The 95170-nt window shown below is 60.2% G+C and carries 102 protein-coding genes, 1 tRNA gene and 1 other RNA gene; 89 read left to right on the top strand and 15 right to left on the bottom strand.

The window, feature by feature from the left end:
- From VHE12_06170 to bglX, 4 genes are all read right to left on the bottom strand, one after another.
- The coding region (locus VHE12_06170; protein ID HVZ80376.1) for a glycosyltransferase at positions 1-207 on the bottom strand (207 nt) is incomplete at its 3' end.
- A gap of 89 nt (positions 208-296) precedes the next feature.
- Complete coding sequence (locus tag VHE12_06165) at positions 297-1421, bottom strand: glycosyltransferase family 9 protein (protein HVZ80375.1); 1125 nt, start codon at positions 1419-1421, stop codon at positions 297-299.
- Positions 1422-1433: 12 nt separating this feature from the next.
- Positions 1434-2426 carry an NHL repeat-containing protein gene (locus VHE12_06160; protein HVZ80374.1) on the bottom strand — a complete coding sequence of 331 codons (993 nt, stop codon included), beginning with the start codon at positions 2424-2426 and terminating at the stop codon, positions 1434-1436.
- Positions 2427-2577: 151 nt separating this feature from the next.
- On the bottom strand, positions 2578-4830 hold the full coding sequence (bglX, locus tag VHE12_06155; GenBank protein ID HVZ80373.1) for a beta-glucosidase BglX: 2253 nt from the start codon (positions 4828-4830) through the stop codon (positions 2578-2580).
- Between the two features lie 244 nt (positions 4831-5074).
- Between bglX and VHE12_06150 the strand changes: the two genes are divergently transcribed.
- From VHE12_06150 to ahcY, 5 genes are all read left to right on the top strand, one after another.
- Positions 5075-6367 carry a sugar ABC transporter substrate-binding protein gene (locus VHE12_06150; protein ID HVZ80372.1) on the top strand — a complete coding sequence of 431 codons (1293 nt, stop codon included), beginning with the start codon at positions 5075-5077 and terminating at the stop codon, positions 6365-6367.
- A 26-nt stretch (positions 6368-6393) separates the two neighbouring features.
- Complete coding sequence (locus tag VHE12_06145; GenBank protein HVZ80371.1) at positions 6394-7302, top strand: sugar ABC transporter permease; 909 nt, start codon at positions 6394-6396, stop codon at positions 7300-7302.
- 1 nt (position 7303) lies between these two features.
- Positions 7304-8251: a carbohydrate ABC transporter permease gene (locus VHE12_06140; GenBank protein ID HVZ80370.1), complete on the top strand. Its 948-nt coding sequence runs from the start codon at positions 7304-7306 to the stop codon at positions 8249-8251.
- A 177-nt stretch (positions 8252-8428) separates the two neighbouring features.
- A complete protein-coding gene (gene metK, locus VHE12_06135) occupies positions 8429-9601 on the top strand; it encodes a methionine adenosyltransferase (GenBank protein HVZ80369.1) in 1173 nt (390 codons plus the stop codon).
- A gap of 123 nt (positions 9602-9724) precedes the next feature.
- Positions 9725-10981, top strand: a complete 1257-nt coding sequence (ahcY, locus tag VHE12_06130) for an adenosylhomocysteinase (protein ID HVZ80368.1) — start codon at positions 9725-9727, stop codon at positions 10979-10981.
- Between the two features lie 58 nt (positions 10982-11039).
- Here ahcY and VHE12_06125 read toward each other — a convergent pair whose 3' ends face one another.
- A complete protein-coding gene (locus VHE12_06125) occupies positions 11040-12125 on the bottom strand; it encodes a type IV pilus twitching motility protein PilT (protein ID HVZ80367.1) in 1086 nt (361 codons plus the stop codon).
- Positions 12125-13156 carry a PilT/PilU family type 4a pilus ATPase gene (locus VHE12_06120; protein HVZ80366.1) on the bottom strand — a complete coding sequence of 344 codons (1032 nt, stop codon included), beginning with the start codon at positions 13154-13156 and terminating at the stop codon, positions 12125-12127. The genes VHE12_06125 and VHE12_06120 overlap by 1 nt, the downstream gene beginning before the upstream one ends.
- Before the next feature lie 149 nt (positions 13157-13305).
- Between VHE12_06120 and xylF the strand changes: the two genes are divergently transcribed.
- The 3 genes from xylF to VHE12_06105 all read left to right on the top strand — a co-directional run bounded on the left by xylF (position 13306) and on the right by VHE12_06105 (position 17065).
- Positions 13306-14313, top strand: a complete 1008-nt coding sequence (gene xylF / locus VHE12_06115; protein HVZ80365.1) for a D-xylose ABC transporter substrate-binding protein — start codon at positions 13306-13308, stop codon at positions 14311-14313.
- Between the two features lie 122 nt (positions 14314-14435).
- A complete protein-coding gene (locus VHE12_06110; GenBank protein HVZ80364.1) occupies positions 14436-15977 on the top strand; it encodes an ATP-binding cassette domain-containing protein in 1542 nt (513 codons plus the stop codon).
- A complete protein-coding gene (locus VHE12_06105; protein ID HVZ80363.1) occupies positions 15974-17065 on the top strand; it encodes a sugar ABC transporter permease in 1092 nt (363 codons plus the stop codon). The genes VHE12_06110 and VHE12_06105 overlap by 4 nt, the downstream gene beginning before the upstream one ends.
- 13 nt (positions 17066-17078) lie before the next feature.
- On the opposite strand, the gene VHE12_06100 is transcribed toward VHE12_06105, so the two are convergent.
- Positions 17079-18227: a hypothetical protein gene (locus tag VHE12_06100; GenBank protein ID HVZ80362.1), complete on the bottom strand. Its 1149-nt coding sequence runs from the start codon at positions 18225-18227 to the stop codon at positions 17079-17081.
- Between the two features lie 123 nt (positions 18228-18350).
- Here VHE12_06100 and VHE12_06095 point away from each other — a divergent pair, with 123 nt between their 5' ends.
- The 3 genes from VHE12_06095 to VHE12_06085 all read left to right on the top strand — a co-directional run bounded on the left by VHE12_06095 (position 18351) and on the right by VHE12_06085 (position 21642).
- A complete protein-coding gene (locus VHE12_06095) occupies positions 18351-19226 on the top strand; it encodes a hypothetical protein (GenBank protein HVZ80361.1) in 876 nt (291 codons plus the stop codon).
- A 159-nt stretch (positions 19227-19385) separates the two neighbouring features.
- Positions 19386-20444 carry a DUF1573 domain-containing protein gene (locus VHE12_06090; GenBank protein HVZ80360.1) on the top strand — a complete coding sequence of 353 codons (1059 nt, stop codon included), beginning with the start codon at positions 19386-19388 and terminating at the stop codon, positions 20442-20444.
- 67 nt (positions 20445-20511) lie between these two features.
- Positions 20512-21642, top strand: a complete 1131-nt coding sequence (locus VHE12_06085) for a citrate synthase (protein ID HVZ80359.1) — start codon at positions 20512-20514, stop codon at positions 21640-21642.
- A gap of 65 nt (positions 21643-21707) precedes the next feature.
- Here the strand turns inward: VHE12_06085 and VHE12_06080 are convergent, their stop codons facing one another.
- Positions 21708-22058, bottom strand: coding sequence for a helix-turn-helix transcriptional regulator (locus VHE12_06080; GenBank protein ID HVZ80358.1), 351 nt, complete (start codon positions 22056-22058; stop codon positions 21708-21710).
- Positions 22059-22205: 147 nt separating this feature from the next.
- Here VHE12_06080 and VHE12_06075 point away from each other — a divergent pair, with 147 nt between their 5' ends.
- The 6 genes from VHE12_06075 to VHE12_06050 all read left to right on the top strand — a co-directional run bounded on the left by VHE12_06075 (position 22206) and on the right by VHE12_06050 (position 27782).
- On the top strand, positions 22206-22595 hold the full coding sequence (locus VHE12_06075; GenBank protein HVZ80357.1) for a hypothetical protein: 390 nt from the start codon (positions 22206-22208) through the stop codon (positions 22593-22595).
- Positions 22596-22683: 88 nt separating this feature from the next.
- Complete coding sequence (locus VHE12_06070) at positions 22684-24483, top strand: ABC transporter ATP-binding protein (protein HVZ80356.1); 1800 nt, start codon at positions 22684-22686, stop codon at positions 24481-24483.
- Complete coding sequence (locus VHE12_06065) at positions 24480-25070, top strand: HAD family hydrolase (protein ID HVZ80355.1); 591 nt, start codon at positions 24480-24482, stop codon at positions 25068-25070. Before VHE12_06070 ends, VHE12_06065 begins: the two co-directional genes overlap by 4 nt.
- Before the next feature lie 3 nt (positions 25071-25073).
- Positions 25074-25550, top strand: a complete 477-nt coding sequence (locus VHE12_06060; protein ID HVZ80354.1) for an adenylyltransferase/cytidyltransferase family protein — start codon at positions 25074-25076, stop codon at positions 25548-25550.
- Positions 25543-26586, top strand: a complete 1044-nt coding sequence (locus VHE12_06055; GenBank protein ID HVZ80353.1) for a glycosyltransferase family 9 protein — start codon at positions 25543-25545, stop codon at positions 26584-26586. Before VHE12_06060 ends, VHE12_06055 begins: the two co-directional genes overlap by 8 nt.
- A gap of 5 nt (positions 26587-26591) precedes the next feature.
- Positions 26592-27782 carry a DUF3108 domain-containing protein gene (locus VHE12_06050; GenBank protein HVZ80352.1) on the top strand — a complete coding sequence of 397 codons (1191 nt, stop codon included), beginning with the start codon at positions 26592-26594 and terminating at the stop codon, positions 27780-27782.
- A 4-nt stretch (positions 27783-27786) separates the two neighbouring features.
- Here VHE12_06050 and VHE12_06045 read toward each other — a convergent pair whose 3' ends face one another.
- On the bottom strand, positions 27787-29118 hold the full coding sequence (locus VHE12_06045) for a hypothetical protein (GenBank protein HVZ80351.1): 1332 nt from the start codon (positions 29116-29118) through the stop codon (positions 27787-27789).
- Positions 29119-29234: 116 nt separating this feature from the next.
- Between VHE12_06045 and VHE12_06040 the strand changes: the two genes are divergently transcribed.
- From VHE12_06040 to VHE12_06030, 3 genes are all read left to right on the top strand, one after another.
- Complete coding sequence (locus VHE12_06040; GenBank protein HVZ80350.1) at positions 29235-29804, top strand: SIS domain-containing protein; 570 nt, start codon at positions 29235-29237, stop codon at positions 29802-29804.
- A gap of 9 nt (positions 29805-29813) precedes the next feature.
- Positions 29814-30830 carry a D-glycero-beta-D-manno-heptose-7-phosphate kinase gene (rfaE1, locus tag VHE12_06035; protein HVZ80349.1) on the top strand — a complete coding sequence of 339 codons (1017 nt, stop codon included), beginning with the start codon at positions 29814-29816 and terminating at the stop codon, positions 30828-30830.
- Between the two features lie 71 nt (positions 30831-30901).
- Complete coding sequence (locus VHE12_06030) at positions 30902-32041, top strand: metallophosphoesterase (GenBank protein ID HVZ80348.1); 1140 nt, start codon at positions 30902-30904, stop codon at positions 32039-32041.
- 2 nt (positions 32042-32043) lie between these two features.
- Here VHE12_06030 and VHE12_06025 read toward each other — a convergent pair whose 3' ends face one another.
- A complete protein-coding gene (locus VHE12_06025) occupies positions 32044-34113 on the bottom strand; it encodes a glycosyltransferase family 39 protein (protein HVZ80347.1) in 2070 nt (689 codons plus the stop codon).
- 129 nt (positions 34114-34242) lie between these two features.
- On the opposite strand from VHE12_06025, the gene rfaE2 reads away from it, so the two are divergent.
- From rfaE2 to kdsA, 4 genes are all read left to right on the top strand, one after another.
- On the top strand, positions 34243-34728 hold the full coding sequence (gene rfaE2, locus VHE12_06020; GenBank protein HVZ80346.1) for a D-glycero-beta-D-manno-heptose 1-phosphate adenylyltransferase: 486 nt from the start codon (positions 34243-34245) through the stop codon (positions 34726-34728).
- A 91-nt stretch (positions 34729-34819) separates the two neighbouring features.
- Positions 34820-35566: a 3-deoxy-manno-octulosonate cytidylyltransferase gene (kdsB, locus tag VHE12_06015; protein ID HVZ80345.1), complete on the top strand. Its 747-nt coding sequence runs from the start codon at positions 34820-34822 to the stop codon at positions 35564-35566.
- A complete protein-coding gene (locus tag VHE12_06010; protein ID HVZ80344.1) occupies positions 35563-37188 on the top strand; it encodes a CTP synthase in 1626 nt (541 codons plus the stop codon). Before kdsB ends, VHE12_06010 begins: the two co-directional genes overlap by 4 nt.
- A gap of 8 nt (positions 37189-37196) precedes the next feature.
- Positions 37197-38006 carry a 3-deoxy-8-phosphooctulonate synthase gene (gene kdsA / locus VHE12_06005; GenBank protein ID HVZ80343.1) on the top strand — a complete coding sequence of 270 codons (810 nt, stop codon included), beginning with the start codon at positions 37197-37199 and terminating at the stop codon, positions 38004-38006.
- A 151-nt stretch (positions 38007-38157) separates the two neighbouring features.
- Here kdsA and VHE12_06000 read toward each other — a convergent pair whose 3' ends face one another.
- The 3 genes from VHE12_06000 to VHE12_05990 form a co-directional block, all read right to left on the bottom strand.
- On the bottom strand, positions 38158-39438 hold the full coding sequence (locus VHE12_06000; GenBank protein HVZ80342.1) for an EAL domain-containing protein: 1281 nt from the start codon (positions 39436-39438) through the stop codon (positions 38158-38160).
- Positions 39439-39612: 174 nt separating this feature from the next.
- Positions 39613-40848: a DUF1501 domain-containing protein gene (locus tag VHE12_05995; protein ID HVZ80341.1), complete on the bottom strand. Its 1236-nt coding sequence runs from the start codon at positions 40846-40848 to the stop codon at positions 39613-39615.
- 2 nt (positions 40849-40850) lie between these two features.
- Complete coding sequence (locus VHE12_05990) at positions 40851-42401, bottom strand: DUF1800 domain-containing protein (protein HVZ80340.1); 1551 nt, start codon at positions 42399-42401, stop codon at positions 40851-40853.
- Positions 42402-42598: 197 nt separating this feature from the next.
- Here VHE12_05990 and VHE12_05985 point away from each other — a divergent pair, with 197 nt between their 5' ends.
- The 54 genes from VHE12_05985 to VHE12_05720 all read left to right on the top strand — a co-directional run bounded on the left by VHE12_05985 (position 42599) and on the right by VHE12_05720 (position 86468).
- Entirely contained in the window at positions 42599-43345 is a 747-nt protein-coding gene (locus VHE12_05985; protein ID HVZ80339.1) for a CIA30 family protein, read from the top strand.
- 125 nt (positions 43346-43470) lie between these two features.
- The gene (locus tag VHE12_05980) at positions 43471-43878 is read left to right on the top strand and encodes a ribonuclease HI family protein (GenBank protein ID HVZ80338.1); all 408 of its coding nucleotides are present in this window, start codon (positions 43471-43473) and stop codon (positions 43876-43878) included.
- Positions 43879-43976: 98 nt separating this feature from the next.
- An RNA gene (gene rnpB / locus VHE12_05975) (RNase P RNA component class A) lies at positions 43977-44384 on the top strand.
- 195 nt (positions 44385-44579) lie between these two features.
- Entirely contained in the window at positions 44580-45092 is a 513-nt protein-coding gene (locus VHE12_05970) for a hypothetical protein (protein ID HVZ80337.1), read from the top strand.
- Positions 45082-45273 carry a hypothetical protein gene (locus VHE12_05965; protein HVZ80336.1) on the top strand — a complete coding sequence of 64 codons (192 nt, stop codon included), beginning with the start codon at positions 45082-45084 and terminating at the stop codon, positions 45271-45273. The genes VHE12_05970 and VHE12_05965 overlap by 11 nt, the downstream gene beginning before the upstream one ends.
- A complete protein-coding gene (locus tag VHE12_05960) occupies positions 45270-45419 on the top strand; it encodes a hypothetical protein (protein HVZ80335.1) in 150 nt (49 codons plus the stop codon). Before VHE12_05965 ends, VHE12_05960 begins: the two co-directional genes overlap by 4 nt.
- 345 nt (positions 45420-45764) lie before the next feature.
- Positions 45765-46256, top strand: a complete 492-nt coding sequence (locus VHE12_05955; protein ID HVZ80334.1) for a hypothetical protein — start codon at positions 45765-45767, stop codon at positions 46254-46256.
- 49 nt (positions 46257-46305) lie between these two features.
- Positions 46306-46578: a hypothetical protein gene (locus tag VHE12_05950; protein ID HVZ80333.1), complete on the top strand. Its 273-nt coding sequence runs from the start codon at positions 46306-46308 to the stop codon at positions 46576-46578.
- Complete coding sequence (locus VHE12_05945) at positions 46575-47156, top strand: Lin1244/Lin1753 domain-containing protein (protein ID HVZ80332.1); 582 nt, start codon at positions 46575-46577, stop codon at positions 47154-47156. The genes VHE12_05950 and VHE12_05945 overlap by 4 nt, the downstream gene beginning before the upstream one ends.
- A gap of 343 nt (positions 47157-47499) precedes the next feature.
- Positions 47500-47814, top strand: coding sequence for a hypothetical protein (locus VHE12_05940; protein ID HVZ80331.1), 315 nt, complete (start codon positions 47500-47502; stop codon positions 47812-47814).
- On the top strand, positions 47811-48095 hold the full coding sequence (locus VHE12_05935; GenBank protein ID HVZ80330.1) for a hypothetical protein: 285 nt from the start codon (positions 47811-47813) through the stop codon (positions 48093-48095). The genes VHE12_05940 and VHE12_05935 overlap by 4 nt, the downstream gene beginning before the upstream one ends.
- The gene (locus VHE12_05930; GenBank protein HVZ80329.1) at positions 48092-48592 is read left to right on the top strand and encodes a DUF1643 domain-containing protein; all 501 of its coding nucleotides are present in this window, start codon (positions 48092-48094) and stop codon (positions 48590-48592) included. The genes VHE12_05935 and VHE12_05930 overlap by 4 nt, the downstream gene beginning before the upstream one ends.
- 276 nt (positions 48593-48868) lie before the next feature.
- On the top strand, positions 48869-49408 hold the full coding sequence (locus VHE12_05925) for a hypothetical protein (GenBank protein ID HVZ80328.1): 540 nt from the start codon (positions 48869-48871) through the stop codon (positions 49406-49408).
- Positions 49405-50781, top strand: a complete 1377-nt coding sequence (locus VHE12_05920) for a DNA cytosine methyltransferase (GenBank protein ID HVZ80327.1) — start codon at positions 49405-49407, stop codon at positions 50779-50781. The genes VHE12_05925 and VHE12_05920 overlap by 4 nt, the downstream gene beginning before the upstream one ends.
- Positions 50778-51755 carry a site-specific DNA-methyltransferase gene (locus VHE12_05915; protein ID HVZ80326.1) on the top strand — a complete coding sequence of 326 codons (978 nt, stop codon included), beginning with the start codon at positions 50778-50780 and terminating at the stop codon, positions 51753-51755. The genes VHE12_05920 and VHE12_05915 overlap by 4 nt, the downstream gene beginning before the upstream one ends.
- Positions 51752-51877 carry a hypothetical protein gene (locus tag VHE12_05910; protein HVZ80325.1) on the top strand — a complete coding sequence of 42 codons (126 nt, stop codon included), beginning with the start codon at positions 51752-51754 and terminating at the stop codon, positions 51875-51877. The genes VHE12_05915 and VHE12_05910 overlap by 4 nt, the downstream gene beginning before the upstream one ends.
- Positions 51874-52710, top strand: a complete 837-nt coding sequence (locus tag VHE12_05905; GenBank protein ID HVZ80324.1) for a phage Gp37/Gp68 family protein — start codon at positions 51874-51876, stop codon at positions 52708-52710. The genes VHE12_05910 and VHE12_05905 overlap by 4 nt, the downstream gene beginning before the upstream one ends.
- A 166-nt stretch (positions 52711-52876) precedes the next feature.
- Complete coding sequence (locus VHE12_05900) at positions 52877-53647, top strand: hypothetical protein (protein HVZ80323.1); 771 nt, start codon at positions 52877-52879, stop codon at positions 53645-53647.
- Positions 53648-53707: 60 nt separating this feature from the next.
- Positions 53708-54283, top strand: a complete 576-nt coding sequence (locus VHE12_05895) for a hypothetical protein (protein HVZ80322.1) — start codon at positions 53708-53710, stop codon at positions 54281-54283.
- Positions 54284-54602: 319 nt separating this feature from the next.
- On the top strand, positions 54603-55226 hold the full coding sequence (locus VHE12_05890; protein HVZ80321.1) for a hypothetical protein: 624 nt from the start codon (positions 54603-54605) through the stop codon (positions 55224-55226).
- Positions 55227-56128: 902 nt separating this feature from the next.
- Positions 56129-56284, top strand: coding sequence for a hypothetical protein (locus VHE12_05885; GenBank protein ID HVZ80320.1), 156 nt, complete (start codon positions 56129-56131; stop codon positions 56282-56284).
- A gap of 340 nt (positions 56285-56624) precedes the next feature.
- Positions 56625-56828 (top strand): hypothetical protein, encoded by a 204-nt coding sequence (locus VHE12_05880; GenBank protein ID HVZ80319.1) that lies wholly within the window; start codon positions 56625-56627, stop codon positions 56826-56828.
- Positions 56829-56875: 47 nt separating this feature from the next.
- Positions 56876-57079: a hypothetical protein gene (locus VHE12_05875; protein HVZ80318.1), complete on the top strand. Its 204-nt coding sequence runs from the start codon at positions 56876-56878 to the stop codon at positions 57077-57079.
- Positions 57080-57133: 54 nt separating this feature from the next.
- On the top strand, positions 57134-57556 hold the full coding sequence (locus VHE12_05870) for a hypothetical protein (protein ID HVZ80317.1): 423 nt from the start codon (positions 57134-57136) through the stop codon (positions 57554-57556).
- The gene (locus tag VHE12_05865; GenBank protein ID HVZ80316.1) at positions 57553-57924 is read left to right on the top strand and encodes a zinc ribbon domain-containing protein; all 372 of its coding nucleotides are present in this window, start codon (positions 57553-57555) and stop codon (positions 57922-57924) included. The genes VHE12_05870 and VHE12_05865 overlap by 4 nt, the downstream gene beginning before the upstream one ends.
- 85 nt (positions 57925-58009) lie before the next feature.
- Complete coding sequence (locus tag VHE12_05860; protein ID HVZ80315.1) at positions 58010-59572, top strand: terminase; 1563 nt, start codon at positions 58010-58012, stop codon at positions 59570-59572.
- A gap of 54 nt (positions 59573-59626) precedes the next feature.
- Entirely contained in the window at positions 59627-59896 is a 270-nt protein-coding gene (locus VHE12_05855; GenBank protein ID HVZ80314.1) for a hypothetical protein, read from the top strand.
- Positions 59893-60021, top strand: coding sequence for a hypothetical protein (locus VHE12_05850; GenBank protein HVZ80313.1), 129 nt, complete (start codon positions 59893-59895; stop codon positions 60019-60021). The genes VHE12_05855 and VHE12_05850 overlap by 4 nt, the downstream gene beginning before the upstream one ends.
- Positions 60022-60109: 88 nt before the next feature.
- Entirely contained in the window at positions 60110-61879 is a 1770-nt protein-coding gene (locus tag VHE12_05845) for a portal protein (protein ID HVZ80312.1), read from the top strand.
- 1 nt (position 61880) lies between these two features.
- A complete protein-coding gene (locus VHE12_05840) occupies positions 61881-62267 on the top strand; it encodes a hypothetical protein (GenBank protein HVZ80311.1) in 387 nt (128 codons plus the stop codon).
- Positions 62268-62278: 11 nt separating this feature from the next.
- Positions 62279-63028 carry a hypothetical protein gene (locus VHE12_05835; protein HVZ80310.1) on the top strand — a complete coding sequence of 250 codons (750 nt, stop codon included), beginning with the start codon at positions 62279-62281 and terminating at the stop codon, positions 63026-63028.
- A 32-nt stretch (positions 63029-63060) separates the two neighbouring features.
- The gene (locus VHE12_05830; protein HVZ80309.1) at positions 63061-64095 is read left to right on the top strand and encodes a hypothetical protein; all 1035 of its coding nucleotides are present in this window, start codon (positions 63061-63063) and stop codon (positions 64093-64095) included.
- An 80-nt stretch (positions 64096-64175) separates the two neighbouring features.
- A complete protein-coding gene (locus VHE12_05825) occupies positions 64176-64628 on the top strand; it encodes a hypothetical protein (GenBank protein HVZ80308.1) in 453 nt (150 codons plus the stop codon).
- Positions 64629-64708: 80 nt separating this feature from the next.
- Positions 64709-65086, top strand: a complete 378-nt coding sequence (locus VHE12_05820) for a hypothetical protein (GenBank protein HVZ80307.1) — start codon at positions 64709-64711, stop codon at positions 65084-65086.
- A gap of 4 nt (positions 65087-65090) precedes the next feature.
- Positions 65091-65166, top strand: a tRNA-Met gene (locus tag VHE12_05815).
- Positions 65167-65187: 21 nt separating this feature from the next.
- Positions 65188-66081 (top strand): hypothetical protein, encoded by an 894-nt coding sequence (locus tag VHE12_05810; GenBank protein ID HVZ80306.1) that lies wholly within the window; start codon positions 65188-65190, stop codon positions 66079-66081.
- Positions 66075-66728 (top strand): hypothetical protein, encoded by a 654-nt coding sequence (locus tag VHE12_05805; GenBank protein HVZ80305.1) that lies wholly within the window; start codon positions 66075-66077, stop codon positions 66726-66728. Before VHE12_05810 ends, VHE12_05805 begins: the two co-directional genes overlap by 7 nt.
- 3 nt (positions 66729-66731) lie before the next feature.
- Positions 66732-70532 carry a hypothetical protein gene (locus VHE12_05800; protein ID HVZ80304.1) on the top strand — a complete coding sequence of 1267 codons (3801 nt, stop codon included), beginning with the start codon at positions 66732-66734 and terminating at the stop codon, positions 70530-70532.
- 9 nt (positions 70533-70541) lie between these two features.
- Positions 70542-71075: a hypothetical protein gene (locus VHE12_05795; GenBank protein ID HVZ80303.1), complete on the top strand. Its 534-nt coding sequence runs from the start codon at positions 70542-70544 to the stop codon at positions 71073-71075.
- Complete coding sequence (locus VHE12_05790; protein ID HVZ80302.1) at positions 71075-72811, top strand: hypothetical protein; 1737 nt, start codon at positions 71075-71077, stop codon at positions 72809-72811. Before VHE12_05795 ends, VHE12_05790 begins: the two co-directional genes overlap by 1 nt.
- Before the next feature lie 72 nt (positions 72812-72883).
- The gene (locus VHE12_05785) at positions 72884-73195 is read left to right on the top strand and encodes a hypothetical protein (protein ID HVZ80301.1); all 312 of its coding nucleotides are present in this window, start codon (positions 72884-72886) and stop codon (positions 73193-73195) included.
- Positions 73132-73470, top strand: a complete 339-nt coding sequence (locus VHE12_05780; protein ID HVZ80300.1) for a hypothetical protein — start codon at positions 73132-73134, stop codon at positions 73468-73470. The genes VHE12_05785 and VHE12_05780 overlap by 64 nt, the downstream gene beginning before the upstream one ends.
- Entirely contained in the window at positions 73460-80395 is a 6936-nt protein-coding gene (locus tag VHE12_05775) for a hypothetical protein (GenBank protein HVZ80299.1), read from the top strand. Before VHE12_05780 ends, VHE12_05775 begins: the two co-directional genes overlap by 11 nt.
- 260 nt (positions 80396-80655) lie before the next feature.
- A complete protein-coding gene (locus VHE12_05770) occupies positions 80656-81615 on the top strand; it encodes a hypothetical protein (protein ID HVZ80298.1) in 960 nt (319 codons plus the stop codon).
- Positions 81616-81625: 10 nt separating this feature from the next.
- Positions 81626-82678 carry a hypothetical protein gene (locus VHE12_05765; GenBank protein HVZ80297.1) on the top strand — a complete coding sequence of 351 codons (1053 nt, stop codon included), beginning with the start codon at positions 81626-81628 and terminating at the stop codon, positions 82676-82678.
- Positions 82679-82688: 10 nt separating this feature from the next.
- Positions 82689-83054, top strand: a complete 366-nt coding sequence (locus VHE12_05760) for a hypothetical protein (GenBank protein HVZ80296.1) — start codon at positions 82689-82691, stop codon at positions 83052-83054.
- Positions 83041-83907, top strand: coding sequence for an SGNH/GDSL hydrolase family protein (locus VHE12_05755; protein ID HVZ80295.1), 867 nt, complete (start codon positions 83041-83043; stop codon positions 83905-83907). The genes VHE12_05760 and VHE12_05755 overlap by 14 nt, the downstream gene beginning before the upstream one ends.
- A gap of 26 nt (positions 83908-83933) precedes the next feature.
- Entirely contained in the window at positions 83934-84137 is a 204-nt protein-coding gene (locus tag VHE12_05750) for a hypothetical protein (protein HVZ80294.1), read from the top strand.
- The gene (locus VHE12_05745) at positions 84134-84376 is read left to right on the top strand and encodes a hypothetical protein (protein ID HVZ80293.1); all 243 of its coding nucleotides are present in this window, start codon (positions 84134-84136) and stop codon (positions 84374-84376) included. The genes VHE12_05750 and VHE12_05745 overlap by 4 nt, the downstream gene beginning before the upstream one ends.
- 20 nt (positions 84377-84396) lie before the next feature.
- The gene (locus VHE12_05740; GenBank protein ID HVZ80292.1) at positions 84397-84528 is read left to right on the top strand and encodes a hypothetical protein; all 132 of its coding nucleotides are present in this window, start codon (positions 84397-84399) and stop codon (positions 84526-84528) included.
- Positions 84529-84563: 35 nt separating this feature from the next.
- Positions 84564-84911, top strand: a complete 348-nt coding sequence (locus tag VHE12_05735; GenBank protein ID HVZ80291.1) for a hypothetical protein — start codon at positions 84564-84566, stop codon at positions 84909-84911.
- Entirely contained in the window at positions 84908-85579 is a 672-nt protein-coding gene (locus VHE12_05730; GenBank protein ID HVZ80290.1) for a glycoside hydrolase family 25 protein, read from the top strand. The genes VHE12_05735 and VHE12_05730 overlap by 4 nt, the downstream gene beginning before the upstream one ends.
- Positions 85576-85776 carry a cold-shock protein gene (locus tag VHE12_05725; GenBank protein ID HVZ80289.1) on the top strand — a complete coding sequence of 67 codons (201 nt, stop codon included), beginning with the start codon at positions 85576-85578 and terminating at the stop codon, positions 85774-85776. The genes VHE12_05730 and VHE12_05725 overlap by 4 nt, the downstream gene beginning before the upstream one ends.
- Positions 85773-86468 (top strand): hypothetical protein, encoded by a 696-nt coding sequence (locus tag VHE12_05720; protein ID HVZ80288.1) that lies wholly within the window; start codon positions 85773-85775, stop codon positions 86466-86468. Before VHE12_05725 ends, VHE12_05720 begins: the two co-directional genes overlap by 4 nt.
- Before the next feature lie 159 nt (positions 86469-86627).
- On the opposite strand, the gene VHE12_05715 is transcribed toward VHE12_05720, so the two are convergent.
- Positions 86628-86876: a hypothetical protein gene (locus VHE12_05715; GenBank protein HVZ80287.1), complete on the bottom strand. Its 249-nt coding sequence runs from the start codon at positions 86874-86876 to the stop codon at positions 86628-86630.
- A 29-nt stretch (positions 86877-86905) separates the two neighbouring features.
- Positions 86906-87208 carry a hypothetical protein gene (locus VHE12_05710; protein HVZ80286.1) on the bottom strand — a complete coding sequence of 101 codons (303 nt, stop codon included), beginning with the start codon at positions 87206-87208 and terminating at the stop codon, positions 86906-86908.
- Positions 87209-87331: 123 nt separating this feature from the next.
- On the opposite strand from VHE12_05710, the gene VHE12_05705 reads away from it, so the two are divergent.
- The 11 genes from VHE12_05705 to VHE12_05655 form a co-directional block, all read left to right on the top strand.
- On the top strand, positions 87332-87565 hold the full coding sequence (locus VHE12_05705) for a hypothetical protein (GenBank protein HVZ80285.1): 234 nt from the start codon (positions 87332-87334) through the stop codon (positions 87563-87565).
- Positions 87566-87677: 112 nt separating this feature from the next.
- Positions 87678-87884 (top strand): hypothetical protein, encoded by a 207-nt coding sequence (locus VHE12_05700; protein HVZ80284.1) that lies wholly within the window; start codon positions 87678-87680, stop codon positions 87882-87884.
- A 2-nt stretch (positions 87885-87886) separates the two neighbouring features.
- Complete coding sequence (locus VHE12_05695; protein HVZ80283.1) at positions 87887-88099, top strand: hypothetical protein; 213 nt, start codon at positions 87887-87889, stop codon at positions 88097-88099.
- Positions 88100-88111: 12 nt separating this feature from the next.
- Positions 88112-88492, top strand: coding sequence for a hypothetical protein (locus VHE12_05690; GenBank protein HVZ80282.1), 381 nt, complete (start codon positions 88112-88114; stop codon positions 88490-88492).
- 11 nt (positions 88493-88503) lie between these two features.
- A complete protein-coding gene (locus VHE12_05685; protein ID HVZ80281.1) occupies positions 88504-88863 on the top strand; it encodes a hypothetical protein in 360 nt (119 codons plus the stop codon).
- A 190-nt stretch (positions 88864-89053) separates the two neighbouring features.
- On the top strand, positions 89054-89728 hold the full coding sequence (locus VHE12_05680; GenBank protein ID HVZ80280.1) for a YqaJ viral recombinase family protein: 675 nt from the start codon (positions 89054-89056) through the stop codon (positions 89726-89728).
- Between the two features lie 88 nt (positions 89729-89816).
- Positions 89817-90752, top strand: coding sequence for a site-specific integrase (locus tag VHE12_05675; GenBank protein ID HVZ80279.1), 936 nt, complete (start codon positions 89817-89819; stop codon positions 90750-90752).
- A gap of 234 nt (positions 90753-90986) precedes the next feature.
- Entirely contained in the window at positions 90987-92246 is a 1260-nt protein-coding gene (murA, locus tag VHE12_05670) for a UDP-N-acetylglucosamine 1-carboxyvinyltransferase (protein HVZ80278.1), read from the top strand.
- Between the two features lie 32 nt (positions 92247-92278).
- Positions 92279-93631 (top strand): histidinol dehydrogenase, encoded by a 1353-nt coding sequence (gene hisD, locus VHE12_05665; GenBank protein ID HVZ80277.1) that lies wholly within the window; start codon positions 92279-92281, stop codon positions 93629-93631.
- Positions 93632-93720: 89 nt separating this feature from the next.
- Entirely contained in the window at positions 93721-94779 is a 1059-nt protein-coding gene (gene hisC, locus VHE12_05660) for a histidinol-phosphate transaminase (GenBank protein ID HVZ80276.1), read from the top strand.
- Positions 94780-94792: 13 nt separating this feature from the next.
- The coding region (locus VHE12_05655) for an imidazoleglycerol-phosphate dehydratase (GenBank protein ID HVZ80275.1) at positions 94793-95170 on the top strand (378 nt) is incomplete at its 3' end.

The raw sequence follows: 95170 nt of genomic DNA, 5'->3' as shown, positions 1-95170 counted from the left end.
CCTTCCCTTGACCGAACGGTCCCTTTGTAAAAGGAAGAGTTTTTTGTCCCTTTTCATCAGGCGGCGAACTTCGTCGGAAGTGCCATCGGGGGAAGTGTCGTCCACGACCAGCACTCGGGCGGAGGGGACGTTTTTGTGGAGCAACTTGACCAACTCCCCGATGTTGGCCTTTTCGTTATAGGTGGGGACCATGATGATGGTTTTCATGTCGTTGGATCCTAAAAAGATTTATTGCGAAGGGCGAAGGATGGCATGACTTTGATAATTTTTCGCGACTTCGCTTCTTTGCGGTGAGATCAGGATTGTTTTAACTGTCTTAACACGGCCGCCAACATGTCCTTCTCTTTCAGGTTCTGCATGCAGGATATCTTCGCCGTGCATTGGCCCTGGTAATAGCATTCACAAGGGGAGACGGGCATGACCTTCTCGCCGGACCCGTAAACGTCGATCTCGGTGTCGGAGGTGGGGCCGAAATAGGCCACCAATCTTTTCTTCAGGGCGATGCCGATATGGAGGGCCAGGGTGTCCCCGGACACGAGGACGTCGCAAAGGTCCACCAGGGAAGCGAATTGGCGCAGGGTGTTCTCGGTGCCGGTGGCCAGGCAGACGCCCTTGAGCTTGCGGGCGAGCTTGGGCATGAGGTCGCGCTCTTCGGGTCCCCCATAGAGGAGAATGCCGGTCTTGGGACTTTCCTTCTTGATGGCCTTTGCCAGCCATTCGAAACCGTCCAGGCGCCAGCGCTTCATGGGCCAACGGCCCCCGGAGCCGATGTTGAATCCCACGATCTTCCTGAATTTGGAGAGCTTGTTCTTCCGGGCAAAACCCTGGGCCCATTCCTTTTCCTTGGCGGAGAGAATCAATTGGGGACGTTCTCCTTGGTATTTCAGGCCGCCCAGGGTGAAGAGATGGTCCTGGTAGGTCCTTTGGTTGGCCCGTTTCACGCTGTCAAAGATGCCCATTTCGAACCAGGTCTCGGCGGTCTTGTCGAGCGGGGTCACGGACCCTTCGGGGGAAAGTCCGAAGCCTTTTTTTATCGGACTATGGACCATCCCCAGGATGGCCGCGGCTTTGCGGCCCATGTCGAAATTGAAGGCGCGTGTGAAGGTCACGGTCGAGAGCAGGCTTTGCAAGGTGGGATCGATACCCAAAAGCACGTCGATATAAGGGTTCTTTTCCAGCAACGGTTTAGAGCCGTTCTCGGTCACCCACCAGATGGAAAGGCCCGGGTTCGCGGCCTTAAAGGCCGGGAGGATGGAGGTGGAACGCAGCACGTCCCCGGCAGCGTCCAGCTTGACGATGAGGATCCTTTCCTGCACCGGGTCATAGCGGGGACAATCCCTGCAAACCACGCCTTCGGCCTTATGGGGGGCGCAGGGCTTTTCCCCGGTGAAGTGCCGGCAGTCGGGTTTGAAAAGGTCCATGGAATGAGCCCCTTATTGGGCCGGTGGCGGGAGGATGTGTTCGATGAGGATACGGGTGCCGCCCTGAAGCAAAGCCAGGTCCCCGTTGGGAAGCACGCAAAGGGCGTTGATGTCGGGAATGGAAGGGTCCTTTTGACCGGCTTCCGCCACCATCCCGATATATTTTCCTTCCAGGCTGAAGGCCTTCACGAAACGCCCCTCCTGGGAGGAAACATAAAGGGTTTTTTGGGCCGGGTCGATGGCCTCTGCGGTCGGTTGGGCCCCCAATGCGATCTCCCGGACGAATTTTCCTTGTCCGTCCAGCACCTGAATGCGGTCATTTTCCCGATCCACCACGAAAGCGTTGCCATGGTCGTCTAGGACCACGTCATAAGGATTATCGAATTGCCCTTTGGAGGATCCGCGGGTACCCCAAGCCCCCATTTGGGTACCGTCCTCTCCGATCCGGGCCAAGCGGTGACTGCCAGTGTCGGCTACCAGGAAAGAATTGTGGTCCCAGGCCAAACCCCGGGGACCATAGTAACGCTTGTCGCTCAGGTCGATCCGTAGGATGGGTTTGTGATCGGGCCCGAAACCACGGATCAAGGTGTTCCAAGTATCCATCACGAACAGGTCGCCGGAAGCGTCCACGGTCAGGCCGGAAGGTTCCTTGAAGGGGGGGGCGCCTTCGGTCTTTCCCGAGATCTCGCCCGTCTGGTTCCCTTGGAGATCGAGGAATAGGATCCGGGACGAGGTTTGGTCGGTCAAAGCAAGCCCACCGGCATAAGGGACCATGTCCCAGGCCTTGAAGCCGGTCCCGGATGTGGCGTTACCATTTATTTCCTGGATCTTTTGGACGTTGATCACTTTGGCTTCGTTTGCCTTTTTCATTACATAGGAAATCAATTCAGCGACGAGCAACAAAAGGACCAGAAGGAAGAGAAAGGTGAATTTCCGGTTCCCTTTCTTTCCTTTTGCCATTTTGGCGGGCTTCTTGGATTTGGCGGTTTTTTTGGCTTTGGCCATCAGGGGGCTCCTGGAGCGTGATCACAGGCGTTCAAAGAGGCTAAAAGATAGCATGAATTTTGGACGTTTTTGACCCGAAAATCCGCTCTTGGCGAGGGGATAAAGAAGAAGCCCGCCGGGCCTTACGGCCCGGCGGGGATGGGGAAAAGCGCTACTTCAGCACCAGCTCGAAGGAATCGGAAAGGCCTGGGTCCAAGGCGTCCTTGGCCACCCAGAGGGTGAAAGGACCGGGTTCGGTCACGGCATGGCCCTGCCCGTTGAAGAAGCTGAGCTTGCTTCCTGGAAGGGTGAATTGGACCTTTTGGGAGGCGCCTGGCGCCAAGGTGATCTTTCGGAAGTCCACAAGCTTCCGGACAGGTTGAGTGATGCTGGCGACGTTCTCACGGACGTAGAGTTGGACCACCTCGGTCCCTTCCACTTTCCCCGTGTTGCGGACGGTCAAGGAGACCTGGAGGGATCCTGCGGGATGGATGGACTTGGCGTCCAGGGCGAGGTCGGAATAATCGAAGGTGGTGTAGCTCAGGCCGAACCCGAAGGGGAAGAGGGGACTACTGGGAGAATCGATGTACTTGGATTCCCATTTTTCTTTGCCGATATTGGGCCGACCGGTGTTCATCTGGGCGTAGTAGATGGGTACCTGCCCGAGGTTGCGCGGAAAGGTGACAGCCAGGCGGCCGCTGGGGTTGAAGTCCCCGAAGAGCACATCGGCCACCGCCCGGCCATGCTGGACCCCTAAGAACCAGCTTTCCAGGATGGCGGGAAGATGCTCGGCCTCCCAAGGGAGGGTGAGGGGGCGGCCGTTCATAAGGACCAGGACCACGGGCACGCCGGTGGCCTGGATGGCCTTGATCATCTCCTCTTGCCGGCCGGGAAGATCGATCGAGGTCCGGGACGCAGCCTCGCCGCTCATGTCCTGGGTCTCTCCGGCCACCACGACGGCCACCTGGCACTTGCGGGCGGTCTCTACGGCCTCCTGCAGGGCCTTGTCGGTCCCGTTGTCCTCGGTCCCTACGCCCGGGGCATAGAGGACCTGCGTCCCCTTGGAGACCTTGGCTTGGATCCCTTCCAGAACGGTCGAGACCTTATCCATCACTTCCTCGCCCCGGCAATGCCAGGGACCCAGGGGGTCCTTCTTGGAGTCGGCCAAGGTACCGATGACCGCCACTGACTTCAGGTCCTTCGAAAGGGGCAACAGGTCCTTGTCGTTCTTCAACAGCACGATCGATCTTTCCGCGTCCTCAAGGGCGGTGGCCAGGGAATCGGGGGTCAGGGTCAAGGCCTCCTCCTGGGAGGCGTCGGTGTAGGGATGGTCAAAGAGGCCCAACTCGAACTTCACCTTGAGGATCCGGCGCACCGAATCGTTGATCACATTCAAGGGGAGCTTTCCTTCCTTGTTCAACTGGGCCAGATAGTCCCGGTAGACACCGGATTGCATGTCCATATCCACGCCCGCCAACATCCCCTTGAGGGCGGCGTCCTTATCGTCCTTGGCGTATCCGTGGCTGACCAGTTGTTGGACCGAGGCCCAGTCGGAGACCACAAAACCCTTGAAGGACCATTCGCCCTTCAGGATCTCCCGCAGGGTATGGCGGTTGCCGCTGGTCGGGACGCCATTGAGGTCATTGAAGGCGCTCATGAGGGTGCGGACCCCCGCGTCCACCGCGGCCTTGAAGGGCGGGAGATGGACCTCCCGCAGGGTGACTTCGGACATGTCGGTGGTGTTGTACTCGCGGCCCGCCACCGGAGCGCCGTAACCGACATAATGCTTGGCGCAGGCGGCGATGGAATGGGGGTCCGCCAGGTCCTTGCCCTGAAAACCGCGCACCCGGGCGGCGGCCAGGATCGACCCCAGGGTAGGGTCCTCGCCCGATCCTTCCGCGATACGGCCCCAACGCGGCTCCCGGGAAACGTCCACCATGGGCGCAAAGGTCCAGCGGACCCCCGCGGCGGAGGCTTCCTGGGCGGCCACGGATTCGGCCTTTTCGGTCAGGGCGGGGTCCCAGGCGCAATCCTCCGCAAGTGGGATGGGGAAAATGGTCTTGTAGCCGTGGATGACGTCCAACCCGAAGAGCAAGGGGATGTGGAGGCGGCTTTTCTCCATGGCGATCTTTTGCCAGGCATTGGTCTTGTCGGCCCCGAAGACATTCAGGAGCGAACCTACGCCTCCTTCGCCCGTCTCCCCTTGGATCTTCTCCTCGGTCGATTTCCAGGGGCTGTATTGGACCAACTGGCCGATCTTTTCGGCGAGGGTCATCTTGGACAAAAGGGAATTGACCTTGAGGTCGATGGAAGAGGTCTTGGACGGGACCCTTTTCGGGGGTGGAAGGGGTTTGGGTTGGGAGAGGACGGGGCTGGCGGCGAGGACCAGGACGACCATCGCGAATGGGACCGTTCTTTTCATCATTGGGATATCTCCTTTGGCGGGATGGGCGGCATTCTATCCAAGGGTCCAAGGGGAAGGACAAAAAAGCCGTTCCATCGTCCGGGTAGGGGGTTTTCCTCGTTGACGCTCCCTAGGCCCTATGACATACTAACCCTCGCTTTTGGCCTGTTTTTCCGTTCAATCGGGGAAGCCCCCTCAAGCTGCGGGCCCGGTTTTCCCGAATTCCAACCACTCATATCGTTCCATTTTTGGCTATGGAGGATCCATGAAGAATCTTCGGATGATCTTGGCCGGTCTGGCTTGCTTGGTTTTCGCGGTGGTCCTGGGTCTGAACGGTTGTTCCAAGAGCGGCGGGATCAAGATCAAGATCTCCTCCTGGGGTTCCCCCGAAGAGAACCAGATCCTTTCCGAGTTGATCGCCGACTTCAACAAGAACCATCCCGGCGTGACCGCCGAGCTGGAACGGATCCCCTTCGGTGAATATGTCACCAAGCTCCTGACCCAGGTCGCCGGCGGTCAGGCTCCCGATGTGATCTTCGTGGAAGTGAACAACTTCGTCGACCTTTACCTCCGGGGGGCATTGGAGTCCTTGAACCCCTACATCCAAAAAGACCACATGGACCTGAACGTTTATTATCCGCAGGTCCTGGACCGGTTCACCGTGGATGCCCAGACCTACGTCATCCCCCGCGACACCGCCCCCATCGCCTGCATCTATTACAACAAGAAGGCCTTTGACGAGGCCAAACTACCCTACCCGACCGATGACTGGACCTGGGCTGATTTCGTCCGGGACGGCATGAAGCTGGTCAAGACCGACGCCTCGGGCAAGGTCACGCGCTGGGGTTTCGTGGACGACTGGCCGATGTTCGACACCTGGGTCTATGACGCGGGCGGTAGCTATACCGACAACGTCAAGCATCCCACCAAATGGACCTTCGCTACCGATCCAAACACCCTCAAGGGGATCCAGTTCCGCGCCGACATGATGAACAAGTACAAGTTCATGCTCCCGCCCTCGGGCCTGACCGCCATGGGCGGCATGGGTACCGGCGACATGTTCACCAACGGCACGGTGGCCATGTTCCTCTCCGGTATCTGGAAGACCCCCACCTTCCGCATGGCCAAGGACCTGAAATGGGACGTCGTCATGGTCCCCAAGAACAACAACGGCTATCGGGCCTTCACGACCGGTGGCTCGGGCTACGGCATCCTGAAGACCTCCGAGCACAAGAACGAGGCCTGGGAACTGGTGAAATACATCTCGGGCGAGGAGGGGGCCAAGAAGCTGGCGGCCACCGGCCTGGCCCAGCCTGCCATCATGTCCGCCGCCAATTCGCCGCTCTTCCTGGACGGCAAGGACCCCCAGAACAAGAAGATGCTCTTCGAGGCCATGAAGTACGTGAAATATTTCCCGATGTGCAAGAACTGGTTCGAGGTGCACGACAGCATCATGGGCCCGGAGCTCGAGAAGGTCTGGAACGGGACCGAGACCGCCGAGGCCGCCATGGAACACTTGAAGCCTTTGCTGGAAAAGAACCCGCCGCAGATCCAATAATCCCTGGCGTTTAGGAGAAGACCCGCATGACCTCTGGTGAACGAAAAGAAGCCATCAGCGCCTTCATCTTCCTTTCCCCCTTCTTCCTTTGGCTCGTCTTCATCATGGGGGGGCCGATCCTGGCGGCCTTCTTCCTGTCCTTCTGCAAATGGGACATCCTGACACCCATCCAGTTCGTGGGGTTCGACAACTATAAGGAAATGTTCTTCGATACCCGCTTCTGGAAGGCGCTCTACAATACGGCCTATTTCACCCTCCTTTCAGTTCCGATCGGGATGGTCCTTTCCATCCTGGTGGCCCTCTTGATGAACCAGAAGGTCAAGGGCATCGGGATCTACCGGACCCTCTTTTACCTGCCTTCGGTCGTGGGGGCGGGGGTGGCGGTGGCGGTCCTCTGGAAATGGATCTTCAACGCCGATTCGGGGCTCCTCAACTACATGATCTCCTTCCTGACCGGCATTCCCATCGCGGACTGTCCTAAATGGCTGGCCAGCGAGGTCTGGAGCAAACCCGCTTTGGTCATCATGAGCCTCTGGGGTGTGGGCGGCGGCATGATCATCTACTTGGCCGGCCTCCAGGGGATCCCCATCACCCTCTATGAGGCGGCGGAGATCGACGGGGCCAACCGTTGGCAGCAGTTCTGGACGGTGACCTTGCCGGGCCTTTCCCCGGTCATCTTCTTCCAATTGATCATCTCCATCGTCACCTCCTTCCAGATCTTCACCCAGGTGGATGTCATGACCGATGGCCTGGGCGGTCCCGCTGATTCCACCTTGGTCATGGTGCTCTACATCTACCAGAAGGCCTTCAAGTACTACCAGATGGGTTATGCTTCGGCCCTGGCCTGGGTGTTGTTCATCGTGATCATGTTGGCCAGTTGGGTCCAGTTCAAATACTCCAAGTGGGTCTATTACGAGGGGGAGCTGAGGAAATAACATGACCGACCAAACGACCATTCCATCCCCGAACGCGGCCCAGGACGGTTTTTGGGCCAGCAAACGCCGTTCCGAGAAGATCACCAAGATCGTCGTGACCGGCCTGCTCATCCTGGGGTCCCTCACGATGATGCTCCCGGTGGTCTGGATGATCTCCACCTCCTTCAAGACAAGGACCGATGTCTTCGCGGTGCCGCCGGTCTGGATCCCCAATCCCCTCCACTTCGAGAACTATAAGACGGCCTGGACCATCTCAGGGATGTACGCGGGTGAGGATTGGAACTTCCTGGGCTTCATCCCCATCCACGGTATCACCTTCTGGACCTATACCTGGAACACCCTGGTGATCGCGGTCCTGAGCTGCCTGGGAACCACCCTGACCTCATCGCTGGTCGCTTTTGCTTTCGCCCGCCTGCGCTTTCCCGGCCGGGGTCCCCTGTTCCTCATCTGTCTGGCCACCATGATGGTGCCGCCCCAGGTCACCATGATTCCCACTTTCATCCTCTTCAAGTATTTCAACATGTACGACACCATCGGGCCCCTGGTCATTCCGGCCTTCCTGGGCGGCGGGGCCTATAACATCTTCCTGATGCGCCAGTTCTTCATGAGCATCCCTTATGAGATGGACGAGGCGGCCAAGATCGATGGTTGCACCGACATCGGGGTCTTCTGGCGGATCCTGCTGCCCCTTTGCAAGCCGGCCCTGACCACCGTGGCGGTCTTCGCCTTCGTCTATAACTGGAACGACTACCTGAACCCCCTCATTTACCTGGATTCCAACAGCAAGAAGACCCTGGCGTTGGGGCTCAAGAACTTCGTCTCCCTCTACGGCCAGGATTACCACCTGCTCATGGCCGCGTCGCTCATCATCTCCATCCCCATCGCCGTGATGTTCCTCTTGGGTCAGCGCTACTTCATCCAGGGCATCGCGACCACCGGGTTGAAATAGTCCGTTTGATTTTCAAGCCGTAAAACCTATAATTGCCGTCCGTAAGAGCCCTGGCGCGCACCGCGCCGGGGCTTTCCTTTTGGGGCAAGGTCCCCGGGGTCGTTAACCGAGATTTTCGTTGGCCCGACATCCCTCTTCGCCCACCATGTCGTCACCAAACACCGAAGGAGATCCTGAATGAAGAGCGCCTCACTGTCGCCGCTGGGAAGGGAAAAATTCTTTTTCACGTCCGAATCCGTGACCGAAGGCCACCCGGACAAGGTGGCGGATGCGGTCTCCGACAGCATCCTGGATGCTTGTCTGGAGCAAGACCCCTTCAGCCGCGTGGCTTGCGAGACCCTCCTGACCTGCAACTGGGTGGTCGTGGCCGGTGAGATCACGACCAAAGCCACCGTGAATTGGACCCAAGTGGTGCGGGACGCCATCCGTCGCATCGGCTACACCGATGCCAAGGCGGGACTGGACGCCGACACCTGCGGCGTTTCGGTGGCCATCAACCGCCAATCCCCCGACATCGCCATGGGCGTGGACACCGGCGGTGCCGGCGACCAGGGCATGATGTTCGGTTTCGCCTGCCGGGAGACTCCTGAACTGATGCCCATGCCCATCATGCTGGCCCATCGCCTCGTGGAGAAACTGGCCCAGGTGCGTAAATCCAAGAAGCTGGCCTATCTGCGTCCCGACGGCAAGAGCCAGGTCTCGGTGGAGTACATCGGTGGGAAGCCGGTGCGCGTGGACGCGGTGGTGCTTTCCACCCAACACGCTCCCGTGAACCAGTCGAAGCTGAGGGCGGATGTCGTCCGTCACGTCATCAAGCCGGTCATTCCCTCCCATATGATCGACAGCAAGACCAAGATCTTCGTCAACCCGACCGGCCGCTTCGAGATCGGCGGGCCCTTGGGCGATACGGGCCTCACCGGTCGCAAGATCATCGTCGATACCTATGGCGGTTACGGCCGACACGGCGGTGGCGCCTTCTCGGGCAAGGATCCCTCCAAAGTGGACCGTTCGGCGGCCTACGCCGCCCGCTGGGTGGCCAAGAACATCGTGGCGGCCGGTTTGGCCGACCAATGCGAGGTCCAGATCTCCTATGCGATCGGTGTGGCCCAGCCCACCAGCGTCCTGGTGCACACGTTCGGCACTGGCCGCCTGCCGGAAGAGCAGATCACCCAGTTGGTCCGCCAGGTCTTCGACCTGACGCCCCGGGGCATCATGAAATCCCTCAACCTGCGCCGTCCCATCTACAAGAAGACCGCAGCCTACGGTCACTTCGGGCGCCACGATAAGGACTTCACGTGGGAAAAGACCGACAAGGCCGCCGCCCTGCGCAAGGCCGCGAAACTCAAATAGTTTTTCACCGCCAAGACGCCAAGTCCGCCAAGAAAGACAAGGCTTTTGGTTCCCGGCTATTGAATCTTAAATCCGTCCTTGGCGTCTTGGCGCCTTGGCGGTAAATCTCGGAGGAAAGACTTAATGAAATACCATGTGAAGGACCTGAAACTATCGGCCAAGGGCAAGGACCGCATCGAATGGGCCGAGCGCAGCATGCCCGTGCTTCGCCTGATCAAGCAACGGTTCCAGAAGGAAAAGCCCCTCAAGGGCGTGAAGATGGCCGCCTGCCTGCACGTGACCACCGAGACCGCCAACCTTCTCATCACCCTCAAGGCCGGTGGCGCCGACGTCACTACCTGCGCCTCCAACCCCCTTTCCACCCAGGATGACGTGGCGGCGGCCCTGGTGAAGGTCCATGGCATCCCCACCTTCGCCATCAAGGGTGAGGACCGCAAGACCTACTACAAACACCTTTATTCGGCCCTGGATGCCCGGCCGAACATCACCATGGACGACGGTGCCGACCTGGTGTCCGAGCTCCATTCGGCCCGGGCCGCCCAGGCTTCCGAGATCATCGGCTCCACCGAGGAGACCACGACCGGGGTCATCCGCCTGCGGGCCATGGAGAAGGATGGGGTCCTGAAGTTCCCCGTGGTCGCGGTCAACGACGCCAAGACCAAGCATTTCTTCGATAACCGTTATGGCACCGGCCAGTCCACCATGGACGGCATCATCCGGGCCACCAACGTCCTCATGTCGGGATCCATCGTGGTCGTTCCCGGTTACGGCTGGTGCGGCCGTGGGGTCGCCATGCGCGCCCGCGGGCTTGGCGCGCGCGTCATCATCACCGAAGTGGACCCCATGAAGGCCCTGGAAGCGGTCATGGAAGGCTACGAGGTCATGCCCATCGCGAAGGCCGCCACCCTGGGCGATGTCTTCGTGACCTTGACCGGCGACATCCATGTCATCCGACCCGAGCATTTCTCCAAGATGAAGGATGGGGCCATCGTGGCCAATTCGGGCCACTTCAACGTGGAGTTGGACCTGGAAGGCTTGAAGAAGCTCTCCAAGAAGGTCCGCACGGTCCGCGATTTCGTGCAGGAATACACCCTGAAGAACGGCAAGAAGGTCTTCGTGCTGGGCGAGGGGCGCCTCATCAACCTGGCGGCCGCCGAAGGCCACCCGGCCTCGGTGATGGACATGAGCTTCGCCAACCAGGCCCTGGCCGCCGAATACGTGACCAAGAACCACAAGCAGCTGCGCCGCAAGGTCTATTCGGTGCCCGAGAACATCGACAACGAGATCGCCCGTTTGAAGTTGAAGGCCATTGGGGTCTCCATCGATCAACTGACCAAGGAACAGGAACATTACCTGTCCAGTTGGGAAATGGGGACCTGAGCGGGTCTCTAAAAGATTGGAGTGAAAGGCGGGCCCGGACGGGCCCGCCTTTTTTGTTTCAGGCGGACTTGTTAGCTTCGGCTTGTTCTTTTTCCATCAATGGCTGGAACTTCTTTTTCTCGTTGGCCTTCAGATAGGCCTGCTCGGCGGTGATCCGGCCTTCCTCGAAATACCTCATCAGGCATTGGTCCATGGTCTGCATCCCGGCCTTGGAGTTCAACTCGATGAGGGAGTTCAACCCCGAGACCTTGCCGGTACGGATGAGGTTGGGTAGGCTCTTCTCATAGACCAATATCTCCACCGCCGCGCAACGGCCCTTGCCGTCCTTGGTGGGGCAGAGCTGTTGGGCCACGATGCCCTTCACGCTGGCGGCCAGGGCCCCCCGGGCCATTTCCCGTTCATCGGGAGGGAAGACATTGATGATGCGGTCCACGGTCTTGGCCGCTGAGTTGGTATGCAGGGTCCCGAAGACCAAAACCCCCATCTCGGCCGCCGAGATGGCGAGCGAAATGGTCTCATAATCGCGCATTTCCCCCACCAGGATGATATCCGGGTCCTGCCGCATGGAGGACCGTAGCGCCGCCTTGAAGGAATGGGTGTCGCGGTGGACCTCCCGCTGGGTGATCTTGCACTTCTTGACCGGATGGACGAACTCGATGGGATCCTCGATCGTGAGGATGTTGGCCTCCCGGGTTCCGTTGATCTCGTCGATCACCCCCGCCAGGGTGGTGGATTTACCGCTTCCCGTGGGTCCGGTGACTAGGATGAGGCCCCGTTTGACCTTGGCCAATGTCTTGACCACCGGGGGCATGCCTAACTCCTCGAGGGTCAGGATCTTGGTCGGGATGGTCCGAAAGACCGCCGCCATGCCCTGTTGGTTGAAGAAGACATTGGAACGGAAGCGGGCCAGGCCGGGAACTTCATAGGCGTAGTCATAGTCGCGCCGCACCCAGGCCACTTCCCATTGTTCCGGTGTCATGGTCTCGTAAAGCAGCCCGTGCATCATGTCCTGCGTCAGGATCCATTCCTCCAAGGGCACCAGTTCCCCCTTGGCGCGGATGAGGGGAGGGTTGCCGATGGTCAGGTGCAGGTCGGAGGCTTTGAGGCCGACCATCTTTTGGAAAAGGCCGTCGATGGTGGACATCAGCTTTCCTCCGCGAGGATCTCGTCGGCCTGGGCCTGGGTGATCTTTTTCGCCGCCACCAACTGGGCCAAGGAGGCGGCCATGGTCTGCATGCCCTGCGAGGCCCCGGTGGCGATCATGGAAGGGATCTTGTGGTATTCCTCGGACCGGATGGTATTGGCCATGGCCAGCGAGTTCACCAGGATCTCGAAGGCGGGCACCATGTTCATCCCCAGGGCGTCCACCAGGAGCCGCTGGGAGACGATACCCACCAGGCTTTCGGAGAGGCTGGCCACGGCCTGGGAGCGTTCAGCGGCGGGGAAGAGATTGATGACCCGGGAAATGGTGGCGGCGGCGGAACCGGTGTGGAGGGTCCCGATGACCAGGTGTCCCGTCTCGGAGGCGGTCAGGGCCAGGCTCATGGTCTCGTAGTCCCGCATCTCGCCCACCATGATGATGTCCGGGTCCTCCCGCAAGGCGCTGCGCAGGGCCGCCGAGAAGCTCTTGGTGTGGGGACCGACGCTGCGCTGATTGACCAGGGACAGCTTCCGCTTATGGATATATTCGATCGGGTCCTCGATGGTGATGATGTGCTCGTCGCTCTCGCTGTTCATGTGGTCCACCAGGGCGGCGCAGGTGGTGGATTTGCCCGAGCGGCCGGGGCCGGTGATGAGGATGAGCCCTTGGTTCGAGTCGGAGAATTTCTTCAGGATGGGCGGGAGGCCCAACCCATCCAGGGTGGGGACGACGGAACTGAAATGGCGGAAGACCGCGTCCCAGCCCTTGCGCTGCCGGTAGGCGTTCACCCGGAACCGCTCCCCGTTGGGCATGGTGTAGGAGGTGTCCACCTCCCATTCCTCGCGGACCTTCTCCTGGATCGCGGGGTCGAGGATCTCGAAGATCAGGGCCTCGCAGGCCTCGGGGGGCATGGGTTCGGTGATGGGGCTCAAACGGCCCAACTGGCGCACGTAGACGGGGGAACCGGAGGACACATGAAGGTCCGAGCCTTTACATTCGACGCAGCTCTGGAGGTAGGGGTCGATCTGGGCCATGGGTTCCGGATGGACGCGAGGTGGTAACCTGAAAATTATAAAATCGAATGCGGAGCAACACCAGCCAAGGAACGTTAAAAGAAAATGAAAGGGCGGGCCGATGCCCCCGGGTCTATAATTGGGCCCGACAAAAACCACTGGGAGGTCCTATGAGATCCAAGCTCGTGTCGGTCATCGCTTTGACGGCCCTATTCCTGTCCGGTTGCGGGAAGCACGATTCAGGCGGCATCAAGATCGGCCTGTCCCTCGACACCCTCAAGGAGGAACGCTGGCAGCACGACCGGGACCTTTTCGTGGCGAAGGCCAAGTCCTTGGGCGCCGAAGTGCTGGTCCAGGCGGCCAATTCGGACGATGCCCTGCAGAATTCCCAGGCGGAGAACCTCCTGACCCAGGGCGTGAACGTCCTGGTCGTTGTCCCGCACGACGGCAAGAGCTCGGCCACCATCGTGGAATCGGCCCATAAATCGGGCGTGCCCGTCATCGCCTATGACCGGCTCATCCGGAACTGCGACCTGGACCTTTACGTGACCCTCGATCCCTACCAGGTGGGGGTGCAACAGGCCGATTACGCGGTCAAGCACAAGCCCCAAGGGCGGTATCTCCTCATCGGCGGGGCCCCGACGGACAACAACGCCGTCCTGGTGCGCAACGGCCAGATGAGCGTGTTGAAACCCTACATCGCCCGGGGCGATATCAAGATCGTGGGGGACCAGTGGGCCAAGGATTGGCAGCCCAATGAGGCCTTGAAGATCACCGAGAACGCGCTCACCAAGAACAACAACAAGATCGACGCCATCATCGTGTCCAATGACGGCACCGCCGGGGGCGCCATCCAGGCCTTGAACGAACAGAAGCTGGCGGGGAAGGTGCTGGTCACGGGCCAGGACGCGGACCTGGCCGCCTGCCAACGAATCGTCCAGGGTACCCAGAGCATGACGGTCTACAAGCCCCTCGCCAAGCTCGCCGATAAGGCGGCCGAGGTGGCGGTGGCCATGGCCCTCAAAAAGCCGGTGACCGAGGCGACCTCCAAGGTCAACAACGGCAAGATCGATGTACCGTCCATCCTCCTGCCCACCATCCAAGTGGACAAGGACAACCTGGACGCCACCGTCATCGCCGACGGTTTCCAGAAAAAAGAGGATGTTTATAAAAAGTGATCCTTCACCGCGAAGAAGCGAAGACGCGAATGAGGAAGATCTTCCATTTTGCAGCTTCCGGAGCCGGGCCGGTGTTTTTTCGCTAGCTTCGCTTTTTTCGCGACTTCGCGGTCAAAGGTTTTATGTCGCTCCTTGAACTTAAGAACATAACGAAGGAATTCCCCGGGGTGAAGGCCCTGGATGGAGTGTCCTTCGACCTCCAAAAGGGTGAGATCCACGCCCTTTGCGGCGAGAACGGCGCGGGGAAAAGCACCCTCATCAAGATCCTCTGCGGCTACCACCCGGCCGGGTCCTACGGCGGGGAGGTCCGGCTCGACGGCCAGATCGTTCATTTCAAGGACCTGGGAGGGTCCGAAGAGAAGGGCATCGCCCTCATCGCCCAGGAACTGGCCCTGGTCCCCGAGATGTCGGTGGCTGAGAACCTCCTTTTGGGCCGTTGGCCCGAACGAGGCGGGTTCATCCAGTGGGATGCCGTGCTCCGGGAAGCGCGAAGGGCCCTGGACCTGGTGGGCCTTTCGATCGACCCGATGCTTCCGGTCAGGGAGTTGGGGATCGGCCAGCAACAGATGATCGAGATCGCCAAGGCCCTTTCGAAAAAGGCCCGGATCCTGGTGCTCGACGAACCGACGGCCGCCCTGACCGAATCGGACGCGAAGCGTCTCCTGGAGTTCCTCAAACAGCTTCGCCGTCAGGGTGTTTCCTCCATCTATATCAGCCACCGGCTGGAGGAAGTCGGCCGGATCGCGGACCGGGTCACGGTTCTTCGCGACGGACGGTCCATCACGACCCAACCCATGGCCAAATTGAGCCAGATGACCATCATTTCCCACATGGTGGGCCGGAAGGTGAAGAACCTCTATCCCAGGCCCAAGACCCGGGCGGGAAAGACCCTCCTGGGGGTGAAGGATTTCTCGGTGGAGGACCCGGCCAATCCGGGCCGTTACGTGGTGTGCGACGTGTCTTTCGACGTGAAGGCAGGGGAAGTGCTGGGCATCGCCGGGCTCATGGGGTCGGGCCGGACCGCCCTCCTGAGCTCCCTATTCGGGGCCGCCCGGGGCCGGACCCAGGGGTCCTTGTGGGTGGAAGGAAAGTCCCATCCGCTTTTCCATTCGCCCCAAAAGGCCATCGAGGCCGGGGTCGCCCTGGTCAGTGAGGACCGCAAGCGTTTCGGGCTTGTCCTGGAAAGCACGGTGGAGGAGAACCTCATCCTGGCCACCATGCGCCGCCTGGTCCGGCATGGGTTCCTCGACCACTCCCGGATCCTGGCCGAGTGCGGCACTCAGGTCGCGGCCATGCGGATCAAGACGCCGTCCTTAAGCGTCTGGGTCAACAAGCTCTCCGGCGGGAACCAGCAAAAGGTGGTCCTGGGCAAATGGTTGATGACCAAGCCAAGGGTCCTCTTCCTGGACGAGCCCACCCGGGGGATCGACGTGGGGGCCAAGGCGGAGATCTATGAGCTGATGGGGCAATTGGCGGGACAGGGGATCGGCATCGTCCTGGTCTCTTCCGATCTACCCGAGATATTGGGGTTGAGCCACCGGGTGCTGGTCCTGAACCAGGGCCGGATGGCCGCGGAACTGAAGGCCGGACAGGCGACCCCGGAACGGGTCCTGGCCGCGGCGGCATTGAAGGGCCACAAAAACAAAAAAGGGGTATCGGGATGAAAGAAACCAAGACGCAGGTCCCCTGGCGGGCCTTGACCATGGTGGGGGCCCTGCTCCTCATCTGGATCATCTTTTCCATCACGACGGACGGCATCTTCCTCCAGCCCCGCAACCTTTCGCTCTTGATGCGGCAAATGGCGGTCACCTCCATCCTGGCCATCGGAATGGTGCTGGTCATCGTGGCCGGGCAGATCGACCTGTCGGTGGGGGCCATGACGGGGTTCCTGGGCGCGGTCTCGGCCTATCTCTATGTGACCCAGGGATGGCCCCTGGGGGCCACCTTCTTATCCACCCTGCTCCTGGGGGCGCTCCTGGGGCATCTTCAAGGGCATCTGGTCACCTGGTTCAACATCCCTCCCTTCATTGTGACCTTGGGCGGCATGCTCATCTTTCAGGGAGCCTTGCTGGGGATGACCGGTGGCGTGGCCATCAGCCCCTCGCCCGATTTCCTCTATGTAGGACAGGCCTATATCCACAAGACGGTCGGATGGGGATTGATGGTGGCCGCGGTCGTGGTGCTTCTTTTCCTCGCGCTGAAGGCGAAAGGGTTGGGCCGGTTGAAATGGGGGGGATTGGCGGCCCTGGTCGCGCTTTTCATCACGATCCTGAACCTTTATGAGGGCATCCCCATCCCGGTGCTCTTGATGATCCTGTTGGCCGCCCTTTTCTCGATCCTGGCCACCCAAACGCCCTTCGGCCGGCACCTTTACGCCATCGGGGGGAACGCGGAAGCGGCTTTTTATTCGGGCATCGACATCAAACGGCACATCGTGATGACCTTCACCTTGATGGGGGCCATGGTGGGGGTCGCGGGCATCGTCTTGACCGCCCGGGTGGGGGCCGCCACCTCGGACGCGGGGCGCATGATGGAACTGGACGCCATCGCCGCGGCCGTCATCGGAGGGACCTCCCTCATGGGCGGGAGGGGGACGGTCTGGGGCGCCATCGTGGGAGGGCTCGTCATGGCGTCCCTCGACAACGGCATGAGCCTCATGAACACCGAAGCTTTCTGGCAGCCCATCATCAAGGGGAGCATCCTGATCATCGCAGTGGCGCTGGACATGATGGGACGAAAAGGGAAGAACTGAACCTACAGGGACCTTAGAACCTGACCGCTGCGTCGATGCCGCCGCCCAGGCCGACGGAGTTCTGCAGGTCGGGGATGCTGCGGGTGACGAAGGAAACGTCGACATTGAAGTTCTTCTGGATGTAACCCACCCCAAAACACCACATTTGCTGGTTCGAGACCTGGTCGGCGAAGGTGCCCAGACGGACCACCAGGTTGGTCTCCGGATAATAGTGTTCCAGGCCGACGTGCCAGCGGGTCTGGCCTTGGGACCAGGCGACCTCCGCTTCGATCCCTGTGTTCTTTTCCGGCGGGGTCAGGTCCACGCCCAGCTTGGTGGTGTAGGGAAAAGGATCGCTGACCTGGATATTGGTCGGGTTCCCGACCTTGCTTTCGGCCCCGGTGGTTTGGTCCAGTTGATAGGTCTGTTGTTGGGCTTGCCAGTTGAAATTGGATTCGATGTTCTCGATCACGAAGCCCATTTGAAAGGAATCCGATAAGCGGGTGAAGAGCCCCATGTCCACGCTCAAACCGGACCCGGCGCTGGAGGTCGTTTTAGTGAAGGTATAGCCGGTGAGGGAACCATGGGTATAGGTTCCTGACATGTTGATCTGCTCGTAGGTCAATCCATCGTGATATTTGAGGTTCCCGCCGATCGAAAAGGCCTGGCTGCTCCCCAAGGGGAGCATGGACCCGTAGGCCAACACAAGGGTGGCGATCTCACGGGAGGTCTGGGAAAGTCCCAGGCTATAAGGCGTGGCGGAAAGGGACGCTTGGTCGCGGTCATGGAAAAATTGAAGGGTGCCTTGGGAGCCGGAATAGGCCAGGGTCTTTTCGTAATGGACCGCGCCGGCCATGGCCTGGTAACGGACCGAGAAGATCCCCTCATAATCTTGGGACCGCAGGACGGGATCCTCGGAGCCGCCCCGGGCGTCATCCGGGACGAAATGGAGGATGGCGTTGTTGGTGTTGGACGTGTCATAGGCCGTGAAGCCGGAACCGACCGACCAGGCCATGTTGTTATCGTCCGGAATGACCAGGAACGCCGGGTTCCAGATCGGGGAGAAAACGCCCATGGGGGCCGCCGAAGTGGCGCCGCCGATGGCTTGACTGTGGGCCTCTTGGCCCAGGAGAGGGAGGGGGAGACAAAGGAAAAGGGCGGCGTAAAGGTGTTGTTTTTTCATTGTCCTTCCAGGATCCAGGTTTTGGACCTTTTTCATCTTAACCTTGGGTGGGGGCCAAATCAACAAAGGGCCGGACACCCTTTGTCCTTTAGGCCTTGGTCGGCCACTTGCTAGAATCCAGGCATGAAAAACGGACAAAAGACGGCGACGAACGGTCTTCCGGTCCTGCGTGATCCCCTGATGTGGGTCTCCCTTGGAGCATCGCTCCTGGTTTGGGTCTTGGGGGCCTACCTTCGATCGAAGGATGGGCCGGTCTTCAACGGACCGATCCTGGCCAAGGGAACCAGCCTGCTCATCCTCGGTGCCCTGCTTTACCGTTCGGCTTACCTTCGGCGCGACCTTTGGACCTTCTTGCTCCCCATGGTCTGGCTCGCTTCCAGCCGGGCGCTTTGGGAGATCGCTTCCATGCCGGAAGGGCGCTTTTTTTCTTGGCTCCTCCTCTTCCTCGTTTCCTTGGTCCTGACCTTGTGGGTCCGGGACCGGCGGATCCTTTTGGGGGTCCAAACCCTGATGTGGGGCGGGCTGGATTGGCTTTTCAAGATCTCCTTCCTGCTCCCATTTTCCTTCTTGGGACTGCCGGTCAAAAAAAGGGACCCACTCCCTTGGATCCGCTGGGGCGGCCTGGCGGTCGCGGGGGTTTGGTTCCTCATCCTCCAGGGACGTTACTACCTTCAATGGAATTTCGAAGATGCTTGGGACCTTTGGATCGGGGGCCGGGCGGCGGTCTTCCTATTGTTGGGGTTGATGGCGCCCGTCGGGAAGATGAACCTTTCTTTTCCTTTGGTGCGTCTAAATTTCGTCTTCCTGGTCCTGGGCGGATGGATCTGGGGCGGGGAGGGCTTGATCGGGTTGTGGCAGGGTTCCCTTTTGACCTGGGTCGCCGTTCTTTTCGCGGGTTTCGGCTGGGAGAGCGTTCGCCGGGAATTGCTGGGCGAGGAATGGTTCCAACAGGCGATGGGTTTTGCCATTGGGTTGGCCTTGTGGGGTTCGGTCCTTTGAAACCTAAGAACCGGTTTAACCCTTGACCTGGGGTTTTTGCCCAGGTTTATGGCTTCCGCATGGGCCTAACTTGTGGTAAAAAATCCGGGAAATACCTTAGGATAAACCCCGAAACATCCCGTTCTCTGGACCAATCGCCGTTCCTTGGAGGATCCTTAAATGAGATTCCGTATTTTTTTGAGCCTTTTGATCGCCGCGCCCATGGCCCTTCGGGCCCAGCAAACCTCGACGACCCCGGTGGTGGACGCCAAGCACGCCCCCAAGATCGCCTGTGCCCGTCCCAATTTCGATTTTGGGAACGTGGACGAGGGGCCGGACATCACCCATGAGTTCCATTGCAAGAACACAGGCCACGGGAAGCTCATCGTCACCGGCGTCTCCACCTCCTGCGGCTGCACGGCCGCGGTCGCCCAAAAAGCCGACGTCAAGGGCGGGGCCCCCAGCTATCCGGTGACCTTCGCTCCGGGTGAGCCGGTCCTGATCAAGGCCACCTACCACACCTCCGGTCGTCCCGGCCACGCCACCAAGATCATCACGGTCGCGTGCAACGACCCCTCCAATCCCAATTTCCAGTTGAAGCTCGACATGACCGTCGTGCGGGACATCGATATCCAGCCTTCCGAACACCTCTACCTCTACGGCGTCAAGAAGGGCGAAAAACGGACCTCCACCATCAAGATCCTGGGGAAACCCAACCACCCGTTGCATGTGCTTTCGGCCACCCCGAAGAATGGGACGGTGACCGTCACCTCCTTGACGCCCTTTGAGGACCCGAACGAGCACCGCTCCGGGGCGACCCTGGTGGTCGACCTGTCCGAGGGCCTCACCATCGGCGGGTTCACCGATGAGATCCTGGTGAAGACCGACAGCCCCAAGAAACCCGAGCTCACCATCTCGGTCCTCGGCGAGATCCGGGGCAACGTCCAGTTCAACCCCAAGACCCTTTATTTTTCGCCCCACCAGGATGTGCCCGTGACCGTTACCTTCCAGGCGGACAATCCGAACGGATTCGCCATCCGCAGCGTGAAGTCGGCCAATCACCTGACCCGTCCCCACGTGGTGAAGACCACCGGGCCGGACGGCAAGGACCAATATTCGGTGGTGGTCAGCTGTATCAGCGACCTGCCCAAGGACAGCGATGGGAAGGACCAGGTCCTTGTCACCACCAATGACCCGGAGATGACCCAGATCAGCATCGACGCCCAGGTGAACAAGTAGCATCCTTCAGGACCGGGCTTGGCCCGGGAAAATAACGGCGGGCCTTCGGGCCCCGGTGAGGTGACCCATGGCGACCAAGGAATTATCGCAGGCCGACTCCGGCTTGGAGGACATCATCGCCACGAGCACGTCGGTCTGTTCCATCGAGAACGGGGTGCTTTGCTACCGGGGCTACAACATCGACGACCTGGCCGAGAACACCACATTCGGCGAGGTGACCCACCTTCTTTTCTACGGAAGCCTGCCGACCCGCCCCCAGTTGGAAAAACTGCGCAACGAGATCGCTTTGGGCGGCAAACTCCCTCCCGCCTTCCTGGACCTGGTCCAACGGTTCCCTTTGAACGTCCCGCCGATGGATTGGCTCCGGACCGCCGTTTCGGCCCTTTCCTTTTTTGACCCCGACGCCAAGGACAACAGCGCCGAGGCCAATCTCCGTAAGTCCATCCGCCTGACGGGCCAGATCCCCACCCTGGTGGCGGCCTTTGACCGTCTGCGCAACAAGAAGTCCATCCTGGAGCCCCAGCCGGGCAAGAGCCTGGCCTGGAACTTCCTTCATCAACTGACCGGCGGGGAACCGGACGAAACCTCGGTCAAGACCTTCGATACCTGCCTGATCCTCCACGCCGACCACGAACTGAACGCCTCGACCTTCGCCGCCCGGGTGACGGCGGCCACCCTGAGCGACGTGCATTCGGCGGTCACTTCGGCCATCGGCACCCTCAAGGGACCTCTGCACGGCGGAGCCAACGAGCAGGTCATGCTGATGCTCCAGAAGATCGGGGACGCCTCCAAGGTGGAAGCCTGGATCCGCGACGCCCTGGTGCGCAAGGAGAAGATCATGGGCTTCGGCCACCGGGTCTATAAGAACGGCGACCCCCGCGCCAAGCACCTCATGCGGATGTCCGAGGCCATGGGCAAGCTCAAGGGCGAGACCAAATGGTATGAGATGTCCCGTGTCATCGACCGGGTGGTCCAGAGCGAGAAGAAGCTCCTGCCCAACGTGGATTTCTACTCCGCGTCCACCTACCACTACCTGGGCATCCCGACCGACCTTTTCACGCCCATCTTCGCCTGCAGCCGCGTGACGGGCTGGACGGCCCACGTGATGGAACAGTTGGCCCACAACCGCCTGATCCGGCCCCGCGCCGAGTATTTGGGCGCCCGGGACCAGAAAGTCACGCCGATCGATAAGCGATAAGGACGAAAGAAGGGAATGGAAAAGGCGGCGGGACCTCCCGCCGCCTTTTTTGTTTTAAGGGACCTTCAGGGTTTCTTGTGGTGGAACTGTTTCAACAGGCCGTGCAGGCTTTTCTTTTCTTTTTCGGTCATCTTTTTCAGCATGCCGTGGATCTTCGCGTCATAACTGGACGGCTTTTCATGGGTCGAGACCGAAGAGGATGGGCTGAAGAGCTCATAAAGGTTCATTCCCAGGATCTGGGCCAGGGATTCCAGGGTGGTCAGGGGCGCCTGCCGGGTCCCCCGTTCGATATGGCTCAAATAGCTCACCGAGATCTCTGCCCTTTCGGCCAATTCCTCCAGGGTAAAACCTCGTTCCTTGCGGAGGCGGCGCAGGGCTTGACCCGCTAAAGCGTAACGATCCGGTGTTTTCGCCATTTTCCCCTCAGTCAAATTCGCCCCCACTATGGCAGACGGTTTTTCGCCCAAAAAGCGACTTATAGTCAAATAAATTTTTGACCATTAGGATAACTGGTAATAGGATTGGGGAGGATGGCGCCGTAAGAAACCTTGGGGTGGTCCGCGATGACATCGTGGGAAAAGAACATCGAGAAACATCTCGGGCGGCAAGGGTATCGGATCAAGTGGGTCCGCACGAAACATGGGACGGTCTTCCTCCTGGCGTGGAAGGGAAAGGAGGTCCAGATCATCTATTCGGACAGTGGCGATGAGCTGCCCCTGGCCTCGGCGGAGCGGGTGAAGGAACACTATATCGGGCTGTTGGTACACCTGGTCCCGGATCCGGGCTGGGAGGACGTCTTCAAGGGCCGGGAGGTCTTTTTCAAATGGGCGACCGCCCGGTCCTCATTGGACGCGGGGTCCAGGACCCTGGAACAGGCGGGTGTGGAGCGTTTTTATTTTCCGGACCTGGGGGACCGGGAAGCGCCCGCGGTGGAGGAAGAAGGCACAAAATAGGGGTCTGCGGCCCCTGGAAACTGCTAAAATGCCCCGGTTTTTCATCCGAGCCCGGCCTGGCCGGGGTCCTTTGGTTCCGGGAATTTCCATGTCCTCCAAGTCGGGCTTTCGACAATCGCTGGGCCTTTATTTGCGCCTACTGGCCTATTTGAAACCCTATACGGGCCGCGCCGTCCTGGCGGTGTCCAGCATGGTCCTGGCGGCGGGCTCCACCACCTTCGTGATGTACCAGTTGAAACCCATCATCAACGCCACCTTCCTCAAGACGGGCGATGCCGACGGGACTTTCCATCAACTGGCCTATGTGACGGTGCCCCTCACCTTCGCCGCGGCCCTCCTGCGGGCCCTTACGTCCTACGGACAGGACTACCTGAACCGCTACCTGGGCCAGCGGGTCGTCCAACGCCTGCGCAACGACCTTTACACCCATTTCCTGAAACTCCCCATGTCCTTCTTCAACGTCCACCGCACCGGTGGGCTGGCGGCCCGCATCACCAGCGATGTGCAGGTGCTCCAGGACTCGCTCATCAATGTGGTGGGCCAGGTGATGAACTCCGGGCTGATGGTCCTGGGGTTGGCGGGGCTTTTGATCTACCTGGATTGGCAGCTGGCGGCCATGGCCCTGGTGGTCTTCCCCTTGGCCCTCTATCCCATCTATCGCTACGGGCGCAAGATCCGGCAGGCCTCCGGCGAGGGGCAGACGGTGCTCTCCGACCTGAACGCCCAGATCCACGAGACCCTGGCGGGTATCCGGGTGGTGAAGGGCTTCGCCATGGAGCCCCACGAGCGCCGCAAGTTCCAGGAGACCAACGACAAGTTCTTTTCCGTCACCATGCGGGCCAACCGGGCCTACGCGGCCTCCTCGCCCATCGTGGAGACCATCGGCACCCTGGCCCTGCTGGTGCTCATCCTCTGGATGGCCTACCGGGCGCTTTACCAGGGCAACCTGACGGTGGGGGATTTCATCTCCTTCCTGGGAGCCACCTTCACCCTCTATCCCAATCTCAAGAGCTTCAACGGTCTTTGGGGACACCTCCAGCAGTCCCTGGCCTCGGCCGAGCGATGCTTCGACATCCTGGACACCGTGGACCCCATGGTGGATGCCAAGGACGCGGTGGAGGCCAAGCCCCTCAAGAAGACCATCGAGTTCAGAAAGGTCTCCTTCGAGTACGTGAAAGGGCATCCCGTGCTCCGGGACATCAGCTTCGAGGTCCGCAAGGGCGAGGTGGTGGCCTTGGTGGGCCCGTCCGGCGGGGGCAAGAGCACGCTCGCCGATCTCATCCCCCGTTTCTACCAGCCCACCTCGGGCCAGGTGCTTTGGGACGGGAAGGACCTCTCCCACCTCAAATTGGCTTCCCTCCGGGCCCAAGTGGGCATCGTGACCCAGGAGACCATCCTCTTCCACGATTCGATCCTCAAGAACATCGCCTATGGAAGGCCCGGCGCCTCCTTCTGGGACGTGCAGGAAGCGGCCAAGGCCGCCTATGCCAAGGAATTCATCGAGAACACCCCGCAGGGCTTCAACACCCTCATCGGGGAGCGGGGCATCAAGCTTTCCGGGGGACAACGGCAACGCCTGGCCATCGCGAGGGCCCTCTTGAAGAACCCGCCGGTGCTCATCCTGGACGAGGCCACCTCCGCCCTCGATACCGAGAGCGAACGGTTGGTGCAAAAGGCCCTGGAGGAACTCATGGGCCACCGCACGACCCTGGTCATCGCCCACCGACTTTCCACCGTGCGCCGGGCGGACCGGATCCTGGTGGTGGACAAGGGCCGGATCGTGGAGCAAGGGAAGCATGGCGTGCTCCTGGCCAAGGGCGGACTTTACGCCAGGCTCTATAAGATGCAATTCCGTGATACCGCCCGGATGAGGGCGGGGGCGGAATGAGGAAGGCCCGCCGTAAAAGACCGGCGGTCTTCCTGGACCGGGACGGCACCCTCATCCGGGACGCCGAATACCTGAGCGACCCCTCCCAGATCCGCCTTTTTTCGAAGACAGCCGCCGCCCTGAAGCTGTTGAAAAAGGCCGGGTTCCTGCTCCTGGTGGTCTCGAACCAATCGGGAGTGGCCCGGGGTTATTTCCCCGAACGGATGGTGGGGAAGGTGCACCGGAAACTGAAGGCCATGCTCCAGGCGAAGGGCGTTCGGTTGGACGCCTTCTTTTATTGCCCCCATCACCCGAAAGGCACGGTGAAGAGGTATTCCAGGTCCTGTTCCTGCCGCAAGCCGGGGACGGGCATGGTCCGACAGGCCCTGCGGCGTTATCCCATCGACCTCAAACGCAGTTTCGTCGTGGGGGACAAGATGGACGACATGCTCCTTGGGCGGAACGCCAAGGTCGCGGGGAGCATCCTGGTGGGGACCGGTCACGGGAAAGAGCATCAAAAGCGCCTGATGATGGAGCCTTTGGGGAAGACCTGGGTGGCCTCGGACATCCTGACGGCGGCCCACTCCATCCTGGCCAAGGGGAAGTAGAGCATGGGAACCATCCTGAAAGAAGGCGGCCTGCGGTTGGTGAAGGACCTGCGAACCCAGGGGCAAAAGGTGGTCCTGGCCTTCGGGGTCTTCGACCTGCTCCGGGTCGGCCATACCCGTTATTTGCGGGAAGCCAAGGGGTTGGGCGATATCCTGGTCCTGGCCCTGGCCTCCGACGATTCCATTCAAAGGACCTTGGGGCCGGGGAGGCCCCTCTTGCCCCTGGAGGACCGGATCGGGATCCTGGCCGCCTTCGAGATGGTGGATTTCGTGACCTCCTATTCCGAGGATGATGTGGTGCCGTTCCTGAACGCCCTGAAGCCGGATGTCCTGGCCTGCCAGGGGGATGCGCCCCAGGTCCTGGGCGGGTTCCCGGGGAAGGTCGTCCTATTGGGCCATTCGGGGGATGAAGAAGCCGAGCAGCTCATCCAGGTCATCCTCAAAAAATATTCGGACCCGAACACCAAGATCAATGAATGAACCGCGACCCAAACACATCCTCGTGGCCCGGACCGACAAGATCGGCGATCTGCTGCTTTCCCTGCCGACCTTCCAGGTCCTCAAGGAGAATTTCCCCGACGCGAAGGTGACGGCCCTGGTCAGCGGCTATGCCAAGGAGATCGTCCAAGGCCATCCGGCGGTCGATTCGGTCGAGATCTATGATCCCAAGGAAGGGTTCGGGCGGACCGTCCAAAGGTTCAAGGCCTTGACGCCGGACGTCTTCCTCGCCCTTTATCCCCGTGCCCAACAGGTCCTGGCGGCTTGGTTCGCCGGCATCCCGGTGCGGGTCGGCACGGGCTATCGCTGGTATAGCCCCTTCCTCAACAAGAAGGTCATGGTCCACCGTTCCCTTTGCGAGAAACACGAGGTCGAATACAACCTGGATCTTTTGGGACCGATGGGTGTGGCTTCCAAGCCGCCCAAGATCCATTTTTCCCTGACCGACCCGGACCGGGCCTTCGTGTCGGACCTCCTGAAGGAAAAAGGGATCGCCCCCAAAGCCCGCTTCCTGGTGGTCCACCCGGGCCACAAGGGGTCCGCCCAGAATTGGAAGCCGGAACGTTATGGCCAGGTGATCTCCCAGATGGCCTACCGGGGCCGCAAGGTGGTGGTGACGGGAGGGCCGGACGAGACCGCCCTCATCGCCCAGGTCATGACCCATGTGCGGGGCGTGGGTCCGGACCAGAAGCCGGTGCTTTTGATCGGGGAATGCACCCTCCGGCAGGTCGCGGCGGTCTATGAAAGGGCCGATTGCTTCCTTTCCGGTTCCACCGGGACCCTGCACCTGGCGGCGGCGGTGGGCACCCCGACCGTGGCCCTCTTTGGGACCATTCCCCAGACCACCCCGGTGCGTTGGGGCCCTTGGGGCAATGAATCCACCGTGATCATGCCCCGCAACCTCCCATGTCCCGATTGCCAGGCGGGGACCTGCCGGCTCCACGACGTCATGGACGCCATCAAGGTGGAGGAGGTCCTGGAAGCCATGGAAAAATACATCGCCCAGGCCAAAAAGTGAGGCGCTTGCGACCCCTCCCCCTTTTCTTGTCCTGCTTGCCTTTCCTCCTGGGCGGTTGCTCCCTTCTTTTTGTGGCCAAGGGCCGGACGGACATTTCCTCGACGAAGGAGGCGCCGGTCCCCACCGCGGTCTCCCTGGAGAAGGAAATGTCGAAGAAGGTGGTCCTCCACTACGAGGTGAAGCCCGGGGATAGTTGGGAGTTCCTGGCCGAGGCCTATTACGGTTCGTCGAAGAAAGCGAAAGCCCTGGCCCGGGCGAACAGGATGGACCCGGCCAAGAAGCCGCCGGTGGGCAGGACGATCTCGATCGCGGAACCGGTCTATTTCCCCAATGGCAAGGAGATGGACGCCAAAAGGGAACAATCGGCCAAGAAGGCCAAGGGTCCTGCGGCGGCCCAGACCCCGCCTTCGGACCTGGGGGAAGCCGACACGGCGCAGGACGAGAAGGACGTGGCCCTGGTGCCCCGGCCCCGGGCGAACAAGGCCTTCGGGTCGGGGGAAAAGCTGACATTCGAGGTGCGGGCCATCGGGGTCCTGGGGGGCTACGCCACCCTGTCGGTGGAGGATTACAAGAAGGTCCAGGGCCGGCCCTGCTATCCCCTGGTGGCCCGGGCCAAGACGGCCTTCCCCTTCAGCACCTTCTATCCGGTCAACGACGTACAGACCAGCTTCTTCGACGTGGTGGATTTCATCACCTGGGGTTTCGAGAACGACGTGCATGAGGGGGACTACCAGGCCCGCAACCGCGAGACCTACGATCAGCTGAAGCACCGCTTGACCCGCCAGCACAACCAGGAACCGGTGGAGGATCTGGATGTCCAGCCCTTCACCCAGGACATCATCTCCTGTTTCTATTATTTCCGGCTCCTGCCGCTGGAAGTGGGGAAGAAATACCTCATTCCCACCTGCTCGGGCGGGAAGAACTACAAACTCATCGTGAAGGTGGTGGGGCGGGAAAGGGTGAAGTGCCCGGCGGGGACCTTCGATTGCTTCAAGGCCAAGCCCTTCGTGAAATACGGCACGGTCTTCCGCAACAAAGAGGACATCGATCTCTGGGTCACCGCCGACGACCGGCATATCCCGGTGCGCATCAAGAGCGCCATCGTGATCGGCAGCATCGACGTATCCCTGCTGGATGCGGTGGTGCCCGACATGTCGGGCGATGGCGGCAAGCTCACCTCGCGGGTCTCCAACTGACCCTTCAATAAAGCGTGTCCGGCCGTCTTTCCCCCAGCCCATGGTAGTTCTTTTCCGCGATGGCCTTCGTGAAGGTCCCCCGGTCCTTGTAAAGCGACTTGACGGGCTGATCGTGGATCGCCAGTCCGGCGTGGAAGAAGATGTTGGCGACCAACAACAGCTTTGCCAGCGCCAGGAACCATTTCTTTCCCGTCCAAGAGCTATAGACATGGAAGCCGTAAAGCATCGCCACCGGAAGTGTCAGGTAGTAGGTGTGGGACGCCGGGGGTTTGATGGCGAAAAGGAAGCTGGCATAGACCAGCAGCACCGTTCCCAGGGCCAATTTTTTGACCGCCGGCCAGTCCTTTTCGTGCGTCTTTTGACGGAACCATCCGATGGCCAGTCCGACGGCCTGGAGGAGCCCCAGCAGGGCGGTCAAGACAGCCAGGGGCGCCAAGAGGATGTTCTGCCTGAGGAATTCCAGGCGGTCCCCCGTATGGGCCCCGAGGAAACGGGGCACCTCGGCGGAGGCCAGGAAGAGGAAACGCACCAGGATCAACGGCAGGTCCGGAATGTTGCCCGGGTTGAAGGTCACCGCGTTCCCGGCGCCGCCGGTCCCCTGGTGGAGCCCATAGACCCATAAGGTGGGGAGAAGGAAGATCCCGGAAAGGAACGAACCCGCCAGGAACCCGCCCGGACCGTCGAACCCCCGGGCTCCCGCCTTCCATTGGGAATAGGCGGAATAGAGGAGGAAAGGGACCAAAAGCACATAGGACATATGGAATTGGACAGACCAGAAGAACCCGAAACCCATGAAGGCGTTGGACAGGCTTCCGCCGATCACACCGCGCCGCAAGGCGGGGATCGTCTCCAGGAAGCCCATGAAGAAAAGGCAGGAGGCGAAAAGGGTGTAGGAATCATTGTCGATGTTGGTGGACCAATGCAGGGTCCAAGGCGCGGTCAGGAGCCATCCATAGATGATCCAGGCCGGGAACCGGGGGAGCCTTTTCGTGCAATACCAGCCGAACAGGGCGAGCCCCGCGAAGGAAAGGATGTTCAGGAAAAGGTACGGCGCCTCCGGGATGGGGAGCAACATCAAGGGGACCCCGACCACGAGCCCCTGCAGGGCGCCGGGAAGCTGGATGCCGGGCGCCACATCCGCGCCGAAGAAGGGCCACTGGCCCGTGCAGAAGAATTTGAGCCCGATGAGATAGACCTGCCGCTGGTCGATGAACCAGATCTCCGAACAAAGCCCGTAGAAGAGACGGAACAGGAAGGCGGAGGTCAAAAGAAGGAACAGATGCCTTGGGGGAAGGCCGCCGGTCGGGGAAGTTTTGGTGCGGGGTCGGGGACTCAATTCGCTTTCCATTATTCCTGCGGGTTGGCCGGCTCATCAAGTATATTACCGGCCTTTGGGGTGGCTATCCCCCGGGCCGGACGATAAAATGTGCCCATCATTCGGAGGGATCGAACATGATCGATAAGATCCGCGGACGCATCGAAGAGAGCATCCAGGTCAAACAGAACCTCTTGTCGCGTTGCCTGCCCCAGATCGAACAGGCCGCCAAGCTCCTCGTCGAGGCCTATAAGCGGGGGAACAAGGCCGTTTGGTTCGGCAACGGGGGCAGCGCCGCCGACGCCCAGCATATCGCCGCCGAACTGGTGGGGGATTACCTCAAGCGCCGCCGGGCCCTGATGTCCCTCGCCCTGCACACGAACACCTCGACCCTGACCGCCCTCGGCAACGACTACGGTTATGACCAGATCTATTCCCACCAGATCGAGGGCCTCTGCGTGGCGGGGGACGTGGCCGTGGGCCTTTCCACCTCGGGAAACTCGGAGAACGTCCTGAAGGGCGTCCTGGCCGCCAAGAAGAACAAGGTCCACACCATCGGCCTTTTGGGCCGCGACGGCGGGAAGATCGCCAAGGAAGTGGACATTGCCATCGTGGTCCCCGCCTCCTCCACCGACCGCATCCAGGAATGCCACATGCTGATGGGCCACGTGTTCTGCGAACTCATCGAATCCGCGATGTTCCCCTGACCCGAACCCATGAAACCCAAGACCCTCCTCTCCTCCGTCGATAAGACCGAACTCCTGGCCCTGGTCGGTGCCCTTCAAAAGAAGAAAGTGGTCGTCATCGGCGACCTCATGCTGGACGTCTATATCCGCGGGGCCGTGGCCCGCATCTCCCCCGAAGCCCCCATCCCGGTGGTCGAGATCAACGAAAAGGACCGGAAAATGCCGGGCGGCGCGGCCAACGTGGCGGCCAACATTACGGCGCTGGGCGGCCGCTCCGCCATCATCGGCTCCGTCGGGAAGGACCAGGCGGGCAAGGAACTCATCCGCGAATTGAAGGAACAGAAGGTCGAGACCAAGGGGATCCTCACCCTTTCCGACCGTCCCACCACCGAAAAGACCCGCGTCATCGCCCATACCCAGCAAGTGGTGCGCATCGACCGGGAGGTCAAATCGGCCCTGAACGAGCGCCAGCAGGACCAGGTCATCCAGAAGGCCTGCCAGGCCCTGAAGGACGCGGACGGCCTTATTTTCGAGGACTACAACAAGGGTCTTTTGACCACCAAGGTCATCCGCAAGGTCATCGCCTACGCCAAGGCCCACAAGAAGATCATCACCGTCGACCCGAAATTCCATAATTTCTTCGAGTTCAAGGGCGTGACCGTCATGAAGCCCAACATGAAGGAAGTCACCGAGGCCTTGGGGACCGAAGCGGTCGGCCAGACCTTCGAATCCATCGGCAGCAAGGTCATGAAGAAGCTGGATTGCAAGGCCGTGGTGCTCACCCGCAGCGAGCACGGCATGACCATCTTCGAGACGGGCCACACCCCCCGCACCATCCCGACCGTCGCCCGGGAGGTCTATGATGTGTCGGGCGCCGGGGACACCGTCATCGCCACCCTGACCCTGGCCCTGACCGCGGGCGCCAGCCTGCTCCAGGCGGCGGCCCTCGCCAATTACGCCGCGGGCATCGAGGTGGAGAAGCTGGGCGTGGCCACCGTTTCGGCCGAGGAGCTCAGCCAGCGCCTCTTGGAAGAGATGAACCGGTAACGGCAATTCTTAATTTTTAATTCTGAGTTTTTAATTAAGAATCAAGAATTCAAAACTAAGAATTGGGCGAAATGATCTTTTCTGAGCCGCTTTTCTGGGTCTATTGCCTCCTCCAGTTCCATATCTTCGTCTTCCTCACCAACCGCATCGGCATCCGGCCCCATCACGGGGTCAATGAGTTCCTTTGGACCTTCTTTTTCCTGACCGTCCAGATCTCGCCCTCTTATCTCCTGGCCGATTCCTGGGATTTCACCTGGGGTTCGCTCCCGGGCCTGGCCTGGGTTTGGAAGCTTTTCCTTGCCCTGGTCTTCCTTTGGGTGGCCGCCCTCTGGGTGGACCACGCCTGGTGGCTGTTGTTCCGCAAGAAACCCGCGACCTACCGGGAGGTCCGCAGCCATTACCCCAACCGACCTTCCCGTTGGCCTGCGCCCTTCGCCTTCACCCGCTTCGTCGGCTTTCCCAACCAGTGTTTCGACCTGAAGGTGGTGGAGTACGAAGTAGCCCTTCCGCGCTGGCCCCGGGCCTTCGACGGATTGACGATCGTCCAGTTGTCCGACATCCATTTCGGGAAATACATCCACCAGGATTACGTCCGCTTCGTGGTGAAGGAGGCCCAGAAACTGAAGGCCGATCTTTTTGTCCTGACGGGTGATTTCGTCTCTTTCACCAAGCACATCGCCATCATGCAGGGGCTCTTGAAGGGTTTCAAAGCCCGGTTGGGCGTTTACGCCCTCTTGGGGAACCACGACCATTGGGCGGGGGCCCATGCCATGCGGCAAGCCCTTGAAGCGGACGGGATCCGGGTGCTCCAGAACGAAGTGGTGGACCTCAAGGTCAAAGGAAAGAGACTGGCCCTCATGGGTGTGGACGATAAATGGGTGGGCGAGAAGAACGACGAACCGCTCTTGAAGGCGAAGGGCGACGCCAAGATCCTCCTGGCCCACCAGCCGGACCATCTTTACCTGGCCCACAAGACCCGGGCGAACCTCCAGCTCTCGGGCCATTGCCACGGCGGGCAGATCTGCTTTCCCGTCCTCGGGCCGCTGGTGGTCCCGGCGAACGAGGGACGCAAATACGCCGGCGGGTTCCACCGGGAAAAGGACACGGTCATCTACATCCACCGGGGCATCGGTTGTTACCCGCCGCTCAGGACCTATTGCAACCCGGAAGTGGTGAGGCTAACGCTACGAACGGATCCGAAGGACCTTTAGGGTCACGGTCGCGGTAAATGCCGCAGGTTTTCCATGGCGTTCGTATGGTCCAAAGGCATCCGATGGGCCGTTTCAAAGGCGTTGCGGGCCGCCGACAGATCGCCTTCTTCGAGCCGGAGCATTCCCAAGGCATCGTATAAATGGGCGGCCGGACAGACCCGAACGGCCTCTTGAAGGGCCTTCACGGCCTGACGGCGGTCCAAGTCCGGCGCCAGGAAAGTGTAAAGCGCCATTCTTTCCCCCCGTTGGGCCATCAGGAAGGGGTCCTTGTTGAATTCCTTCCCGGCGGCCTCGAGCCGAAGGATGTTCCGCTCGAGGCTTTTTACATCGTGGTAGTACAGATATTCATCCCCCATCTCCTTGAAGAACGGATCGGCCTGGATCCAGGGGTCCAAGGTCTTTCGGGTCCGGTCATCATAGGGGGTCCAGAAAAGAACGAGATTGTCGTCGTCGTTGGGTGGATCGGGAAAGGGTCGATCCCAATGGGAGCCCGGGAATTTACCGCTCAGGAAAGGCTGGTAATGGACGTTGGTCAACAGGACGACCCATCGCGGGCCGGTCGCGGCGGTCCAGGCCTTCTCGAAGGGCGCGGCGGCCAGGTCGAAGGTCGCGTCCTTGGAATTGTTGTTCAAATGGCCCAAGAGCAGGAAATTTTCCCCTTGTTGGGACCGTTCTTGCAGGACCCGGTAGGACCGCGCCAATCCGACGGACATCCAATGGTTCGGGTTGGAGGTCTTGAGTCGATCCGCCTGGAAAGGGCCCGAATAGTGGTAAAGATCCAGTGAAGCGGAAATGGCGAGGATGAGCGCGGTGAGGGCCCATCGTCCCTTTGGACCGCTGGAAACTCTCTGGACCAGGGTTTGGACCCCGAAAGCCGCGATCACCATGAGCAGGGGGAACAGGAGAACGGCGCGGTGCATTTCCACGTGACGGGTCAGGATCTCAGGAAGGAGGAAGAAGGGGGCCGAGAACGCGATCCACCGGATGAGGGGTCTTCCCCTTTCCCGGAAGGATTCGATGACCCCGATCCAAAAACAGGAAGCCAGGACACTGTTCAAGAGCCCGCCCCAGGCGGGTCCATAAGGTACGCTTCCCATCCCGTTGAAAAAGAGGGCGGCCAGGTGCCAAAGGATCCTTTGGGGCCCAAGGATGGAATGGATATAGCCCATGCCGCCGTCGGAAAAGCGCGCCAGGACCATGGGGGTGGAAACCAGGACCAGGGCTGTGAGGGTCCAGCGAAGGACCCGCGGCTTGGACCCCGCCGGCGCCCGGGCGTGATGCAAAAGGATGGCGAGGGTGGGTGGGATGATGACCGGCCAGACGGTGTAGAGATAGAGCCCCGCCCCCAGGATCGAACCGAAAAGGAGCCCCCAAGTCCGTTGGGAACGGGCCTTTCCCAACGAATAGGAACCCAAGAGCCCCAGGAGCAGGAACTGGAACAGGGGGACCATGTCCGATTGGAGGCATTGACGTGAACAGACCTGGGACCAGAAGGCGGAGCCGTAAAGGGCCAGGAGAAGAAAAGAAAAGGACCTTGAGAAGTATTTCCTGGAGGCCCAATAACCGGATCCCAATGCGAAAAGGAAAAGGAGGGCCGGAAAGAGGCGGATGGTTCCCAGGGAAACGCCGAAGAGCCTGAAGAACAAGGCCAGGATCCAGGTGAATAGGGGCTCGATCTGCACGTTCCCGAGCAAAAGGGCCGTTCGCCCGGTGCGGTTGAACTGGTCGGCATAGAACGCGAATTGTCCCTCGTCCATCAGGGGCCATGAGGGGATCCGTCCCCATCCAAAAAGATGCAGGAACCCCAAGGACAGGATCAATAGGACCCAGGCGGCCGGGGGGACCGTTGGAAGGAATTCGACCTGCCAGAAGGGAGGGGTTCGCCGGGCGGCGCTTTTTTCACCGGCGGCCAGGTGGAGCCCCAGCAGGACCGGCAGCAGGATGCCGAAGACACCGATCCAAAGTTCAGCCTCGATCCCGAAGTTCCCGTAAGCGATGGAGCTGTGGGCAAGGAGGAGGATGGGAAAGAACCCGAGGGGATTGTAGGAGACATTCCGGCCCAACGGGACCATCCATTCCCTCCGGGGATCGTGGTACCGGCATGCTAACACAGGGCCGTGCCCGCCGGCGGGACCAAGAGTGGGTTGCTTGAACGGATGCCTTCCCCTATAATCGTGCATCCCAGCGGAAGTAGAAATGAATTGGACCGATTTTTAGAACCTTCCAAGTTAGCCCCCGTCCTCCAGAACCTTCAAAAGCAAGGCCAAAAAGTAGTCTTCACCAACGGTGTTTTCGACCTGATGCACCTGGGGCATGTCACCTATCTCCAGGCGGCCCGGTCCAAGGGCGACCTTTTGGTGGTGGCCCTCAACAGCGATGAATCCGTGCGGCGCATCAAGGGCCCCCTGAAGCCCCTCCTTCCCCTGGCCGAACGGGCCGAGATGCTCCTTTCCCTTTCCTGCGTCGATTTCACCACCTTTTTCGAGGAACCGGACCCCTACAAGGCCATCGAGATCCTCCGGCCCGACGTGCTGGTCAAGGGCGGGGATTGGGCCCTGGACAAGATCATCGGGGGCGACCTGGTCAAGGCCCGGGGCGGCCAGGTGCTCAACATTCCCGTGGTGGAAGGCCGTTCCACGACCAACCTGATCCAGATGGTGAGGGACCGTTATGGAAGGCAATCATGAGTTTTGAATTTTTAATTACGAATTTTGGTCTTTTTTCGGCGGAACATCGGCCGAAAAAATCCGGTCATTCAAAATTCGAGGGGCGGGTTTAATGGCTTCGAAAACAAAGGTCATAGGCGTTATCCCTTCCCGTTACGGCGCCCAGAGGTTCCCGGGCAAGCCCCTGGCCCCCATCGCCGGGGTCCCCATGATCGTGCGGGTCGTCCGGCAGGCCCGGAAGGCCAAGCGGCTGACCGAGGTCTGGGTGGCCACCGACGACGAACGTATCGCCCGGGCGGTGGAGGCGGCCGGCGCCAAGGCGGTCATGACGCCCCCGAAGCTGAAGTCCGGGACCGACCGCATCGCCTACGCCGTGCGCTCCCAGAAGGCCGATCTGATCGTGAACATCCAGGGCGATGAACCGGTCATGGCGCCAGCCGCCATCGACGCGGCGGTGGAGGTCCTCCAGGCCGACTCCCGGGTGCTCATGTCCACCGTGGTCATCCCGCTTTCCGATAAGAAGGAATGGCTCGATCCCAACGTGGTGAAGGCGGTGCTGGGGCCCAAGGGGGACGTGCTTTATTTCTCCCGGGCTCCCATCCCCTACCCCCGGGACGGCGGGGGAATGCCCAAGGCCTATAAACATATGGGCCTTTACGGCTACCGCCCGGCCTGGCTGCAGTTGATGGCCTCCCTCAAGCCCACCCCCCTGGAATTGACGGAGAAACTGGAACAATTGAGGGCCATGGAGAACGGGGTCCTGATCCGGGCGGCGGTCCGGAAGGTCGAATCCATCGCGGTGGATGTCCCCGCGGATGTCCGTAAAGTGGAAAAATACCTAAGGAACAGGAAGAAATGACCAAATATATTTTCGTGACCGGCGGCGTGGTCTCATCTTTGGGCAAGGGGATCGCTTCGGCCTCCATTGCCCGCCTCTTGGAATCCCGGGGGCTGAAGGTGACCATCGCCAAGTTCGACCCCTACCTGAACGTGGACCCGGGCACCATGAGCCCCTACCAGCATGGCGAGGTCTTCGTGCTGGACGACGGCGCCGAGACGGACCTGGACCTGGGCCATTACGAGCGCTTCCTTTCCGTGACCTTGAGCCGATCCAACAACGTGACCAGCGGCAAGATCTACAACGCGGTCATTTCCAAGGAACGCCGGGGCGATTACCTGGGCAAGACGGTCCAGGTGGTGCCCCACATCACCAATGAGATCAAGGAAGCCATCCTCAAGGTCTCCAACGAGCAGAAGGTCGACGTGGTGATGGTGGAGGTGGGTGGGACCATCGGGGACATCGAGAGCCTGCCCTTCCTGGAGGCCATCCGGCAGTTCCGCTTCGACGTGGGGAACGACAACGTGGTGAACATCCACCTGACCCTGCTCCCCTACATCGGGGCCTCGGGCGAGCTCAAGACCAAGCCCACCCAGAAGACGGTGGCCGAACTCCGGGGCATCGGGATCCAGCCCGACGTGATCCTCTGCCGCACCGAGAAGCACCTCACCGAGGAGACCAAGGCCAAGATCTCCCTCTTCTGCAACGTGGAGCCCAAGGCGGTCTTCGAGGCGCTGGACGCCAAGTCCATCTACGAGGTGCCCCTCCTGTTCCACCTGCAGGGTCTGGACGATTTCCTGGTCAAGAAGCTCAAGCTCAGGGCCTCCTCCCACGCCAACATGACCCAATGGGCCAAGTTCGTGAACCAGATCTACCATCCGAAACGGGAGGTGGAGATCGCCATCGCGGGCAAGTACGTGGAGCTCCACGACGCCTACAAATCCATCATCGAATCCTTCATCCACGCGGGGGTCCCCAACCAGGCCCGGGTGAAACTGCGCTGGGTGGATTCGGAGGAAGTGGAAAGGGTCGGCGCCGCCGCCCTGCTCCGGGGCGTTTCCGGGGTGCTGGTGCCAGGCGGGTTCGGGGACCGGGGCATCGAAGGCAAGATCCAGGTGGTGCGTTACGTTCGGGAGAAGAGGATCCCCTTCTTCGGGATCTGCCTGGGCATGCAATGCGCCTTCATCGAGTTCTCACGCAACGTGCTGGGGCTCAAACAGGCCAATAGCGGCGAGTTCAACCAGAAGACGCCCGATGAGGTCATTTCCATCATGGAGGACCAGCTCAAGGTCCAAGGACTGGGCGGCACCATGCGGCTGGGCTCCTACCCCTGCAAGGTGGAAAAGGGCACCAAGGCCTACCAGGCCTACAAGCAGACCCTCATCCATGAACGGCACCGGCACCGCTATGAGTTCAACAACGCCTACCGGGAAAAGGCCAAGGCCAAGGGCTTGAAGCTCTCCGGGGTCTCCCCCGACGGGAACCTGGTGGAGATGGTCGAGCTCCCCAACCACCCCTGGTTCGTGGGGGTGCAGTTCCATCCCGAACTGAAGAGCCGGCCCCTGAACCCCCATCCTTTGTTCCGGGAATTCGTCAAGGCCGCGGTAAAGTATGGGAGCAAACGAATCAACGGGAAGGGGTAAGGGACCGCGTGAAAGACCTATCGACCTACGGCAAGGACGGAAAATTCTTCGTCATCGCGGGACCCTGCGTGGTGGAGGGACGCGATTTCCTCCTGAAGACCGCCGGGACCCTCAAGGCCATCGCCGACGAGTTCCACGTCCCCCTGGTCTTCAAGTCCTCCTACGACAAGGCCAACCGTTCCTCGGGCAAGAGCTTCCGGGGCATCGGCATCAAGAAGGGGTTGGCCGCCTTGGCCGACGTGAAAAAGAGGTACGGCATCCCGATCCTGACCGATATCCATGAGATCGAGGAAGTGCCCGCCGCCGCCAAGGTGGCGGACGTGCTCCAGATCCCCGCCTTCCTCTCCCGCCAGACCAGCCTGCTTTCCGCCGCGGCCCGCACCGGCCGGGTGGTGAACGTGAAGAAGGGCCAGTTCATGGCGCCCTGGGAGATGGCGAACGTGGCCGAGAAGCTCTTCGGCGCGGGGGCCGGGGACGTCTGGCTGACCGAGCGGGGGACCAGCTTCGGCTACAACAACCTGGTGGTGGATTACCGGGGCATCCCGGAAATGAAGAAGACCGGCTGTCCGGTGGTCTTCGACGGCACCCACAGCGTCCAGCAACCCGCCGCCAAGGGGACCTCCAGCGGGGGGACCCGGGAGCATGTCCCGACCCTGGTGAGGGCCGCGGTCGCCGCCGGGGTGGACGGGCTTTTCCTGGAAGTGCATCCGGACCCGCCCAAGGCCAAGTCCGACGCCGCCACCCAGATCACCTTCGGGACCTTCCGCCAGGTCCTCCAGGACTCCCTGGCCATCCGAAAAGCCCTCAAAGCCCGCTAACCACAGAGGACACAGAGGTCACAGAGAGCCACCTCCGTAATACGGGTCTATTGGGGCAAAATGATCGGATCTTGGGTGTCATTGGTTCGGGTTCGCGGAAGATGTCTTCTCTGTGGACCCTGAGCTCTCTGTGGTTCAACAGCCGTTGGCCTTATCCCCCGAAGAGCGTCATGATCCTTCCGATGTTCTTCAGGTAGGTCGGCACCACATCCACACATAAGATGAGGGGAACGCCGTCGCGGTCCCGGAACCGCGCGGAGATGGTCACGCAAAAAAGCCCGGTGGCCGGCGAGATATAGGGGTCGCTGGTGTAGCTGTCCCGCGTGAAGCCCGGGTCGGTCAGGGTGAAGTAGTAATCCCGCATGGAATAGTCGGTCCCCTTCGGCGGCAGCCGGAAGATACCCTTGCGGGTCCCGGGATGGTCCTTGCAGACCATGATGGAGGCCTGGTTGCCGCCCGCGTCCAGCACATAGATCGCCTTGGCGATGGGTTCCTGCGGGAGGACCTGGGGGATCTTGCCGTCCATTTCCTCCAGCGGAAGGACGGACAGCTCCTTGACGATGGCCTCGACCATCAGGCCGTAACGTTCGTGCTGCATCTTGCGGATGTTGAATTTCTCCACCATTTGGCGCCGGAACTTGTCCGCCACGGGGTCGATCACGTTGGTGACGAGCCCCACGAAATCCCGGCTGGGTTCCTGGGGTTTCGCGAAATAGTACCCCTGTAAAAGGTCCGCGCCCAGTTCCAGGCACTGCAGGGCCTCCTCCTCGGTCTCCATCCCCTCGGCCAGCGCCAAGGCCCCGATCTTCTGCGAGAGCCGCACCAGGGACCGGAAGATCTCCTGCCGGTAATAGTCCTCGTGCAGGTTGGTGACCAGGGACCGGTCGATCTTGATGAGATCGGGATGGATGAGGGGGATGCGGTCGAAATTGGAATGGCCCTTGCCCACGTCGTCGAGGGCGATGAGGAAGCCGTGTTCCCGGTGGATATGGACGAAACGGGCCAACCCCTCGTCGCTCCGGACCTTCGATTCCAGGATCTCGATGATGATATTGGAGGGCTCCAGGCCCAGTTGCCGGCAGAGATGGATCAGGTGGAGGGTCCCGACCTCCTTATCGATGATGGAGGTCTCGAAGTTCAGGCTCAGGAGCAGGTCGTGGGGGGCCGGACAGCATTGCTTGAAGGTCTCGAGGATCTTCTTCCGGAAGAGCCGGTCCAGTTCCAGGACGACCCCGGTCTCCCGGGCGGCCTTCAGGAGTTGGAGGGGGGAAATGAGCTTCCCGGAGCGGGGATGGACCCCGCGCGAGAGGCCCTCGAAGCCGATGACCTTTTTCTCGCGGATGGAGAAGATGGGCTGGAAGTGGACCTCGACGCTTTCCCGGTCGAGGAGGGTCTTGAGGTCAAGGTCGCTGAAGTCGGAAGTGTGGAGCATGGGAGTTCCTTGCCGTTGGGGAAGAAGGCGTGGAAATCATACCGTAAAGGAAAAGGGCCGGGGTGTTTCGCGGATGGAAAAAAATAATATGTTTAAATTTAGTCCGAAATAAAATTTCCGGTAATTGTCGGTCAGGTTCTCGGGAAGGCCGGGGTCGCCGACAAAAAGGTGGTTTTAAGCCTTCAGGAATCCGACGTGTTTGCCGGGCGTGAAGCCGGGGAAGATCCGCGGCAGGCCGCCGACCCTCAAATGACCCGACAAGGCTTCGCTGAGGACGGTCCGGAAGTCGGTGGTGACGGCCAGGTCGCGGTTCTCGTAGCGGTTCTCCCGCTCCAGCCCGGGCCATGGCCCATAGACCTTGCCGCCCTGGACGGGGCCGCCCATGACGAACATCGCGCTGGCGTGGCCGTGGTCGGTGCCCCGGGACCCGTTCTCCTCCACGGTGCGGCCGAACTCGGTCATGGAGACCAGCACCACGTCCTGGGCCTTGGCGTCCAGGTCCTTCCAGAAGGCGGACAGGGCCTTGCCCCAGTCGGTCAAAAGTTCCTTCAAGCGGTACTCCTCGCCCGTATGGTGGTCCCAGCCCCCGATGTCGATGAAGGCCACCCGGACCTCCGCCCCGGACTTCAGGACCTTCGCCAGGTCGGACAAGGCGTGGCTCAAGGGCCCGTTCCCATAACCCACGAAGCCCGATCCGGTGGAAGCGGCCAGCAGGCTCTTCAGGCGCTTGACCGAGTCGGCGGTGGCTTTCCCGGCCTTGGAGAGGAAATGGGTGCCCGAATACATGGCCGCGAAGGCGTCGGCGGTGGTGTCGCCCTGGGTGAAGTCGTAATCCTTCAGGCTGGTCATGGAGGTGACGGGGATGGGCCCGCGCAGGATGCGGGGCGGCTTGGGGGAGATGGCCAGGGCCATGAGGGGATCCTCGCCGGGGTGGGGGAGGCAGGAGGCGACCCGGTTGAGCCAACCGTCGGAGGTGCCCTTGTTGCCCGGGGTGCCGGTCTCCATGTAGTCCTGGGCGTCGAAGTGGGAACGGGTGCTGTCGGGGGACCCGGCCGCGTGGACCACCGCCAGGTGGCCGTCCTTGAAGAGGGGGGCCAGGGGTTCCAGCGCCGAATGGAAACCGAATTGGCCGTTCAGGTCCACCACTTGTCCGGACCCGTACTTGAGGCCGATGGTGGGACGGGCCGAAAGGTAGTTGGGGTCGTTGAAGGGGACCACGATGTTGAGGCCGTCGGCCGCGCCCCGTTGCAGGATGACCACCAGGGTCTTATGGGTGGAACCGGGGGCAGCGGCCCGGGCGGCGGCATGGAGCCAGGGAGGCATGGACCAAAGGGCCAACCCCGCGCCGGCGGCCCCGGAGACCTTGAGGAAGTCGCGCCGGGAAAGTTTGTTCTCGTGATCTTTGTCCATGTTCACCGCCTTTGAAAATCCGGAGAAGCCAGGACCAGGGCTTCCAATTGCCCGGAGCCCAGGTCGCCCGCCCTTTGCGTCAGGGCCTTTTGGGTGGCCGCCGACACCTCATCGTTCAACAGCCGGTGGAAGAGGGCCGGCAGGGACGGCTGATCGTTGATCCCGCCGGTCAATTGGGCCGCGTAGTTGGCCCTTCCTAAAAGGGAAGCGGAACTGACCCAGGCATCGGCGGTCTGGGGATAGCCCGTGGGGGCTTCGCATTCGAAAAGGGGTTCACCCATGGCTTCCAGGGTCTTCAGGGTCGGCTCCCAATCCTTCGGGTGGGTCCCGGTGGCCCGCAAGGCGCTGGCCACGAATTCCAGGGGGGTCTTCACTTTTTCCTGGTAGTACTTGGGATCGGTGAACTCGGGCGACAGGAAAAGGGTCCGGAGCACGGTCTTGATGTCGCCGTCGGAATCCAGGAAGGAAGCGGCGACCTTCTTCACCAGGGAAGGCGGGGGATCGTCCGAAACGAACCTTTGGCAGAGCTTGAAGGCGATCCGGTGGGCGGTCTGGGGCTGGCGGGAGAGGAATTCCAGGACCTCGTCACCCTCCTTCTCGCCGTTGGGCTCGAAGGTATGGCCCAGGATGGTCTTGGGGTTGTTGTCGTGGTGCCAGGGTTTGAACTCGAACCGCACGGGCTGGGGCGCCGAGTCGGGATGGATGCCCGCCACCGCCCAGCCGGTGAAGACCCGGGAGCATTCGGTCACATCCTTCTGGGTGTAGCCCGCGTCCACGCCCAGGGTGTGGAGCTCCATCAGTTCCCGGCCGTAGTTCTCGTTCAGCCGCAGGCCCTGGCCCGGCATGGGTTGCATCATCATGGCGGGTTTGCCCGCGCCGTTGCCTTCGGCCATGGCGACGGGTTTGAAGTTCGGGTCGGCGTAGTTGTCGTTGTTGTCCAGGTAGACCAGCATGGCCGGACTGCGGGCCACGGCCTTCAGGAGGTCGGAGAACTTGCCCAGGGCGTTGGGCCGGATGACGTCCCGCACATAGGAGGTGGTGAACCACTGCACCTCGTTCTTCTGGAAGGACACGTTGAAGTGGTTGAACCAGAAATCGACCATCACTTCATCGAGCTGGCGGGGGCTTTCGGTGATGCGGGTCAACTTGGCCTTGGAAAGCTCCACCACCATGTTGTGGATGCGCCCATAGGCCATCTCCTGTTCGGCGGGGGAAAGGACCACGTCCCGCAGGTCGGGCCGGAGGATGTTGACGCCGGGCTGGGGATATTCCATCAGGAGGGAATTGATGGTCTGGGTCAGGGTGGGGTATTGGGCCAGTTCCTTCTCGACCGCCGAGTCGTTCAATTTTTCGGGGGCCAACTGCTCCTCGAGGAAGGCTTCCGTTCCCATTTTCTCGACCCTTTCCAGGTCGCCGGGCGCGGGGCCGAAGGTCAGGCGGTTGAGGAACAACAAGGCCTTTTGTTTGGGGGTCAGTTCGGCGGTCTTGGCCGGGAGGAAGGCGGGGAAGAGAAGGAGCCCGATCAGGAACCCTATTTGGAATTTAGGGCGCATGCGAAAAGAATATACCTGTCGTCCGGGAGCCACAAGAAGTTCCGGCCCGGACCCGTGAAATATATAACGAGCCGGCGCACGACACTTTGGGGGAGTCCGTCGTCCATTCTTGGGGTAATCTAAGACCCTCGAAGGTCGGTGAAGGTCCGCGGGGCCGCGCTTAGGGGACTCCAAAATCGAAGCCGCTCGGAGGCCGTATGAAGAAGATGTTTCCATTCATGGTGTTCCTTGCCGCGGGTCTTTTGTGGGCCCAGGTCGCCCCTTCGGAAGGTTCCCTGACCGGATGGACCAACGACCAGCTGAAGGCCGAGATCTACCGCCAGCGCCGCGAGATCCTGGACCTTCGGGCCAAGCTGGGCATGGGACAGACCGTCGAGATCAAGGACAAGGGATCCGTGAAGGTCCCGGAGGGCGCCTGGAAGCTGGACGATTTCGAGCAAGCCAGCCCTAACTCCGGCATCGGCTATTGGTCGGCCGATTGCGACCACAATAATATGGGGACCGCATTGGACCCTTCCCCCTATCAGAGGCTGGAAAAGGGATCGCCCCTTTCCCCCGGCTATTGCGCGGGGATGAAGGGCCATTTAGGGCCCAATGAGGCCCCTTGGACCTGGTCCTTCCTTTCGGTCCCCTTGAACAACCAGGGCAAGGTCGCGGACCTGAACGGCTTCAAGGAACTTTGGTTCGCCGCCAAGGGCGACGGGAAATATTACATCGTCACCCTGCGGCGCCAGGCGGTGAAGGATTACTGCGAGTTCCAGGCCGACTTCCAGGCCAACGACCAATGGACCCTGGTCAAGATCGCCCTCAGCCACTTCGCCCAACCCTCCTGGGGGACCCAATTGCCCCACGACCTTTCGGACGTGACCCAACTGGCCTTCTCACCCGAGATCCACGAGGCCGACTACGACCTTAAGGTCGATGATGTTGTTTTAGTGAAGTAAAAGACAAAGCGATCGAACCACCCAGTTCCCCAGGAAGTCAAAAAGATCCAGGCTAAGGATCTTGGCCGGGGCCCAACTTGGCTTGACTTGGTGCCCTGGGTGGTCAAAAAGGTTTAAGGGGTCTTATGTCCTACCGCATCTTCAGCGACGGCGCTTCCCGGGGGAACCCGGGCCCCTCGGGCATCGGGGCGGTCATCTTCGACGCCCACGGGAAGGTCGTCCACGAGATCGCCCGGTACATCGGGGAGGTCACCAACAACGTGGCCGAATACAAGGCCCTCATCGCCGCCCTGGACTATTGCGTGAAGCACAAGCTTTCGCCGGTCGAGATCCTGGCCGACAGCCAACTCCTCATCCGTCAATTGGCGGGTGAATACAAGGTCAAGCACGAGAACATCAAGCCCCTTTACCAGGAGGCCCAGGGCCACTTGAGGCACCTGAAGGTCACGGGTTACAAGCATGTGCCCCGGGAAGAGAACAAGCACGCCGACCGGCTGGCCAACCAGGGCATCGACGACCATCTGACGGCTTAAAGGCCTTGCCGGGAATTGGCGCGGATCCGCGCGGATTTGCGGCAAAGTCGTTTTTGCTTCCCTGGATTTTGGCTCTTTTTGCCCCTATCATGTTTTTTGGAAGCAGGTACGTGATCGCGGTCACCCGGGGTTCCCGGGGGATCGAGGAAAGTCCGAGCTCCGCAGGACAGGATGCCGGGTAACACCCGGTCGGCTCCTAACGCGCAAGCGGCTGGGGGTTGAAGGAAAGTGCCACAGAAAACAAACCGCACCGAGGAGCCTAAAGCTCCAAGGTGTAAGGGTGAAAAGGTGGGGTAAGAGCCCACCGCGTTCCACGCGAGTGTGACGGCATGGCAAACCCCATCCGGAGCAAGATCAAATAGGGAGGCTTGGGAGCGGTCCGCTCCATTCTTCTCCGTCAAAGGAGAAGGGGGCCTTCGGGTAAGATCGCTGGACGGGACCGGTAACGTCTCCCGCTAGAGAAATGATCACATCTACAAAACTCGGCTTATTCCCTGCTTCCTAGTTTTTAAAAAACCGATGGTATAAGGCTCCATTCGCGCAAGCGTTTGGGGCCTTTTTCATTTCCGGCCCCCATCTCCCGTGGTGGCGGGGATCATGAAGAACCAAATTAAAAAAAGTCAGTTCGCTGGGTGGCCAACGCCAGCGGGGTCCACCAGCCCCGCCCCTCGAACTGGCTTTTTGTGCTTTGGGGGCCTTTCATGACCGCTTCGATCCACACCTTCACACCCACCGCCCGGATGACCGTGGACCTGCCGGACTACGAGATCACCTTGAATTCCGGCTGCCGATACCGCCTGGGGCTGAACATCTTCGTCCACAAGGACTACCCCACCGCCCGCATCCCGGCCGTGGTGATGATGACCCAGAACCCCGACGAACCTTTCAGCCTGAAGGACGTGGGCCAGGTGGCTGCGGCCCACATTTGGGCCAAGTGGTTCCTTGTCCAGGGTTATGGCCGCATCGACCCCAACGAAGTGCTTTGGATCGAGCGGTTCCCCGCCCAACGGGAAAGCCGCTACGAGCAGATGGACCAGGTCAGCTACGACATCGCCCGGCTTTCGGCGGTGGACCTGAACAAGAAGCGGTATGTGCATTCCCTCGAAATTTCCAACCCCCGCTGGCATCGCATCACCTACGAGCGCATCGAACAGGCCTTTGGCCTGACGGCCGCCCAGATGGGCTTGCCCGAAAGGACCCGCTATGTCGATTGACCCCTTTGAAATTTCCTCTTACCCCAAGCCCTGCCGCAACTGCGGGCATGTGGGGTTCTTGGAATACTGCGACGTGGCTTGCCGCGACGAATACAAGCGGACCAACCCCACGAATGCCGAACAAGACGCCTTGATCCGTGACATTGCCCTGACCGGGGCGGATGCGGAGTGTTACCCATGAACAACAAAATTCCAATGTACGCTTTGCTCATAGGCGGGCTGACCATCATGGTCCTCTTCCCGGAAAAAGCGGAAGAGGGTTTTTTGACATTTTGTATCGCGTTTGCAGCTCTTTCGGTCATTGACGAGATCCGAAAGAAAAAGTGAACCGGCCGAAGTCGATCGTGAGGGGTCCAAGGGTTTTGGAGCCCCGAAAAGACAACGGGTCACCCATACGTTTTAACACCAACGTGACGAACCCTGGGGGTAATGGCGAAGGCCTAGACAGGGTGCCGGGGAATTACCTGAGCCTGTGAAAGGGCAAAGGGTGAGGCGGTTGTAGTCCAATTAGAGAACGCCAGATGAGAAACCACGCTATCGAGTTGCCCCAACACCCCGCTTAAGAACGGGTGAGGGATAGCGGAACCCTTTATCGGGCTTACGGTCTCATGGGGAATTGCGGGTGCGGTTAACGCCAAGTCCCGCCGGCCGCCAACATTTTTTGAGGTTTCGATGAACGCAGCAGAGGCCAAAACCTATCCCGCCAGCCGACATTCAGGCCAGACGCTGACCTGCATCGTCTTGCTCTTGGAACGGGGGTCTTTGACCCATACGGAGTGCGAAGAACTGACCGAGGGCCAGCCCTGCGGGAAGGTGACGACCCTGAGAAGCCGCATCCCCGAGATCCGCACCAAGTGGGGGTGGCCGGTGGAATCAAAGCCCGAAAGCCACGGGACCGGCACCCATGCCCGCTACTGGGTGAAGTGGGACGTGGTGGAAGAACAGACGGGTCTGTCGGGGGACCTGCTGAAGCGGACCATCTGGTTATGGCGCACGTCAGGGGGCAAGACCGAGGCCTTTGGCGATTTCGTGGCCTTTTGCAAGCAGTACCGCCCCAAGGACCCGGCTTCGGACCGCATGGCCCGGGCGATCTTCAAGTCGAAAAAGATGGTGAAACCGGCGGACGTTCAGTTGGACCTGGGCGACGCCTGGATGATGCGGTGAAAGGAAAAGCATGAATTTCAGGAGTTTTTTAACGGCGGCCGTGGCTTGGATGGGGTCTGCATCGAAGGACCTGGGGCTGGATTCTTGGCCCAAGAACTTCAACAAGATCATGCGGCGGTGGGACTGGCGCCGCGGTCCAACCCCCAAGAATGGGTCCCGCCGGTGGCGCCTGATGATGGCCCGACGGATCGTCCCCACTGGCCCGCTGACCAAATACAACCCCGCGCCGCGGAAGCATTTCAAGACCGATGGCGTGGCCACCCAGACCAGCCGATACGCCCATAAACCCTGGCCTTTTGAGCGGAAAGGACAAGCGGCTTGAAGTGGTTCCAGCATGACAGCAACGCCCATACCGACCCCAAGTTGGTGGACCTGGCGGACCGGTGGGGGGCCGAGGGTCTGGGGATTTACTGGGTGGTGGTGGAGTTGATCGCCACCCGCCTGGACGGCCAGAACCCGACGATGGAACTGGAGGAAAAAACCCCCCATATCGCCCGGATCTTCGGGGGTCGGACCTCCATCGACCGCATTGAGGCCATTTTGAAGTCGTGTGAGGACCTGGGGCTTTTCAAGAGGGGCCCCAACAACCGGATCCAATGCCCGACCCTGCTGAAAAAGCTGGATACGGTATCGACCCGGAACGAGAGCCTGAAGGCCATGAGGGACCAAATGCGGAGGTTCGAACCTACTTCGAACAATGTTCGACGACTGACTGACGGACTGACAGACATACAGACGGACTTACTACAGGGGCAGGACGCTTCGAAGCTGTCCATGGAGTTGGACAAGTTGGAGAAAGCCATGAATAACCCCAATAACAGCGACATCCTGAACCTGCAATACCAGGAAAAGCGAAAGATCCTGTTGGAACAACTGGAAACCCAAAGGCAGGCGGGGTGATGGGTGAATATCACGGGCCAGATAAAGGTATTTTGATCGGATGCACCAAGGAAGAGCAAGAAATCCTTATGAAGTGGGCCGGTTCGAGGGGATGGGGCCCCTATTGCAAGTTGCCCAACAAAAGGGGCCTTGGAAGATTTTTTAAGAAGTTGCTTTTGGAAAAGGCTGCCCAAGAGGGTTTTATCCCTGAACCTTTTGTCCCGGAAGCGAAGGGAGGCTGGAGGCCTGAATCCAGGTTGAAGGCTAAAGCCAAATCCGAAGCTGGCGCTCGATGACGACGACAGCCCGGCAGAGGCGGAGGGTCCAAACCAAAATTCCTAAGTCTTTAGGCCTTTTTGGTGGCTTGGATTGGAAGGAGTACCTGCTGAGCCTTGGGACGGAGAAGTCGCTTTCGAAGACGCTGACCTTAGAGGCCATTTTGGACAACTACCATTCGGAACTGAAGAAGGACCCGGTTCTGATGGCGAAAGCGGAAGAGGTCTTAAATGTCATGAAACAAGGCTATTCGTTGAAGAAAAACTTCGTAAAAGGCCCGTTTCAGTTGAGCCTTCACGGAGGGTTCGAGGGATTGATGGCCCTGGCGAAGGAGAAGGAGGCCCAGGGCTTTCGCGTGGAGATCGTGATGGTGCCGGCGGCGGACTTGGGGATGGGACGATGAGCGCGGCGGCGGACCTGCTGGAATTGATGAAAACTGCTGAAAAACGTAGGGAGCTGTGGACTGGGACACCCACCGGTCAAACACACCCTGGTTTTCTGAGTCCTGCGGTGCCTTTGCCCAAGCTGACCAGGCAATGGGTTATGGGCCGCAAGGCGCGGAAGGTGTTCGTGAAGGCGTGGAACGAGTGGTGCGAAAGGCCCGTGCTTTATGGCGAATGGGAGGGGGATAGGGCGCGGGTGATAGATGCGTCGGCGGACCTGCGGGGAAAGGAAAAGGCGTGATTCAAAGAGCAACTATTAGCCCGGATGGTCTTTATCGCTATCAGCTTGAACGGTGGTGGGGTGATTCGGGCGCGGGGGCGCTTGTGTTTTTGATGCTGAATCCCTCGACGGCAGACGCTGAAAAGGACGATCCGACAATCCGCCGGTGCATAGGGTTTGCGAAGCGTGAGGGCAGAGACGGGATCATAGTGATCAACATTTTCGCTTATCGGACATCGGACCCCAAGAAACTGCGGGAAGCCTTTGAAAATGGCATCGACGTTATAGGGCCGGACAACAAGAAGCACGTGATGAAAACGGCCATGGAATACGGGGAAGTGGTGTGCGCATGGGGATCGTCGCCTATTGCCGAAGACATGGAATGGTTCTCGGTGCGGGACCTGTGGGCTTGTGGGGTGAAAACCTATGACTTGGGGCGAACGAAGGCGGGGCCGCCCCGGCATCCCCTTTATGTCCGGGCGGACCAGCCGTTGCTGGAATACGCACCAAGACCTTGAATACGAACCGGCCCTAGGGCCAACGAGGGGCACCCGGTAGAGGCGGTGGGTGCGACAGCGAATCAAGGAGGTGTGATTTGGAAAGGTTTATCCAGCTTTTTTTAATAGGTCTGTTTCGTGGGTTGATGAACTTAGCACTGTCTCTCGTCACTGGCACGGGATTGCGGTTGCTGTGGCCCGTGGTGGCCCCTCTATTTCATCTTGAACCCATCTCATGGTTTCAGGCTGTTGTCCTGACCTTTTTGGTCCAAATGCTTTTTAAGGCGGAAACAAAAAATGACTGATTTCAAAGGCCCCCTGGGCATTCGGCCCACCAAAGAGACCAAGACCATTGGGAAGCGCAAGAAGGATCGGCCGGCTACGGACCTGCGGCGCTTCAAGAAGCCCCTGAAGCATTCGAGCCCCAACACCCGAAAAGGGGCCTTGGAGAGGTTCTTCCAGCGGTATTCGAAGCCCCTCTTGGCGCTGGTCTACGAGAAGGCCTTGGGGGTCCCGGCGGCCGTGTGGCTACGTTCGGGCAATTACGAGCCGGACCACATCCTGCGGCGCGACGGGGTGACGAATGGCATCCCCAACATGGTGAGCCTGCGAAACCTACAGTTTTTGACCCATGAAGTACACGCTTTAAAGACCGCCGGCAGAATTGTTGTTGAACCAATAGTGCGGCCTTTGGTCGTTATGGTTGGAGTGGAAGAGGTCATGACCCGCATCGAAGCGGCCTGCCCTGCCCCGTTCACCCTTCAAGAACTGGCGGATGCCTACAAGGCCGAGCGGAAGCGGTTGGAGATCGAGCTTGCGGCGAAGACGGCGAAATGATTTACGGGGACGTTTGTAGCGGGATTTCGGCCCCGTCCGTGGGCTGGGCTGGGCTGGGCTGGGCAGCTGCGTGGTATTCAGAGGTCGAGGCCTTTCCCTCGGCGGTTCTGGCCCACCACTACCCGAAGACCCCAAACCTTGGGGATATGACGAAGATCCATGAGCGGAAGGAATTTCAGGATGGACCAATTGACCTTCTTGTCGGGGGAACGCCCTGCCAAAGCTTCAGCGTCGCAGGCCTTCGAAAAGGACTGGCTGACCCTCGCGGTAACCTGGCCCTCCACTTTCTTAAAATTCTTGACCTCAAACGCCCCCGCTGGGTGGTTTGGGAGAACGTCCCCGGCGTCCTTTCGTCTACCAGCATCGATGCCGGTATCCAATCCCGAGACTTTGGAACCTTCCTTGCCGGCCTTCGGGAATGCGGGTATGGGTTCGCCTACCGAGTTCTTGACGCTCAATATTTCGGAGTACCCCAGCGACGCCGTCGTGTGTTCGTTGTCGGACATCTTGGAGACTGGCGACCTGCCACAGCGGTACTTTTTGAGCGCCAAAGCCTGTCGGGGGATCCTGCGCCGGGCCGAAAAGCGGGGGAAGGATTTGCCACCGATGTTAGCCCGAGCATTGGAGCAAGTGGCCGTGGATTTGAAAGAGCCGGCGAAACCCGAGGCCAAGACCCTGTGATCGCTCATCCTTTGGCCAGCAAACACATGAGGCACACGCCGGACACCGACACGCTTATTGCCGGAACGCTGAACTGCACTGGAAAGGTGGCTGGAAGCGTGACCCAACAGGATGCCGAGGCTGGGATGTTGGTGACCCATTCTTTGAGGGGTGAGGGTTTTGATGCCAGTGAGGATGGAACGGGGCGCGGAACGCCATTGGTATTTCAGCACAAACAAGGTGGCGAAACCCAGTTGGGCATGAGCAAACCGGGCTGTCCGCCTATCCGTGCGGGTCATCAACCAGCGGTCGTTTATGAAAATCACGCTCAAGACAGTCGTGCGAAGGAGGTTCAGGTGGGACCTTCGTTGACTGCCAAGGCTGGAACTGGCGGTGGGAATCTGCCTTTGGTTTTCAAGAATCGCGAAGGGAAAGAAGGCGGGGGCAAAGGACCATTGGTGAGCGAGGACAAAGCTTTTACCGTGGCCACGCACCAAGACCAAGACCTGTTCCATAACCAGGCAGTTCGTCGCCTAACGCCCCGGGAATGCGAAAGGCTTCAGGGTTTCCCTGACGATTACACGCTGATCCCTTGGCGGAAGGGCATGGCCACGGATGGTCCGCGGTACAAGGCCTTGGGCAACAGCATGGCGGTGCCGGTTTTGCGGTGGATCGGCCAGAGGATCCAGATGGTGGAGGATTTTAAGAAATGAGCTTTTTCGAAGTTCTCGAAGGCGATTGCCGAGACCTATTGCCGATGCTGCCATCGGACCATGTCCAATGCGTCGTCACCAGCCCACCCTATTGGGGCCTGCGGAAGTATGGGGAAGACCCCCGGGAACTGGGAAGCGAGAAGACCTTTCAGGAATACCTGGAGAACATGACCGCCGTTTTCGAGGAAGTGAGGCGTGTTTTAAGGCCTGATGGGACCCTGTGGCTGAACATGGGCGATAGCTATAGCACGGGCGGAAACGGTGGCGGGGAAGGGCTTCAACGGACCAATCGAGGGTCTTTGATCGGCCGCCGGAAAAGGATCGAGGGAATCAAACACAAGGACCTTATCGGCCAACCCTGGGCCCTGGCCTTTGCCCTGCGGGCGGCCGGGTGGTATCTGCGCCAGGACATCATCTGGGCCAAGCCCAATCCCATGCCCGAAAGCGTGACCGATCGACCTACCCGAGCCCACGAATACCTGTTCTTGATGAGCAAATCGAAAAGCTATTTCTACGACGCTGAGGCGATAGCGGAACCCCAAATGGAATACGAGCGGCGCCGGCGGCTTTTGGCATCCAAAGAGGCAACCGAAAGAAAATATGAAATCAAAAGAAATGATTCTTCACACGGCCAAAACGCCCCGGGCGAAAACGGTGTGGCCCGTAGCGCGATGGCTCGGAAAAGGTTGGCGGAAAAAGGGAAGAGAAATTCGAGATCGGTTTGGCAGATAACTAACGGTCATTTTGCTGAAGCCCACTACGCCACCTTCCCGCCTGCGCTTGTCCTGCCCTGCATCCTGGCCGGCAGCCGCCCGGGTGACCTGGTGATGGACTCCTTCAGTGGTGCCGGGACCGTGGGGAAGGTCTGTCTGGAGCGCGGCCGCCAATATCTGGGCATCGAGCTTTACGCCAAGAACCATGAGATCACCGAAAGGCGGGTGGCCAAGACCCAGCCCGGATTGGCCCTGGCATGAAGAACCTCGTCCTGGTCCTGGCCGGTGTTGGGGTGATCGCCCTGGCTGGTTGGGAGCTTTACCGCTTCTTCGATTGGGCGTTGGACGGGTTGGAATCTTTGTGGGTCTGGGGGAACTGGTGAGCGGTAAAACCAACATCGAATGGGCGGAAAAGGTCTGGAACCCGACCATCGGATGCACCCGGGTAAGCCCTGGCTGCGCCCACTGCTACGCCTTTGACGTTCACGATAAACGCCACAAGGGCTACAAGGATGCACTGGCCAGAGGCGAGAAGCCGAAACTGCCCCCGCAATACGCCAAGCCCTTCAAGGATTTCCAGTTCTTCGGCGGCCGGCTTCAAGACCCGATGCACTGGCGGAAACCCGCCCGGATATTCGTTAATTCGATGAGCGACGTTTTTCACGAACGCATGACCATTGAGTTCTGGAGCGCCATGGTCACCACGATGACCCTTTGCCCCCAGCACCAGTTCTTGATCCTGACCAAGCGGGCCGACCGGATGATGGACTTTTGCCAGCAGGCGCCCCCGCCACCGAACGCATGGATGGGGGTGACGGTGGAGAACCAGAAGGCCGCGGACGAGCGGATTCCCTACCTCTTGAAGACCCCGGCGGCCGTGCGGTGGCTGAGCGTTGAACCGATGCTGGAACGGATCAAGGTGGACTTTGGGGACAAGGCCGATGCGGGGGTCTTGATCAAGTGGGTGGTCTGCGGGGGCGAGAGCGGCCCTAAATCCAGGTCCTTCAACATCGAGTGGGCCCGAGACCTTCGGGACCAGTGCCAGGCGGCCGGGTCGGCTTTCTTCATGAAGCAGTTAGGGGCCAAACCCATGGAAGACGTGGGCGCACCAGAGTTTGGTTTCAACGGGTTTGCTGGGTTGCAGTTGGAAGACCGCAAGGGCGGGAAAATGGACGAATGGCCCGAAGACCTGCGGATAAGGGAGTATCCCCAATGATTTCTCAACGAAAACAGAAATTGAGGATGGCCTTGCGGCCTTGGTGGCCAACCAAGTTGGAGTGGCGGAAGATCCGGTCGATCATGCGGGGTCTGGTTTATAAAAACCCTGGCGCTGGATATTACGAAATCAAATTGAAGACCCTGAAAAGACTGGGAGAACTAAATTGACCACGAAAACAGCCGCGAAAGAACGCCCCTTGCTGTATTCGGGCCCCATGGTGAAGGCCACCCTTCGCGTGGAAAACCCTAAGACCCAGACCCGTCGCCTGCGCGGCTTAGATGAGATCAACGCGGCCCCCGACTATTGGAAATTTCTCCAGTTCGTTTTCAACAAAAAGAACGAAATGTGCGCTGTTTTTGTGGGAAAGAAGGGGGAAGACAAGATAGTGAAATGCCCATATGGCCAACCCGGGGATCGACTGTGGGTGCGGGAAACCTTCACTTTGGAAAACGGCGGGAACGAATACACCCTTGAAGTCCCGAAGGATGGGACGCCTTTCCATACGATCAAGTTATCGGACGGGGAAGGTGGCGACTACGACGCCATCGAAGTGCCCCATTACCGGGCGACTGAACCGGACGCCGCGATCTATCCGTGGGCCTGTATGGACGGGGACTGTGGCCACGAAAACGAGGACGACTGCCACCGGACCAGGTGGACGCCCGCCATCCACATGCCCCGCTGGGCCAGCCGTATCGACCTGGAGATTGTGAAGGTTCGGGTGGAGCGGTTGCAGGATATCAGTGAGGCGGACGCCAAGGCGGAAGGGGCAGAAAACGCCATCGAACCCATGGAAGGCGATTTTGTTGATCCCCCTGTCGTTCGGGGGCATCGAATTGGGTTCAAATTGCTTTGGAAATCCATCAATGGGGACGCGAGTTGGAAGGCGAACCCCTGGGTCTGGGTGTTGGAGTTCAAGAGGATCCGGCCCTGACGTTGGTGGGCCGATAACTGAGAAGCGGGTGCCCAATAGGGCCAAGAGGGGAGCGGGGAGATGAGCGCAGAAACCAAATCGTTGGTCGTGATGGAAGATTCGCCTGAAGCAGCCAGCTATCGGACGGATATTAGGGGCTGGGTAAGCCGGACCGGTCTTTATTGCGGGGACGGTCCAGATTCAGAACGCTGTGCCCGCTACGATGGAAGCACCCATAAAAAGTGTGAGAAATGCAGTGCTGTTATCTCTAGAAATTCATGGTGTTCGGCTTGCCATGACAAGGCTGACAAAGAAGCCTATCTTAAAATGCCCAAGAAAAAATGGGATGGGGTTGGCGGTCTGTGTGTGGACGGGGACCGCTACTTTTGGAGCATTGAAGAGGCCGAGGATTACGCCGAGGAACTGGGGATAAAGTTCGAGGACCTTCCGCTGGTGATTTGCGAACCGCAATACGCCCCAGAAATAGACCCCGATGAACTTTTTTTGGACCTATTGCCCGAAGACCAAGGGCTTCATGAGGTATATCCCGAACTCTACCAGGCCATCGAAAAGGTGAACGAGCTTATCCGGCTCAAGAAAAAACCACTTTCGTGGTGGGCTGGAAAGTTCAGGTTTGATTTTGGAGACCGTCCATGAGGGAGGGAAACGTGGCTAAGGGGGAGAGCGGATGGCTTGGTATACAACGCATTGCGAGGTAAAGGGCTGTGAGCGGGCGAAGATGATCTCGGGCATTCCGACACCGATGGGTCACCTTTGGTTGATGCCTCGCTACCATGGTGCCCGGATGGACCTTTGCCGAGTTCACGCCCTGCAACTTTTGAAGAAAACCATTAAGCGATTGGAGGCCCAGCGTGGCTAGAGGGGATAAGGGGAAGGTGGACGAGAGCAAGTGCAACCACCCTGAGCGCCGGACGCTTCCGGTCCCCTGGTATAAGACCAAAAAGTATTGCCTCAAATGCCACAAGTTCGTTTTGAAAAGGAGCGCCAATTGAGCGGCGAAATGTGCGAGCCGGGGAAAGAAAATTTAGTGAAGTGCGACCCACCGACCGGGAAGATTGAGGGCGTCTTTGCATCTAAGCCCATGAGCGAACCCAGGCTGGAGCCGTTTGACGTTTCCCACATCATTGGGACCGATTCACTCAAGAAGCCGTACCAAGTGTTCCCGCCGCCGGAAGGCCATACCTGTTTCACGGTCTCGGGGCCGAACTGGGACAGCGCTCATTCCACAGCCGAAGAAGCGGCAGGAAAGATACTGGGGCTCAATATCGCCTACGCCGAAGGCCTAAAAGCTCGCCCCTCAATCCCAGGGGACGGGCGATGGGAAAAGCTGAAGAACTTTCTTGAAAGCATTCGAGTTTCAGGCGAATACACGCCACCCGGAAGAGCCAGATTAAGGCTTGCGGTGATTAACAATATCCTCAAGAAGATGGCTGAACTCGAAGCCCTCACCCAACCTGGGCCGAGCGGGGAAAGGGACCGAAAGATTTTCGAGGCCGGATACGATGCGTTTTGCACCAAGCACTACACTTTAGACCAAGCATGGGAAGCGTTCAAAGCCGACCAAGGGGAGCAGAAATGATATTCAAAATCGGTCCAGTTGAAAAACTTCCGCAACAAGTGGACTATCGCTGGTCCTTCATGATTTGGATTGGTTGGTTCACCATCTGGTTTCATCGTGCGGACCGTTGGAAGATACGAACCATCAACAACACATGGAACGTATGGTGGCACGAATGGGCGTGGTTCAGTGTGCGTTGGATGCCAATGAAAACGGTTAGGAGTGACCGATGAGCCAGACGAACGAACAGAGGTATCGGGAAGCGTTGGAGATGGCCAAAGAGGCGCTACGGCGGATGGCTTTTGACTTGGTCCACGAATGTCAACAACCCGATGGCTATTGGAAAAAGTGTGACTGTTACTGGCGATTTGCAAAAAAGAAACTGGCCGAATTGGAAGCCCTATCCGAACCCACCGCCACTATCACGGAGCTTGAGCGTTTTCCTTTTATTTGCCACGCCCCGTCATGGAGCTTGAAGTATTGCCGTCACGATGAATGTTCGCAATATCCAAGGCCACCCATCACGGCTTGCCCTGCGTGTGAGAACTGCGGGAGAACGGAACAAGAACACCTGAGCGAGAATGTGTGCCCGGGCGTTACAAGGCCGCTGTCATATTTTCGTGCGCCCCAACCCGCCAAGAGCGCCGAGGGCGAGAGGTGCCAGCGTTGCGGTTCATTCGAGAAAGACGCAATCCACCACGACAACGGGTCTAGAGACCTCGAAAACTGGCACTTTTTTGTAGCCCCAGGGCCAGCGCCAGAGGGGAAGGTTTGGAAGGATAGCGATAGAGTGGGAGACCAAGCAAACGGTGGAGTTTACTTTGAGGATTTATACCCAGAAGTCCAAGCGGTCCTCAATAACCACACTACACACAAAGCGTGAATAAGCCATACCCAATTATGGGTGGCAACAAGGAGGAATTATGAAGTTCATTGTGAGCTGGACTTCCGTGGGCCAGTCGGTTGTAGAAGCCGAGGGGCCAAAGGAAGCGGAAGAGATTTTCAAGGCCAATCGGGATCAGATTATCAAGGACGGCAATGATGAGCGCCACCTTGAGTTGTTTATCCACAAGGCCTAGGTCTAAGGCGTGGTCCCGGCCATACGGGGCTTGCTTTTGATTGTAACTAATGAGCGTCACGGTTGACGGGGGTCACAGAAATCATGCGGTCGGCCCGGGCATTCCCGGACAGGATACTGAGCTTGGTGAGAAACCAAGATGACCCCCGTGAGCCGTGACAAAGGAGGACGAATGGAAGTGCCAACTTCAACCGAGGGTTCCAACACCTATGTTTGGAATGTTGAATTTCACCAGCTTCGGTTGAATTTTCAAGAGGCTAGGGATTTGTGCGTAAAGCTGATGAAGTGGCTTATTGAGCATGGCGAACTTTAGTAATTGGGAAACTTGAGGAAATGAAGCGGTGATCATCCAACTAAACCCACCGGTCTACCTTGAAACCACGAAAGGATCCGGTTGGGCGCACATCTACATCTGGCCCGGCCTGGAAACCTCGGCCATTTGGGTGGTTTTCCTGGACAACGGCGAGATCTGGCACGTGCCGAACGAACAGGTGAGGGCTTGTAAGAACTTCACGGCCGAGAGGGAAGCGCCTCAAAAGCCTTGAAGGGCCGTACACCGTGGGGACGGTGATTTCAAAGAGTGGGGGGATCAATGGAGCCGACGGATAGGCCGAAGAAAAAGTATAAATACCGCCGGAAATTCGCGGAAAGGGTCGTTGGGCGGCGACGTTGCCCGGCTTTGGAAGCCATGCGCGAGGCCTGCCGCAGCCAGGGCGTCATCCTGACGAGCCAGGATGAAATCCTGATCCTGTCCCAGTCGCAAGGGTCGATGGGGCAATTGAACCCCAATATCTAGGGCCCCTGAATTTGGGGGATTGAACATTTCAAGCAACGGGAATCAGATTAAGACATGGCAAATCGTACAAAGTTTACGCCAAAGGCCAAGGAAAAGTTCCTGCAGTGCCTCCAGAACGGTGACACGATCGTGCAAGCCGCCGAAAAGGCCGGTGTTTCGCGCCAGACGCCCTATGACCACATGAAGGCCGACGCCAAGTTCGCCGAACAGGTGGCCATGTCCAACGAGATCGGCGCGGAAGCCCATCTTTTGCCGGTGGCCATCAATCGGGCCCGGGACGGATGGGAAGAGCCCGTTTTCTACGAGGGCGCGGAGGTCGGGACCATCCGGCGTTTCGACAATAATTTGCTGTGGAAATTGATCCAGGCCAAGAGCAAGCGGTATCGGATCCCGACCGAATCCAAGGACCTCGGGGCCCAACTGATCGACCTGGCCGAGGAATTGAAGGCCGGCAGGCAGAGGGCGGGGATCGCGTGAACGAACCCATGAATTTCTGTCCCTTATGCCAGGAAGAACTTCAAGGCGGTCTTTGCCCATCCTGCCATTACATGATCCCCGACGACACCCCCGAAGAGAACCTGGAGATCACGGTCCTAGTCTCGAAGAAGGTCTTTGAGAAGGCCCTGGAAAACCCGGCCCTTTGGCAGCATTTGTGGCGAGAAACGATCTTCAACCGCTTCTTGTCGGCGTCCCTGGACCTCAAGGCCTACGTGGCCAACGGGTTCAAACCCATCGAGAACGCGGATGAAAAGCGCACAGCCAAGGCCAAGATCGACAAGCTCGAAGCGGCCCTGCCCCGGTTGGTCTTGCCCAAAAGCAAGAAGATCCTGCATCCGTACAACTGAGCCGACGCCCAAGCCCGCCTGACGCCAACCCCCGGTAACGGGGCCCGCCCACGGCCACCTTGGAACCTGACTTTCGGGGTTCCAATTGATCTCCCTCGCCGACCAAAAAGCCGTTGCCCAAGACCTGGCCCGGTTCAAATACAAGCCCTACCAGTTCGTCATGTGGGCCTTCCCCTGGGGCCGCAAGGGCACCCACCTCGAGCATAAACAACCCTATCGCTGGCAATTGGACAGCCTCAAGGCGATGGAAAAGCGCATCGAACATTGGGGGCCCCGGACCCAATACATGCTCGACCGCGAGGCGGACATCGCCGGGAACGGCAACGGAAAGTCGGCCAAGTCGGTCTTCAAGCTCTTGTGGGCCTTCACTACCTGCGAACTCACCCGCGGGTTCGTGACCTCGGGGACCGCCGACCAGCTGGCCACCAAGTTCTGGCCCGAAATGAGCAAGTGGTATTCCCTCTTCATCGCCCGCCATTTCTTCACCCTGACCGCCACGGCCCTTTTCCCCGTCAACCCGCAATACAAGCTCGAATGGCGCGTGGACATGCAGCCCTGGAGCCTCAACCATCCCGAATCCGGGGCCGGGATGCACAACGAAGGACGCCGGATCATCAAGATCTTCGAGGAATCCAGCCAGATTCCCGACCCCGTCTGGCAGACCGCCGAGGGCTCGAACACCGACACCTTCACCGAGATCATCCACCACGTGAACGGGAACGGGACCCGGAACAACGGTTGGTTCGCCGAGATCACTTTCGGGTCCAAGGCCATGAACTGGGTCCACAACTCGGTCGATTGCCGGACGGTCGAGAACGCCAACAAGCAACTGCACGATGAATGGATCAAGGAATATGGTCTGGACAGCGACTTTTGCCGGACCCATATCCTGGGCCTTTTGCCACGTTCCTCGGCTTTGCAGTTCATCCCCGCCGAATTCCTGGAGGAAGCTGAATGCCGGGAAGTGACCTGGCGGCCGGACGATCCTCTGGTGATGGCCTGCGACCCCGCTTTCGGGGGCGAGGACGATTGCGTCATCCGGTTCCGGTTGGGCTCGGACATGCGCACATTTCCGACCATCCGCATCCCCGGCTCCGAAGTCCGAGACAACGCAGTGTTGGAAGGCAAGATCCACGATATCTTCGCCAACCCCCGCAATTACGGCCTTCCGCGCAAGCCCGACATCCTCATCATCGACGCCTCGGGCGCCGGCGGGCCGGTCTTCAACAACCTGAAACGAACAGGCATCAAGGTGCTGCCCTTCGTGGGGGCGGTGACCAGCACCGACAAGGAAGGCCCCAATGGGGAGCGGCTTTACCGCAATATGCGGGCCTATTCCTGGGCCCGCCTGCGGGATGCCCTGCGGCTCCACGCGGCCGTGGACGACGACAAATACCTGCGCCGGGACATCACCAACCAGGAGGCCACCCTGGACGAACACGACAAGGTGATGCTGGTCAAGAAGTCCACGATGAAGAGCATGAACCTGCCTAGCCCCAACGACGGGGACGCGGCCGCCATGCTTTGGGCCTTCCACATCGAACCCCTGAAACAACCCAAGAACGTCTGGGAAAAGGCCGCCCGCAATAACCGGCAGGCAAAGCCCTACAGCCTCAAGGACCGCCTGTCCCGTGCCCGCGGCCGGTGAAGATATGCGATTTTGGGGATTGAACATCCAAGGCCTCTTGAATAATTTGAATTCATGGGATTCACCGACGCATTGAAGATGGGTGTGGATGGGCTCGGTTCCGTCATCGGCGGGATCCAGACCGCTGACGCCGCCGGGGATCTGGAGAAGAAACAAAAGGCCGCAGCCGCCAAGGCCCTGAAGGATGCCCAGGATTTCATGACCCGTCAAAAGGCTGAGCGCGACAACGCAGCCCAACTTTCGACCGCGTTCAACCAGCTGACTTCCTGGCAAGCCCAGAAGGGCGGCTCGATCTACACCACGAAAATGGGGTTGGCCGGTTGAGCCTCCCGACCCAGATCCTGCACGTGACGCTTTTGAGGCTTCTCCGGGGGGCTTGCGCCGCCTGGGAAAAATGGTTGATCGCCGAAGGTGTTTCGACCGACCTGATACGCAGTGGAGGCAAGTAGCACCTACTTCACCAAGCCCGCCTGACGCCAACCCCCGGTAACGGGGCCCGCCCACGGCCACCTTGGAACCTGACAAAAAAGGTTCCCGATGGCCGTTCCCCAACCTCCTTTTCCAGCCTACCAGGACGACGCGAAGATCTTCGTCAACCTGCTGACCCTCCGCAACGCGGTGGATCCGTGGGCCCGCGAGATCAACGACAACCTGCTCGTCCACCGCCTGCGCTGGTTGCTCCAGGCCAACCAGACCACCACCGCCGTCGATAATTTCTCCCACGACTTCAACGACAACATCTTCGATTCCACCACGGTCCTGGCCCTCCGCACGGCCATCGCCGGGTTCCTTTCGGGCTGCACGTCGCCCGCCTCCCCCTGGGTCATCCTGGGCGTGGACGAGGAACAACTGGCGGTCCGCTCGGCCGTCAAGGCCTTCCTGGACTACGCCAACAAGCGGCTCCTGACCGCCTTCGACCGGTCCAACTTCTACACCGAGATGGCCAGCCATTTCGCGGACCTGCTTTGCCTGCCTTCGGCCGTGACCCTCATCGAACAAGACCCCGTTTTCAAGGTGCGCTACAACACGCTGTCCTGGGGTACCTACGTCCTGGACATCGACGAGAACGGGGATGTGAACACCATCGGGCGGGAAGAGCAGTTCAAGGTCCGCCAATTGGTCCCCAAGTTCTGCAAGCTCACGGACGACGGGCAATACGACCTTTCCAACCTTTCCACCGAGGTGGCCGATTGGTGGAAGAGCGGCCTGACCGAGAACATGGAACGGTGGGTCGTCGTCCGCCATGTCATCCGGCCCAACCCCAACTTCACGCCCGACAAACCCCAGGCCAAGTACAAACGCTGGCTGAGCCGTTATTTCGAGAAGACGACCGGCGAACTGACCGGCAAATACCTGCGGGAAAGCGGCTACGACTGGTTCCCCGCCTTCGTTTCCCGCTGGTCCAAGCGCAGCCAGGAAGTCTACGCCAACGAATGCCCGGGCCTGCAGGTCTTGGCCGACATCAAGCAGCTCTACAAAACGACCGAGGACCTGAACCACGGGACCGACCTGGTCCTGGACCCTCCCTTGACCGGGCCGGATGCCTTCAACGACGAGATCATCCAGAAGGGCCCAGGCGGGTTCACCGCCGACAACTCGACCGACCCCAAGGCGGGCCTGCGCCCCCTCTTCGAGATCGCCCACGACCTCAAGTGGGTCTCGGAGAACAAGCGGGACCTGCGGAACATCGTGGAACGCGGGTTCTTCACGGACCTGTTCCTGGCCATTTCCCGCCTACGCGATTCGGTGACCGGCCAGGTCTCGGCCACCGAAGTGGACGCCCTGCGCGACGAGAAGATGGTCGAACTGGGCCCTGTGACCCAGATGGTCTTCCGGGCCCTGCGCCACTGCATCGACGTGACCTTCACCATCCTCAACGAGGCCGGCGAGATGCCCCCGCCCCCCGCCGAACTGGTCGGCCGCGACCTCCCGCCCGAATTCATTTCGCCTTTCGCCCGCGCCCAGAAGGTGGCCCTGCTGGGCCTCGTCGACAAGCTCCTGGCCTACGGCGAAAAGATGGTCCAGATGGGCGACCAAACGCCCTTGGTCAAGATCGACTTCGGCGCGGTCCTCGACCAGATCGGCAAGATCCTCAACCTGCCCGCCGGCTTCCTTCGGCCCGAGGACGTGGTGGCCCAGATGAGGGCCGCTTCCCAAAAGGCCGCCGCCGACCAGCACCAGGCCGAACTGATGCAACAGGCCTCCCAGACCGCCAAGAACCTCGGCCAGACCCCGACCGACGGGAACAACCTCGTCACCCAACTTTTGAAGATGGCGCAGGCGGGCAACCTGGCCCCGGCGGCCTGACGTGAACCCGGAACGCCGGTCCGAGAGGCAAGCGAAGTCGGCCGAGCAGACCGAGAAGGAACTGGCTTGGAAGCGCCAGATCATCGACCGCCAGACGAAGGACATGGTCCACCTGGTGCGGGACAAGGCCTTCCTGCGGTTCATCGGGCGGTGGACGAAGGAATGCGGGGTCCACACGGCCATCGAGAGCAACGAAAGCAACGACGCCCGCTTCCGCGAAGGGATGCGGAGGGTGGGCGAAAGGATGCTGGCCGAGGTCAAGGCGATCGACTTCGAGGCCGGTGTGGAGGCTGAACGGCTGATGTTCCGCGACGAACAGATGCGTCGCAGGCTCATCGACAAGGGCGAGAAGGTGAACCTCGCTTTGTATTTCGAGGAAAAACAGTAAAGGGGAGATCCATGGACGACAGCAAGCAGGGCGCGCAAGGCGGGGAGCCGACCCCCGGTCAAGGCGGCCCGGAAGCGGCCGGTGCGGAGATGCAAAAGACCCTCGAATCCGTCCTGGGTCTGGTGGGCAAGTTCGAGGACCCGAAGTTCGCCCTGGACGACAAGTCCCGGGAAGAACTGGTCGCGGGCCTGAAGGGCTACCAAACCAAACGCTCCGAGATCGAGGCCGCGCAAGCCGAGGCGAAGAAAAAGCAGGAAGAGGCCTCCAAGAACTGGAAGGCCCCCGACTACGCCAAGGTCAAGTTGCCCGATGGGTCGAAGGTCCCCGAGGACCACGTCGCGGGGCTCCAAAAACTGGCGGCCGAATTGAAGTGGGACGAATCCACTTACAAGACGGTGCTGGAGCGGGACCACGCCACGGTCGAAGCCTACCTGGGCAAGGTGGCCAACGACTTCAAGAAATACAACGAGGATTCGATCAACACCCTCAAGAAGGACTGGGGCGACAAGTTCCAGGAGAACACCACCAAGGCCCACAAGGTCACGGAGTTCTTCGAGAAACAGTTGCCCGGCGTGAAGGCGGAGATCGACCGGTTGGGCCTCTCCAACTCGGTCACGGCCAACAAGCTCTTCGTCATGCTCCACGACGCGCTGGAGATGGGGTCCGACAAGTTCGAGTTCAACGGGAACCAGGGCGCAGGGGACAAGACCCCCCTGAACCGCTCCGAGGCCGAAAAGGCCCAAGCCCTGATGAAGGTCTGAGAACCAGCCCGCAAGGGCAGAAAGAAGGATGAATGACTACTGCCGCTCAAAACAACGAGATGCACACGCTCCTGGATTGGAACCTGAAGCGCAATCCGGAGGGCGGAGAACTGGTCATCGCCGAACTGATGCACCAGAACAACCAATTCACCCAGATCGTGCCGTTCCGCGAGGCCAACGACGGCGTGGGCCACAAGGTGGGCGTCCGCACCAGCCTGCCCCAGGCGCACCTGAGCGCCTACGGTTTGCGGCATAAGGCCAGCCATTCGACCACCGCGGTCATCACCGAGCCGACGGCTTTCGCCGTGACCTGGGCCAAGGTGAACGCCGACCTGGCCGAATTGAACGGCGGCGACCCGGCCATCCTGTCCGAGGCGGCTCCCCACGCGGAAGCCCTCGCCCAGCTGGTCGAGAACGCCATGGTCAACGGGGACCACGTCACTGATCCGCTGGAACCGGTTGGCCTGGCCATCCGCCATTCCTCGCTTTCGGGCGAGGCGGGCAAGGTGACCATCGACGGGGGTGGGACCACCAACCTCCAATCGATCTACCTGGTCGGCATGGGCCCGGGCGCCGTTTACGGCATCTTCCCCAAGGGCTCCAAGACCGCCGGGATCCAGAGCGATTACATCGGGAAGGTCTCCGACCAGAACGATGACGGCGAATTGCTGGTCCACAAGTGGCGCTGGTCCCAGAAGTTCGGCTTGGCCGAAGAGGACCACCGTTTCACCCAGCGCATCGCCAACATCTCGTTGTCGGACCTGGAAGCCGGGACCGGCACGACCAAGAACCTCATCTACCTGATGAAGAAGGCCCGGGCCCGCGTCCAGAGCCGTTTCCGCATCAAGGTGGGGCCGCAAGGCATCAACCACTACTGGTTGATGAGTTCCAAGATGTTCGAGTACCTGCTGCATCAGATCGACTCGGCGGTTTCGCAAGGGTCGGGCATCCGGTACGAGAACGTGGACAACGGGTTCCTGAAGAACGTGACGATGCCCACCTTCATGGGCGTTCCGATCATCTTCTCCGAACAGATCCTGGACGGCACCGAAGAGCTGGTGTCGTAACCAACCCCCAACCCGCCCCCGGGCGACCGGGGGCTTCTTACCCTCTCATGAAAGCCCTGTAAGGGCGGAAAGAAGGATGAATGGAAGACCGCAATCTTTACTTCACGGACATGGACGGCGAGAACGTCTATTCCGGATCGGATTCGGGGGTGCTTTGCTCCCAGTCGATCGACCTGGCCACGGCCCGCAACATCGGGGTCGGAAGCCACAAGGTGTTCTGCGTGGTCGAGGTGACCGACGCTTTGGTCGGCGCCAACGACAGCCTGGACATCGATTTCGTGACGGCGGACAACGCCGCCCTGACATCGAGCTTGGTCGTCATCAAGCAGACGGCCATCCAGTTCGCGGCCGCCGCGGCGGAAGGCACCCGGGATTATTTCGAGGTCCCGGAATCCTTCAACTACAAGGAGTTCATCGGGATCCGGGTCTATGCCCGCGGTTCCGGAGCCCCTTCGGCGGGCGCCATCCGGGCGCGGTTGAGCCTGGAGCCGGGTGTTCGCCACCTCTACACCAGCGCCAGCACGCTGGGATAAGGGGAACGCTTTTCGGCCCCGGCATCCCGCCGGGGCCGCTTCTTTTGGCTGGTAACCATTGAACGTTCACGGAGGAAAGCATGCCGATCAAAGTTAGGGCGCTGAAGGAAGGCCGCTATAAGCGCAAGCGGCGGGTGGCCGGTTCGGTCTTCACGATCGACGACGAATCCCATTTCTCGGGCGTCGGGCAGAAGCACAAGACGAAGGAGGGCGGCCACATCGTTTTCGACGGTTGGATGGAGAAGGTGGACGACGACACTCCCGAAGGCGATCCGTTCGAGGAAGGTTCCCCGGACATGGCCGAGCCCGTCGATAAGGGGAGCGGCACGGCGACCGAGGCCATCGACAAGGCCAACGCCAAGCGGGACAAGAAGGCGGCCCAGAAAAAGGCGGCGGAGAACGGCGGGGATGCCCCGACCGGGCCCAAACCGCCCAAGCGCAAGGGGGCCGAAGCCTAGCCGACGCGGGGTATATCAGCGGTCAGATAGCCTGACTCATTATCAGGAGGCCGTGGGTTCGAATCCCACCCCCGCAACCAACAGGAAAGGAGGGATGGATCATGGGTGTTTTTTCGACGACGACCGATATCGCCAACCTGGCGCTTGGGTTCCTCAACCAAAAGCCGATCAGCGACTTTTCGGAAAGCGACCCGTCGGACAACAGCCTGACCACCCTCCAATTCTATTACCCCATCGCGCTGGAACAGGTCATCCGCGACGTGAAGATGGAACTGACCAGCAAGTTCGTCCAGCTGGTCAAACTGGTCGATAACCCCACCAAGGAATGGCTTTACGCCTATTACCTGCCTACGGAAGCCGCCAAGTTCAAGCGCATCTTCTCGGGCATCTATCCCGATTCCCTCGAGACCGAAGTGCCCCACCGCAAGGTCCCCGTCAATGCGGGCGCGGCCGTCGATGTGGCCGGCGTGACCCAGGCCGACCCGGCGGTGGTGACCGCCGACGGTCTGGAGGATGGTCAGGTCGTGAAGTTCGCCTCGGTCGGCGGCATGGTCGAACTGAACGGCAACAGCTATATCGTGGACGAGGCCGCGGCCACCACCTGCCAATTGCTGGACCTGGCAACGGGCGAGGCCATTGATTCCACCGACTTTACCGCTTACACGACCGGCGGCACGGTGACGCCACAGGCCCATCAACGCATCCTCACGAACATCGAGGAATGTTGGGTGGAATATTCGATCATCCCCGACCTGTCCCTCTGGCCCGCCGATTTCGGCATCGCGGTGGGCTATAAGTTGGCCATGCTCTCGGGGGTGCGCATCCTGGGGATCGAACACAAGGATTTCGTCGAAGGCCTGAAGGTGGATTACGTCATGGCCAAGAACAACGCCATGGCCAACGGGGCGAACGAAAGTTTCAAGGGCGTCCGGCCCCTGTCCGCCTCCACCTTGTCGCGCATGTCCCGCCGGGGCGTCCGGAGGCCTTCATGCTGACCCAGAGCCAGCGCGATGAAGTGAACGGACTGATCCGAAGCGCCCTCAAGGAATATTTCACTACCCGCAAGTTCCCCGGCCTGCTCCCTTCGGACGCGCCTTCCTCGGGCGTGGAACCCGGGACCGTGGAAGCGGGTGAAGTGGCGGTATTCAAGGACGCCGACGGCCACGGGTTGGAGGGGCGCTCTTTGGTCGTTTCCGAGGATGATGTCACGCTGACCCTCTATTCGGCCCTCGCCGTGGCTTTGAACAGCGGGAACCTGGCGATCGTAGAACCTTTCCCGGACGGCCATGTGGAGATCCGGGTCCCCGCGGGGGCCCGCTCCCTTTTCATCGTGGACGGTACTTATCACGCCATCTTGAACGCTTCCGGCTTGACGCTCCCCACTGCCGGGGACGGCCTGAGCATCAAAGAGGGCACCGACGGCATGTTGGGCACGGCCACCCTTTCCGCCGGCGTGGCGGTGGTGGACCATAGCCTGGTCACGGCCAATACCCGCATCTTGCTCTCGCCAATCAGCGCCTCGGCCAACGCGGGCAACCTGGACACGGCCACCCGGGACCCGGGTACTTCCTTCACGATCACTTCCGACAACGCGCTGGACGACCGGGAGATCGCCTACCTCCTGCTCGAACCGGCGGCCTGACCCATGCCCGTCCTATCCAAGGTGGCCTTCGGGGCCGGCGAGGTCACGCCCGCGGTCCGCACCCGCGTCGATTCCAACGCCCAGCATACGGGCCTGCGCACCCTGCGCAACGGCGTGGTCCGCAAGAGCGGGGGCGTCCGCAACCGGGCGGGCTTGCGTTACGTGGCCACTTGCTTCGATACCACGTCCCCCAAGCGTCTGGTGGAGTTCGATTTCGGCGGGGGCGACGCCTACGCCCTGGTCTTTGGGGGCCAGGACATCCGCTTTTACCGTGATCGCATCCAGGTTCGGGAAACGGCCAAGGAGATCACCGGCATCACCCAGGCCTCTCCTGGGGTTTTCACCTGTGCGGGCCACGCCCTTTCCGACGGCGACGAGATATACCTGGAAGGCGAAGAAGGCATGGTCGAGGTCAACAAGCGGTCCTTCCTGGCCGCCAAGATCGACGCCGACACCTTCTCGGTGACCGACTTCCGGGGCCTGCCCATCGACACCACCAACTACACCGCCTTCTCGGGCGGCTGTACCTTCGCCCGCACCTACCACGTGGGGAGCCCCTATTCCCCGGCGGACCTGCCCGCCCTTTCCTACGCTCAGACCTTTGACGTGATGAAGCTGGCCTCCATCCGCCATCCGATGCAGGACCTGATCCGTTCGGGCAACGCCAACTGGGCCATTTCCAATTCTTCCTTCGGGCCCTCCATCAGCGCCCCGACGGGCCTGGCGGTCGATCATTCGGGAAGCGCGGTCACATTCGCCGTCACGGCGGTGAAGGATTCGACGGGGGAAGAATCCCTCGCCGCCACCATCCAAGCCCAGGCCCCCACCAGCGGCACCCCGGTCACGGTCAGTTGGACGGCCGTTTCGGGCGCGGTCTTTTACCTGATTTACCGCGACGACGGCGACGGCATTTACGGCCTGGTCGGCTTGGCGGGGGCCGGGGCTTCCCCTTCGTTCAAGGACAAGGGGTTCGGCCCGGACGACACCAAGACCCCCAAGGGGGTCCAGGGCGCCATCCTGAACTTCGGCTTCAAGCTCGACCAATTGGACGACACCGACTTCCCCGTGACCGCCTTGCCGGGGGATGGGCGGGCCATCGCCTGGAGCCCCGCGGGGGACCTGGTGGCGGTCGGTTCGGCCTCGGCGGATTACCTTTTGGTCTATCTCTACCAAGCGGGCGTCTTCACCTTGATCTCCGCCATCGGCGGGTCGGACCTGCCCACCGGCACCGTCAACGCATTGGCCTGGTCGCCCGACGGCCAATACCTGGCGGCCGCCGTGTCGCCCGCTTCCGGCAGCACCCGTGCTTTCCTCTACAAGCGCACCGGCCAGACCTTGGCCTTGGTCAGTCCTTCCTCCTACACCCAGCCCACGGGCAACGCCTTCGGGGTGGCCTGGTCTTCTGATTCCAACTTGGTCGCCTGGGCCCACGCCACCACGCCCTATGTGACCGTCCACCAAAGGAGCGGTTCGACCTTCACCAAGATCGCCAACCCCTCCACCTTGCCCACGGCCCAGGCCAATTGCGTGGCCTTCACGCCCGGGGCTTATGCCCAATCCATCGGGGATCCGCAAGGATCTCCGACCACCGTTTATGAGGGTTATGGGCTTTACCCCAATGCCGAAACGCCGCCTTTTTCCGTTGCCTATAACTCGCCCGTGGCCACGATCCATGGTCTGGTGGTGGGTCATAACAATTCAGGCGGTCGGGCCCTCACCACCTACATGATTGTGCCCCAACACCAATCCAGCACCGTCAACCTGCTCTATTACAGCGGCATCACCCAGCCGGGTCAGAATGTCCTGGCCTGTTCCATCCCGCAAGGGGCCGGGGCTTCCCGCGTTCTCACGATCGGCCTGGCGGGCGGGGCCTATCTCAAGTGTTACACCATCGGGCCGGATCCTGTGGCCCAGTTCTACCACAACACCCTTTTGCCGGAACACAAGTTGCTTTTGGGGACCTATTCCTGGCCCGTGGTCACCAATCCCGTATCCGCTCCCGACGGCGCGGTCAACGGCATTGCCGACACCCAGAACGGCAACTATTGCGTCCTGGCCACGTCCGGCACGGTCAAGCTCTTGGCCTATTCCCGCATCGCCAATGTGCTGGTTCGGATCGACGATACCCTGACGGACATCGGCAACAACGGACGGGCCGCCTCTTGGTCGCCTGACAATGGTTTTTTGGGCGTGGCTTTCGATACCACGACGCCCTACGCGGCCATGTACGAGAATTCGGTCATCCATCCGGCAGTGGTCGGGTTCGGCCAACAGCGCCTGCGGATGGCCCAGACCAGCGATTCCCCCGATATCGAATACGATAGCGCCCAGAACGCCTTCACCGATTTCGCCGTGCGGCCCCTGGCCAACGACCGTGACAGCCTCCAGTTCCGGGTGGCGGGCAACAAGCTCAAGAAGATCATGCACCTTCTGGAAATGCAAAGACTGGTCCAGCTGACATCCTCGGGCCCCATCGTCCTGCAGGGCGACGCCAATGGCACCCTGACCCCCGCGGCCCAGAACCCGCGCCCGGCGGGAAACCACGGCGCCGGCTACGTGCGGCCGGTACCGGTGGGCGACAGCTACATCTACGTGGGGGCGGTCCTCAACACCCTTTACGACCTGAAGAAAGAGATCCTGACCAACGATTACACGGCCACGGACCTGACCCTGCTTTCCGCCCATCTCTTCGAAGGCAAGGCCATCAAGGCCCTTTGCTACCAGGAAAGGCCCGACAGCATCGTGTGGGGCGTCCTGTCCGACGGCACGGCCTTTTCCATGACCTTCGAGGCCAAGCAGGAGATCATCGGGTTCGGGCGGCACGATACCTACGGGGGCACCTTCGAGGATTGCTGTTGCATCCGCGGTACCGACGGCAACGATTGGGTGCATTTCATCGTCAACCGCAACGGCACCCGGTTCGTGGAGGTCATGGCCGACCGGTCGGTGTCCGGGTTGGAAGACCAGTATTTCGTCGATTGCGGCGTTTCCTATGACGGCCGCAACCAGGACGAGAACCTAGTGATGACCGTTTATTACACGGGCTCGGGCGTCGCCCTTTTGGGGTGCTCGGCCCCGGTCTTTCAGGCCTCCGACGTGGGCAAGGCCTTCCGGTTCCGGGTGCCTGATTCGGACGATTGGATCGACTTTCTCATTTCGGACATAAATACGTCCCAGGTCGCGGACGCCACCTTCCTCCAAGGAAGCGGGGAGGCCGCGTGGGCCATCCCCCAGACCACCGAATGGTCGCGCCTGACCAATACCATCGACGGGCTCTGGCACCTGGAAGGCCAGGAAGTTTCGGTGCTGGCCGATGGGTTCGTGCTTTCCAACCCCCTCAACCCCACCCTGAAACGCCTGGTGGACGGCGCAAAGGTGGCCGTCGATCCATTGACCGTTTCCAACGGCACCGTGACCCTCTTCGACGGCTATTACGAAGTGGTCCACGCGGGCCTGCCCTACGCCTGCGACATCGAGACCCTGGAGATCGACACCCAGGACCAAAGTCAGGCTCAACGGGCCAAGAACGTGGGCCAGATCACCTTGAAGGTGAACCGCACCAAGGGGTTGTTCTTCGGGCCCAAGGCGCCCGACGACGACACCGTGGAAGGCCTCAAACGCTCCCACAACCAGGACGACCGCGACGTGATCGGAACGCCCAACGTGGCCGCCTCGCCCCTGAACGACGACCTGATCGACTGTAAACCCGACGGGGATTGGAACCGGCACGGGCGTGTCTTCGTCCGCCAGGCGGACCCCTTGCCGGTGGAGATCGTGGGCATTTACTCGGGCATCAACCTTTAGGAGGGACGGATGGGCTTCATGAAGGATGTGGCGGACAACTTCAGCAACCCCTATGCCACCGGCGGCATGCTGATGGACGTTTCCAAGACCGTCCAACAAGGCATGCTCCAGGGCGCCTCTTACGGCACCCAGGCCTCGGCCTATTCGACCAACGCCTCCCTGGCCCGCCTGCAGGCGCAGGACGCGGTGGAAAGGGGCAAGCGACAGGTGGCGACCTATGCCCGGGCCTTCGACCAGGGTTATGGCGAGAAATACGCCTCGGCCGTCGGGGCGGGGGTGGATCCCACCGTGGGCAGCGCCTTGGCCGGTCTGGAGGATTACCAGCATGGCGGGGCCTTGGATGTGGTGAGCCTGCGCAACAACGCCTCGAAGGAGGCTTTCGGGCTCAACCAGGAGGCGGACCAATATGACCTGGAAGCCGAACAGGCCAAGATCAAACAGCGCCTGGCCGCGGGGTCGGGCCTGCTGACGGGCGGCATGAAGTTCATCAATTTCGGTTTGAGACCATCCGATAATAACAACGCCGTTCCAGGAAAATACTGATGCCCACCATCCCCGGGAACATCCAAGAGAACGCCCTACCGGGTGTCCGCGTCCGGCCCGATAACTCCATCCTCGAAGCCGCCCAGTTGGGCGCCCAACCCGGTGAGGAGGCTCAGAAGGCCGTGAAGGAAGAAGCGGCCCGGGTGGACAATTCGGTGGCCACCGAGGCCATGAGCCACCTGGTGGACCTGAAGAACAATATCCTCCACGGACCTGACGGGGCCTATTCCAAGCTCGGCAAGAACGCCGTGGACCTGGAAGGCACCTATCTGCCCGCCTGGCAGGCCGGGGCCCAGAAGGTCTTGGACGGCCTGACCGCCAATCAAAAGGCCATGCTTTCACCCGTCCTTTCCGAGCAGACCCGGGACCTGAAAGGCACCTTGGCGGTCCATGAGGACCAACAGCGCCAGAAGTATTTCCTCGATTCGTCCGAGGCGGCCATCCAATCCCTGCAGGCCGATACCCTGGCCAACTACAAGACCAACCCCGCCAAGGTGGACGAGAACCTGAAGGCCCAGGTTTCCGAGGTCGCCAAGCAGGCCAAGTGGATGGGCTGGAGCCCCGAGCGCACCCAATTGGAGGCCCAGAAGGTCGCCGATGCGAACCATCTTGGCATCATCCAGGACCTGATCCAGCACGACGACTACCCCCGGGCCCAGGCCTATTTCAACGAAAAGGCCAAGAGTGGACAGCTGAGCAAGGCATCCCAGGAGGCGATTCTTCCGCATCTTCAGAACGCCCAGGTGATCAGCCTTGGCACACAGCTTTGGGGCAAATACCAGGGCTTCAAACTGGCCGACGGCACCCCCGACGTAGGGCGCATGCTGGCCGACATCCAGAAACAGCCGGGCCTCACCGACGAGCAAAAGATCAAGGTCGAGAGCTTCATCCACGGCAAGGCGGGGGAACAACGGGTCATCCTGGCCCAAAAGGAACAGGCCACCGACGAGCAGTTCAAGAACGCCGCGGTGGAGGCCAAGAAGAACGGGGTGCCCCTCGAAAAGGCCCTGCTCTTCGTGCCCAACTTCTCGAAGGACCCTTCCGACCAGGCCCAAAAAGAAGACACCCTCCGCAAACTCTACGCCCCGCCGGCGGACAGCGACAAGGCGGCCCATTACCAGCTTTGGGAAGGCATCCAGAACGGCCGCGTGACGGCGGCGGACCTGGACCAGGCCAAGTCCCAGGGCCTCATCAATCCATCGGATTGGTTCTCGCTTCGCCAACAGCTTTTCGAGACCACAGCCAAAGGCACCAATATCCCCCTTAAGTCGGCCTATGAGCAGATCAAGACCATGGCCGATGGGTCGGTGGACAAGAAGAAGATCCCCGACTTTATGGATTACATGATCCGCCAGGGCCAGGGCAAGGACCCCTCGGAAGTCCTCAAGATGGCCCAGGACGAATTGAAAAAACCCCATTGGTGGGGGGGCACCCGGGCATGGGAAACCCATTTGAAGCAGGAGCAGGACGCCAACATGGCTTGGGGCACCCTCTACCAGGACCTGGGCAAGGACCAGGTGGGGGCCTTGGGCGAGGCGGTCATGCGGCAGAACAAGACCGATCGCTATTCCCCGGAGGACCTGAAACCCATCCTTGAGAAGTTCGGGGGTTATGACGCTTTCAAGAAAGGCACCCCCGCCAACGACGCCGTCCTCTGGCTCAAGGCCCAGGGCTGGCCCGTGGTGCCCGAGAACATCCAATGGGCGATCGCCCAACGGCAAGCCGGAACGAAGTGACCTGACCCTAAAAGGGTGGGTAAATAAATTGTGGAGGAAAGCATGGAACAAATTTGTGAAAGGGCCAATTACATGGACCCTGACCAAAACCCTGCCGGTGGCTTTGTGAAGGGTGTTGGCCTGGACATCCAATGGCAGAACGGGCCTTTGGGTCGTGATACCGACCGCAAGGAGCCTAACGGGACCTTCGTGGAAACCGTCATTCGGGCGGCACTTCAGCGCATCCAGTTTTATCAGGAAGGATTGACGCCTGGCGGCAAAGGCAAGTTCGCCTGCCGCGAGAACGCCATCGCCATCACCAAACTGGAAGAGGCGTTGCTTTGGCTGAACAAGCGAACCCAGGACCGGGAAAACCGAAAGGTCGAAGGGACGCACGTCGCTTAAAGCGTGGCCCCGGCTTCACGGGGCAATTTTTTTCTAGGAAGAACATGGGTTCAAATTTAAAAGAAATTCCTGATCCCAATTTTTCGTTCGGTGTTGGCAATGTTTTCCTGACACGAGAAACCCCGGGCCCGGCCCGGATGGCCGTAAAGATCTACATGGTGGTGGATGGGGAAGAGACAAGCCAGGTTATGACTGTGACCGAATCAAAAGCATTTTTGCGAGGATTTGTTAAATCCATTCGCCGAGCGGAGAACTTGAATAAATATGGCCACTGAAACCATCCTCGACCCTACCACGCCCCCGACGCCCGTGGGGCCCTTGGGCTCCGCCGATATCCCGGCCGCCAACAAGCCCCCGGTGGTCTGGGACGACCTGCCCGGCGGCAAGCCCGCGCCCCAGCCTCCGGTCCCGCCCGTCCAAGCCCTGCCCGTCGAACAGGCGGCCCAACAGGCCCAAGACACTGAACCTGACCGTGCCGCGCGCGTCCTTCGGCTTTCCCGCAAGATGCCCGATGTTCCGCCCGCCTTCATCGAGAACAACCTGGACGACCTGGAAAAGGCCGAGCGGTCCCTGGGTCCCGGCACGGCGACGGACCTGCACCAGAACTATCCCGTCACCGCCCAATACCTTTCCGACCCCCGCAACATGGCCGTTTCCCAGGACGACATCGAAGCCCTCAAGGGCCGCGAAAAGGCCGCGCAGGAAAGCTGGGGCGTGGGCCTGGCCAAGAACACCCTCATCCCCGGTTATGCCTTCGCCACCCACGCCGCGCCGGTGGCCAAGGCCCTGACCAAGGGCATCAACGAACTGGGGGCCAACCTGGCCGAAAGCCCCGCGGCCATCTACAACATCGTCCACAACGTGGGGCAAGGCCTCTTCGAGATCGCCAACCCCGACGTGGCGGGGAAACTGCCCAACCCTGAACTGGTGGGCCTGGATAATCCCGTTTCCCGCTTCTTCCGCCAGAACGCCGACTACGTGAACCTGCCCCAGGACCAGGAAAGCGTCCTCCAACTGGCCAAGGACGGCAACTTGGACGAGGCGGGAAAAGCCCTGTCGATGAAGGTCATCGAGGGGGTCCCGTCCCTCGGTCTTTTCCTCCTGGGCCCGGGCGCGGGCGCCGCCTTGATGGGCACCACCCAAGCCGCCTCGGCCCAACAGCGCGCGCAGGACCTGGGGGCCAACGGCGACAAAGCGGCCCTGGACAGCCTTTTTCAAGGCGTGACCGCCGGGATCTTGATGAAGTCCGGTTCCTTTGCGGCCATCGAGAACGTCATGAAGACCCTTTCGGTCCCCGCGGCCCAGGCCACCGCCAAGGCCATGCTGGCCCAGTTCGCCAAGCTGGCGGGGCTCAACGGATCCCTGGTGGGCGGCCAAGGGGTGCTTCAAAGCTACGCCAACGACCTGGCCGATTATTTTACGGGGGTCAACCCCGATGCCCTGAAAGGCTCGAACGCCCGGGCGGCCGAATCCGGCTTGGTGGGGTTCGCCACCGGCGTGGCGGGCACCGGCACAGCCCTGCCCCATTTGATGGAAGGGCGGGTGCGCCAAGCGCAGGATTCGATGGTCGAACAGGTGACCGGCCAGTTCAAGGCCGGTTACGACAAGTTCGTGGACCAGGTGAAGGCCTCCAAACTGCATGGGCGCGACCCCGTGGGCGACGCCCAATTGACGGCCCAGGCGGTCAAGGGAACCCCCCTGGAGAACGTCCATGTCCCCGTCGAGGCCTTGGACGCCTACTACCAAGAGAAGGGCCTGGACCCCTTCGAGGAACTTTTCAAGGCCGGTGCGGGGGATGAATACCAGGAAGCCAAGAGGACGGGCGGGGACCTGAAGGTGCCCATGGAAAAGTGGGCCAAGCTGGACCCCGCGGACCTGAAGGGTTTGGGCGACCACGTGCGCCCGGCCCCCGACATGCTGACCCCCGCCGAATTGGCCCAACAAAAGGAAATGGAAGCCCAGGTGAGGCAAGGCATCCAGGAAGCCAGCCAGAACCTGAAGGGCCACGAAGAAGAGATCGCCCAGGCCGCCAAGACCCCCGAGGCCAGGGATTTCATCCGCTCGGTCGCCGACCAGCTGGCCGCCACCGGCATGCGGCGCAGTGAGGCCTATAACTCCGCCCAAGTCCTCCACGGGTTCAGCGTTCTGGCCGAAAAGGCCAAGATGCCCCTGAACGAGTTCATCGACAAATACGCCCCCTCGATCAAGGGCGTTTCCGAGATCCAGAAGCCTGTGGCGGGCGAACTGCGGCAGGAGGGGGATTACCTCAAAAAGCTGAACGAGCGCACCCCCACTTCGGAGAAATTGCGCCTCATCAACGACCTTTTGGACAACCCCGACAAGGCGGCCGCCAGCGCGGATTTCATCGAAAAGCTCAAGGCCAAGATCGCCGAGAACCCTGTCGAATACTTGAACCGCCTGTCCAAAAACATGCAGGAGAACGGTTATATCGGCGATTACGTTGACAGCGAGGGCCAAGCGTGGCAAATTCATGTTGGGGATACTTCCGGCATCCTGGAGGCGCACAATGAACGAACCCAAAGTCCTGAAGTTCAAGACGCATCAGGAGTTCCTTCAGAGCGATCAATACAAGGACCTGCAACAGGCCCTGAAGGAAAGACCGGAAACGGTCAAGATAACGGTCGATCCCAAGCTGGAAAAGGAACTGCTCGACCTGGCTTCCTCCAAGGACTAATTCAAAAAGCCAAAGACCTTTTCTTCCCCCGCCGTTCCTCCGCCAATGAGACCCGGGCCATCCAAGAGCCCGGGGACAGCCCCAAGAACCAAAAAGAGTATTTCCAGACCTCCAGCCAAACCGACACGCCAGCGTTCAAAAAGTGGTTCGGCGATTCGAAGGTTGTGGACGCCAATGGGAAACCGTTGGTGGTCTACCATGGGACATCATTCCCAAATTTTGAAAAATTTGATTTAAAGACGCGTGGCGGATTGGGTGGTCGCGCGGGCTTTTGGTTTGCCTCTGAGGGAATGGCCGCCAGCCAATTTGCGAAAACTAGATTTGCTGGAGAAGGACCTGCGCTATATCCAGTTTATTTGGGTATCAAAAATCCGGTTACTTATCAAAACTGGAGTGAGTTCGTAGAACATATTAATAAACTGCGTAATGGCTCGTCTGTGGAAGTGGGTGTCGAAAAGTTAAGAAAGCAAGCAATTTCAAAAGGGTATGATGGAATTTTTATAAAGGAAAGCAACACTGATGGCGGAGGAATACGCCAAGATTGGGTTGCTTTTAAACCCGAACAAATAAAATCCGCCACGGGAAACCGCGGAACCTTCGACCCGAACGATCCCAACATTCTCCACCAGGACCAAGGCAAGGTCGTCAAGGGCCGTTTCTACATCGACCCTTCCGGCAAATACTTCATCGACCTGGCCAAGACCAAGGACCTTTCGACCTTCCTCCACGAAGCGGGCCACGCTTATCTTGAGATCCTCCAAGACCTCTCGAAGAACCCAACGGCCACCCCCGAGATCAAGGCCATCTGGCAGGACGCCGCCGATTACCTGGGCCTGAAAGAGGGCGAAAACCTCACCCGGGACCAGCACGAAAAATGGGCCAAGAGCTTCGAGGCCTACCTGTCCGAAGGCAAGGCCCCCTCCAAGGGCCTGCGCAACGCCTTCCGCCATTTCAAAACCTGGTTGACCAAGCTCTACCGCAACGCCCAGGAAACCCTCGGCGTTCAGCTGGACCCCAAGATCCGCTCGGTCTTCGACCGCATCCTGGCCACCGAGGATGAGATCGCGGCCGCCCAGCACGAAAGCGGCTTCACCGACGCGCCGCTGATGGGTCTGCCCAAGGATGTGAACGACCAGATCGTGACCCTCAAGAAACAGGCGCGCATCCTGGCCGAGGACGAACTGACGGCCAAGAAGGTGGCCGAGGATTCGCCTGAGTTCCAAGCCAAGCTGGCCCGTGAGCGGGAAAGGCTGGTGAAAGTGGTGGGCGACGAGACGGCCCAGACCCCGCTTTACCGCGCCGCCGATGGCTTGGGCAAGGACTACCAGGCCCGCGCCCGGGAGTTCTTGAAAGGCAAAGCCGAGCCTGACGCCCAGGCCGAAATGGAAACCCTGGCCACCCAGCACGGTTTTGACAACGGCAAGGACCTGGCCCGGCAGTTGGTCGCCCCCGAGGCCTCGCCCGAAGCCCGCCAAGCCCTCATCGAACAAGAGGCCGACCGCCGCCTGGCTTCCCAAAAGACCGACTGGCGCATGGAAGCCTTGAAGGACCTGCACACCAACCACATGACCGACGTACTGGCCCTGGAAGGCCAGATCCTCAAGGACCTTTTGACCCGCACCGGCGCCGGGGAAGTGAAGGCCAAGTTGACCCAGGCCAAGCGCAACGCCGCGGCCCTCGAGGCCCGTCTGGCCCGCGAACAGGCCAAGGCGATCCTGTCCGCCAAACCCCACGGCGAGGCCACCGACCCCCGCCGCTACATCACCCAGGAAAAGCGCGCGGCCGTAAAGAAGGGCCAAGCCCTGGCCAAGAAGGACGTGGCCCGGGCGGTGCAGGCCCAGAGGGAAATGGTCTACAACCACGCCCTGGCGGCCCAGGCCATGCGCAACAAGGTCTTGGCCGAAAAGGCCCTCAAGCGCCTGCGGGACCTGGGGGCGCGGGGCCAGGACCTTCTCAAGGCCCCCTATGGTTTCGTGCGGCAGATCGACGGGCTTTTGTCCAAATACGGGGTATCCCCCAAGCGTGACGAGCAGGAAAGCACCCTCATGGCCACGGCGATCGACATGGCCCAGAAGGGCCTCCCGGCCGACGAGATCGCCAACGAAACGGGCTTCATCCAGGGCGAACAAGGGTCCTGGCGGCAGGAAACCCTGCCTGAATTCATCGACCGCATCGACGACGATTTCACCGCCATCAAGGCCACTTTCCCCGGCCGCCTGATGACCGGCGAGAACCGCCATTTGGACAATGTTTCCATGGCGGACCTGCTGGACCTGAAAGATGCCGCCAACCAGATCCTGCGGCTGGGGCGGGATTACAACCGCTTCAAGGGCGAGTTCTCCACCCTCGATATCCGCGAGGCGGCGGGGCGTATCCTCGAACACACCCGCAAATCCATGGGCGTGGAACAGATCGATCCCTTGACCGGGGCCAAAAGCTACAAGATGCCCCAGGGCGAGGACCTGTTGCCCGGCCACGCCACCAAGAACAAATACGTCGAGTTCATGAAGAAACTGGCCGAGAAGCCCGCGGGGCTGGCGGTGGACTGGAACTTGAACATCCTGTCCCTCTGCGAGGTCATGGACGGGGGCCATGACGGGCCCATGCACGAATTCTTCTACCGGGGCCTCAAGGCGGCCGAAAGCGAGAAACTGCGCCGGTTGGACGAGGCCAAGAAGGCCATGAACGAACTCTTGGCCCAGCATTTCACCGAGAAGGAACTGGCCGACTACAAGGACCTGAATCAGGGGGTGCGCATCGCGCCCCTGAACCGGGTCTTCACCAAGGCCGAGATCCTGGCCATGCGGCTCAACTGGGGCAACGAAGGCAACCGGAACCGCCTGATGAACACCTTGAAAATGCCCGAGGAAGCCATCGAGAAGGAGATCTTCGAGCATCCCGAAATGCGGCCCACGGCCAAGCGGGATTGGGACTTCGCCCAGGGCGTCTGGGACCACTTGCAGACCTATTGGCCCGACATCGTGAAGACCGAAATGGCCTGCCGGGGCGTGGAGGCGCAGGGCGTGGACCCCTTGGCCTTCGCCAACGATCATGGCCGCTACCGGGGCGGTTATTACCCGATCGACTACGACCCCGCCAAGAGCGCCGACGCCTACCTGAACAGCGAACAAAAGACCGCCCTCTATAAGCGTTACAGTTCGGCGGCCGCCCACACGGACCGTGGCCACGCCGAGAACCGGGTCAAGAACGTCGACCGGCCCCTGAAGCTGGACCCCCTGAACGTGCTTTTCGGGCATCTGGAGAACGTCATCCACGACATTTCCTACCGCCCGGCCATCATCGACGCCGCTAAGCTCTTGAAGCGGCCCGAAATGAAGAAGGCCCTCTTGGAAGGCTTCGGCTTGAGCGGTTTCCGGGCGGCGGACCGGTGGCTCAAATACATCGCCAGCGACCAGCGCGAGAACCTGACGGACCTGGATCGGATCCTACGGGGCTTCCGCTACCGCACGACCACGGCCATCCTGGGCTTCAAGGTGGCCAACCTGCCCATGGACCTGACGGGCAACACCATCAACGCGCTCCATTCTATCGGTTTCGAGCGGACGGGCTCGATGATGAAGGACTACCTGTCGAACCGCAAAGAGATCGACGAGACCATCAACGCCCTTTCGCCCCGCATGGCCCACCGCGACACCATGCGGGACAAGACCTTATCTGACATGGCCCGTCGCTGGCAGGGCAAGGACAGCTGGATCAAGACCCATGCCCTGGTCTTCTCGAACCTCTCGGACGCCTGCGTCAGCCGGCCCCTGTGGTGGAAGATCTACAACGAGGCCTTGGAGGGGGGCAAGGACCAGCGCGCGGCGGTGGACCTGGCGGATGAAGAGATCGCCCGGTCCGTGGGGAGTGGTTCGGCGTTGGACCTGTCGGGGCTTCAAATGGGGGGGGAAATGAAACAGGCGGTGGCCATGTTGGGTAGCTGGACCAACATGATGTTCAACAAGGCCTGGATCCAGGGGCATATCTCGGGGCTGGAATACAGCCGCGGCAACAAGATGAAAGCCGCCATCGTGGCCGCCCACGCGGCTTTTTACCTATGGTTCCTGCAGGCTGCCAACGAGAACCTGTGGCGGGAACTGATCCGTAACGGCCAGGACAACGAGGACGAAAGGACCAAGCGCATCATCAGCCGTTTTGTTCAACAGCCCTTCAGCTACGTTTGGGGCCTGAAGGACATGGTTCCGATCGTGGCGAATACGGGCTTGGGCATGGCGTTTGGGCCCGGGGGCAACAGTTTTACCTTTTCGCCCATGGAACAGTCTCTTGAAAGCGTCATCAAGGCGGTCGGTCAAACCGTGAATATCGCCTTCGACGAGGACAAGCATTTCGACGAGGCCTGGGCCAAGGCCCAGATCAAGGCCGTGACCACGCTTTATGGCTTCCCCCAGCAGATCGACACCTGGGCCTTTAACTTCCTGGATTGGGTGGCCGACAACGGGGATGCGACGTGGAAGGACCTGATCAGCCCGAAGCTGAAAAAGTAGCTTTTGAAGAAAGACCCTTGGCTTCCGGGGCGGACCTGGCGCGCCCGGGCGGCCCGGCGGCGGATGGACCTGCTCAAGCGCCTGCCGCCCGGGAAGGTGCTGGAGGCCATCATGACCCTGCCGGGACCTACTGTCAGGCCCGAAAATAGGGGATTGAACATTCGGGGTCGTTCTGGATAAATGATTGAAAAGCAAGCCCGCCTGGTGCCATCCCTTCGGGGCCCGCCCACGGCCAACCTTGAACCAACCAAGGGGGACCGATGGGACGCTTCCGCTTCTTCCGTGTTGTTTTCGCCTTCCTGATCCTGGCTTTCTTCTCCAAGGCTTTCGCGGCCAACATCGACGTGGCTTCCTACGGCGATTACGCGGCCAATCCTTACGTTTCCAGCGTGACCGTCCTCACGTCCCAAGCCGCCTCGATCGTGAACCCCTCGGTCGGCGGGCCCCAGACCATCTATTGGTTCGACAAGGGCCACTTCCCCGATGGGCCCAACAACGCGGATTCCAGCCTGGAACAGGTCGTCGTGACGGCCATCGTATCGACCCCCGTGACCATCCAGGGGGTTTCCTACAAGCGCCTGACCGTGACCCGGGCCCATAACCCCAAGGCCCACCATTTCAACCAGACGAACATCCTGCGCTTTTCGAGCACCGTCGCCACCCAAACCCCGACCAGCACTCCGACCTTGACGCCAACCAGGACCCCGACAGCCACCCCGACCAGGACCCCGACAGCCACTCCGACCAGCACCCCATCCGTCACCCCGACCCCCAACGAATATATTTCGAATTCTTCGGCGAAATCGGGCGCAACCGCAGGTTGGACGTCCGCCGGCGGCATCGACAATTTGGTTTGGTATCTCCCGGCCTCCCAGACGAATTCAACCCTCGTTTGCGGTTTTGGTCTTTTGAAGGGCGGAACGGTTGTGAAGAGTTGTTATTTTTCAGGATTTGGCTTGTCCGCCGGGAACAATGTCATCTTGACAGCGTCCTTGCACAAGCTGGCCCCGGGGACGAGCAGTTTTACTGATTCCAGCCTGGGTTCCATTGGACCCGTAACCATCGCCACGAATACGAAATACTCCTCGGCCAACACTCTTTTCAGTTGTCCCACCACCATAACACCCGGCGACAGTCTTTATCTTTTGGTCACTGGAACGACGGGTGCCTCTTGCAGCGTCTCTGTGAACGGTGCCGTGCTTTTAGGAAATGTTCCTTAAGGGGGATTTGATGAAAAAGTTTTTGATCTTTGCGGCTTTTATTTCTCTTTCCGTCCCCACCTGGGCCCAGGTTTCGGCGCCGATTCCCTGGGCCCAGCAAGTTCAACCGGGAACCGTCCCTTCCAACTGCGGGCCCGGGACCTGCACCCCGGTGGCTTTCCCGGTCTATTACGTCACCCCGCCTCCGCCCAAGAACACGGCTACTCCCTCTCCGACCTTCACCTGGCCGGCGGGCACCCATACTCCCACCCCGAGTAACACCCCGACGGTGACCAGCACCCCGACCGCCACTTCTGTCCCCGCGGTCGTGATCTTGACCATGGCCCCGACGCCCGCCCAAACGGGCGCCCCCGACGGTTATTCTTCGGCAGCTTGGCAAAAGGACATCGATTCTAAGTTGGCCGGTTCCATCGCCACCACGCCGGTTCCCGCCACTTCCTTCAACTTCAAGTTGATCGATCCGGCCACGGGCCGCCAGGCGGGCGTCACGGCCGCTTATGTTTCCGCTTCCAACGATGACGCCACCATCAATCGACTGGCCACTTATGCGTCGGCCATGGGCTGGGATGGCACCCACTGGAAGGGGATCTATACGGACATCCCGAATGCGGACACGTTGACATCCTCCGTCCAAGCCTTGGAATCCATTGCCCGCGGGTATGTCTACAACGGATCCAGCTGGGACCGTCAAAGGGCGGCCAACGGCTTGGCTGCCGCCGGTTCGGAAGCGACCGGGGTCCAGGCCATCTATCAATTGGCCGTTGCCAATACCCCGGTCACACAATTCGCCACCGGGTTGGGGGTGACGGTCCTGGGGGCGGTCCCTTACGGCCACATCGCCATGCAGATCTACAACGTGGGCGGATCGGGGGCGGTGACCGCGACCATCAACGGAGGCCTCTTGGGATCCGCTTTCCCGATCGCCGTCGGGGCGGTCACCATCACCGGAGCCGGGGCCGCCACGATGCTCAACTTCGCGGCCCCTTCCAAGTTCGCTTCGGTGACCATCACCGGCATTTCCGCCGCGACGACCATTGGAACCTACATCTATTTGATGCCATAAGGAGGCACACGTGAAAAATCTTTTGATCCTGTTGTTCTTGGCGGGCGCGTCGGTCGGTTGGGCCAAAGAGAAAGTGGTCCAGGGGAAACCGGTCTTTCTTATGACCGTCCTTTCCGCCTTCGACACCAAGGACGAAAAAACGCAAGCCGTGTCCCATTGGGCGGTCGTGGACGTGCGGGTCAAACGACACGACGAAGTCCTTCTTTACCAAGAAAGCGGGAAGCAATACGGCATGACGGGCCGGGATTATGACGACGATATGGGGAGCGTTGTCGTGGCTTTCGAGAAACGCTTCGACGTGTCCACCATCAAGGCGGCCCTCAAGCAAATATTGCAGGACCGGGCCGCATCCACGGCGGAACATGAAGATCGTTAAATACCTGCCCATCCTCTTCTTGTTGGCCCCAGGCTGCCGGGGCGGCGGCGTCACGCCCATGGACCTGCGCGCGGGGATATACCCGACCGCGACCTTGACGCTTACCCCGACCTTGACGCCCACATCCACCCCGGGCATTGCCCCGACGCAAACGCCAGCCCCGGCCGCCACACTGGTCTTTCTGGCCATCGGGGACAGTTACACCGGCGGCAATGGTGCCTCGACCATCACCAATGGTTTTGCGTGGCTCGAAACGGCAGTCCTCGATATTTGGTATCCCGAAACGGCCCAGTCCAATTTCGGCTATGGGGGGTACGGGACCGACGACTATATCGGCGAATCACTTTCGACCAACGACGCCAATACATCCTCTTTGAATGTCCCGCGTATCGGCGTCATGTTCGGGGTGAACGACCTTCGGCAACCCTATGCCGCCGCCTGGAGCGCGTTGGATCCGCACAAAGGGCCGGCCGGTTCCTATTATTCGAACCTTTCGGACTGCCAGGCCCACTCCTACAACTTCAAGGCGAACCTGGAAACGATCATCACCACCTTTCGGGCGCACCATTCGGGGATGATCTGCGTTTTGGACACCATCCCCGACATCACCAATAACGGGGATGGACCATCCCATTTCGCTGGATGGGACGACTACGAGGGTTGCCTGGCGGCTTATAACGCCCGCATCCCCGAGATCGCGGTGGATCTTAATTATGTTTTTGTGGCCGATGTTTATACGGCCATGCAAGGACACACGGAATATTACAGCACGGACCACATCCACCCGAATGACGACGGACATGCCGTGATCGCCGCCTTGAACGAAGCCCAATTCAGTTCTCCGCCCCGATGAGCGGAAGGACCAAAGAAAGAGAAACCATGATCCTCAAGATCGCCGAGTTCTTCCTGCCCCTCTTCCTCAAAGGGGCCAAGCTTTACCACAAGCTCCCCTTGAAGACCCGCTACATGGCCCTGTGGGTGGCCTTCGCCTTGGTCTTGGGCATGCTTCTGAACAACGAATGGCAGAACTATCAGCGGGCTCGGATCTGGGCCGCGCACCACACCCCGGAGGCGGCCAAGTGATCGACCCCCACGAAACACCCCACACCGAGACGGTCCGGAAGATCTACGAAACTCTGGGCCCCGAGGAAATGGCCAAGATCGCCCGCGAAGGGGTGGCCTTGGGGGTGGAACGGTGGCTGGAAAAGGTGGCCGCCCGGTTCGGCCGGTGGACCTTCGCTTTCGTGGGGGCCCTGATCTTTGGGTTGATCTTGAAGTTCTTGGCGGGCCTGATCTATTTCGGGACCCCGCCAACGCACTAAATCTTTCTCAGGAGGCAGACATGCTGACATGGATCAAAGACAACAAGACGGCCCTGATCGCCGGGGCCGTCGCGGGCGTGGGGGCGCTGATGATCGTGGCCCACATCCCGGCCGTAGGCGCGGTGGTGAAGTTCTTACTGGGCCTGAACTAAGGCCCGCCTCAAAAACCGAGCAAAAGGAGAGCCCGATGGGGCTTTATTCGTTCTTGACGGTGGCGGTCTTGCTGGGGGCTTTCTTGCTCTTGGTGTTCAAGAAACCCGAATTCTTCAAGCCGGAAGGCGGCATCAACTGGGAAAGGTTCCTCAAGGACCTTTTCCAATACCTGTTGGCCGCCCTTATCATCTGGCTCTTTGCCCGTTGCCTAGTGGAGGTCGGTACCTTGGTGGTCCCCGCCGATAACCGGGCCATGTTCGACAACGTGGTTCGCACGGTCGAGGATTCCTTCATGATCCTGGTCGGTTACTTCTTCGGGTCTTCCAAGGGTTCGAGCGAAAAGAACGCCTTGTTGGCCCCCGGAGAGGACAAAGGCGGATGATCGAAGGCGTCGATGTTTCACATTACCAAGGCCTGATCGACTGGCCCAGAGTGGCGGCCGCGGGCAAGAAGTTCGCCATCCTCAAGGCCACCGACGGCATGGGCATGGGCCTGACCGGCCCGAAGAAACGGAACGTCGACGCCCTTTTCAACCACAACGAACAGGGCGCCATCGGCACCCAGATCGTTCTGGGCATGTACCATTTCATGCGGCCCCTCGAGAACCTGCAGGGCCAGATCAACAGTTTCATCGCCATGGAACATTGGTCGAAGGACGCCCTTTTCCCCATGCTGGACCTGGAGCCCATCAAGCAGGGCCCGGGTACCCAGGAGGATTGGGCGGTCAACAGCAAGCAGGACAACCTCATGATGGTCCTCGAATGGCTTCACCAGGTCGAGCGCAACACGGGCTATAAGGCGGTCATCTACACCACGAACTTCTTCGTGGAGGCCTTCCTGCCCCTGGCGCCCGAGTTGGCCGAGTACCCCTTGGCCTTGGCGAGGTATTCGTCCGAACCGGGACGGATCCCGCCGCCCTGGAGGACGTGGAACTTTTGGCAGTATGACCCCGCGGGGAAGGTGGATGGCATTCAAGGCACCGTGGACCTGGATTATTTCGACGGCACCTTGGAAGACTTGAAAACGCTGACGAGAAAGAGGATGGCATGACGAAGGGTACCGTGAAGTGGTTCGACCCCAAGAAAGGTTTCGGTTTTATCGCCGGCCAAGACGGGACCGATTATTTCGTCCACCACACTTCCATTGACGCCATCGGCTTTCGCACCTTGGAGGAAGGCCAGGAGGTGGAATTCGAACCCAAGCAAGGCCCCAAGGGTTCCATGGCCTCGAAGGTCAGGGCCCTATGACGACCCCCGACACGGACCACACCAACCCCGAAGGCGTCCCCACCCCGCCGCCGGCGCCGACACCCTGGTATCGCAAGCTCTGGGTTTTCTTTTTGGGCCTGGAGGACCACTGGCGCGTTGGCTTGGCCTTGATCGCCCTGGTCATCGTGGTGACCGTCATTCTGCGCCTGTCGGATGCCGTAGGGGGATTGTTCACCCTCGGCCGGGGCCCGGTCACCGCCGTGAGTGGGGAAGTGGAAAGCACCCCGTCGAAGTTGACCTACCTGGATCCGTCCGGCCACCAGGTCACGCTCCGCAAAAGCCCGGACGCCTCGGTGAAGGTGACGCCCTTGGGGGACGGCAAAGGCGCGAAGATCGACCCCGAGGATTTCGGCCTGGTCTTCGACCCCCACGTGGGCATCGAATGGGCCCATGATCCTCTTTTGCCCACGGTCGGGGCCCGGCTTGCCTTTATCGGCCCGGACCTGGGCGTTTCGGCCTTGGCGGAGATCCCCGCCGACCTCTTCCACCAGACGGCCACCCGGGCCGGGATATTGCTGGGCCCGGACCTGCGGTCGGGCAACCTGGACATGATCGCCGGGTTCCACACGCCCTACGCCGAACTGGGTAACTGGAACTTTGGCGTGGCCTTGGCCGTGTTTCCCTTCGACCCGCCCGGCAAGACGATCGTGAAGAAGCGGGAAACGCCGTAGAGGTTCAGTCCGCCTTGCTGAATGCCCCCCAGATGAACAAAGCCCCGATCCCGAATAGACCCATCGGTGCCTCGTCCACCCCGTCACGCCACAAGAAATAACCCGCGAATAAAATAGAGAAGACCCCGAAGGCGAAAAAGATTTTTCGAAGGTCGCTGGTCATTGACCTTCTTCGGCCCACATCAAAAGATAGAAAACCTCATGACGCTGGCCGGGACCCGCATCCTTCCCAAAGACCATTGTGTTTTCGGAACCTGAACCGTATGGGTAGGCGTCCATCTGTTTGATGTCCATTTGGACGATGTGGTTGGTCCGTTGGATCTCCTGAAGGCCCTTGCCCAAGCTATCCAGGCTTTTGAACCCTTGCATGTGCCAGACCAAGAACAACGAAAGCAGTATTTTTTTCATCGGTTTCTCCTTTTAAATTACCTGCGACTTCACAAATGCCTCCAGATCCACCCGACGGTCATTAAGAACATGGCGATCCCAAAACCCCAATAAGCCAACATCAAGATTATGGTAAACAACCCGCGGACCGAAGCCGGTTTTTCCTCGTTCGGCCTTTCGGTGAACCAATAAACGAAGAACAAAAAACTGAAGACAAAGAACAGGAGCGAAAGCAACGCTCTTCCCCAATGTCCATCCGGGTCTTCCCTGAATATCCTTGATAGTGTGCTGCCGGAAGTCCAACAAAAATAAATGATCCCGAGCTTGACGTAAAAACTCCAGTTCTTTGGCATGCCATTTCCCCTTGACTTAAGATATAAATTACTTAAGATGTCTGTATCGTTTCAAGCCCCTATTGCTAAAGAACACGTAAAAGGCTATTTTAAATGCCTCAAAATTCCTTAAAGCCCCGCCCCATGAGCGTCACGCAAAAGAAAATTCTAGCCGAGAACATCATCCGTTTCATGGGGGACCGCAGCCAAAGCGAGATCGCCCGGAACGCCCAAATGGGCTTGCGTTTGTTCTGGGGCTATTGCCATCCCGAATCGAAGGCCAACCCCACCCTCGAAAATCTCGAAAAGATCGCCAAGGCCCTCTCGACCCCCCTGGCCAAGGTGGAACCCTGGCAATTGCTCAAAAAACAGGACTGATATTTTTTTGCTTGCTATTGAGATATAAATATCGTAAGATACAAATATCCTAAGTTGGACCCGCGAGGGCGGAAAGGGGAACCGTGACCAAGATCGCGCAATACAAAGGCTGGTGCCCCTCTGCCACCAGGCCATCGAGCCGGGCCAGGCCATTGAAGTGGGTTATGGCCACAAGGCCTGCCACGCCGCCTGTTGGAACGCGGTCTTGATCGCCCGGGAAGGCCAGCCGCAGGAAGAATGTTTTGGTTGCAAACACCTTTGTTCGGAAGAGTTCTGGAAAAACCATTCGGGCCTTTGCCCGGTCTGTTGGGGGAGGTAGCTATGCCGATCTATCCGTCGCACATCCAGCAGTTCTTCAACGCCGCCCACGGGATACCCGGGTTCAACAAACAGGACCTGGTGGACCGATATTTCCTCTACCTCGAGCGCAAACAGAGGCCCGATACCTCGGACACCTTTTTCGCCTACGCGGACGCCTACCTGGACGGCCACGTGGGCGGCTTCGACGATGGGATCAAATACGCCAAACCCTGAAAGGAGGCGGCCATGAGAACCTTGAAGATCGCCCTGCTGGCCTGGCTCTTGTCGGCCGCCCTTCAGGCCGCCCAGACCGAGCCGAAATTGAACTGGGCGCCCGCTCTGACGGGCGTTTCCCTGCTGATGGGGCCCATACCCCTATCCTCCCAAGATCTGCCCTGGGGACACGCCCTGGAACTGGAAGGGTGGTCCTACGCGGCCACGGACATCTTTCAAAGGTTCCTGCCCAAGGGCTACGGTTGGTTGGCCTACCCCATCGTCTTGGCGGTCGATGCGATCTACCGCGCCGGCGAACTGAACCAGGGCCACGACGACCTGGCCTTGAGGAAGGGCTTGTGTGACTTGGGCGGCATTGTCGCCCATGCGGAAGTGGAGATATTTCAGTTTTAATGGAGGGGCCGATGCCAAAGAAATACAAAGCCAAATTCGCCTGCAAGTGCCGCAAGTGCAAATTTGACATCTTCCCCGGGGAGGATGTTCTGTGGTTCGGGAAAGGCCCGGACGGCCGCAGCATCTACGAACATGCCGGACCATGCCCCAAGGAACCGCCCAAGCCGCCCGCAGGGTTCAAGAAGACGCCCTTCACCCCGCGCCCCGCCGTGCCGGTCAAGAACCAATGGGACACTTACGCCGAGTTGGTGTTGACGCAGATACTCAAGGGACACCCGGACCAATTCCCCGGGCCCCAGGCTTCGGCCGCCTTGGCCGCCGACTATGCCGACAAGATGATGGCCGCCAGGGCCAAGAGGGGGATCAAGTGAGACGATTATTAAAAAGGCTTTATGTTCGATACCTTCATTCTACCGAGCCGATAATGGACATTTGGATGTGGCCGGCGTGGCCCATTGAAGTGAATTATTCAACTGGCCTCCCCATTTTTTTCTTCTGCCCCCCATCTGTTTATTACCGTCGACTTCGTCGGAAAAAATGGCGCGCCCAAAGAGGACTTAAATGACCTACCGCATCATCCGCTGTCTCGACAAGGCCGACTGGCTCGAACGCCGCAAGGCGGTGGTGACCAGCACAGAGATCTCGGCCCTGTTCGGGTGCAACCCCTACCTGACGGCCGCCCAGCTGTGGGCCCAGAAGAAGTCGCTCATTTTTCCCGAGCGCCGGGTGAGCCCCGCCATGCAGGCGGGTCTGGACCTGGAGGCTTCGATCGCCCAACGGGTGGCCCGAGCGAAAGGCTGGGATGCCAAGCCTTTCCCAACCTGGATGTTCGCCCAACGGGACGACTACCGCGCCGGATCCTCTTTCGACTGGGCGGTCAAAGACCAGTGGGGCGTCTGCCCCCTCGAGGTCAAGAAGATCCACTGGGGCGCCATGGGGAAGTATTGGCGCTGTGAAGGGAACCGAGTGACCCAGACCAGCGACTACGTGAAACTGCAGCTACAGTACCAAATGTGGATCTGCGGCTTTCCCCGGATCAAACTGGCCGTGCTTTGCGGGGAAGGTTGGTACCTCTGGGGCGAGTTCTTGCCCGACCCCTTCATCCAACGGCAATTCGAGGACAAACTGACGGCCTTCTGGGCCAGCCAGGCCAAGGGCATCCCGCCCGAGGGGGCTACCAGGACTAGGGTCTGGCGTCTCTATCTGGCGCAAAAAACCGCCCAAAAAGTGGCGTAAAAACCATTTTAGTTTGACTGACAGTCAAATTACTATAAATTGTCGTTCCCTTATTTAACGTTTTATTTAACAAATAACGAGGATCGACATGGCTGACTATACCCTATTCGATATCCTACGCCTTGAGCCTTATGCCTTATTTTTGTCCACAAGACGTTGCGAAAACACCCGCGAAAACTATGGCCGGGCCCTCTTGACTTTCCACCGATGGCTGACCGACCGCAGGTTGAAACCCTGCGAGGTCAGATCCCTTCACCTGGCCCAGTTCATCAACGCCATGAAGGGGCGCTATTCCGGGGCCTCTTTGATCCGCTACTCCTACACCCTCATGAGCTTTTACGGCTACCTCTATGCCATCGAGGCGATCCCCAAGGACCCGTCGCCCGTCCTGCTGACCTTGGGCCTTCGCCGACCCCAACGGAACCCGCGGCCCCTTCCGGATGCGGTCCAGGCTAAATTGGTCAAAGGCTTGAAGTGGTCCGACCTGATGGATTCCCGGGCCAGTTGCCTGATCCTTTTGGGGCTTTACGAGGGTCTGCGCCGCGGCGAGATACAGGCGCTGGAATGGGCCAAAATTTCATTGGAAGGGGGTTATTTTGATGTCAAGGGGAAGGGGGACAAGTGGCGCCGAATGCCCATGCACCCGAAGGTTAAGACCGGTTTATATGTGCTTTGGTGCCATTCCAGATATCATTACGGACTGTTCGAAAGCCGGTACGTTTTCAGGCCCTTCAAGAACCGCCAGGACCGGCCCATGTCGGACATCGGGGTGCAAATGCTCTTTGACCGGGCGAAGAAACATGCGGGGCTTGCGGGCGTGCCTTTCACGATCCATTCCCTGCGGCACACCTTCGCCAGCCGCTACGCCGAGAAGGAGGGCAACCCCTACATCCTTCAAAAATTACTGGGGCACGATGACATCACGACCAGCCAGGCCTACGTGAAAATCTCGCAAAATCAAGCGGAATTGGCCTATCATAGGGTCTTCGTGGAACAGGACCAAAACCTGTCAAGGGCGATGTGAGATTTTTTTTAGGGGTTTTTTTATTTGTTTACAAGGGATACGGAACTCGGCTTATTTCCTGCTTCCTAATTTTTTCAAATACCATGTTCACCACGGAGACGCGGAGAACGCGGAGTTTTTCAAGAGCCGTCCATAAGACGGCTTTTTTGTTTTTGGGATTATTTCTGGTTCTTCGAAATGGGCCTTACTCTGCGCCCTCTGTGTCTCTGTGGTTAAATTGATGTTGGGGGTTCCATGCAAAAGATCCTCGTCCGCGGCGGCAAGACCCTCCAGGGGACCGTGGAGATCAGCGGCTCCAAGAACGCCACCCTGCCCGTCATGACCGCGGCCCTGCTGGGCCAATCCCCCTCCGTCCTCCATAACGTCCCCTACCTCAACGACATCAAGACCATGGCCGAAGTGCTCCGCAAGCTCGGCGCGTCCGCCCAATTGGAGGACCACCGCCTGCATATCGACCCCAAGGGGTTCGACAAGCACGAGGCCCCTTATGAACTGGTCAAGACCATGCGGGCTTCCATTTATTCCCTGGGGGCCTGCCTGGCCCGCTTGGGTGAAGCCAAGGTGTCGTTGCCCGGGGGCTGCGCCATCGGCGCCCGGCCCATCGACCTTCACCTGAAGGGTGTGGAGCAATTGGGGGCCAAGGTCACCATCGAGCATGGCTACGTGCACGCCAAGGCCTCTAAATTGAAGGGAGCCACCATCTATCTGGCCGGGCCCCATGGGCCCAGCGTGGGCGCCACCGTCAACGTGGTGCTGGCGGCCACCGCCGCCGAGGGGACGACCGTCATCGAAGCCGCCTCGTCCGAACCCGAGGTGGTGGACCTGGTGGACTGCCTGAAAAAAATGGGCGCTTCCATCGAGGGTGTGGGGACCTCCCGACTGGTCATCGAAGGGAAGAAACCGCTCAAGGGCATCGAGTATTCGGTCATCCCGGACCGGGTGGAAGCGGGCACCTTCATGGTGGCCGCCGCCATCACCAAGGGCGATGTCCTGATCCAGAAGGCCGAGCCGGCGCACCTGGCCGCCGTCATCGACAAGCTCCGGCAGATCGGCGTGACGGTGGAAGTGTCGGGGACCGACATCCGGGTGAAGGGAACGGGAACCTACAAGCCGGCGGACGTCATGATCCTGCCTTACCCCGGATTCCCCACCGACATGCAGGCCCAGATCATGGCCCTCTTGGCGACCGTGCCCGGCATCAGCCTCATCACCGAGACCATCTGGGAGAACCGCTTCATGCACGTGTTCGAGATGAACCGCATGGGGGCGGACATCAACATCGACCGCAGCCACGCGGTGGTGAAGGGCGTTCCGAAACTCACCGGGGCCCCGGTCATGGCTTCGGACCTGCGGGCCAGCGCGGCCCTGATCCTGGCGGGTTTGGTGGCCGACGGGGAGACCATGATCCAGCGCATTTACCATTTGGACCGGGGATATGAGAAGATTGAACGGAAGCTTTCGGCCTTGGGCGCGGACATCAAAAGAGTAGACTAGCCAATAGCCACCGATGAAGGGGATGAACACCGATGAGAATTTTGGAACTTTCAAAATCCAAAGATAAGGGTTCGGTCGAGAAGCTTATCCGCCGCGAGCCCTTGGTGACCCTGAAAGGGGTTGGGAGCCGCGCGTCCCTGACCAAGAAGGTCTTCGGGAAAGCTCTGACCCCAGAGCAGGCCGTCGAGCGCATCGTCGAGGACGTCCGCAAGAAGGGCGACGCCGCCCTCTTTTCTTATACCCGCAAACTGGACGGCTTTGCCGCGACCCCTCAGAACATCCAGGTCACGAAGGCCGAGATCCAAAAGGCCCTGGACCACCTCGAATATCCGATGGAAGTGGCCCTTCGCACGACCATCCGCAATGTCCGTTTCTTCCATACGAAGGAAAAGCCCGCCCGTTGGTTCCATAACGGTCCCCAGATGTCCCTGGGGCAACGATGGACGGCCTTGGACCGGGTGGGGCTTTACGTGCCGGGTGGGCTCGCGGCCTATCCCTCATCGGTCATCATGAACGTCATCCCGGCCAAGGTGGCGGGGGTGAAGGAAGTCATCGTGGTCACGCCGGTCAAGAAGGACGGCCAGGTGAACCCCATCGTCCTGGCGGCGGCCTATTTCGCCGGGGCGGACCGCATCCTCAAGATCGGGGGCGCCCAAGCCGTGGCGGCCCTGGCCTATGGCACGAAATCGGTCCCGGCGGTCGATAAGATCACGGGCCCCGGCAATCTTTTCGTGGCCTTGGCCAAACGCCGTGTCTTCGGACAGGTCGGCATCGATGGTTTTCCGGGTCCCAGCGAGGTCCTCATCCTGGCCGATGGCACCGCCCCGGCCGCTTGGGCGGCGGCGGATCTTTTGGCCCAAGCCGAGCACGATGAGATGGCGATGCCCCTGATGGTGACGACCTCTTCTTCCTACGCGAAAGAAGTGGCCGAAGAAGTGGAGTTGCAGTTGGAAATGCTGGACCGGCGCCAGATCGCTTCCGATTCCCTCAAAAGCCGGGGGGCCATCCTGGTGGTCAAGAACAAGAAGCAAGCCGAGGAATTCGCCAATCGCTACGCCGCCGAGCACTTGGAGCTTTTGATCAAGGACGCCCGTTCCTGGCTGCCCAACCTGCGCCACGCGGGGGCCTTGTTCATCGGGCCCCATAGCGCGGAAGCCTTCGGGGATTACACCGCCGGCACCAACCACGTGCTTCCCACGGGGGGCACCGCCCGCTTCTCGTCGGGCTTGTCGGTCTTCGACTTCCTCAAACGGACCAATATGCTCGAGATGAAGAAGCCTGGCGTGAAGGCCTTGGGTAAGGCGACGGTCGATTTCGCCAATGAGGAAGGCCTGGGCGCCCACGCCCAGAGTGTTCTGTTTCGGATGGGCAAGTCCAAAGATTGAACCATCAAGGGCACCAAGTTCACCAAAACATCTTTAACTCCAAATTTTTTTCTTCGCGTTCTTCGCGTCTTCGTGGTGAAAGGTGATTTATGAATTTAAACAACTGGTTCCGGCCGAACGTCCTGAAGATGAAGGGCTATACCCCTGGGGAACAGCCCAAAAAGCTTTCGGTCGTGAAGCTCAACACCAACGAGAACCCCTATCCTCCTTCCTCGGAGGTCCTGAAGGCCGTCCGGCAACAGGCGGACTTCCGCTTGCGCCTTTACCCGGAACCGACCGCCGATAGCTTGCGGGAACGACTGGCCAAGGTCCTTCGCTGGCCCAAGGACGGGATCTTGGTCGGTAACGGCTCCGATGAGGTCTTGTCCCTTTTGTTCACCGCTTCGGTGGGCAAGGGCGACTTGGTCCAATTCCCGGACATCACCTATAGCCTTTATCCGGTCTTGGCGGAGATCCGGGAAGCCAAGGTCAAAGAGGTCGAGCTGGAAGACGATTGGAGCCTGGATTTCCGGAAGCTTTCCCCCAAGGCCCGTTTGACGCTCTGGGGTTATCCGAATCCCCCGGTCGGGAACTGCTTTCCAAAGAATGAAATGAAGGCCTTCTGCAAGAAAGCCTTGGGCCTGGTCCTGATCGACGAGGCCTATGTGGATTTTGCCGAGGAGGATTGCCTGGACATCGCCAGGGCCTGCCCGAACGTCCTCATTCTCCGCACCTTGTCCAAATCCTTCTCCTTGGCCGGCGCCCGGTTGGGCTTTGCGTTGGGGCATCCGGCGGTCATCGCCCAATTGATGAAGGTGAAGGATTCCTACAATGTGAACCGGGTGACCCAAGCCATCGGCTTGGCGGCCTTCAGTCCCGCCGGGTTGGCCGACTCACGCAAGAAGGTCAAAGCCATCCAGTTGGACCGCAACCAGCTCATCGAGGACCTGCGCAATATTGGGTTTTGGGTGGCGGATAGCCACGCGAATTTTGTCTTGGCGACCCGGGCCGGCTACCCTCCCATGGAGGACGTCTACAAAAGCCTGAAAAAAAGAGGCGTTTTGGTAAGATACTTCTCCCACCCGAGGCTCCGGGACTCGCTCCGGATCACGGTGGGCACGCCGAAAGAGGACCAAAGACTGTTGGTGGAGCTTCGAAAGCTCCTCTGACCCGGGGGCTGTCATGAAGCGCATCGGAAAAGTTTCCCGCAAAACCAAAGAGACCCAGATCGACCTGGTCCTGGATCTGGACGGCTCCGGCAAGCACCAGGTGAAGAGCCCCGTTCCCTTCCTCAACCACATGCTCGAAGCCTTCAGTAAACACAGCGGGTTCGACCTGACGGTCAACGCTAAGGGCGACACCCACATCGACGACCACCACACGGTGGAGGATATCGGCATCTGTCTTGGCATGGCCCTGGACAAGGCCCTGGGCGACAAGGCGGGCATCTCCCGCTACGGCTTCTTCTACGTCCCCCTGGACGAGGCCCTGGTCCGGTCGGTCGTGGACCTGAGCGGCCGCAATTACATCAACTTCGCCCTGGACCTGCCCACCAAGAAG

This window comes from bacterium, from assembly GCA_035549195.1.
Taxonomy (GTDB): domain Bacteria; phylum Oederibacteriota; class Muellerivitia; order Muellerivitales; family Muellerivitaceae; genus DASZRK01.
The sequence above is the reverse complement of the archived record's forward strand: the minus strand, read 5'-3'. Positions and strand labels throughout refer to the sequence as shown.

Coding starts and splice junctions, on each gene's coding strand:
- VHE12_05890 (HVZ80321.1), top strand. CDS start 54,603: ATGCCACAAGTTCGTTTTGAAAAGGAGCGCCAATTGAGCGGCGAAATG.
- VHE12_05845 (HVZ80312.1), top strand. CDS start 60,110: ATGGCCGTTCCCCAACCTCCTTTTCCAGCCTACCAGGACGACGCGAAG.
- VHE12_06025 (HVZ80347.1), bottom strand. CDS start 34,113: ATGGTCCCGTTGGGCCGGAATGTCTCCTACAATCCCCTCGGGTTCTTT.
- VHE12_05785 (HVZ80301.1), top strand. CDS start 72,884: ATGGACCCTGACCAAAACCCTGCCGGTGGCTTTGTGAAGGGTGTTGGC.
- rfaE1 (HVZ80349.1), top strand. CDS start 29,814: ATGAAACCCAAGACCCTCCTCTCCTCCGTCGATAAGACCGAACTCCTG.
- VHE12_06010 (HVZ80344.1), top strand. CDS start 35,563: ATGACCAAATATATTTTCGTGACCGGCGGCGTGGTCTCATCTTTGGGC.
- VHE12_06150 (HVZ80372.1), top strand. CDS start 5,075: ATGAAGAATCTTCGGATGATCTTGGCCGGTCTGGCTTGCTTGGTTTTC.
- VHE12_05730 (HVZ80290.1), top strand. CDS start 84,908: ATGATCGAAGGCGTCGATGTTTCACATTACCAAGGCCTGATCGACTGG.
- VHE12_06125 (HVZ80367.1), bottom strand. CDS start 12,125: ATGTCCACCATCGACGGCCTTTTCCAAAAGATGGTCGGCCTCAAAGCC.
- VHE12_05970 (HVZ80337.1), top strand. CDS start 44,580: ATGACCGCTTCGATCCACACCTTCACACCCACCGCCCGGATGACCGTG.
- hisD (HVZ80277.1), top strand. CDS start 92,279: ATGAGAATTTTGGAACTTTCAAAATCCAAAGATAAGGGTTCGGTCGAG.
- VHE12_06165 (HVZ80375.1), bottom strand. CDS start 1,421: ATGGACCTTTTCAAACCCGACTGCCGGCACTTCACCGGGGAAAAGCCC.
- VHE12_05980 (HVZ80338.1), top strand. CDS start 43,471: ATGTCCTACCGCATCTTCAGCGACGGCGCTTCCCGGGGGAACCCGGGC.
- VHE12_05685 (HVZ80281.1), top strand. CDS start 88,504: ATGCCAAAGAAATACAAAGCCAAATTCGCCTGCAAGTGCCGCAAGTGC.
- VHE12_06065 (HVZ80355.1), top strand. CDS start 24,480: ATGAGGAAGGCCCGCCGTAAAAGACCGGCGGTCTTCCTGGACCGGGAC.
- VHE12_05895 (HVZ80322.1), top strand. CDS start 53,708: ATGAGCGCAGAAACCAAATCGTTGGTCGTGATGGAAGATTCGCCTGAA.
- VHE12_06000 (HVZ80342.1), bottom strand. CDS start 39,438: ATGCTCCACACTTCCGACTTCAGCGACCTTGACCTCAAGACCCTCCTC.
- VHE12_05720 (HVZ80288.1), top strand. CDS start 85,773: ATGACGACCCCCGACACGGACCACACCAACCCCGAAGGCGTCCCCACC.
- xylF (HVZ80365.1), top strand. CDS start 13,306: ATGAGATCCAAGCTCGTGTCGGTCATCGCTTTGACGGCCCTATTCCTG.
- VHE12_06100 (HVZ80362.1), bottom strand. CDS start 18,227: ATGAAAAAACAACACCTTTACGCCGCCCTTTTCCTTTGTCTCCCCCTC.
- VHE12_05995 (HVZ80341.1), bottom strand. CDS start 40,848: ATGGACAAAGATCACGAGAACAAACTTTCCCGGCGCGACTTCCTCAAG.
- VHE12_05990 (HVZ80340.1), bottom strand. CDS start 42,401: ATGCGCCCTAAATTCCAAATAGGGTTCCTGATCGGGCTCCTTCTCTTC.
- VHE12_05770 (HVZ80298.1), top strand. CDS start 80,656: ATGGGACGCTTCCGCTTCTTCCGTGTTGTTTTCGCCTTCCTGATCCTG.
- VHE12_05755 (HVZ80295.1), top strand. CDS start 83,041: ATGAAGATCGTTAAATACCTGCCCATCCTCTTCTTGTTGGCCCCAGGC.
- VHE12_05825 (HVZ80308.1), top strand. CDS start 64,176: ATGGAAGACCGCAATCTTTACTTCACGGACATGGACGGCGAGAACGTC.
- VHE12_05820 (HVZ80307.1), top strand. CDS start 64,709: ATGCCGATCAAAGTTAGGGCGCTGAAGGAAGGCCGCTATAAGCGCAAG.
- VHE12_05960 (HVZ80335.1), top strand. CDS start 45,270: ATGAACAACAAAATTCCAATGTACGCTTTGCTCATAGGCGGGCTGACC.
- VHE12_05725 (HVZ80289.1), top strand. CDS start 85,576: ATGACGAAGGGTACCGTGAAGTGGTTCGACCCCAAGAAAGGTTTCGGT.
- VHE12_06080 (HVZ80358.1), bottom strand. CDS start 22,058: ATGGCGAAAACACCGGATCGTTACGCTTTAGCGGGTCAAGCCCTGCGC.
- VHE12_06095 (HVZ80361.1), top strand. CDS start 18,351: ATGAAAAACGGACAAAAGACGGCGACGAACGGTCTTCCGGTCCTGCGT.
- VHE12_06105 (HVZ80363.1), top strand. CDS start 15,974: ATGAAAGAAACCAAGACGCAGGTCCCCTGGCGGGCCTTGACCATGGTG.
- VHE12_05915 (HVZ80326.1), top strand. CDS start 50,778: ATGAGCTTTTTCGAAGTTCTCGAAGGCGATTGCCGAGACCTATTGCCG.
- VHE12_05950 (HVZ80333.1), top strand. CDS start 46,306: ATGGGGTCTGCATCGAAGGACCTGGGGCTGGATTCTTGGCCCAAGAAC.
- VHE12_05835 (HVZ80310.1), top strand. CDS start 62,279: ATGGACGACAGCAAGCAGGGCGCGCAAGGCGGGGAGCCGACCCCCGGT.
- VHE12_05675 (HVZ80279.1), top strand. CDS start 89,817: ATGGCTGACTATACCCTATTCGATATCCTACGCCTTGAGCCTTATGCC.
- VHE12_06090 (HVZ80360.1), top strand. CDS start 19,386: ATGAGATTCCGTATTTTTTTGAGCCTTTTGATCGCCGCGCCCATGGCC.
- VHE12_06110 (HVZ80364.1), top strand. CDS start 14,436: ATGTCGCTCCTTGAACTTAAGAACATAACGAAGGAATTCCCCGGGGTG.
- VHE12_05695 (HVZ80283.1), top strand. CDS start 87,887: ATGCCGATCTATCCGTCGCACATCCAGCAGTTCTTCAACGCCGCCCAC.
- VHE12_06160 (HVZ80374.1), bottom strand. CDS start 2,426: ATGGCCAAAGCCAAAAAAACCGCCAAATCCAAGAAGCCCGCCAAAATG.
- VHE12_05830 (HVZ80309.1), top strand. CDS start 63,061: ATGACTACTGCCGCTCAAAACAACGAGATGCACACGCTCCTGGATTGG.
- VHE12_06030 (HVZ80348.1), top strand. CDS start 30,902: ATGATCTTTTCTGAGCCGCTTTTCTGGGTCTATTGCCTCCTCCAGTTC.
- VHE12_05935 (HVZ80330.1), top strand. CDS start 47,811: ATGAGCGCGGCGGCGGACCTGCTGGAATTGATGAAAACTGCTGAAAAA.
- VHE12_06040 (HVZ80350.1), top strand. CDS start 29,235: ATGATCGATAAGATCCGCGGACGCATCGAAGAGAGCATCCAGGTCAAA.
- VHE12_05910 (HVZ80325.1), top strand. CDS start 51,752: ATGAAGAACCTCGTCCTGGTCCTGGCCGGTGTTGGGGTGATCGCCCTG.
- VHE12_05740 (HVZ80292.1), top strand. CDS start 84,397: ATGCTGACATGGATCAAAGACAACAAGACGGCCCTGATCGCCGGGGCC.
- VHE12_05965 (HVZ80336.1), top strand. CDS start 45,082: ATGTCGATTGACCCCTTTGAAATTTCCTCTTACCCCAAGCCCTGCCGC.
- VHE12_05885 (HVZ80320.1), top strand. CDS start 56,129: ATGAAGTTCATTGTGAGCTGGACTTCCGTGGGCCAGTCGGTTGTAGAA.
- VHE12_05870 (HVZ80317.1), top strand. CDS start 57,134: ATGGCAAATCGTACAAAGTTTACGCCAAAGGCCAAGGAAAAGTTCCTG.
- VHE12_06070 (HVZ80356.1), top strand. CDS start 22,684: ATGTCCTCCAAGTCGGGCTTTCGACAATCGCTGGGCCTTTATTTGCGC.
- VHE12_06055 (HVZ80353.1), top strand. CDS start 25,543: ATGAATGAACCGCGACCCAAACACATCCTCGTGGCCCGGACCGACAAG.
- VHE12_05735 (HVZ80291.1), top strand. CDS start 84,564: ATGGGGCTTTATTCGTTCTTGACGGTGGCGGTCTTGCTGGGGGCTTTC.
- VHE12_05810 (HVZ80306.1), top strand. CDS start 65,188: ATGGGTGTTTTTTCGACGACGACCGATATCGCCAACCTGGCGCTTGGG.
- kdsB (HVZ80345.1), top strand. CDS start 34,820: ATGGCTTCGAAAACAAAGGTCATAGGCGTTATCCCTTCCCGTTACGGC.
- VHE12_05705 (HVZ80285.1), top strand. CDS start 87,332: ATGAGCGTCACGCAAAAGAAAATTCTAGCCGAGAACATCATCCGTTTC.
- metK (HVZ80369.1), top strand. CDS start 8,429: ATGAAGAGCGCCTCACTGTCGCCGCTGGGAAGGGAAAAATTCTTTTTC.
- VHE12_06075 (HVZ80357.1), top strand. CDS start 22,206: ATGACATCGTGGGAAAAGAACATCGAGAAACATCTCGGGCGGCAAGGG.
- VHE12_05805 (HVZ80305.1), top strand. CDS start 66,075: ATGCTGACCCAGAGCCAGCGCGATGAAGTGAACGGACTGATCCGAAGC.
- VHE12_05775 (HVZ80299.1), top strand. CDS start 73,460: ATGGCCACTGAAACCATCCTCGACCCTACCACGCCCCCGACGCCCGTG.
- VHE12_05790 (HVZ80302.1), top strand. CDS start 71,075: ATGCCCACCATCCCCGGGAACATCCAAGAGAACGCCCTACCGGGTGTC.
- hisC (HVZ80276.1), top strand. CDS start 93,721: ATGAATTTAAACAACTGGTTCCGGCCGAACGTCCTGAAGATGAAGGGC.
- VHE12_05765 (HVZ80297.1), top strand. CDS start 81,626: ATGAAAAAGTTTTTGATCTTTGCGGCTTTTATTTCTCTTTCCGTCCCC.
- VHE12_05925 (HVZ80328.1), top strand. CDS start 48,869: ATGACTGATTTCAAAGGCCCCCTGGGCATTCGGCCCACCAAAGAGACC.
- ahcY (HVZ80368.1), top strand. CDS start 9,725: ATGAAATACCATGTGAAGGACCTGAAACTATCGGCCAAGGGCAAGGAC.
- VHE12_05750 (HVZ80294.1), top strand. CDS start 83,934: ATGATCCTCAAGATCGCCGAGTTCTTCCTGCCCCTCTTCCTCAAAGGG.
- VHE12_05795 (HVZ80303.1), top strand. CDS start 70,542: ATGGGCTTCATGAAGGATGTGGCGGACAACTTCAGCAACCCCTATGCC.
- VHE12_05800 (HVZ80304.1), top strand. CDS start 66,732: ATGCCCGTCCTATCCAAGGTGGCCTTCGGGGCCGGCGAGGTCACGCCC.
- VHE12_06085 (HVZ80359.1), top strand. CDS start 20,512: ATGGCGACCAAGGAATTATCGCAGGCCGACTCCGGCTTGGAGGACATC.
- VHE12_05955 (HVZ80334.1), top strand. CDS start 45,765: ATGAACGCAGCAGAGGCCAAAACCTATCCCGCCAGCCGACATTCAGGC.
- murA (HVZ80278.1), top strand. CDS start 90,987: ATGCAAAAGATCCTCGTCCGCGGCGGCAAGACCCTCCAGGGGACCGTG.
- VHE12_05715 (HVZ80287.1), bottom strand. CDS start 86,876: ATGAAAAAAATACTGCTTTCGTTGTTCTTGGTCTGGCACATGCAAGGG.
- VHE12_06060 (HVZ80354.1), top strand. CDS start 25,074: ATGGGAACCATCCTGAAAGAAGGCGGCCTGCGGTTGGTGAAGGACCTG.
- VHE12_05690 (HVZ80282.1), top strand. CDS start 88,112: ATGAGAACCTTGAAGATCGCCCTGCTGGCCTGGCTCTTGTCGGCCGCC.
- VHE12_06140 (HVZ80370.1), top strand. CDS start 7,304: ATGACCGACCAAACGACCATTCCATCCCCGAACGCGGCCCAGGACGGT.
- bglX (HVZ80373.1), bottom strand. CDS start 4,830: ATGATGAAAAGAACGGTCCCATTCGCGATGGTCGTCCTGGTCCTCGCC.
- VHE12_05855 (HVZ80314.1), top strand. CDS start 59,627: ATGGGATTCACCGACGCATTGAAGATGGGTGTGGATGGGCTCGGTTCC.
- VHE12_05875 (HVZ80318.1), top strand. CDS start 56,876: ATGGAGCCGACGGATAGGCCGAAGAAAAAGTATAAATACCGCCGGAAA.
- VHE12_06120 (HVZ80366.1), bottom strand. CDS start 13,156: ATGGCCCAGATCGACCCCTACCTCCAGAGCTGCGTCGAATGTAAAGGC.
- VHE12_05985 (HVZ80339.1), top strand. CDS start 42,599: ATGAAGAAGATGTTTCCATTCATGGTGTTCCTTGCCGCGGGTCTTTTG.
- VHE12_06145 (HVZ80371.1), top strand. CDS start 6,394: ATGACCTCTGGTGAACGAAAAGAAGCCATCAGCGCCTTCATCTTCCTT.
- VHE12_05710 (HVZ80286.1), bottom strand. CDS start 87,208: ATGCCAAAGAACTGGAGTTTTTACGTCAAGCTCGGGATCATTTATTTT.
- VHE12_05920 (HVZ80327.1), top strand. CDS start 49,405: ATGATTTACGGGGACGTTTGTAGCGGGATTTCGGCCCCGTCCGTGGGC.
- VHE12_05680 (HVZ80280.1), top strand. CDS start 89,054: ATGACCTACCGCATCATCCGCTGTCTCGACAAGGCCGACTGGCTCGAA.